Source organism: Microcoleus asticus IPMA8, from assembly GCF_013179805.1.
In the GTDB taxonomy this organism is placed as follows: domain Bacteria; phylum Cyanobacteriota; class Cyanobacteriia; order Cyanobacteriales; family Microcoleaceae; genus Microcoleus; species Microcoleus asticus.
On record NZ_SRRZ01000003.1, the window covers coordinates 1 to 106,045 of the forward strand.

General features: G+C 45.6%; 85 protein-coding genes. 47 read left to right on the forward strand and 38 right to left on the reverse strand.

Annotated features, from left to right (window positions below):
* The 5 genes from E5S67_RS01230 to groES all read right to left on the reverse strand — a co-directional run.
* Positions 1-341: hypothetical protein (locus E5S67_RS01230; RefSeq protein WP_172184671.1), on the reverse strand; the 341-nt coding region annotated here is incomplete at its 3' end.
* A gap of 760 nt (positions 342-1,101) precedes the next feature.
* Entirely contained in the window at positions 1,102-1,362 is a 261-nt protein-coding gene (locus E5S67_RS01235) for a hypothetical protein (RefSeq protein ID WP_172184673.1), read from the reverse strand.
* Positions 1,363-1,513: 151 nt separating this feature from the next.
* A complete protein-coding gene (locus tag E5S67_RS01240) occupies positions 1,514-1,852 on the reverse strand; it encodes a flavoredoxin (protein ID WP_216670123.1) in 339 nt (112 codons plus the stop codon).
* A 206-nt stretch (positions 1,853-2,058) separates the two neighbouring features.
* On the reverse strand, positions 2,059-3,702 hold the full coding sequence (groL, locus tag E5S67_RS01245; protein ID WP_172184675.1) for a chaperonin GroEL: 1,644 nt from the start codon (positions 3,700-3,702) through the stop codon (positions 2,059-2,061).
* A gap of 138 nt (positions 3,703-3,840) precedes the next feature.
* Complete coding sequence (groES, locus tag E5S67_RS01250) at positions 3,841-4,152, reverse strand: co-chaperone GroES (protein ID WP_006633072.1); 312 nt, start codon at positions 4,150-4,152, stop codon at positions 3,841-3,843.
* 263 nt (positions 4,153-4,415) lie between these two features.
* Here groES and E5S67_RS01255 point away from each other — a divergent pair, with 263 nt between their 5' ends.
* From E5S67_RS01255 to E5S67_RS01285, 7 genes are all read left to right on the forward strand, one after another.
* Positions 4,416-4,841: a (2Fe-2S) ferredoxin domain-containing protein gene (locus tag E5S67_RS01255; protein ID WP_172184677.1), complete on the forward strand. Its 426-nt coding sequence runs from the start codon at positions 4,416-4,418 to the stop codon at positions 4,839-4,841.
* 721 nt (positions 4,842-5,562) lie between these two features.
* The gene (locus E5S67_RS01260; RefSeq protein WP_172184679.1) at positions 5,563-6,213 is read left to right on the forward strand and encodes a response regulator transcription factor; all 651 of its coding nucleotides are present in this window, start codon (positions 5,563-5,565) and stop codon (positions 6,211-6,213) included.
* Between the two features lie 333 nt (positions 6,214-6,546).
* Positions 6,547-7,068, forward strand: a complete 522-nt coding sequence (locus tag E5S67_RS01265) for a LabA-like NYN domain-containing protein (RefSeq protein WP_006633075.1) — start codon at positions 6,547-6,549, stop codon at positions 7,066-7,068.
* 202 nt (positions 7,069-7,270) lie between these two features.
* Positions 7,271-8,911 carry a 2-isopropylmalate synthase gene (locus E5S67_RS01270; protein WP_172184681.1) on the forward strand — a complete coding sequence of 547 codons (1,641 nt, stop codon included), beginning with the start codon at positions 7,271-7,273 and terminating at the stop codon, positions 8,909-8,911.
* Positions 8,912-9,054: 143 nt separating this feature from the next.
* The gene (locus E5S67_RS01275; RefSeq protein WP_172184683.1) at positions 9,055-9,855 is read left to right on the forward strand and encodes a class I SAM-dependent methyltransferase; all 801 of its coding nucleotides are present in this window, start codon (positions 9,055-9,057) and stop codon (positions 9,853-9,855) included.
* A gap of 46 nt (positions 9,856-9,901) precedes the next feature.
* The gene (locus tag E5S67_RS01280; protein ID WP_172184685.1) at positions 9,902-10,219 is read left to right on the forward strand and encodes an antitoxin family protein; all 318 of its coding nucleotides are present in this window, start codon (positions 9,902-9,904) and stop codon (positions 10,217-10,219) included.
* Entirely contained in the window at positions 10,213-10,680 is a 468-nt protein-coding gene (locus tag E5S67_RS01285; protein ID WP_172184687.1) for a PIN domain-containing protein, read from the forward strand. Before E5S67_RS01280 ends, E5S67_RS01285 begins: the two co-directional genes overlap by 7 nt.
* Positions 10,681-10,769: 89 nt before the next feature.
* On the opposite strand, the gene hisC is transcribed toward E5S67_RS01285, so the two are convergent.
* The 4 genes from hisC to E5S67_RS01305 all read right to left on the reverse strand — a co-directional run bounded on the left by hisC (position 10,770) and on the right by E5S67_RS01305 (position 14,905).
* Positions 10,770-11,816, reverse strand: a complete 1,047-nt coding sequence (gene hisC / locus E5S67_RS01290) for a histidinol-phosphate transaminase (RefSeq protein ID WP_172184689.1) — start codon at positions 11,814-11,816, stop codon at positions 10,770-10,772.
* A 43-nt stretch (positions 11,817-11,859) separates the two neighbouring features.
* On the reverse strand, positions 11,860-12,582 hold the full coding sequence (locus E5S67_RS01295) for a glycerophosphodiester phosphodiesterase family protein (RefSeq protein ID WP_172184691.1): 723 nt from the start codon (positions 12,580-12,582) through the stop codon (positions 11,860-11,862).
* The gene (locus E5S67_RS01300) at positions 12,579-13,433 is read right to left on the reverse strand and encodes an alpha/beta fold hydrolase (RefSeq protein ID WP_172184693.1); all 855 of its coding nucleotides are present in this window, start codon (positions 13,431-13,433) and stop codon (positions 12,579-12,581) included. Before E5S67_RS01300 ends, E5S67_RS01295 begins: the two co-directional genes overlap by 4 nt.
* A gap of 188 nt (positions 13,434-13,621) precedes the next feature.
* Complete coding sequence (locus E5S67_RS01305) at positions 13,622-14,905, reverse strand: esterase-like activity of phytase family protein (protein WP_172184695.1); 1,284 nt, start codon at positions 14,903-14,905, stop codon at positions 13,622-13,624.
* A gap of 21 nt (positions 14,906-14,926) precedes the next feature.
* Here E5S67_RS01305 and E5S67_RS01310 point away from each other — a divergent pair, with 21 nt between their 5' ends.
* The gene (locus E5S67_RS01310) at positions 14,927-16,261 is read left to right on the forward strand and encodes a tetratricopeptide repeat protein (protein WP_172184697.1); all 1,335 of its coding nucleotides are present in this window, start codon (positions 14,927-14,929) and stop codon (positions 16,259-16,261) included.
* 70 nt (positions 16,262-16,331) lie between these two features.
* Here the strand turns inward: E5S67_RS01310 and E5S67_RS01315 are convergent, their stop codons facing one another.
* Positions 16,332-16,853 carry a GNAT family N-acetyltransferase gene (locus E5S67_RS01315; RefSeq protein WP_172184699.1) on the reverse strand — a complete coding sequence of 174 codons (522 nt, stop codon included), beginning with the start codon at positions 16,851-16,853 and terminating at the stop codon, positions 16,332-16,334.
* A 447-nt stretch (positions 16,854-17,300) separates the two neighbouring features.
* On the opposite strand from E5S67_RS01315, the gene E5S67_RS01320 reads away from it, so the two are divergent.
* On the forward strand, positions 17,301-19,349 hold the full coding sequence (locus tag E5S67_RS01320; RefSeq protein ID WP_172184701.1) for an ABC transporter ATP-binding protein: 2,049 nt from the start codon (positions 17,301-17,303) through the stop codon (positions 19,347-19,349).
* 115 nt (positions 19,350-19,464) lie between these two features.
* Here the strand turns inward: E5S67_RS01320 and E5S67_RS01325 are convergent, their stop codons facing one another.
* The 5 genes from E5S67_RS01325 to E5S67_RS01345 all read right to left on the reverse strand — a co-directional run bounded on the left by E5S67_RS01325 (position 19,465) and on the right by E5S67_RS01345 (position 24,089).
* A complete protein-coding gene (locus E5S67_RS01325) occupies positions 19,465-19,683 on the reverse strand; it encodes a hypothetical protein (protein ID WP_172184703.1) in 219 nt (72 codons plus the stop codon).
* A 144-nt stretch (positions 19,684-19,827) separates the two neighbouring features.
* Positions 19,828-21,045: a DNA double-strand break repair nuclease NurA gene (locus E5S67_RS01330; protein WP_172184705.1), complete on the reverse strand. Its 1,218-nt coding sequence runs from the start codon at positions 21,043-21,045 to the stop codon at positions 19,828-19,830.
* A gap of 408 nt (positions 21,046-21,453) precedes the next feature.
* The gene (locus tag E5S67_RS01335) at positions 21,454-22,248 is read right to left on the reverse strand and encodes an HAD family hydrolase (protein ID WP_172184707.1); all 795 of its coding nucleotides are present in this window, start codon (positions 22,246-22,248) and stop codon (positions 21,454-21,456) included.
* 230 nt (positions 22,249-22,478) lie between these two features.
* A complete protein-coding gene (locus E5S67_RS01340) occupies positions 22,479-23,213 on the reverse strand; it encodes a DUF928 domain-containing protein (RefSeq protein WP_172184709.1) in 735 nt (244 codons plus the stop codon).
* A 138-nt stretch (positions 23,214-23,351) separates the two neighbouring features.
* Positions 23,352-24,089 (reverse strand): DUF928 domain-containing protein, encoded by a 738-nt coding sequence (locus tag E5S67_RS01345; RefSeq protein ID WP_172184711.1) that lies wholly within the window; start codon positions 24,087-24,089, stop codon positions 23,352-23,354.
* A 338-nt stretch (positions 24,090-24,427) separates the two neighbouring features.
* Here E5S67_RS01345 and E5S67_RS01350 point away from each other — a divergent pair, with 338 nt between their 5' ends.
* From E5S67_RS01350 to malQ, 4 genes are all read left to right on the forward strand, one after another.
* Positions 24,428-26,218, forward strand: a complete 1,791-nt coding sequence (locus tag E5S67_RS01350; RefSeq protein WP_172184713.1) for a CHASE2 domain-containing protein — start codon at positions 24,428-24,430, stop codon at positions 26,216-26,218.
* 71 nt (positions 26,219-26,289) lie between these two features.
* Entirely contained in the window at positions 26,290-27,048 is a 759-nt protein-coding gene (locus E5S67_RS01355) for a MinD/ParA family ATP-binding protein (protein WP_172184715.1), read from the forward strand.
* Positions 27,049-27,250: 202 nt separating this feature from the next.
* Entirely contained in the window at positions 27,251-27,376 is a 126-nt protein-coding gene (locus E5S67_RS01360; protein WP_172184717.1) for a photosystem II protein Y, read from the forward strand.
* A 467-nt stretch (positions 27,377-27,843) separates the two neighbouring features.
* On the forward strand, positions 27,844-29,352 hold the full coding sequence (malQ, locus tag E5S67_RS01365) for a 4-alpha-glucanotransferase (RefSeq protein WP_172184719.1): 1,509 nt from the start codon (positions 27,844-27,846) through the stop codon (positions 29,350-29,352).
* Positions 29,353-29,738: 386 nt separating this feature from the next.
* On the opposite strand, the gene E5S67_RS01370 is transcribed toward malQ, so the two are convergent.
* On the reverse strand, positions 29,739-30,620 hold the full coding sequence (locus E5S67_RS01370; protein ID WP_172184721.1) for a helix-turn-helix domain-containing protein: 882 nt from the start codon (positions 30,618-30,620) through the stop codon (positions 29,739-29,741).
* The gene (locus E5S67_RS01375) at positions 30,617-31,411 is read right to left on the reverse strand and encodes a pseudouridine synthase (protein WP_172184723.1); all 795 of its coding nucleotides are present in this window, start codon (positions 31,409-31,411) and stop codon (positions 30,617-30,619) included. The genes E5S67_RS01370 and E5S67_RS01375 overlap by 4 nt, the downstream gene beginning before the upstream one ends.
* A 599-nt stretch (positions 31,412-32,010) precedes the next feature.
* Here E5S67_RS01375 and E5S67_RS01380 point away from each other — a divergent pair.
* Positions 32,011-32,802 carry an LmeA family phospholipid-binding protein gene (locus E5S67_RS01380; protein ID WP_172184725.1) on the forward strand — a complete coding sequence of 264 codons (792 nt, stop codon included), beginning with the start codon at positions 32,011-32,013 and terminating at the stop codon, positions 32,800-32,802.
* A gap of 145 nt (positions 32,803-32,947) precedes the next feature.
* Here E5S67_RS01380 and E5S67_RS01385 read toward each other — a convergent pair whose 3' ends face one another.
* From E5S67_RS01385 to E5S67_RS01395, 3 genes are all read right to left on the reverse strand, one after another.
* Positions 32,948-33,865, reverse strand: coding sequence for a phosphatidate cytidylyltransferase (locus tag E5S67_RS01385; RefSeq protein ID WP_172184727.1), 918 nt, complete (start codon positions 33,863-33,865; stop codon positions 32,948-32,950).
* Positions 33,866-34,127: 262 nt separating this feature from the next.
* Positions 34,128-34,721, reverse strand: a complete 594-nt coding sequence (gene cbiT / locus E5S67_RS01390) for a precorrin-6Y C5,15-methyltransferase subunit CbiT (protein WP_172184729.1) — start codon at positions 34,719-34,721, stop codon at positions 34,128-34,130.
* Positions 34,722-34,820: 99 nt separating this feature from the next.
* The gene (locus E5S67_RS01395) at positions 34,821-36,392 is read right to left on the reverse strand and encodes an aminotransferase class I/II-fold pyridoxal phosphate-dependent enzyme (protein WP_172184731.1); all 1,572 of its coding nucleotides are present in this window, start codon (positions 36,390-36,392) and stop codon (positions 34,821-34,823) included.
* A gap of 361 nt (positions 36,393-36,753) precedes the next feature.
* On the opposite strand from E5S67_RS01395, the gene E5S67_RS01400 reads away from it, so the two are divergent.
* A complete protein-coding gene (locus E5S67_RS01400) occupies positions 36,754-37,002 on the forward strand; it encodes a gamma-aminobutyric acid A receptor, epsilon-like protein (protein ID WP_172184733.1) in 249 nt (82 codons plus the stop codon).
* Positions 37,003-37,135: 133 nt separating this feature from the next.
* Here the strand turns inward: E5S67_RS01400 and E5S67_RS01405 are convergent, their stop codons facing one another.
* Positions 37,136-37,480 carry a hypothetical protein gene (locus E5S67_RS01405; RefSeq protein WP_216670125.1) on the reverse strand — a complete coding sequence of 115 codons (345 nt, stop codon included), beginning with the start codon at positions 37,478-37,480 and terminating at the stop codon, positions 37,136-37,138.
* Between the two features lie 133 nt (positions 37,481-37,613).
* Here E5S67_RS01405 and ychF point away from each other — a divergent pair, with 133 nt between their 5' ends.
* Positions 37,614-38,705, forward strand: a complete 1,092-nt coding sequence (ychF, locus tag E5S67_RS01410; protein WP_172184735.1) for a redox-regulated ATPase YchF — start codon at positions 37,614-37,616, stop codon at positions 38,703-38,705.
* Positions 38,706-38,726: 21 nt separating this feature from the next.
* On the forward strand, positions 38,727-39,092 hold the full coding sequence (locus E5S67_RS01415) for a phage holin family protein (protein ID WP_172184737.1): 366 nt from the start codon (positions 38,727-38,729) through the stop codon (positions 39,090-39,092).
* Positions 39,093-39,273: 181 nt separating this feature from the next.
* On the opposite strand, the gene E5S67_RS01420 is transcribed toward E5S67_RS01415, so the two are convergent.
* The 3 genes from E5S67_RS01420 to E5S67_RS01430 all read right to left on the reverse strand — a co-directional run bounded on the left by E5S67_RS01420 (position 39,274) and on the right by E5S67_RS01430 (position 41,371).
* Positions 39,274-39,702, reverse strand: coding sequence for an NUDIX hydrolase (locus E5S67_RS01420; protein WP_172184739.1), 429 nt, complete (start codon positions 39,700-39,702; stop codon positions 39,274-39,276).
* Between the two features lie 184 nt (positions 39,703-39,886).
* Positions 39,887-40,339: a DUF3531 family protein gene (locus tag E5S67_RS01425; protein WP_015174552.1), complete on the reverse strand. Its 453-nt coding sequence runs from the start codon at positions 40,337-40,339 to the stop codon at positions 39,887-39,889.
* Between the two features lie 15 nt (positions 40,340-40,354).
* Positions 40,355-41,371: a Sll0314/Alr1548 family TPR repeat-containing protein gene (locus tag E5S67_RS01430; RefSeq protein ID WP_172184741.1), complete on the reverse strand. Its 1,017-nt coding sequence runs from the start codon at positions 41,369-41,371 to the stop codon at positions 40,355-40,357.
* 382 nt (positions 41,372-41,753) lie between these two features.
* On the opposite strand from E5S67_RS01430, the gene E5S67_RS01435 reads away from it, so the two are divergent.
* The 3 genes from E5S67_RS01435 (at position 41,754) to E5S67_RS01445 (ending at position 44,084) form a co-directional block, all read left to right on the forward strand.
* Positions 41,754-42,425, forward strand: a complete 672-nt coding sequence (locus E5S67_RS01435) for an ABC transporter ATP-binding protein (RefSeq protein ID WP_172184743.1) — start codon at positions 41,754-41,756, stop codon at positions 42,423-42,425.
* Between the two features lie 104 nt (positions 42,426-42,529).
* On the forward strand, positions 42,530-43,273 hold the full coding sequence (rsmG, locus tag E5S67_RS01440) for a 16S rRNA (guanine(527)-N(7))-methyltransferase RsmG (protein WP_172184745.1): 744 nt from the start codon (positions 42,530-42,532) through the stop codon (positions 43,271-43,273).
* A gap of 25 nt (positions 43,274-43,298) precedes the next feature.
* The gene (locus E5S67_RS01445) at positions 43,299-44,084 is read left to right on the forward strand and encodes an SDR family NAD(P)-dependent oxidoreductase (RefSeq protein ID WP_172184747.1); all 786 of its coding nucleotides are present in this window, start codon (positions 43,299-43,301) and stop codon (positions 44,082-44,084) included.
* 179 nt (positions 44,085-44,263) lie between these two features.
* Here the strand turns inward: E5S67_RS01445 and E5S67_RS01450 are convergent, their stop codons facing one another.
* Both E5S67_RS01450 and E5S67_RS01455 read right to left on the reverse strand, forming a co-directional pair.
* Positions 44,264-45,019, reverse strand: coding sequence for a Fe-Mn family superoxide dismutase (locus E5S67_RS01450; RefSeq protein ID WP_246276574.1), 756 nt, complete (start codon positions 45,017-45,019; stop codon positions 44,264-44,266).
* Between the two features lie 214 nt (positions 45,020-45,233).
* Positions 45,234-46,418 (reverse strand): aldo/keto reductase, encoded by a 1,185-nt coding sequence (locus E5S67_RS01455; RefSeq protein ID WP_216670129.1) that lies wholly within the window; start codon positions 46,416-46,418, stop codon positions 45,234-45,236.
* Here E5S67_RS01455 and E5S67_RS01460 point away from each other — a divergent pair.
* Positions 46,378-46,575, forward strand: coding sequence for a hypothetical protein (locus E5S67_RS01460; protein ID WP_172184669.1), 198 nt, complete (start codon positions 46,378-46,380; stop codon positions 46,573-46,575). The genes E5S67_RS01455 and E5S67_RS01460 overlap by 41 nt on opposite strands.
* A 115-nt stretch (positions 46,576-46,690) precedes the next feature.
* On the opposite strand, the gene rpiA is transcribed toward E5S67_RS01460, so the two are convergent.
* Positions 46,691-47,407 (reverse strand): ribose-5-phosphate isomerase RpiA, encoded by a 717-nt coding sequence (gene rpiA / locus E5S67_RS01465; RefSeq protein ID WP_172184749.1) that lies wholly within the window; start codon positions 47,405-47,407, stop codon positions 46,691-46,693.
* 39 nt (positions 47,408-47,446) lie between these two features.
* On the opposite strand from rpiA, the gene E5S67_RS01470 reads away from it, so the two are divergent.
* Positions 47,447-51,895, forward strand: coding sequence for a tetratricopeptide repeat protein (locus E5S67_RS01470; protein ID WP_172184751.1), 4,449 nt, complete (start codon positions 47,447-47,449; stop codon positions 51,893-51,895).
* Between the two features lie 302 nt (positions 51,896-52,197).
* Here the strand turns inward: E5S67_RS01470 and E5S67_RS01475 are convergent, their stop codons facing one another.
* On the reverse strand, positions 52,198-56,169 hold the full coding sequence (locus E5S67_RS01475) for a PAS domain S-box protein (protein ID WP_172184775.1): 3,972 nt from the start codon (positions 56,167-56,169) through the stop codon (positions 52,198-52,200).
* 296 nt (positions 56,170-56,465) lie between these two features.
* Between E5S67_RS01475 and E5S67_RS01480 the strand changes: the two genes are divergently transcribed.
* On the forward strand, positions 56,466-57,653 hold the full coding sequence (locus tag E5S67_RS01480; protein WP_172184778.1) for an anion transporter: 1,188 nt from the start codon (positions 56,466-56,468) through the stop codon (positions 57,651-57,653).
* Positions 57,654-57,833: 180 nt separating this feature from the next.
* On the opposite strand, the gene E5S67_RS01485 is transcribed toward E5S67_RS01480, so the two are convergent.
* The gene (locus E5S67_RS01485) at positions 57,834-61,409 is read right to left on the reverse strand and encodes an alpha-mannosidase (RefSeq protein WP_172184780.1); all 3,576 of its coding nucleotides are present in this window, start codon (positions 61,407-61,409) and stop codon (positions 57,834-57,836) included.
* A 183-nt stretch (positions 61,410-61,592) separates the two neighbouring features.
* On the opposite strand from E5S67_RS01485, the gene E5S67_RS01490 reads away from it, so the two are divergent.
* The 5 genes from E5S67_RS01490 (at position 61,593) to E5S67_RS01510 (ending at position 67,474) form a co-directional block, all read left to right on the forward strand.
* Positions 61,593-63,569 carry a hypothetical protein gene (locus tag E5S67_RS01490; protein ID WP_172184782.1) on the forward strand — a complete coding sequence of 659 codons (1,977 nt, stop codon included), beginning with the start codon at positions 61,593-61,595 and terminating at the stop codon, positions 63,567-63,569.
* A gap of 78 nt (positions 63,570-63,647) precedes the next feature.
* A complete protein-coding gene (locus E5S67_RS01495; RefSeq protein ID WP_039887172.1) occupies positions 63,648-63,764 on the forward strand; it encodes a photosystem II reaction center protein I in 117 nt (38 codons plus the stop codon).
* A 293-nt stretch (positions 63,765-64,057) separates the two neighbouring features.
* On the forward strand, positions 64,058-66,574 hold the full coding sequence (locus tag E5S67_RS01500) for a DUF3769 domain-containing protein (protein ID WP_172184784.1): 2,517 nt from the start codon (positions 64,058-64,060) through the stop codon (positions 66,572-66,574).
* 61 nt (positions 66,575-66,635) lie between these two features.
* Positions 66,636-66,806, forward strand: coding sequence for a hypothetical protein (locus E5S67_RS01505; protein WP_172184786.1), 171 nt, complete (start codon positions 66,636-66,638; stop codon positions 66,804-66,806).
* On the forward strand, positions 66,803-67,474 hold the full coding sequence (locus E5S67_RS01510; protein WP_172184788.1) for a hypothetical protein: 672 nt from the start codon (positions 66,803-66,805) through the stop codon (positions 67,472-67,474). The genes E5S67_RS01505 and E5S67_RS01510 overlap by 4 nt, the downstream gene beginning before the upstream one ends.
* 25 nt (positions 67,475-67,499) lie before the next feature.
* Here the strand turns inward: E5S67_RS01510 and E5S67_RS01515 are convergent, their stop codons facing one another.
* On the reverse strand, positions 67,500-68,015 hold the full coding sequence (locus tag E5S67_RS01515) for a phycobiliprotein lyase (RefSeq protein ID WP_172184790.1): 516 nt from the start codon (positions 68,013-68,015) through the stop codon (positions 67,500-67,502).
* 703 nt (positions 68,016-68,718) lie between these two features.
* Between E5S67_RS01515 and E5S67_RS01520 the strand changes: the two genes are divergently transcribed.
* Positions 68,719-70,953: a WD40 repeat domain-containing protein gene (locus E5S67_RS01520; RefSeq protein ID WP_172184792.1), complete on the forward strand. Its 2,235-nt coding sequence runs from the start codon at positions 68,719-68,721 to the stop codon at positions 70,951-70,953.
* Between the two features lie 135 nt (positions 70,954-71,088).
* Here the strand turns inward: E5S67_RS01520 and E5S67_RS01525 are convergent, their stop codons facing one another.
* Complete coding sequence (locus tag E5S67_RS01525) at positions 71,089-71,763, reverse strand: Uma2 family endonuclease (protein ID WP_172184794.1); 675 nt, start codon at positions 71,761-71,763, stop codon at positions 71,089-71,091.
* A 218-nt stretch (positions 71,764-71,981) separates the two neighbouring features.
* Positions 71,982-73,391 (reverse strand): (Fe-S)-binding protein, encoded by a 1,410-nt coding sequence (locus E5S67_RS01530; RefSeq protein ID WP_172184796.1) that lies wholly within the window; start codon positions 73,389-73,391, stop codon positions 71,982-71,984.
* On the opposite strand from E5S67_RS01530, the gene E5S67_RS01535 reads away from it, so the two are divergent.
* Positions 73,386-73,592 (forward strand): hypothetical protein, encoded by a 207-nt coding sequence (locus E5S67_RS01535; RefSeq protein WP_172184798.1) that lies wholly within the window; start codon positions 73,386-73,388, stop codon positions 73,590-73,592. The two genes, E5S67_RS01530 and E5S67_RS01535, sit on opposite strands and share 6 nt — an antisense overlap.
* A gap of 147 nt (positions 73,593-73,739) precedes the next feature.
* Here the strand turns inward: E5S67_RS01535 and E5S67_RS01540 are convergent, their stop codons facing one another.
* Positions 73,740-75,056, reverse strand: a complete 1,317-nt coding sequence (locus E5S67_RS01540) for an FAD-binding oxidoreductase (protein ID WP_216670126.1) — start codon at positions 75,054-75,056, stop codon at positions 73,740-73,742.
* 97 nt (positions 75,057-75,153) lie between these two features.
* Here E5S67_RS01540 and E5S67_RS01545 point away from each other — a divergent pair, with 97 nt between their 5' ends.
* The 4 genes from E5S67_RS01545 to E5S67_RS01560 all read left to right on the forward strand — a co-directional run bounded on the left by E5S67_RS01545 (position 75,154) and on the right by E5S67_RS01560 (position 78,816).
* Complete coding sequence (locus tag E5S67_RS01545) at positions 75,154-76,617, forward strand: ATPase domain-containing protein (protein WP_246276575.1); 1,464 nt, start codon at positions 75,154-75,156, stop codon at positions 76,615-76,617.
* 402 nt (positions 76,618-77,019) lie between these two features.
* Positions 77,020-77,391, forward strand: a complete 372-nt coding sequence (locus E5S67_RS01550) for a response regulator (protein ID WP_172184804.1) — start codon at positions 77,020-77,022, stop codon at positions 77,389-77,391.
* The gene (locus tag E5S67_RS01555) at positions 77,388-78,548 is read left to right on the forward strand and encodes an ATP-binding protein (RefSeq protein ID WP_172184806.1); all 1,161 of its coding nucleotides are present in this window, start codon (positions 77,388-77,390) and stop codon (positions 78,546-78,548) included. The genes E5S67_RS01550 and E5S67_RS01555 overlap by 4 nt, the downstream gene beginning before the upstream one ends.
* Positions 78,514-78,816: a DUF4079 domain-containing protein gene (locus E5S67_RS01560; protein WP_172184808.1), complete on the forward strand. Its 303-nt coding sequence runs from the start codon at positions 78,514-78,516 to the stop codon at positions 78,814-78,816. The genes E5S67_RS01555 and E5S67_RS01560 overlap by 35 nt, the downstream gene beginning before the upstream one ends.
* A 106-nt stretch (positions 78,817-78,922) precedes the next feature.
* Here E5S67_RS01560 and E5S67_RS01565 read toward each other — a convergent pair whose 3' ends face one another.
* On the reverse strand, positions 78,923-79,903 hold the full coding sequence (locus E5S67_RS01565) for a DALR anticodon-binding domain-containing protein (RefSeq protein WP_172184810.1): 981 nt from the start codon (positions 79,901-79,903) through the stop codon (positions 78,923-78,925).
* Positions 79,904-80,259: 356 nt separating this feature from the next.
* On the opposite strand from E5S67_RS01565, the gene E5S67_RS01570 reads away from it, so the two are divergent.
* The 7 genes from E5S67_RS01570 to E5S67_RS01600 all read left to right on the forward strand — a co-directional run bounded on the left by E5S67_RS01570 (position 80,260) and on the right by E5S67_RS01600 (position 93,852).
* Entirely contained in the window at positions 80,260-81,099 is an 840-nt protein-coding gene (locus E5S67_RS01570; RefSeq protein ID WP_172184812.1) for a Crp/Fnr family transcriptional regulator, read from the forward strand.
* Between the two features lie 266 nt (positions 81,100-81,365).
* Positions 81,366-82,034 carry an HAD-IB family phosphatase gene (locus E5S67_RS01575; protein WP_172184814.1) on the forward strand — a complete coding sequence of 223 codons (669 nt, stop codon included), beginning with the start codon at positions 81,366-81,368 and terminating at the stop codon, positions 82,032-82,034.
* Positions 82,035-82,224: 190 nt separating this feature from the next.
* A complete protein-coding gene (mtnB, locus tag E5S67_RS01580) occupies positions 82,225-82,860 on the forward strand; it encodes a methylthioribulose 1-phosphate dehydratase (protein ID WP_172184816.1) in 636 nt (211 codons plus the stop codon).
* 75 nt (positions 82,861-82,935) lie between these two features.
* Positions 82,936-83,973 (forward strand): patatin-like phospholipase family protein, encoded by a 1,038-nt coding sequence (locus E5S67_RS01585; protein ID WP_246276576.1) that lies wholly within the window; start codon positions 82,936-82,938, stop codon positions 83,971-83,973.
* Between the two features lie 240 nt (positions 83,974-84,213).
* Positions 84,214-85,032, forward strand: coding sequence for an MlaE family lipid ABC transporter permease subunit (locus E5S67_RS01590; protein ID WP_172184818.1), 819 nt, complete (start codon positions 84,214-84,216; stop codon positions 85,030-85,032).
* A gap of 1,348 nt (positions 85,033-86,380) precedes the next feature.
* On the forward strand, positions 86,381-92,308 hold the full coding sequence (locus tag E5S67_RS01595) for a hybrid sensor histidine kinase/response regulator (protein ID WP_172184820.1): 5,928 nt from the start codon (positions 86,381-86,383) through the stop codon (positions 92,306-92,308).
* Positions 92,308-93,852 carry a hybrid sensor histidine kinase/response regulator gene (locus E5S67_RS01600; RefSeq protein ID WP_172184822.1) on the forward strand — a complete coding sequence of 515 codons (1,545 nt, stop codon included), beginning with the start codon at positions 92,308-92,310 and terminating at the stop codon, positions 93,850-93,852. Before E5S67_RS01595 ends, E5S67_RS01600 begins: the two co-directional genes overlap by 1 nt.
* Before the next feature lie 454 nt (positions 93,853-94,306).
* On the opposite strand, the gene E5S67_RS01605 is transcribed toward E5S67_RS01600, so the two are convergent.
* Positions 94,307-95,767, reverse strand: coding sequence for an SGNH/GDSL hydrolase family protein (locus E5S67_RS01605; protein ID WP_172184824.1), 1,461 nt, complete (start codon positions 95,765-95,767; stop codon positions 94,307-94,309).
* A gap of 349 nt (positions 95,768-96,116) precedes the next feature.
* Here E5S67_RS01605 and E5S67_RS01610 point away from each other — a divergent pair, with 349 nt between their 5' ends.
* Positions 96,117-96,461, forward strand: coding sequence for a Dethiobiotin synthetase (locus tag E5S67_RS01610; protein WP_172184826.1), 345 nt, complete (start codon positions 96,117-96,119; stop codon positions 96,459-96,461).
* Between the two features lie 162 nt (positions 96,462-96,623).
* Complete coding sequence (locus E5S67_RS01615; protein WP_172184828.1) at positions 96,624-96,872, forward strand: hypothetical protein; 249 nt, start codon at positions 96,624-96,626, stop codon at positions 96,870-96,872.
* A 245-nt stretch (positions 96,873-97,117) separates the two neighbouring features.
* Here E5S67_RS01615 and E5S67_RS01620 read toward each other — a convergent pair whose 3' ends face one another.
* Positions 97,118-97,315 (reverse strand): hypothetical protein, encoded by a 198-nt coding sequence (locus tag E5S67_RS01620; protein ID WP_172184830.1) that lies wholly within the window; start codon positions 97,313-97,315, stop codon positions 97,118-97,120.
* A gap of 272 nt (positions 97,316-97,587) precedes the next feature.
* Here E5S67_RS01620 and E5S67_RS01625 point away from each other — a divergent pair, with 272 nt between their 5' ends.
* Positions 97,588-97,980, forward strand: coding sequence for a hypothetical protein (locus E5S67_RS01625; protein ID WP_172184832.1), 393 nt, complete (start codon positions 97,588-97,590; stop codon positions 97,978-97,980).
* 129 nt (positions 97,981-98,109) lie between these two features.
* On the opposite strand, the gene E5S67_RS34340 is transcribed toward E5S67_RS01625, so the two are convergent.
* Positions 98,110-99,417 (reverse strand): glycoside hydrolase family 24 protein, encoded by a 1,308-nt coding sequence (locus E5S67_RS34340; RefSeq protein ID WP_343045283.1) that lies wholly within the window; start codon positions 99,415-99,417, stop codon positions 98,110-98,112.
* 137 nt (positions 99,418-99,554) lie between these two features.
* On the reverse strand, positions 99,555-100,214 hold the full coding sequence (locus E5S67_RS01635; RefSeq protein WP_172184836.1) for an NAD(P)H-binding protein: 660 nt from the start codon (positions 100,212-100,214) through the stop codon (positions 99,555-99,557).
* A 121-nt stretch (positions 100,215-100,335) separates the two neighbouring features.
* Here E5S67_RS01635 and E5S67_RS01640 point away from each other — a divergent pair, with 121 nt between their 5' ends.
* From E5S67_RS01640 to E5S67_RS01650, 3 genes are all read left to right on the forward strand, one after another.
* A complete protein-coding gene (locus E5S67_RS01640; RefSeq protein ID WP_172184838.1) occupies positions 100,336-101,049 on the forward strand; it encodes a DUF1997 domain-containing protein in 714 nt (237 codons plus the stop codon).
* A 779-nt stretch (positions 101,050-101,828) separates the two neighbouring features.
* Positions 101,829-104,042: a hybrid sensor histidine kinase/response regulator gene (locus E5S67_RS01645; protein ID WP_172184840.1), complete on the forward strand. Its 2,214-nt coding sequence runs from the start codon at positions 101,829-101,831 to the stop codon at positions 104,040-104,042.
* 220 nt (positions 104,043-104,262) lie between these two features.
* Complete coding sequence (locus tag E5S67_RS01650) at positions 104,263-105,729, forward strand: response regulator (protein ID WP_172184842.1); 1,467 nt, start codon at positions 104,263-104,265, stop codon at positions 105,727-105,729.
* Positions 105,730-106,045 lie beyond the last annotated feature (316 nt).

Genomic DNA, 106,045 nt, shown 5'->3' on the forward strand with positions numbered 1-106,045 from the left:
GCTATAGACGTGCCACTATGTTCATAAGTCCTCTCTTGTAGCGTTACTGCATCCGGGCGTGACCAGTTTGTGTGATCTCCTGCTAACAAGGGTCGTCCCTCTGCTGGTATCTGTTTGATATATAGCTGCATCAATTTCTGCCGCTGCGGTCTACTATCTTGTAGCGCTTCATAAATACTTGACCACTTGCGTCTAAATACTGGTGATAAGGATAAATCTGCTAAGGAATAAACATTGCGAGTCAGCAATATGGCATCTGTTAATTCAAACGTCGCATCTTTAGCTCTACCTAAATATTTGTAAGCTACTTGACGAAACTCTTCAAGTCTGGCATTTTTCATGTTGGCAGGTGAGTAATTGTAGTTCTTTTCTCACTTTCTGCCACAAGGGGGCTGTATTCAATCAGACACCCCTTTTTTTCTTGATCGTTCCCCATCTGATAATGATAATCGAATATGGGGGTGGGAGAGAAACGAGCGACACTCGTTTCTCTCCCACCCTTTTCATGATTATCATTATTGTATTATACTAGAAGCAGATATACTACAAAATTGTTAAAGGTCGCGGATGCTTTGAGGCTGAAAAGATAATATTTTTAATCTCTAATTCCATTTGATTTGCGTTCTCTCATATCGCTTTTAGTCTAAACTCCAGTTCTGAAGCTCCTGTAATTGGCTGATTATTTGCTTATTGTGACTTCCTGATGCACAGATGCGGTAATCGCCTATACTAGGAATAATCGTTCGCTAAGTGACAACTTAAGCGTTACTTTCAGTAATTATTCAAAAGATAAGTCTTTGGAAGCTTCTGAAGACTTATCTTTTTGACCAGGCGAAGAACTATCATCCGAACTTAAAGGTTTGACTGAAGTATTCTGCTTTAAAGTTATCGTCATGTCTGCGTGGAGAAGCTCTAAAAATTTAATATCATTCCCTAGATCCGCAGCCTCATCCTCATCCTATTCTATATCTTTAATTACTTGCAAATGTTCTTGATAAGCATTAATTTGATGTTCAAGGGCTTCTATAATAAACCTTAAATCTTTAAATGATAAATTTATGATAGTTGCCTTCCCAAGAACGAATATTTAGCAATACTTAACTACACGGTTGCTTGAAGAAGGATATCCTCTACTTGTCTAATTTGCTCCCAATCAATTGCTGCAACCCAAAGACTTTCCTCCTCAGAATATTGCACTACGCCATCCACTTCTAATTCTTCGCTATAGAGGGTGAGCAGTTGACCATTTTGCAATTTAATATTTTGGTGGCTCAAATCTTCAATTGTACCAACACAATTCAGACGAAGGCGACTCTGTTTATCAGCATTATGAAAGTCTGCAAAGATTCTAGGAGAACTCATATTTATTACTACACTTAAGATGAATTATTTGATGGGGAGATTTACGCAACTGACTCACTTAGATGAGCTTGTAGGGTGCGTCAGACGAAGTGATGGATTAATCTAACCAGGGTTTGAGGGTCTGACGCACCCTAATCTATGTGCCAGTTGCCTAAATCCCAGATGGGTTAGGAATCGTTGGTATCAGCAGAAGACTTGCTTTTTCTGGTGTTAAGCCAGTGAGAGTTGCATGATTTAAACTTCTGCCAGAAGTACGGATGACATCTCCACCTTCCGAGCGAACTTTAGCCACTGTGGTAACACCCACTTGTCTGTGAGGGATTGCTAATGCTAATTCTGTTACAGACAATTCTACTGCACATTCTACAGAAATTCCCGTGATGCCGCTCGGGTGGGTTCCTATGGCACGTTGAATATCTTCTGGATGATTACGACCACCACGAACTACTAAGGCTTCGTTGGGAATTATCTCCACATTTGTTTTAGCCATTTTAAAATTCCTAGTTTTTATATAAACGCAGGGTTTGGCCATTAGGTTGTGACCTTGCGTTTTGAGTAAAAACATAATTAATTTAATTTATCTAAAAATAATTTCAATTAATTGTTTTTCAGAGTTAAATTTATACATAACACTAAAAACCGTTATCAATATAACAGGGCGGGCCCTAAAGCCCGCCCCATCAAACGATCGATAAATTAGTAATCGAAGTCGCCGCCGCCCATGCCGCCGCCAGCGCCAGCAGCAGCAGCGCCGTCCTTCGGTTCGGGCTTGTCAACGACGATGCACTCGGTTGTCAGCACCATACCAGCAATAGATGCGGCATTTTGCAGAGCAGAACGAGTCACCTTCGCGGGGTCAACGATACCAGCTTCAAACATATCGACAAACTCATTTGTCGCTGCGTTGAAACCGACGTTAAACGGCTTTTCTTTGACGCGCTCAGCAATCACAGCGCCGTTCAAACCTGCATTTTCAGCAATCCGCTTCAGAGGAGCAGCCAGAGCCCGTGCCACAATCAAAGCACCGGTCAATTCTTCGCCCTTCAGGCTGCTGTTAGCCCACTCTTCCAATTGAGGAGTCAGGTGAGCCAAAGTTGTACCGCCGCCAGGAACAATTCCTTCTTCTACAGCAGCTTTGGTAGCGTTGATCGCATCTTCAAGACGCAGTTTGCGATCCTTCATTTCTGTTTCGGTAGCCGCGCCGACTTTGATCACTGCGACGCCACCAGCCAATTTGGCCAAACGTTCTTGCAGCTTTTCTTTGTCGTAGGAAGACTCGGTTTCGTCCATTTGACGGCGAATTTGTTCGCAGCGGGACTTGACGGCGACTTCGTTACCTTCAGCAACAATTGTGGTGCTGTCTTTAGTGATGGTGATGCGGCGGGCTTTGCCGATCATGTCGAGCTTGGTATTTTCCAGTTTCAAACCGGCGTCTTCGGTGATTAGTTGACCGCCGGTCAATACGGCGATATCTTCTAACATGGCTTTGCGTCGATCGCCAAAACCGGGTGCTTTAACAGCAGTCACGTTCAACACACCGCGCAGTTTGTTGACAACGAGGGTAGCTAAAGCTTCTTTCTCAATGTCTTCTGCAATGATCAACAGCGGGCGGCCGGAACGGGCTACTTGTTCGAGCACAGGTACTAAATCTTGTACCAGAGCGATTTTCTTGTCTGTCAGCAAGATGAAGGGTTCTTCTAGAATCGCTTCCATCCGTTCGGTGTCGGTGACGAAGTAGGGAGAAATGTAGCCTTTGTCAAAGCGCATCCCTTCGGTGATTTCCAATTCGGTGGTCATAGACTTCCCTTCTTCCAGGGAAATCACGCCTTCTTTGCCCACCTTGTCCATTGCGTTAGCAATCATTTGACCGACTTCATCGTCGTTACCAGCAGAGATGGAGCCGACTTGAGCGATGGCTTTGGAATCTTCTACTTGTTTGGCGTGTTCGGCAATTTTTTCTACCAAAAACGTGGTTGCTTTGTCAACACCGCGCTTGAGGGCGATCGCATTTGCGCCGGCTGCTACGTTACGCAGGCCTTCTTTGACCATTGCGTGGGCGAGCACGGTAGCAGTGGTGGTACCGTCGCCTGCTGCGTCGTTGGTTTTGGAAGCAGCTTGACGAATTAGAGCAACGCCTGTATTTTCTACGTGGTCTTCTAGTTCGATTTCTTTGGCGATGGTAACGCCGTCATTGACGATCTGAGGAGCTCCGAATTTCTTTTCGAGAACCACGTTACGGCCTTTGGGGCCGAGGGTTACGGCCACTGCTTCGGCCAAAATGTCCATACCGCGTTCGAGGGCGCGACGTGCATTTTCGTTGTAGATGATACGCTTAGCCATAGTTTTTGGGGATGAGAAGGTTTGAGATTTTGGATTGGGGATGATGGATTTTAGTCATTTGTCCCGTGTCATTAGTTGTTTGGCGGCGTTCGCTTTAAACTAATGACTGATGACTAAGGACTGATGACTAATGATTAATTAGTTAACGATCGCCAGAATGTCTTTTTCGGCTAGTAAGACGTATTCGTCGGTGCCGAGTTTGATGTCGGTGCCGGCGTATTTCGAGTAGAGAACTTTGTCGCCGACTTTTACTTCCATTTCAGTGCGGCTGCCGTCGTCGTTGCGCTTGCCGGGGCCCACGGCCGCGACTTCGCCTACTTGGGGCTTTTCTTTCGCTGTGTCGGGCAGAAGAATGCCGCCGGCGGTTTTTTCTTCGCTAGCGCTTACTTTCACGAACACGCGCTCGCCTAACGGTTTAACGGTAGAAACACTCAGTGATACTGCTGCCATAAATAAATCTCCAGATTACAGATCCTAGTCAGTCAGCCGTCAGGGTCGCTATAAAAGCAACAGCCGACTGCTTACAACTGACATATTAGCACTCTCGACTCCTGAGTGCTAATTTAGCTCTAGAAAGGGGCGATCGCAACTTAGTTGTCAGTACGGGTTCCCGAACCGAGAATGAGTGGGAGCCTAGGAGAGGGGTAGGGGGGAGTGGGGGCTGTGGTGATGACTTTTGCTCGCTAACCAATTACTGTTGACAAATGAATAAAATGCTTGAACCTAACGAGGAATATTGCAGCCAAGGCTTGAGCGCTTGCGTCCAAAGCCTTGGCCTCGCTAAAATCGAGCGGCATATTTTTATCTGTGCCGACCAAACCGTGCCCAAGTGCTGCGATCGGCAAACCAGTCTGGAGGCGTGGAATTACTTAAAAAAACGCTTGCAAGAATTGGGGTTGGACAAGCCAAGTGCCGATCGACCAACTTGCGTCTTTCGCACGAAAGCCAATTGCCTGCGAGTGTGCGCGTCTGGCCCGATCGTGGTAGTCTATCCAGACGGAGTGTGGTACCGCGACGTTACTCCCCCCGTCATTGAGAGAATTATTCAGGAACATCTTCTAAACTCAAAGGTCGTTCAAGAATACGCTTTCTTGACTCATCCTTTGCCTGTGCCTCCTGAGGCAGAGCCAAACATTTAAGTATAGCGATGTTAAAGTACAAAGTTATACTGAAATGTTAAGTTTTAGGTTAAAGGTGAGAATTTTAGACCGTTGAGCTCCCAGGCGATCGCACCTGCTACAGAGCAAAAAAACTGTAGTTTAGGTTGTCTTGGTAGTCGGGCTTGGCTTGTCGCTGGTGTTGCTCAAAAGGTACGCCCAAAAAAATCGATCGGAGAAAGTGTGAAATTTTGTGCAAAAGTTTCTCAGTGGCCGACACTAAGCAATTTGCCAAACTACACTAGAAACAGTTAAATACGTAAGTAGGGAGTCTGCTTAAATTTCTCTATATCAGAAGTATCATTTAAAACTGGGGCATCAACCAATTAAACCGATCGAGATTAAATATTTAACTTGGGCTCTCCCAGAGAGTCTCCAATCAATCAAGACCGATAGTGACAACGGGCGATATTCGTCCATTAGACATCTCCAATAACTCTGGTGGGGCAGGCAAAATGCCTGCCATTGACAGGCTTTTGTGAAGATGTACCTTATAGGTTTTGGCTCCGTTCCTAGTCGCAAGACATTCACAAACGGGCGTCGATCGCTGGTTGGGAAGCGGTAACACCCGCCCTGCTTTCCCCTGAGGGCGATCGTTTCACCCGACGGCAGTCCTCCACCCCCAGCCGGGGTGTTGGCGGAGTGACGGAAAAAACACGAGTGAAAACAAGGAAGCGAGCGGGATACTTTAGCGGGAATAAACATGACAAAAGACAATAATTCAGGAGATCAAAAACGGCTGATGCTGGTTGACGACGACCCGAACTTAATCTTGCTAGTCAAGGATTACTTGGAGTTTCGTGGTTACAACGTCATTACAGCAGAAAACGGCAGAGACGCTCTAGAAAAGCTCGAACAAGAAGTCCCCGATTTGATCATATGCGATGTGATGATGCCGGAAATGGACGGGTACACTTTAGTCAAATACATCAGAGAAGACCCGCGCACGAGCTGGATTCCGGTTCTTTTCTTGTCCGCCAAAGGTCAAAGTTCAGACCGAGTAAAAGGCTTGAGCACTGGGGCTGACGTTTATATAGTCAAGCCTTTTGAACCAGAAGAACTGGTAGCCCAAGTAGAATCTTCTCTGAAAGCAGCCTCCCGCTTGATTCGTCACTCAAATCCAGGTATTGAGAGCGGCCCAAAAATTAAGGCGCGCCGCAATGTCGAATTGACTCCCACTGAGTTAAAGGTGGTACAGTTGCTAGCGCAGGGTATGGCAAACCGACAGATCGCAGACGTGATGAATGTCAGCCAGCGGACTATAGAGAGCCACGTCAGCAATATGCTGGGCAAAACAGGTCTGCACAACCGGACAGAGTTAGCTCGCTGGGCCCTTGAAAGCAAAAAGGCTTGAGCTGAGGTACTCTGCTATCAAATCAGGGGAGCAAAAGCCAGTGCTATGCGCTTCGGTATGCCTGCTGGGCGGTACGGCGGTACGGCGGTAGTTTGAAGCCCCATTAACCTGGACAGGGCAGCCGGTATTGAGTTACTGGGCGTCTGGTTTGTGAGGGCCGCTCGATCGAATCCAAGCAGGGTTAAAAGAGCCCTCTGGCGGTAGAGCCTAAAATATGAAATACTGGGGGGATGGAGTTTTCTGAAGTCTAATCTATTGCCTCAGTTAGCTCCATGTTGCTAAAATGTGATATTTAGATTAACTTCTTTCTACAATTATTAGGTCTAAGTTTCTATGACAAACTTAATGAACCGCCTTTCTATTTTTGTGGACGGGAACAATATGTTCTACGCTCAACAAAAGAACGGTTGGTTTTTTGATCCTCGCAGGGTGCTCGAATATTTCAAAACTTCGCAGCCGAATGTCATCTTGATCAATGCTTTCTGGTATACGGGTCTGAAAGACCCGCAAGATCAAAGGGGATTTCGAGATGCCTTGATCAGTCTGGGTTACACGGTTCGCACTAAGATTCTTAAGGAATATTACGATGATGCTTCGGGCAGATATTCTCAAAAGGCTAATTTAGACATTGAGATTGTTGTTGATATGTTTAATACGGTGGATCAGTACGACCAAGTTGTGCTGTTTAGCGGGGATGGGGATTTTGAGCGGGCGATCGAGCTGTTGCGATCTAAAAATACTCATATTACTGTGGTATCAACCGAAGGAATGATTGCTAGAGAGTTACGAAATGCTACAGATAGGTATATAGACCTAAATGAAATTAGGGAACATATCGAGAAAATGGATTATTAGTCATTAGTCATTAGTCATTAGTCATTAGTCATTAGTCAGCAGTCATTAGTCATTAGTCATTAGTCATTAGTCAGCAGTCATTAGTTATGGGTTATGGGTTATTAATTATTAGTTATTGGCGCGAGACACAAAACTGGTGACTGGGGGCTAAAAACCCAGAAAAACGGACAAGTAAAAATCAGGAAAACACTTTTTTAAAGCTATGAAAACTCAACCAAGTCAAGACCGGATTATTATTTTCGATACGACTTTGCGGGACGGAGAACAATCTCCGGGTGCATCTCTGAATGTGGATGAAAAGCTGACGATCGCTCGCCAGTTAGCGAGATTGGGCGTGGATGTGATTGAAGCGGGTTTCCCTTTCACCAGCACGGGAGATTTTGAGGCAGTCCAAAAAATAGCCCGATCGGTTGGCACGGAACATGGGCCGACAATTTGCGGTTTAGCACGGGCGAGAAAGCCGGATATTAAAAGAGCAGCAGAGGCTCTGAAACCAGCCGCCAATGCGCGAATTCATACGTTTCTGGCTACGTCTGATATTCACTTGGAACATAAGTTGAAAAAGACGCGGGCTGAGATTCTGGAAATTGTGCCGGAAATGGTGGCTTACGCTAAGTCTTTTGTGAATGATGTGGAGTTTTCTCCGGAAGATGCTTGCCGATCGGAACCGGAGTTTTTGTATCAGGTTCTGGAACGGGCGATCGCAGCCGGTGCGACTACTGTTAATATTCCCGATACTGTAGGCTACACGACTCCCAGCGAATTTGGGGCTTTGATTCGCGGAATTAAGGAAAATGTGCCGAATATCGATCGCGCAATTATTTCGGTTCACGGTCACAATGATTTAGGATTGGCTGTTGCTAACTTTTTGGAAGCCGTGAAAAATGGCGCCAGACAGTTAGAATGCACGATTAACGGAATTGGCGAACGGGCGGGAAATGCAGCTCTGGAAGAGTTGGTAATGGCCCTTTACGTGCGGCGCCAATATTATAATCCGTTCTTGGGCCGGGCTGCGGATTCTGAGGAACCGCTGACAAATATTGACTCGCGCCAAATTTACAAAACTTCGCGCTTGGTTTCCAATTTGACGGGGATGTTGGTGCAGCCAAATAAGGCGATTGTCGGGGCAAATGCTTTCGCTCACGAGTCGGGAATTCACCAAGACGGGGTGCTGAAAAATAAGCGGACATACGAGATTATGGACGCTGAGTCGATCGGCTTGACGGAAAATCAAATCGTCTTGGGCAAATTATCCGGCCGCCACGCTTTTCACACTCGCTTGAAAGAGTTGGGTTTTGAAATGGCAGACGATGAGCTAAATAAGGCTTTTGTCAAGTTTAAAGATTTGGCAGACAAGAAAAAAGAGATTACTGATTGGGATTTAGAGGCGATCGCCAATAACGAAGTGCACCAAGCACCGGAACTGTTCCGGTTAGAATTGGTGCAGGTTTCCTGCGGCGACAAATCTCGCCCGACAGCAACCGTAACCGTGCGGACTCCGGCGGGCGAAGAATTGACCGATGCTGCGATCGGCACCGGGCCTGTGGATGCGATTTACAGGGCAATTAACCGCGTGGTAAACGTACCCAACGAGTTGATCGAGTTTTCTGTACAATCGGTAACAGCGGGAATTGATGCGATCGGGGAAGTAACAATTCGCTTGCGCCACGAAGGCAAAGTATTTTCCGGTCACTCAGCAAATACCGACATTATCGTAGCGTCCGCAGAAGCATACATCAGCGCTTTAAATCGCCTGTATCAGGCATTGCAGTCTAATCCTGAAAAATCCTCAGAACAGCCAACTCAGATCGGAAATCAAGTTGTTGCAAAAGCACAGCGCTGATAAATTTCTTGTCAGCCATTTTTTTTGAAACAAACCGCAGACGAACGCACATAACAGCAGATATATCTCAATAAATCTGCGTTAATCCGCGTTCATCTGCGGTTTAAAATTAATTTATTTTACCAATAACAAACTCTTGAAAAATGCAAGACGAAACTTTAAAAAAAGAGCGGCAATTCCACGATGCTTGGGCATCCACAATCGATATAGACGGCATTCGAGTCAATGATTACTTTGAAGCTTGTACCGCCCCAGAAAATAGATTTATCGTCCAGCAAATGGGCGATATTACAGGCAAACGCCTCTTAGATTTAGGCTGCGGCGCTGGAGAAAATAGCGTTTATTTTGCTAAAAAAGGTGCAAACTGTGTGGCGGCCGACTATTCTCAGGGCATGGTAGAAGTTGCTCTGAAATTGGCCCATAAAAACGGCGTCAAAATAGAGGGCTGCACTGTAAATGCAATGGCGATGGATTTCCCGGACAATAGTTTTGATATTGTTTATGCTTCTAATTTGTTGCACCATTTACCGGAACCAGAAAAGGCAATTCGCGAAATGCACCGCGTCCTAAAGCCTGGGGGAAAAGCTTGTTTTTGGGACCCGATGAAGCACAATCCCGTGATTAATGTTTACCGCAGGATGGCTACTGAGGTGCGGACGGAGGATGAAACTCCTTTGGATATTAATATTGTAAATTTTGTCCAGTCTTTGTTTTCGGAGACGGCTTATGATACGTTTTGGCTGACATCGCTTTGGGTTTTTTTGCGCTTTTATTTGATAGAAAAAGTGCATCCAAATGAGGAGCGTTATTGGAAAAAGATTATCATTGAACAAGATAGATTGAAACCGGAATACTCTCGGTTAGAAGAGTTGGATGGATTTTTGAAAAAGTTGCCTTTGATGAAGCGCTTGGCTTGGAATTTGGCTGTGGTGGCAACGAAGTAATTAAAAGAAGTACAATAAGTCAAAACATTTAATTAAGAGGGTAATTATGCCAGAAACTATTACGGCTATCTACGAAAACGGGGTTTTTCGTCCCTTGATCCCTTTGTTATTGAATGATGGGGAAACTGTGCAAATCACAATTGTAGCGGAAGTTTCGCCGGAAGAACTTAAGGGCGATCGCGAAAAGGCGATTAAGTTGATGGATGTACGAGGATTGGTGCGTTTGCCAAAGAAACAGGGTAAGCTCGATCCTGTTGAATTAGCACGACGTGAAGAGAAATGGCGCGAATTGTTTGAAGAACTGAAGGGAAGACCGGGGACACCTGTCTCTGAAATAGTTATAGAGGATCGCGGCCCGTGGTAAATACTTATTTTCTAGATACCAGTGCTTTGGTCAAAGGTTACGTGCCTGAAACAGGGAGTAATTGGATTCAATCGATTACTGATGTGGCTGCAAATAACGATTTAACTATTAGCCAGATTACATGGGTGGAGTTACACAGCGCCTTGTCGCGTCGTCAGCGGGAGGGGAGTATGTCTGCTGGTGAACTTGACATAATTTTGCAAAAGTTTCGCAATGAATTCGATACCAAGTATCGAATCATTGAAGTTGACCAAGCGTTGATTGAAAGTGCCGGTCAATTGGTTGTGCAATACCCTTGGCGCGCTTATGATGCTGTGCAGTTGGCGTCTGGTTTGTACGTTAAATCTCTGCTCATGTCAATGCCAGAAACTCAACTAATTTTTGTTTCGGCGGACAACAGATTGCTGGATATTGCTCAGTCGGAAGGGTTGACGACAGATAATCCTAATAATTATCCGTAATCAAGCTGTTGATAGTGAGGAATGCAAGTCCTCATAAAAATTAGAGGACTAAAGTCATCACTAGAAACTACTTTTAGTGCGATCGTTATTTATAAGATTTCTTTCAAAGTTTTAACCAATATTTGATTTTGTTCCTCCGTACCTACACTAATCCGCAATTTGTCTTCTAATCGCGGCTGATTGAAGTATCGAATCAATATTCCCCGTACTTTCAGTGTTTGATAAATTCTTTCTGCATCGCCGTTTGGTGGCCTAACTAACAAAAAGTTGGTTTGCGAGGGCCAAACGTCAAAGCCTAATTCCTTGAAGCTAACGGCTAGTTTTGCTCGCGAAGCCTTAATCTTTTCGGCGTTGGCTGTTTTGTGGTCTCGATCGGCGATCGCAGCCGCCCCCACTGCATAGGCTAAAGCATCCACATTATAGCTGTCTTTGATTTTATTTAATTCTGCCAGCAGCGCCGGATTTGCTATGCCAAAACCCAGCCTCAATCCTGCCAGGGAATAACCTTTTGAAAGCGTCCTCAAAATAATAACATTACTGTACTTTTTTGTCAAGTTCAAAGCATTGTCTTCGGCGAAATCTACATAAGCTTCGTCGATCACAAGAATGCCCGATAACTCTTTAGCCAGTTTCTCCAAATCTGCAACAGATATGGCTGTTCCCGATGGACTGTTTGGCGAAGCTACAAATGTCACAGCACCTCGGGCTGCTATTAGCAAATCGACTGGTAACTTGTAGTCGTCGGGATAAGGAACTTCAACAAATTCTGCATCTTGAATTTCTGCCAAAGTGCGGTACAATACATAGGTTGGCGCGGGACAAACAATCTGTTTCCCTGATTCGCCCACAGCGCGAACTATCAAGTTTAATAAATCGTCGCTGCCGTTACCTACAACAATCCAATCGTCAGCAACTCCAAAAACTTTACTAGCAGCAATGCGGAAACTTTTGCCAGTTGGATCTGGATAGCGCCGCAGCATTTCTCCGTCTATTTCCTGAAGCACTTTTAAGGCTTTGGGAGAAGGCGGATAGGGATTTTCATTAGAATTTAGTTTAATAATTTTTGTGCCTAGCGGTGGCTGTTCTCCCGGCACATAGCCAGACATTTCGTGGATGCTTTTGCGAAAGTAATTCATCTATTATCTGCGTTTATCTGCGTTTATCTGCCTTCATCGGCGGTTAAAAAGATCGTATCAAACAATTAGTGACTATCCGCGTGATACCCAAATCAATTAACTTTTGCATATCCGCTCGATCGTCCACCGTCCAGGCCACAATGTCAACTCCCTGACTCCGGCTTTCTTGAATTAGTGCGGGGTTTTCCAGCAACACGCGGTACTGGCTGCTAATCAAATTATCCCGATGCGCCACAGCTTGAGCAAATTGAGTTTTGTACGCTTCTAGATTAGCAACAATGTGTCCGATCGCCAAATCGCCAGATAGCCGCCGCACTTGTTCCAGAAATCCATCGTTAAAGGAAGTAATAACGCATTTGTGTTGGATTTTTTCCCCCTTCAAAGTATTGACAAAATCCGCGACATCTGCATCAGACCACTCGCAGTGAGGTTTGACATCAAAGTAAAGAAATTTGTCAACATTTTTGAGGATAGCTAATGATTCTTTTAAGGTAGGAATTTTTTGTTGTGAAAATTCATCGCTAAACCATTTTCCCGCATTAAGTGTTTGCAATTCAGACAGAGTTTTTTCCCTAACTTTGCCAGAAACTCCAGTGATTCTATCTAATGTGGCGTCGTGAAAAATCACTGATACGTTGTCGGCGGATAGCTGGATGTCAAATTCGATCGAATGAGCTCCACGGGCGATCGCCAGTTCAAAAGCTGCTAAAGTATTCTCGGGGGCGATCGCCGAAAATCCCCGATGTGCGATAATTTCTAAATTCACTGTCTTGTGCCCTCTAAAAAATCTGCCACAGTTTGATTAAAAGTTTCCGGTTGAGTCAAAAAAGACCAGTGATTCCCCGGTACTTTTGCAACGGTAAGATTTTTCAAGTATCTTTTGTATGGCTGCATTTGCCAATCCATGCGATTTACGCCTTTTTCCGGCTGTACAAACAAAGTCTGGATATCAATATTTTCTGTTAAACCGGCAACTTTCATCACTTCTGCAAATATCTGATTTCGGGCTGCAATCGCAAATTTACTGCCCCAAGTTCCGTCGGATTTTTGTTCGATTTGGTGTTGGAATACCATTTGCTGCACGTCACTCCAATCTGCGTATTCTCGCGATTGTTTTGCTGCTGCTTCTGCTTGGGATAAAGTCGCAAATGGGCCCACACATTTGAGACAGTCTAATTTTCGGTAAACAATTGGCAGAGTGAGTTTAATGGCGGCGGGCAGTTTTGTGATGAAGATTGGGTCTACTAAAATCATACTGCAAAAGCGATCGGGATTTTGCCTCGCCCAAATCGCTGCTAGTTTTCCCGTCCAAGAATGTCCTAAAATGTGGGCGTCTGGCCAGTTGAGATGTGCCATCAAAGCTTCTAAATCTGCGATCGCACTTTCAAAAGTATAGCCTGTTTTCGGTTTGCTACTTTCTCCGTGACCGCGCATATCTGGCACTACAATATGATAGCGGTTGGACAAGTAATGGCCCAAGCTACTCCAGACACACGCACTATCTGCTAAACCGTGCAGCAGCAGCAAACGGGGAGATTTTTCTTTCCCAGTTTCTGGCTGCCATTCTAGGTATGAAAGTTCGATTTCTGGTAAGTGCAAAGTCTTACGAGTTGGCATGATTAGGGTATTTTATAGTTGAATAAACTTAATTTAACCTCATTTATACTATTTTTATTAACAGGCAAGATGCCTGTTCCACAAAGAGTGGAGTTTATTGGACTGTTTTCTTAAACAGGCTTTCCGGCTTATTTCACAAAGAATAAGTCTTCTGTTTATGGGGTGGGCTTCTAGCCCGCCCTTCTGACTTAACCTTTGCCCTTCAAACTCAACAATATAAACTGAGTTTTCTGCGCTTCATCAAAATTGTCATCGCTGACCAAAACTAGACTTTGGCTGCCATCTGGCAAGCGCGGGCCGAGGGTCATCCCTTCTAAATTGTACAGGGGAATTCCGAGTTCGCTTAAATCTAGCAGCAACTTTTTCTTAACAGGTTCGACCATTGCCACTCGCCCTTTAAAACTCTGGATTCTCGAAGTATCTGTAGCCGCCCCAACCGCTAATTGATAAATCCTAGCGCTGTATCCCGACAGCCCAAAAGAACGTTCTAAACTCAGAATCTGACCGCCACCGACAGTTACTAATTCTGTTAAACCGTTCAAAATAGTCATGGGAACTTGGTCGAGCTTGTAAAGATTTTCTGAGACTAATTGCGGCGTTTTATCGACGATGATATAATGTAAAAGACGGATTTTGCTTGCCTGTTCCGGGTCTAAATCTTGCATTAACGGCGCTTCCGTAGCTGCAAACAAACGAAACGGATCGAGACCGCCCGGACTAAAAGTTTCTGGGTCGATGGTTAAAGATTCAAAACCTAAATTGTCCACCACTCCTTGCTGCTGTTTTTCATCGCTGGCATCGGGAATATAGCGCTTTGGTATCGGCAATTGTCCCCGCATTTGCCCTGTTTTGAGGTCAAATTCACCGAGAAAAGGAGGGATACCAACATGAGTAACGCCTTCGCTGGCGACAAATACTGAGTTGCGGGGAGAAAGGGCGATGCCTTCGGGATTGATGGAACCCCAAGAGAAGGTTTCACCGTCTGCTTTTTTGAGGGAGGTAACACCTTCAACGGTAACTTTTTTTAGGCCAATATTTGCTGGGTCACTTGATGTGAGGTCGAGTCGGAGGCTGTAAAATCTCGCTTCTCCGTTTTCGCTGGGGTCGTCGGAAAGAGCGTAAAAGCGATAAGCTTTGGAAGTGACCGCGCTAATACCTTTCGGGTCGTAGGTAATTCCTGACAAACCGCCGACCGGTACTCCTTCAAAATTGATTTTTGGCAATTGGTACTCGCCCAAAAATTCTAGAGACATTTCTGGAAAAGAGCGGTCTTTTGCAACTGCGGGAGGGGGGGCGCAAGCTGTGCAAACAGTTAAGAGAATTAGGGCTAGACTGAATAAGCGTAAAATACGTTGGCGAAGCCCTCGAAGAGGATCGCCCAGCGCCTTTAAATCCCAATAATTGCTCAGTGCGGTAATTTTTTTGTTGTTGCTCTTGTTGAACTGTTTGCTTTTGTGCCATCTTTGTGACATAATTTATACCGTTTTGTAGATATGCAAAACTTGATGTTTCCAGAAGTAATGCCGAATCGCGGCAACCAAATTTTGAGAATGAGAAGTTCTGTGCCAATTGGGTGCTTGCTTTTCTTGTGGCTGTGTGCTGGTTCGATTGCTAGCGCCCAAACTAATCCACCAGGCCTCGATCAATTTTCTCCTAATCCTCTAGAAATTACCACACCCGATCCCCTAACTCCCGCTAATGAATCTTTGAGCAGCACTCAGCGGGAGGAACTGACAGGGGCTTTGGAAGAGTTAAACTTAGAAGCAGCGGCTAAACTGCAAGCTGGAGACGGCGCGGGTGCTTTTGAAATTTGGTTCCGAGAATTGCGGCTGCGGAGGTATCTGGGCCCGGCGGCGGAAATTGCTGCTTTGAGTAGGGTGGGAAGTGTTGCTTGGAGTAACGGTAAAAACCTCGAACTACAGCTTATTACCAAACGGTTGCAAGCAATTCAAAAACAAGTCAAATCCCAAGTACCACTTAATACTGAGTTGCTCCCCACCTTGGTTGCGGCTTTTCAGCAGGTGCGCGCTAAAGGCCCGACTGTAGAAGTTTACCAAGAAATTCTCGAAAATGCGCGCCAAAACGAAGATATCTTGGCTCAAGGTCAGATTTTGAAGGCGATCGGGCTAATTCACATCAATTGGTTGAGTTACGATAAAGCTGCTCCCGTGTATGAGGAATTGGCAACTTTAATTCAGGAAAACCGCGCTTTATTTGCTGCTAATTCTGCTGTGCCAAATTCTGCTGTAGTTGCGGGAAACGGCGCGCCGCCGCAGCCTGTAACTCCTCCAACTGAGGTAGATACTCTGAGACAATTGGCCTACGTTTACCAGCAGTCGAAACAACCCCTAAAAGCGATCGCAGCCAGGGAAAAACTAGCATCAGTGTATCTTAACTTACAAAATCCCAGCGCTATACCACCGCTCAAAATTGCGATCGCCAGCGATTACCAAACCATAGGTCAAATCAATTTAGCAGCTCAATACTATCAGGAAGCATACAATTTAGCCGTCCCCATTCAACAGTATGCTCAGGCTAGCGAAGCTTTGGATAAATTAGCATTGCTTTACCGAGCGCAAAAGCAGTGGGAGCCGACTTTGCGGATTTATCAAATGCAGTTGCTGTTAGAAGAGCGGGCTTACAATTTTTACGGATTGATGAATGCTTACGACAATATCGGTCAAGTTTATCAAGAGATGACGGCTTACGATAAAGCTTTGGAAGCCTATCAAAAAGGGTTAGAAGTGGCTAAAAGATTGGGACACCGACAAGAGTATTTTGATAAGAAGATTCTCAAGGTGAACAAGCAATTGCAAAGAACTTCGTAGTTGTCTGCAGGCAATAATGACAAATTGCAATGTGAGTAATTTAAATGCAGTAAGGTGTGCATTGCACACCCTACAAAATTACTTTTGACTCGTAGGTTTCTCGGGAGATAGAGTAATAAAGTACATCAGTTTCGTAATAACGAGCATTTTTTTCATATTTCATGCCAACTTTCTGTATCACCCGCTGCGAGGCGATATTTTCTGGGCGTGCGATCGCAACTATTCTATCCAAGTTTAATATTTGAAATCCATAATTTAGACTAGCAAAAGATGCTTCAGTCGCCAATCCTTGATTCCAGTAAACTTTGTCGATCGCATAGCCAAGCTCAACTTCCGGTGTTTTGTCCAGAAAAGCAAGTCCGCAGCGACCGATCAATTTACGGTCTATTTTATGTACTAAAGCCCACATTCCGAAGTTGTTTTGTTCCCAACGTTGGAGCATGGTATGAATGGCGATTGCTGTTTCTTCTTTAGTTTTAACTCCTGTGAGGTATTTCATTATTTCTGCATCACTGTAAATACGGTACAGCTCATCTAAATCTTCAGGCGTAAATTGTCTCAGATACAATCGGGCTGTCTCTATTTCGTGCATAATTTATCAGTACAAAATCTAATACACTTTCATTAAGACGACGGTGAAATGTAGAATCAATCTCTTCAATGCAGTGAACGGCATTTTGAAAATCCAGCATTTGAGCCAGCAAATAAAACCAGTGGCCAACTCTATGTCTAAAGGTATAAAGTGGCAAGTAGCGGGTATCCGCAATTGTAATAAATATGGGTGACTGAGCGCTGTATGGTTGGATAATTTGCTGGATCTGTAGAAGATTTCCTAATTTGACTGACTCTATTTGCTACAATTATTAGTTGGACTATATTGTACAGCTTTTTTGCTAAAAGCTGAGCGAACCGATCTCGCCCGCCCGCCCTACAAGCCGCGCAGCGAAAAAAAAGCTCGATCTTCTCAGCAAAAGCCCCGGAGTTTAGCAGAATACTAGCTTCTGCAATCTAAAATCTAACATCTAAAATCTAACATCGGATGACAATTTCCTCACCAGTAACAGACACCAAAAACAAATCCGGCCAGGAAACAGACTGGCGGTTATTTCTGAGGTTGGCATCTTACGCAACCCGCAGCAAACGCTTGCTGATTATTTCGATCGCACTATTAGTACCGCTAGCAGTCTCAGGAGCAGTTCAACCGATTCTCATCGGACAGGCAATTTCGGTAATTCGCTCGGAACCTACCTACGAATTATTGCGGGGATTGCCTTTATCTGCTGCATTGAATCTTCTGGCAGTTTTGCTCATGCTAACTATAACAGTTAGATTGGCACTGCAATCACTTCAAGGCTATTTAGTCACGAAAGTAGGGCAAATAATTACTACAGATATTAGAAATGATTTGTTCACGCACGTCACATCGCTAGCAGTGAGATTTTTCGATCGCACTCCTGTAGGCAAACTGATGACTCGCCTCACCAGCGATGTAGAAGCTTTGGGAGAGGTTTTCTCTTCAGGAGCGATCGGCATTGTCAGCGATTTATTTTCTATTTTAGTAATTGCCATTTTCATGTTTACCATGCAGTGGCAACTAGCTTTAATGTTGGTGCTGATGATGATACCAATTACCGCAGTCATAGTTTATTTCCAGTATCAATATCGCCTCGCCAATTACACTACCAGAGAAGAACTTTCCGATCTCAACGCACAACTGCAAGAAAATTTGACTGGTATTGGCGTAGTGCAGCTATTCCGCCGCGAAAGATTCAACTCTGAATTGTTTCGGGTCACCAATAAACGGTACATTAAAGCCGTTGACACAACTATCTTTTATGACTCAGCCGTATCTGCGACTTTAGAATGGATTGCTTTAGTGGCCATCGCAGGGGTTTTGTGGATGGGCGGTCAAAGGGTTTTAGCCGGTAATCTTAACTTCGGTACTCTGTCTGCATTCATTTTATTTGCTCAGCGTCTCTTCGATCCGCTGCGGCAATTTGCTGAGAAATTCACGGCAATTCAAGCAGGATTTACCGCCGTCGAACGGATTAGCGATATTCTCAACGAACCGATCGAAATTAAAGATCCAACTAGCGGGAAGAAGGAAGAAGGAAGAGGGAAGAAGGAAGAAGGAAGAGGGAAGAGGGAAGAAGGAAGAAGGGCAGGTTATTCACCGTTGTTGATAACTGGACATCCAGAGGCAACTGCTTACAACTTGTCTCCGTTCGATGGAGAATTGGCAGATAATCATCAAAATCCAGCAAGTTCAGAATATCGTTTATTGTCTAACAATCCCAAATTACCCCCCAACCCGCCCAACCTTCGGAGGGGAGAAAATGCCAAATCGCAGAATTCTGAATCGGGAGAAATCCAATTTGACAACGTTTGGTTTGCTTACAAAGAAGACGAATATGTCCTGCAAAACCTCAATTTCACCATCAAATCCGGCGAAAAAGTAGCATTAGTCGGCCCTACCGGTGCGGGCAAAAGTTCGATTATCCGTCTTCTCTGTCGCCTTTACGAACCTAGTAAAGGGCGGATTCTGGTTAATCATGTGGATATTCGGGATTTGCCTCAAGCAGAGTTGCGCAGGCACATAGGAGTGATTATCCAAGATGGCTTTCTATTCGCTGGCGATGTGAAGAGCAATATTAGCCTGGGAGAAAATTACTCGATTGAGGAAATTCAAGCAGCAGCAGAAAAGACAAATGTTGCCCGTTTAATCGAACAGTTGCCTCAAGGTTATGACACGCAATTGCGGGAACGGGGAACCAATCTTTCGGGGGGACAAAAGCAATTATTAGCGTTTGCTCGCGCCGCTATTCGCAATCCCAGTATTTTAGTTCTAGACGAGGCAACGGCTAGTTTGGATGTGGGAACCGAAGCTTTAATCCAAGAAGCTCTAGAGCGTTTGATGGCAGACAGAACGGCGATTATTATTGCCCACAGGCTCTCGACTATCCGAAATGTCGATCGTATTTTAGTGCTCAAACGCGGGCAGTTAGTAGAGTCTGGCAGCCACGAAGAGTTGTTGCAGCAAGAAGGATTGTATGCCAGTTTGTACAAGTTGCAAATGCTGGGAAGTTAATATCTGAACGAAGAAGGAAGAGGGAAGAAGGAAGAAGGAAAATTCTCCGAATCCCCAGATACCCGGCTTCTGGAAGAAGTCGGGTATTTAAAAGAATCAAAAATAAAAAATCGGATTACTTGCCCGAAATCATTTTTCCTAGGGTTTCCGGCAGGTGAATTATATGTTGAAAAAGCTGGTTGGGCCCGATGCCAAACAATAACTGCATCGCCAGCACAATTGCTGCTAAAGCAATCGCTGTACCGATGCTGGCTTTCAATACTTTAAAAGCCCAATTAAATACTAGCCAAGATACAAGTAACGAAGCAATTAAGATAATTAGTTCTATTGGCATATAACATTTTTAACTTTATTTTAACTCTACATAACTTACGCAGCAATACCAAAGCAACCGGGTTTTTTATCTGTGTTAAAGGCTTAAATGCAGTATTTCCGTAATAACCCGGTTTCTGCGTCCAAGATTACTCTACTTATTACTTTAAGCAATACTGCCGCGCTTCCGTGTTTCCTTATAAGAAATTCCCACATTTTTTAAGCCTGCTTTAATCATTTGCTGCTCTAACAAAGCGAAAAAGCGACTTCGATCGCCCCCCGTGACTACCGCTTGATTGTGAGCTTCTGCTAGCGTCACCGGATACCCGCCGCCTTTGTGTACTTGAGCCAGCATCATTCCTAATGCTAAATCTAGCTGTGCTATATCTTGTGCTACCCATTCCGGCACTTCTATTCTAGCAATTTCTGTGCCAACGTGAACGTAACAGAAATAGACGGAATTAAGACCGTACAAATCTAAAATTCGAGCTTGCGATTTCCACAAAGGGCTTCTTTGTCCCGGTGACAGGATTGTTGCCCACAAGATGGCATCCCGCAAGGGTTCAAATTCTTGACAAGGTGCTTTGTCGGCGAAAGAAATTGTGGCGGCAAATCCGACGTTCGGGCAATTTGTCATGCAGTCTGGTACTTCGTGGGTGCAAGCTTCAAACCGTAAAAAAGATAAGCTTTCACTGCTGCGAGAAGCGCTTAAGTATCCTAACAGCGGAATTCCTGCTAAACGCAACTTGTCCCAAGCTTCTAAGATTGGCAGCAAAATTTGATCGCGCGCTTCGGTGGGTAACTGTTCCAAAAACCAATAAATCAGGGAACCGTCTACCATTGCTAAAGCTGGCGCGGGCAATTTATTGTCGTTAACTTTTGCCCAATTGCAGCCCATTTCTGCTAAAGCAATTGCTTCGGAAACTGCTCGCCGGTATCCCATCCATTCTTCGGTTCTAATTCCCCACTGTCGCGAACCGTACAAGTCTTCGGGTTTGTAGAAAACCTCGGGTACGCTGTCTAAAACTGGGTGGCGGCTTTGCCCGTAGTGCAGCATAACTGTGCCGACGTTTAGCAAGTAGCAGTAGGCTATTTCGTGATGGTTGGGGGAAATTTGCGAGCCGTCTGTGGCAAAGACTGTGTGAGCGGAGGGGGGTGCGGTGATGTAGGTGCGATCGGACAATGGCTCGATCGGCGTGGCAGCATTGAATAAAGTGCGATCGCGCCAATTCTCTTGCAATTCCACCAATTTTCCCTGTTCCGCTGCAGCCTTTACCAGCAAATTCTGAGCCACTTCCAAACGCTGGCGAGCCGCGTGAGCTTCCACATTCAAATGTTGGCTCATTCCCTGCATTGCCTTGGCTGCTTTAGTTAAATCGAGCATTGGTTTTAAGTTTCAATATTAGAAAGCTTTCAAGCTGAGAAATTATCAAAACACTTTTCAATTTTTGGGTTCCGAAGCTTGGTTATTTGTCATACACGCGGTCTGATAAACTAAAATACTTCGTACCAGCCCGCAGAAATAGCAAAAAAAAACAGTTTTTGAGGTCATTAGTACCTCCAATAGTCGCTCAAAAAAACATTATTTTGTCGATATCCTTGCTTTTTTGGGTGATTTTTGTTATATTTATTTTATAATGGGATGGTGGGAAAAATAATATTTTTTTTTCACCATCCCATTATATTAAAATACCATGTTTTCGCCGCAAAAGTCAACAAAAAAGATGTAAAATTTGTGAGTTTTTTTGACTCTGAAAAACAAAAACAATCCCACCTGCCAATAAATTGAAGATCAACATTCGCTCGGCAGCCAATCGGCAAAATCTCCGGCCAACTGCGACAGAGAAAGCAATTGAACTGGTGGATTTTGCGCTACAGATTCCCGTTCTGGCAAAGTATTGTAACCCCAATCAGCCAAAAATAACCTCACCTGAGATAAATCCGGCTGCTGCTTCACCGACAGCAAAGTTTTTAACCGATCTTCCACAAACCAAATAGTCGAATCTTTGGCAGACGCAGCCAAAAATTCCCGCAAAATTTGGTGTTTTGGCTTGTTGTATTCCTTGCCAAAAATTAACTCTGACGGCATTTGTACGCCTGCTAGCTGCAAAAGTTCCCACACAAAACGACCTTCCTTTGTAGTGACTATCGCCACTTTCACCGAACTCTCCTGCAAGGAGTGCAAGCGATCGGCTACCCCTGGATAAAAGCGGTGCAAAGACAGCCACCCAGCTAAATCCTCAGCAATCCAATTATCGCGCAATCCGTCTAACATAGCGCCGACAGACTGCGCTTTCAAATTATTTTCGGTCAATAAATGCGGTACTATATTCGGCCACTCCAGCAAAATTTGCTCTTCCGTAATTCCTGTCAGCAGTGCGCGGATCAGCAGCGGCATTTCCCAACCAGTTTCGATGGCGGGCCGCACTCGGTAAAAACTCAAAGCTAAATCTGGATCTGGCACTGTTTCGACTGGTTTCCAGATTTGACAGTAGGTACGCCAAGCTGTTTGGAAATATTCGATTAGTCCGTCACAAATTACACCGTCAAAATCAAGAGCCAGAATTGTCGGAAAGTTATTAGCCATCAATCGATTTTAGATTTTAGATTTTAGATTTTGGATTGAAGAATTGAAGAATTTGAGAATTGAACAAAGCGATATCACTGATGAATCCTGGGACTTGTTATCGGATACTATTTTTTTGTTGTGCCAGGATAAAGACGGGAGCTTGTACCCTGGCTGCTTTCGGTCATTGGATTGAATAATTGAAGAATTGAGTATGCACACACTCACCAATGATTGGTGAAGAGTGGTTATTAAAAAGACTGAACTAGCGGTTGAGCGGCAATCGATTCTAGTCCTTGGGACTGCAACAATTGCGTCCACTCGGTCGTCAGCCGCGAATCATCGGGTGCGATGCGCCGCATTTGGGCTAAAGTAGCAAGAGTCTCGTACCAAATCCCATTTTGAGCATAAGCAATCAGCCTCGCCCTCGGGTCTGGATTTGCCAAATCGCTCTTGAGAGTTGCCTGGGGTTCAATTCGCTGAATCCATCCTTTAACAATATAATCTCCGGAACGCTCTAGAGGATCGCAAGCTAGTGCAAACGACCACACATATCGCTTACCAACCTCAATATTTTTTGTCTTGTCTTTCTCAGAAATGCTAACTCCAACAATTCCGGCTTTGTCATTTTTGATAGTAGTTTCGTAGACTACTTCGGATTCATCTTCGTTTAGCAAAACAAACTCTACTTGAGCCGCCGGTTGAGAAACATATACAAAAAATGTTGGCGACTCTGTTAGCGTTAAACCAATATTGCTTTCAGGTATTAAGGGAGTAATTGATAAACCTTCGCGCAACTGACAGCCTCGATGCGTCCCCCCTTGTCGGTTGTCGGGGGCTGTGACATCTGGGGGTTGGAAATTAACATTCTGACTCAGCAGAATTGGTGCAGGCACAGCCTGCATCGGTGAAACCAAACTGGGGAGAGTAACGGCGATCGCCAATACAGCCATCGCCAGTGCAGTAAAATGTAGAAAACGTTTCATTTTTTCACCAACTTGTAGAGATATTAGAGATCGCATCTCTACTGTTAAGCCGGAGTTTAAACCTCGCGCGATCGGGTAAATTTGTCAATTTTTACATCGCAATCGGAAGACCGACAAAACTTCAAGAAATAGCGAGATTTAAAGAGGGCCAACCAGCGGTTGAGTTGCAACTGATTCCAGTCCTTGGGACTGCAATAATTGCGTCCATTTAGCTGTCAGCCTCGCATCCCCCGGTGTCTGGCGTCGCATTTGGGCTAAAGTAGCGAGAGTTTCGTACCAAATCCCATTTTTAGCGTAAACGTTGAGCCTAGTCATCGGGTCGGGATTTGCCAAATCACTCTTGAGAGTTGCCTGCGGTTCAATTCGCTGCACGAACCCTTTAACAACTAAATCAGCAGATCGGTCTTGGGGGTCGCAAACCATCGAAAACGACCACACGTATCGCTTACCAACTTCAAGGGATTTGTTGTTGCCCGTGGCAGGAATGCTCACTCCCACAATCCCGGATTTGTCAAGTTTAAAAGTTTTTTCATAGATCACTTTGTCCTCGTTGTCGTTCAACAAAGTAAACTCTATTTCTGCTGACGTTTGAGGAACATAGACAAAAATGGTGGGAGACTCTGTTACGGTTAAACCGATATTAGTTGGAGGTACTAAAGGAGTAATAGATAAACCCGCCGGACAAAGCTTGCTGCCGCGATGTGTCCCTCCTTGTCGGCTGCCGGGGGCTGTTACGTCGGGAGGCTGGAAATTAACATTTTGACTCAGCAGAAGCGGCTGGGATTGTGCCCGCATCGGTGCAAGTGAACTGGGGACGGTAGCTGCGATCGCAGATACGGCGACCGCAAGTGTAGCCCGATGTAGAAAACGTTTCATTTTGTTGTACCTTTCACTATAATATTGCAAACACAGGCATTCGCTGATGGCGACAAATATTTTTGAGCGGCTAGTCGAGGGCGCAGATACACAATTGGAACCTTGACATATCATCAATAACATTAATTAATTCGATCGGCAAGTGGATTCTCCGTCCGAAAAATCATGCCACCTAGGTCGCCAGTATAATTGCATACAGTATATCGCGGTCAACTGTAAAATTTTGTTAAAAAGCGGTCGGAGTTTCCCGGTGTTCTAAGATGGAGGAAGTCTCCGGCAGGGGGCAAAGGCGAAACAACTGCTGTTCCAGAAACGAGTCAAACTTTTATGCTGGGATAATGAGTAAAATATCTAACAAAATTCGATCGGCAGCGGCTCAATTGAGTCAAATGTATAAACCATCACTAACATTGGTTAGGTCTGTATTAATTGCCAGCGCGGCAGTAACATTATCCTTGATGGGGGCCAGACAGCTAGGAATACTCGCTCCAGTAGAATTAAGCGCTTACGATCAAATGCTGAGATGGCGTCCCGACGAAAAGCCAGACCCGCGCTTGTTAGTTGTGGGGATTACCGAAGCAGACATTCAGAAATTGAAACAGTGGCCGATATCCGATCGCAAAATAGCTGAAGTATTACAAAAACTCGAAAAAATGCAGCCTGCTGTCATCGGTTTAGATGTACTGCGAGACGTACCTTTAGGAGACGGGCGCGAGGAATTAACCAAAATTTTACAAAAAAGCGATCGAATTATTGGAGTATGTTTAGTCACCGACGGAAGCCCGGATAATCCCGGTTCTCCGCCTGCGCCGGGGCTGCCACAAAACCGGGTAGGATTTGCAGATTTCGGAGTCGATCCGGGCGGCATACTCCGCAGAGCTTTATTATTTATGAAACCGCCGACAATAGAGGGCAAATCCTCGGTGGAAAAACATCTTTGTAATGACAATTCTCAAGTTTTATTTTCATTCAACCTCCAGCTAGCACTCCGCTACCTGCAAGGACAAAAAATCTCTCCCAAACTGGCACCAGATCAATCTTTATGGCTGGGAAAAACCCAATTAAAAAAATTAGAAAGCAATGACGGAGGATACAGAAATACCGATGCCAGAGGATATCAAATATTAATTAACTATCGTTCGAGGCAGCAGGTGGCAAACCAAGTCAGAATTACGGATGTTTTAGAAGGGAAAGTTGACCCGAATTTAGTTAAAGGTAAAATAGTGCTCATCGGTTATACCACAGAAACCGTTAAAGATTTCTTTTATACTCCTTACAGTGGGCGACAGCAAAGTAAGCAATTCATGCCGGGTATTGTGGCACACGCACAAGTAGTCAGCCAAATTTTGAGTACAGTTTTAGACAACAGACCGATGTTTTGGTTTTGGCCGGAATGGGGAGAAATCTTGTGGATTGCGGCATGGTCAATTGTGGGAGGAACCTTGGCATCGCGGATGGCTCACCCAGTGCGGTTGGCGGTGACATTCGGAGCAATACTGTCTGGGTGTTGCGCGATTAGCTTTGGGATTTTTCTGTTGGGAGGGTGGGTGCCTGTGGCAGCCCCAGCCTTAGCATTAATCGTAACTGGCGGTAGCATAGTATCAGCAGACAGATTTAATAAAGCCGGATACGGAAAAGCAATTAGCGATCGAGTAAAACAAGCCTTCAAAATCGAAATAGACCAAGCCAAAAAAGAACAGCAAGTCGCAGAAATCACAGAATCTGATTTCTTTAAAGAATTGCAGCAAAAGAAAGATAAACTGAGGATTAGCAAACAAGAAACCTCTGAAAAAGCACCTTCCGATCCCCAAGAAATAACTGCTAGTAACGCAGAGCTTGCCAAAGGGCAAAGTCAGGCAGATGAATACTTAGCTCAGTTGCAGGAAAAAGCCACACAGCAGAAGCAGCGCGCCGCCGTGACTGAATCGGAAAGCGGCTCAAAAACGGTTACCCCGATCGATGCGGGCGGCGGTGCTAGTTTAGCCGAAACCAAACCAGATGACGAGTTCAGCGATTTGCAAGCCAAAGCCAAACAGATGCGGGAGCGCAGGGGCGCAGAAAAGAGGATAAAAGATGAAAAAATGGATAGTTTAACAGACAAGGAGGATTTGGGGGACAAGGAAGAATGACAGAGAACTCGACTGCATCGAGAATTGCATCATAATGGGTTCTCGCCGTTTCTTACCCTCATACGCAGATCATGTCCAAAATCATCTCTGTCCACTCTTACCGGGGCGGAACTGGCAAATCGAACACGACAGCAAACCTGGCATCTATTATCGCTCGCGGTGGCAAGCGGGTCGCCATTGTAGACACAGACATTCAATCGCCCGGGATTCACGTGCTGTTCGGTTTCAGCGAGAGCAACATGGATCGCTGCCTGAACGATTACCTGTGGGGCCGGTGTCCGATGGCGGATACGGCCTACAATGTGAGTTCGCTGCTGCCAAAATTAGCCAGTAACGGCAGCCTCTACCTGATTCCTTCAAGCATTAAAGCAGGCGAGATAGCGCGAGTTTTGCGCGAAGGCTACGATGTGGGGCTGCTTACCGACGGCTTTCAAGAACTGATCGAGGTTCTGGACTTAGACTACCTATTTATCGACACGCACCCGGGGCTCAACGAAGAAACCCTCCTCAGCATCACCATTTCCGACATCCTGCTGTTGATTCTGCGTCCGGATCAGCAAGATTTTCAGGGCACGGCTGTCACGGTAGATGTGGCCCGCAAATTAGAAGTTCCCAAGATTTTGATGACGATCAACAAAGCCCCAGAATCCCTAGATTTTGAGGATTTGAAGCAGCAAGTAGAGAGTATTTACAACATCCCAGTTGCAGGGGTGCTGCCCCACAGCGACAAGATGATGCTTCTCGCCAGCAAGGGGGTGTTTGCCCTGCACTTCCCTAAAGATCCTCTAACTAAGGTGGTGGAAGGGATTGCGAAACAGATTGTGGGATAATTGGTGCAGCGAATGTCGATCGCCCGCCCAAGAGTGAGTTTCGATCTCAATTCCTCCCGAGCGATGTCCTCCTGCGTATCCGGCTGCCGGCGGAGGAACTTTCAAAGGCGAAAATATTTGGTTAAAGACTCAGGAGAATGGCGACAAAATGAGATACAAATAGATTATGAGAATTTGTTAAAAAACTTTAGGAGGAGAACTCATGGATTTTGACTTCCGCATACTAATAGTATTGCTGCCCGTATTGTTGGCGGGCGGCTGGGCTGCGTACAACGTCGGCACTATAGCTCTCAAACAAGTGCAGAAATTGTTGAACAAGCAAGCTTAAACTCAGCCTCTTTTCAGGTAATCCCGCAGCCGACTGTTTATTGAGATACAAAAACAGCCGGCTGATTTGTGCATTGGCTCTGCTGAACTAATGGCTGATTTTTGGCAAGCGGGCAATTTACGGCCCCAGAGAGATGGGGCAAAAGCAAAAGAAAAGTTATATTAAAAAGCTTGCCATAAACTGGGTGCAATTGACAAAAAGACGTCTTTGCAGCAGGCGATCCCCGGTACAAGAACCCGGTTTATTCGCGAGGCGATCGCGTAACTTCAGATTTTGATGTTTTGGGCTCTCCTCTACACTTGTGAGTAGAACCCAAAACAAATATTTGGCAAGCACGTTCCCGCAGAAAATATGAGACAATCACAAAAGTATTTGCCCTGACAATCGCCCTAAAAACTGCGAAGTTTAACTTGTAGGGAATATCGGTCAAATTGTCAATGTTTAATTCCTATATCTTTAGATAGATTATGCTTTTTCCCCGATCGAGCGGCATTCTACTCCACCCCACATCCTTTCCCAGTCGATTTGGCATTGGGGACATGGGAATAGAAGCATATCGCTTTATTGACTTTTTAGTAGAGAGCGACCAGCAATACTGGCAGGTATTGCCGCTGGGGCCGACAGGATACGGCAATTCTCCTTATTCGTGCTATTCAGCAATGGCGGGAAATCCGCTGCTGATCAACCCAGAACTGCTGCGGGACGACCAATTGCTCGCCGATGAAGACTTCGCTAATTTACCAGAATTTCCGCTCGATTATGTAGACTTCGAGCGGGCGATCGCCCTGAAAGTGCCTTTGCTCAAAAAAGCTTGCGAAAACTTCCAAGCCAAAGCATCGCCGATCCAGCAAAAAGAATTCTCAGCTTTTTGCCAAAGCAAAGAGAGTTGGCTGGAAGATTACGCCTTATTTATGGCACTAAAAGACAACTTTGGCGGTGTTAGCTGGAACAATTGGGAACCAGAAATTGCCCGTCGAGAACCCGAGTCGCTAGAGAAGTGGCGCCAGCAGCTAAGTGCTGAGATTTATTACTACAAATACGTCCAGTTTGAGTTTTTTCGCCAGTGGACGGAGTTGAAACGCTATGCCAACCTGCGGGATATTAAAATTATTGGAGACATTCCGATTTATGTAGCTCACGACAGCGCGGATGTGTGGTCTCATTCAGAAATATTCTGCTTGGATGAAGCCACAGGAGAAGCAGCTTTAATGGCCGGAGTTCCCCCTGATTACTTCAGCAGTACAGGTCAATTGTGGGGCAACCCCGTCTACAATTGGGAGAAGTTGCAAGCAAATAATTTTGAGTGGTGGGTGCAGCGTTTTGAAGCGATTTTCGCTTATGTAGACGTGACTCGGATCGACCACTTTCGAGGATTTGAGGCTTACTGGGCGGTGAAACGCGGGCAAGAAACTGCGATGTACGGAGAGTGGATTAAAGCGCCGGGAATAGCTTTGTTGGATGTAATTAACGAGAAGTTTGGCAACTTGCCGATTATCGCTGAGGATTTAGGGGTAATTACTCCAGAAGTAGAAGCTTTGCGCGATCGATTCGAGTTTCCGGGAATGAAGATTTTGCAGTTTGCTTTCGGCGCGGGCCCTGGCGATCCTTTTTTGCCTTTCAACTACGATCGCAACTGCGTAGTTTACACCGGCACCCACGACAACGACACGACTGTCGGCTGGTTCAATCAACTGCAAAACTACGAAAGAGATGAGGTTTTGCGTTATTTGGGCTGCATCGATCCCCAAGGAATCCACTGGTCTTTAATCCGCATGGGTTGGATTTCTATTGCTAATATGGCAATTGTGCCGTATCAAGATTTGTTGGGTTTGGGTACGGACGCGCGGATGAATTTTCCGGGGAAAGCAGAGGGAAATTGGGGATGGCGGTATCGGCCCGAAGCTTTGAATGGGGAAGTGGGCGATCGGCTCAAAACCATGACTTACATCTCCGGTCGCGCTCCAAATAAAAATTGATCGTCTGGAATGGGTAGTTGGTAATTGTTAATGGGTAATATCAAATCTGTTAGCATCAAAATTATTCATATCTCTCTTCTCGACCTCTGCGTGAATCTGCGTCAATCGATTGTCATCTGCGGCCCGAGAAATTAACTTTTTTTAACCGCAGATGAGGGCAGATTAACACAGATTAACGCAGATGAATTAGATCGATTCCGTTTGCACCATTCATCCGTGATTGTTGACTGTTGACTGGATTTGACTATTCCGATGCAACCGGAATCGATCTAATTTGTAATTGTTAATGGGTAATTGGTAATTGGTAATGAGTCAATAAAGACGGACATTCTAATTAAAAGCCGTGGACTGCCAGCCATTACCTATTCCCGATTACCCATTAACACTTACCCTTCATTTTTTGGCGGTGTTGCAGGCTTGAGGTCGTCTGCTTTAAAAACTACTTCTTTGACGACTCCAGGAACTCCGAGTTGTTCGGCTTGTCCGTTATTGACGGCAACCATTACCCCGCCGGCGTTACCAGCTACAACTACCAATTGCTTTTGAGCCTGCCAGGTGCGTACAGTTCCTGAAGGCAAAATTCCCTCAAACTCTGTTTTGCCATCGACTTCAACCTGCATCCACGATTCGGCTTTAAAAGTGACGCTAACCATAACTGGTTTATTGCCAGATTTATCTAAATTTTGACCTGTTCTTGCTGCTTCCACAGCGGCGTAACTATCCGGTTTCTGATTTTGTGAGGCGCTCGATCCCTCAGCAGCTAAACGTGCTTGTTCTTGCTGCCCAAGCGCTAGTTCTTTGGCTCCCGCACCGTTTTTAGCGGTCACAGAACCGCCCATCAACTGAGATAAGACATTGACCGAACAGATAATTAGAAATGTGTAAAAGAGGTAGAGGTGCATCGGGCGCAACTGAGGCCCATCTTGCCAGGAGAGCTTGGTTCTCGATCGGGCTGGCGGTTCGATCGGGAAAAAGTCGGCAAACTGAGTTCCGTCCAAACCCATTGCTTCAGCGTAGCGCTTGATCAAACCCTGAGTGTACACGGGTTCGGGAAGTTGGTCGAGTTGACCGTCTTCGATGGCTTGCAGCAGATTCCGCCGAATCATTGTTACCACAGCTACTTTGTCCAAACAAATCGACTGCTGTTCGCGGTACTGGCGGAGTTGAGCCCCTATTTCCGCTAGCTTCTTCTGAGCTGGTTCTGGCTCTTGGGAGTGCAGTTTCTTCTTAGTTGTTTTGAAGAATAAAAACAATAAATTCTTTGTCATATGCTGTGCTCCTGGGATTTTACTGGCACGCTTATTGATGTTAGGTTGACTAGATTCCATAAATAAATAATTTCCGAATCTTCTAGGGGTCGGTAGCAGCCCGGTGGCAATATTGGCAATTCGGGCCGCTGCAATTGAATCGGGCCGATCGCTGTGCGGTGCAGCCCCACCACGGGATATCCCAACTGCTCGGCTGTTCGCCGAATCTGTCGGTTCCTGCCTTCTGATAGAATGACTTCTAACAGAGTTTTGTCTCGCGCGCGATCGAGAACTCTCACTTTCGCGGGCAAAGTCTTTCTGCCTGACAAGATAATGCCGTGACGCCACGCTTCCAGTATGGGTTCCGGGGGATCGCCGAGCACCCAAACATGATAAGTTTTGGCGATCGAGTGACGCGGATGGGTCAAACAAAATGTCAGCTTACCATCATTGGTGAGCAAGAGGGCACCGGTGGAATCTGCATCTAAGCGTCCTACGGGGTGGATGCCTTGACCCGAGCGCAGTTGGGGCGGCAGCAAGTCGAGAACTTTCGATCGGGCTCTGGGGTCGCTGCAAGTAGAAACGACGCCTGCCGGTTTATTGAGCAACAGATAAACCTGTGACGGTCGATCCGTTGGTTTTACCGGGACTCCATCGACTTCGATCAGATCCCGATCGGGATCTGCTTTTTCTCCTAAGCGAACAATATTGCCATTAACTCGGACTCGTCCAGCTACAATCATCTGTTCTGCAAGACGGCGAGAGGCAATGCCCCACTGGGCGAGGATTTTTTGCAGCCTTTCATCTGACATGACGGGAGTGTGGAAACCCCCAACGAGCGAGCGGTGGGGGAGGAAACACGACAAGGTTAATTGATTAACCGATGCTGGCAATGCTCAATTCCTGCTTGGGAATAAATTATAATCCTCGACCAATCCTTAGGGGGCGTTACGCCCTGTAAGAATTGTCCTGATGGCATGACCCTGAATGTTGCGCAAAAACTACGAGGAAAAGACTCGCCGCAGGAACAGGCTTGCACCGTGGGTTTGCGACTGGTTTTAGAGGTGTGGGTCTGACCAGACCCTAAACCAACACTACCATAAATCCCGTACTGCTGGTTAAATTTATACGCTCGATCGCAAATTTTTCCTGGGGATCGCACAACTCGCGAACTAAGGAAAGATCCCAAGGGGGGAAAGGGTGATAATTTTGCTGCTTCTGGCGTTGCTGAGGCGAGATTTCTGCTTGGTTTTGGAGTTAATAGGAGTTGAGCTCATCAACCCGGTTTCTTATAAAAATATGAGGTTTACGGCGATATATCTGTGAATCAAAGGGGTTTTTGAGGCCTGACGCGCAAGTTCTAGTTAAATTTCTGTGCTTGAATATTAAGGTTTATATTCTGAAATTATTTATGACTGTCGATCGAAACTCTCATCAATTTGACAATAGAGATGGCGCTGCTGGCTCTGGTGGGACTGTTAATCTCGGCGAGGAGCCGGGGAGACCTTCGCCGAGTCAAGGCAGCCGGATCGCGAGCGCGGTACTGTCTCCGGCGGTGCAGTTGTGGCTGCGATCGCAAGTTCAGCAGGTGGACGACTTGAAGGTGAAAATTGAGGGGAGCGATCGACAAATCTTCAGCGGTGCGATCCCCAAAGTCACGGCTGCCGCTCGCGGTGCTGTGTATAAAGGACTACACCTAACAGAAGTTGCGATAGAGGGCTGCGGCATTCGCATCAACCTCGGTCAAGCTCTCAAAGGCCAACCCCTGCGCCTCCTGGAATCCGTTCCCGTGACAGGCGTTTTGAGGCTCAGTCAAGCGGATTTGAATGCGTCGCTGAAAGCGCCTTTGCTTGCTGATGCTTTGAGCGAATTTTTGCTGCCAATGCTGCCGCTGACAGATAGGGAACAGTCGCTGAAGTTGCAAAATTCGCAGATTGCTATTGAGGCGGGTTTGTTAACGCTTTCGGCGACAATTTTGCGCGCTGGCGGTAGGCAAATTCCTTTGGTATTGCGGACTGGTTTGCGGATGGCCAGCGGTCGCGAATTGATGTTTGAAGCACCAGAAATCGAAATGGATGGAGAATTAAAGGGCAGTGATTTCAATGGTTTTAAAATTGATTTTGGACCGGAAGTTGAGATTGAAGAGTTGATTTTGAGTCCGGGGGAGATTGTGTGTCGGGGAAGAATTAGAGTTTTGCCTTAGTTAGTTAACTGTTGACTGTTGAGTGTTGACTGTTGACTGTTGACTTTAACCTTCCACGCAGAGCTTGGGAATACATACCCAATTCCCAATTCCCAATGCCAAATTCCCCCTTCCCAATTCTCAATTCCCAATTTGCAATTCCCAATTAGCGGGCGATCAAGTAAGAGTCGATCGCGGGCAACAGTAAAGTGACAAAATAGTAGACTAAGGGCGCGGTAAAAACATAACTGTCGGTGCGATCGAGAATGCCGCCGTGACCGGGGATCAACTGTCCCGAATCCTTAACGCCGGCGTCTCGCTTCATCATCGACTCAGTTAAATCTCCCAACAAGCTAGCAACGCCAATCAACAGACCAAAAGCAGCCCCAGTATACGGCCACCCCGGCCAGTGCAAATACCAAGACCCAGCGGCGGCCACGGCGATGCTGCCGCAAACTCCAAATACGGCACCTTCAACGGTTTTTTTGGGGCTGATGTGGGATAGGCTAGTGCGCCCGAAGAATTTGCCGACAAAATAAGCTCCAATGTCAGCGGCCCAGATGCAGAAGAAAGCCAGCAGCAGCGAAGTCAATCCTAAAGATATATGGCTAGAAGTTGTCCAAGACGGGGATGGGTAAATGTTAACCGGCAAATTGCTTGCTACTGCTTGCGAAAGTTGAGTTGTAGCAAGATTGGCTGGGTCGAGGCCGACTCGCAGCCGTACCCAATAGCTGGGCAAATAACCGCCGTAGAACAATCCTAAAACTGAGGAGGCAATATCGGCGATCGTAGATAATTTAGGTTGGAATAACAGGTAGAAACAAATTAAGGTTCCCGCTAAGGGGAACATGGCATCTACGAGTTCCGGTGCTAGGGCGGCAGTAATTAATAGCCCTTGACTGACGGCTAAGGTAGTTTTGGCAGCGGGTGCAATGCCTTTAGCCCTGGCTAATTGAAAATATTCCAATTGACCTAGGTAGACGATGACTCCAAAGCCGAGGGTGAAGAACCATCCCCCCATAATAATCATTCCCAAAGCAAGGGCGATCGCAACTATTCCACTGAGGATACGAGACCAAGGCATAAATGAATTTCTCTTGCAGACGGCGGCGGGTCATTCGATTTTAGATTTTGGATTTTGGATTTTTCAAGAGCACGAGTTTCTCACTTGCACAGCTAACCCCCATCCCCAATCGGCGATCCAAAATCTCAAGTCAGGCGGTCAATCCAGCTATGGTCGCCCCTATTCTTAAGTATGAAGGTTAAGTGAACTTAAAAAAGATTAAGAATTACATAATTAATTCGTGTATCCCTGTCAAAATTCTTGTCATGCCTTCTTTTTCCTTCTAATCCAGCTTTTCGCCGCTGAGAATAAATATGGGATTGACGGCGGCAAAGGTTTGACTCAAACCGCGAGTCTCCAAGCGGTTGACCGCGGACTGAACTACTTCGATGTTGCGGACTTGCAACTCGGCGAACCCTTCGGAAAGGGCGTAAAGATTCTCTAAATTCGAGGCTGTGGCGACAACTCTACCGTGGGGTTGCAAGTACCGCCAGACTTCTTGGAGAATGGCTTTAATGGGGCGACCTCCTTCGATGCAGACTCGGTGGGGGGGTTGGGGCAGGTTTTCCAGGCATTCCGGGGCACTGCCTTCTATGACTTCTACGTTGTTGAGCTCGAATCGATCGCAATTTCTGCGAATCAAGCTTGCTACTTCTTCGTCCCTTTCGACGGCGATAATCCGACCTTTGGGACACAGCAAACCTGTTTCTACGGCGATCGTACCAGTACCTGCACCGATGTCCCACACGACTGAATCTGCTTGCAGCCGCAGGTGGGAAATTAACAGCAGTCGGACTTCTCGCTTACTCATGGGAATTCCCGGTAAACGTTCAAATAAGTCATCCGGGATGCCTGGAGTGACGTAGGGCCAAAGCATAGTTATATTTTTGAATTTTGATTTTTGATTGAAGCAAGACGGCAGTTGGAACTCGCAGAAGAAATATAAATTCTCCCTATTTCCCCCAAGCCTTAATATTTACTGTCGCACAACCTTGAGAGTTTGGAGGTTTCTATCGCTACAACCTGTGATTTTGCCGCCGGCAGCAAGGATTTGTTGCAGGTAGTCAACGGCTTCTGGGGTAATGATTTCACCGGGCATCAGGACTGGTATTCCTGGGGGATAGGGACAGATGAGTTCGGCGCTGAGTCGATCGACTGCTTTGTCTGCGGGTACTGTTTCCGCTGGGAAAAAGAAAGCCTCGCGGGGGGAGACGAGAGGGGGAGAGTGGGAGAGTGGGAGAGTGGGAGAGTGGGCAAATCTTCCATCGGACATCGGACTTCTTCTCTCGGACTTCTTCTTTCTGACTTCTTCCTTCTTCCTGACATCCGTTACATCCGTTACATCCGTTACAGAATCCGTTGCCGAACTTCCTTCTTCCTTCTTCCTTCTTCCTTCTAAAAGAGTACAAGCTTTAACTAAATTGTCAATATCTGATTCTGTATTTCCCAAGCTGATAATAAATGTTAAATGTCGGGGCATGGGAAGTTCTGCGGTAACGCCGAGTTGAGAGTGCAGAATTTCATCGGCGGCAAATCCTGTAATTCCTAAATCGGATACTTTTACTGTTAGCCTGGTGCGGTCTAATGCTGCAAAACCCGGTGTATTTAACGGTTCTAAAACTGATAAGCCGGGAATTTGACTGATGCGCGATCGCGCTTTTTCTGCTAGCTGTAAAGTTTGCCCCATTAACTCTTTGCCGTGGAGTGCGATTTGTTGGCGGGCTGCGTCTAGGGATGCTAATAGTATGTAACTCGGACTGGTAGATTGTACAAGCTGCAATGCTTTATTTAATTTTTGGATATCTATGCGATCGCCCTTGACGTGCAGCATCGATGCTTGTGTCATTGCACCCAGGGTTTTGTGGATGGATTGTACTGTTAAATCGGCACCGGCTGATAGTGCTGGTTCTGGCAAGTTTGGATGAAAGTTAAAGTGCGCGCCGTGGGCTTCGTCTACTAATAACGGTATGTTGTATTGATGGGTAATTTGGGCGATCGCCCGCAAATTCCCGCAGACGCCGTGATAGGTTGGGTAAACTATCATTACTGCTTTGGCGTCGGGATGTTGTTCTAATGCGGAGGCTGTGGCTTCTGGGGTGATGCTGTTGGCAATATCCCAATCCGGGTTGTACTCGGGATTGACAAAAATTGGAATTGCACCGGATAAAATTAAACCTGAAATCGCCGATGAGTGGATATTTCGAGGCAAGATAATTTTATCTCCTGGGCCGCAAGTTGCTAAGATGGCGGCGATTATTCCGCAAGTCGAACCGTTGGCCAAAAACCGAGTTGATTTTGCTCCAAATGCTGCGGCTGCTAAGTCTTGAGCTTCGGCAATTGCACCTTCTGGGTTAAAGAGATTATCTAATTCCGGCAATTCCGGCAAATCCGATCGAAATACTGCCGCACCGAATAAGTCAATTAGCGCCCCTGAGATTCCTTGTCCGCCTTTGTGTCCGGGGGCATAAAATGGGGCGTGCGGGTGATTTGTGCGATCGCGCAAGGCATTTAATAGAGGCGTTTGTTGTTGAGGGTTTGCTAGTGACACGCTTAATCCTGATTGCTGTATTTGATCTCTAAGTAGAGCGGTATGAAAAAACCATAATATCTTGTTGTAGGGGCGGGTTGAGCCAATGTCTTTACTCTCACGCAGTTTATTTCTGTACTCACGCGCCCTCGCCATCTAATGTTTATTTGTAACCACATACTTAGTTTAATACCAAAGGCATAACTTTCTCTGGAAGTAACAGTTAATTATAGTTATTTAGATAGATGTCTTCGCCGTAATCTTTAGTTTATAATTATGAGATAGAACACTACCACAACTCAGTTATCTTTGTTATAAAATATAGCGAGGAGTGGCGAGCAAATGTTTTTGAAACATCTCTATTCGCGAGCAAAACACTAACATGATTTATCCCACTCCAGATCCATTTCCAGGCCCGCAGATTCCCAGCACCGAACCGGGGCTGCCGACTATACCCGCATCGCCACCCGTGCCGGGCCCTGTTCCCGAACCCATTCCCGGACCAGTACCGGAGCCGGTACCTGCACCAATTCCCCAGCCAATTCCTGAACCGGTGCCGGAAACTGTACCTTCGCCAATTCCTCAGACAGTGCCGGGGCCAATTCCTCAGACAATCCCTGAACCTATTTAAATTATGTTTTAGTCGATCGCGAAATTTAAGATTGTTTGTGAGGTCGATCGCAAAAACCGGGTTTCTCCAAAGTCGCCAATCTTTTTGTTGAATATCAGACTTGAAAAAACTCGGTTTTTGCCTAAATTATCAATTAATTGAAGTTGAGCGCAGTCTCTTTACAAAGGTCAACAGCCTCCAAATCAGTGGATTTGCCGTCAGAGTATTCGGCCCTGACATCAAAAACACAGCCCGCATCCGAGCCGCCGTAGTCAGCTTGATTCCACTCAAAATCTGCCTTTTCCCGATCGGCAATCGAGCCGTCTAGCTCGTTTTCTCCCCAAGTATCCTTATCGGGAGCAGAAATATAAACGGCTGTCATCGTCTTGCCGCTGTTGTTAATCACCGAAACTTTGACCATCTCAGCGAAAACGCTAGCTGCTGTCAGCGCTAACAGGGGCAGCGAGAGTCCCGGAGCGATCGTTACTTTGCTTAACAACTTGTTAATCCTTTAGCTATCTACCTCAAGTTAGATATTTATTCAAGCTTAGCTGTAGAAGTTAGAAGGGACAAGTCAGATATATTGCTATTTCTTATGATATTTTGATACAGTGATATGTTTCTAAATACCTATGCTCACCGCCGGAATTGTCGGATTGCCTAATGTTGGCAAATCTACCTTGTTTAATGCTTTGGTTGCTAATGCCAAGGCGACTGCTGCTAATTTTCCTTTCTGTACGATCGAGCCAAATACGGGTATCGTGGCAGTGCCAGACGAACGGTTGAAGGTGCTGAGCAATATTTCCAATTCCGCGCAAACTGTGCCGACGCGGATGGAGTTTGTGGATATTGCGGGTTTGGTGAAGGGGGCGAGTCAGGGGGAAGGACTGGGAAATCAGTTTTTGTCTCACATTCGGGCTGTAGATGCGATCGTCCACGTTGTCCGCTGTTTTGACAATGATGATATTATTCACGTTGCCGGTTCTGTCGATCCCCAGCGAGATATTGACATTATCAATCTCGAATTAATTTTAGCAGATTTAGCTCAAATTGAACGCAGGCTCGATCGCACTCGCAAGCTGGCCCGCAACAACAAGGAAGCTCAGGCCGAAGTGGATGTACTCGAAAAATTAGTCGCGGTTTTGAATGCGGGGAAACCGGCGCGGCAGTACAGTTTCACAGATGAAGAAGCTGAATTAGTTAAAGGTTTGGAATTACTGACCAACAAACCAATTATCTATGCTGCTAACGTGTCTGAGGACGATTTAGCAACGGGAAATAGCTATGTCGAACAAGTGCGGAAAGTAGCAGCTAAAGAAAATGCTAAGGTTGTCATAGTTTCGGCGCAAGTTGAGTCAGAATTGGTGGAGTTATCCGAGGAAGAACGAACGGATTTCCTAGAATCTCTGGGAGTAAAAGAAGGTGGCTTGAAATCTCTGATTCGAGCTACTTACGAATTATTGGGTTTGCGGACTTATTTTACTAGCGGGCCGAAAGAAACTCGCGCTTGGACGATTATCGCGGGAATGTTAGCACCGCAAGCTGCGGGGGTGATTCACTCGGATTTTGAACGGGGTTTCATCCGGGCCGAAACTGTAGCATATGAAGATTTGGTTGCTACGGGCGCGATGAATGCAGCTAAGGAAAAAGGCTTAGTTCGCAGTGAAGGAAAAGAGTATATTGTACAAGAGGGGGATGTGCTGTTGTTCCGATTTAATGTTTAGCTTTTTTAAGGAGATGAACACATGGATATTGTTTCGCTGGCAATTGCTTGGCTGGTAACTTCGGTGAGCTTTTTTATTATTTCCAAGTTGCCCATCGGGGTGGACATTGACACTTTTGGAAAAGCGATGATTTCGGCTGCCGTTTTTGGATTGCTGAATGCTTTGGTGCGGCCGCTTTTTGTGGTTTTGGGTTTTCCATTTGTGTTGGTAACTTTTGGTTTGTTTATGATTGTGATTAATGCTGCTATCTTTGGATTGGCGGCTTGGCTTGTCGAAGGATTTCGCTTGCGGTGGGGAATTTGGAGTGCTTTGCTGGGGGCGATCGCCCTCGGTTTTATCAACTCTTTGCTCTATCAGGTGTTGAGTACGCTGCCTAGTTTTCGCTAGTTAAATGTAACGCGCTGGGCGGAAAGAAGGGGCGGGTTTATTTATCCTGTTGGTCATAGCAAATATTTCGGTTGAAAAAGGTTTGTAGTTGCGCTTAAGCGCCGACCGGCGCTGAAGCGCAACTACAAACCTAAAAATTGCTTGAAGACTGTGCCAGTTTGCCTTAGTCCTGTAGTTATTATTAGCCTTCGCAGTAGTCGATAAATTTGTCTGGAACTAGACGCAATTCGCCCGATCGAAAGCGCTCGATCGGCATCCAAAGTGCGGTAAATACCCACTCTCCGTCTGCAAAGGCTAGACTCTCCAATCCATAAAATTTGGGATCGACAAATTCGCACTGATAGAGTTGTATTAGTTCGTGTCCTGCCTGACCATTAAAAATAAAAAGATTTTCCAAACAAGCCAAATATTTGATATTTGTTAACTCGGCTTTAATTTCTTCTTGAAACTCTCTTTGCAAAGCGTCGATGCTGTGTTCTCCGAATTCTATGCCACCGCCCAGAGCTCGGTAAAATGTGTCTTGTTTGACCGGATCTTCGCATTCTGACACGAAGATGCGATCGCCCGATCGAATTAATCCTAAAACAATTACGCGAACTTTACCTTGCATAATTAGTCATCAGTCATTAGTCATTAATCATTAACTGGTTCCTAGGCTCTGCCTAGGAATCAATGTCCAGAGGCTCTGCCTCGCTTTCGGAGCAGGAAAATAGGAGGCAGAGCCTCCAGATATGTGTTACCAGGCAGAGCCTAGTAACGAGTAGAATCCGCCGCTAATGAGTAATGACTAATCACTAATTATCAGCAGCAAAAGCCTCTCGACGGCGACTGTTGTCAACGGGCCAGTCTGTATTTTCCCCGCCAATAATGAGTTTTTCAATCGTTACGAATTCTTTGCTGAGTTGCTGGAAAACATTAATCAAAACATCGAGGCCGATCGCATCGCTCGTGCCCAAATCAAACCAGCAGCGAGCCCAAGAACCTTGATACTCCATTTCTCCCATATTGTGCATTAAAGCCATCATGCTTTGGTCGGCTAGATTAACATCGTAATTCATCTGACTGATATCTAAGCCTTCATCTTGAACTTGCAAATTTTCCGCATTAAATCCTCCGAGTTTTCCCAAGAAAAACCAAGAGTCAAACACTTCTTCAACATACTGTTTTTCACCGTTTGAAGGCACGTTGCTGAACTTCAGCCAAATCCAGAGGTCAAAGGGGTTAAACTCGCGAAACTCTACTTGCATAGTTTTTTGGTGTTTTTATAGTGGTGGTAAGGCTGTCGGTCCCCAGACTCCATCTGCATCTCTAATTTTATCGCGCATCGGGTCGCAGGCGCGAGATTGGCTGTCGAGACGGTTACGGGTTCTGCACTGCTGAAAGAAGATTTCGGCTACTAAACTGCGCGGCAGTTGGTCGGGTTTTGCTAAGGCTGCGTCGAAGTTTTTTCGGGCTTCCTCAAGTAAGGTTTTGTTGCCCTCTTTCCCCTGGGATTGGGAAAACAAAATTTGTGCTTTTAGATAGAGAACTTCGGGATTATTTGGGGTTTCTGCTAGCGATTTGTTCGCAAATTCTAAAGCGCGATCGTACTTTTTTAAGTCTCGATAGCCTACTGCCATGCCGCGATAAGCTAAGTAGCGGGGAGAGGCTTTTTGTTCCAGTCTTTGAATGGCTTCGTTGGGGTTGGAAAAGGGCAGGTTTGTGGCTAGAATTAAGTCCATGTAGCCTTTGATCAGGTTAAGTTCGGGGTCGTTGGGCGCTATTTTATCGGCGGCCTCTAGGTATTGAAATACTACTCGCAATTTACTCAAAGCTTGGGGCGCGCCTTTGGCTGTTCCTTCTTTGGCTATAATGTGCGACCCTTCTAGAAAGTGACCGGCTGCTGTGTAGATGTTGCCGCGCAATGGATTAGTTTTAGTCAATTTTTCGCCGACTTCGCGGGTTTTTTGTGCGTAGGAATTCATCGAGTTTAAGTCCTGCTCGATGTATGATAGGGAGGCTGCCATTGCATAGGCTAGCGGCTCGTTTGGTTCGGCTGATAGTGCTTGTTGAATTTGAGTTTTTGCTTGTTTGTAGTTTCCTTGCTGAAACATTGTTTTGAAAGCGGTTTCGGTGTTGGGGCCGATCGCCTGCGGGTTGCTGTTGCGAAAGGGATCGCCCGCTACTGCCGAGTTAATGCAGATGCTGAGGGCGATCGCGGCTGCACTGGCGATCGCCCGCACTGTCTGTTTAGAACTTAACATTTGCTTGCCCAGCGATGCTAAAGGGGTTTTCGTCATCGTCAATTCTCTCAATGGAATATACTGTAAACTAGAAACAAGAGAGTTAAATTTTCAGACTCTCGGGTCGCAACCAAAAAAAGAGTGAAATTTGCTTGATTTTTTCTAGCTGTTGCGGTATATTTTAATAATGGAACTGTGAATTTTAATAGATAAACAAACTGATTTCCATTATTAAAATATACCATGAAAAAACTAAAAAATCAAACGCCAATTCTGAAAAAAAAGAAAATTTTTGTTAAGATTTCTGTAAAATAATTGTGTGCGAGCGGCAACAACCAGAAACAGCCTTAACTATTAATAGCACAAATCCGTTAAATCCGTTAAATCCCGTACACTGTTAGTTAGCGAACTTCCTTCTCCCCAATTACCAATTGCGTTAATGCTTTATCTAAAAAACTTAGTATATCATCCTACAGCCTGTCCAAATGCTATTCTGAAAAATATTAACTTAGAACTTCCCTCGCAGCAAATGGGGCTGATTGTCGGTCGCAGCGGTTCTGGCAAAAGTACGCTATTAGAAATATTAGCAGGTTTAGCAGAAAAAACTAGCGGCGACATCCGTTGGCGGGAACAAGAATTAACACCGGAACACTTGCAACAGTTAGGAGGGTTAGTGTTCCAGTTTCCAGAAAGGCATTTTTGCGGCGGCACAATTTTAGAAGAATTGCGGTTGGGGCATCCTGAATTGGGACAAGAACAAATTAACTCAGCAATGGCAGAAGTGGGGCTCGGACATTTGCCGCTGCGCGCTTCCCCCCACGCTTTGAGCGGCGGACAACAGCGGAGGGTAGCCCTAGCAGTGCAGTTAATTCGGCAGCCGCATTTGCTACTCTTGGACGAACCGACGGCGGGTTTGGATTGGTCGATGCGGCGGCAGTTGGTAAGCTTGTTGAGCAAGTTGAAAAGTCACTGGACTTTGTTGATTGTTACTCACGATGCTAGCGATTTGCTGAGCGTTGCTGACCGATTTTGGACTTTAGACCACGGGGATTTGCAGGAGGTCGATCGGGCTAAGCTAGAAGCTAAGGAAACGAGTTTTGTTAGTCATTAGTCATGAGTCATTAGTCATTAGTTAGTGCGGGCGGGTCGATCGCATTGTGAAGCATTTTTGGGCGAAGAGAATTTGCATAGTTTAGGAAAAAGTGGCAATACAAGATGAATCAGATTACAATGCCTGTGCTACCGGAGATGAACGAGTTGTGGCAAAAAACGCTGAATTGGCAGCCGGATGAGTCGCAGGAACAACAATTTCAGCGACTTTATGAGTTAATAGTCGAGGGAAATCGCTCCTTGAATTTAACTCGAATTACTGAGCCGATGGAGTTTTGGGAAAAACATTTGTGGGATTCTCTGCGGGGAATTGCGAGACTGCTGCCAGCTAATCACAATTCGGCGGAAAATCCCGAATTGTCCGCCGAGCCGGTGCAGAAAGCGATCGACATTGGGACTGGTGGGGGTTTTCCGGGGTTGCCGATCGCGATCACCCTGCCGCATTTATCAGTTACTTTGCTCGATTCTACTCGCAAGAAAATTGATTTCTTGGAAACAGTTTTGCCGTCTTTAGGCATAGAAAATGCTGCGACTTTGTTGGGCAGAGCCGATGAAATTGCCCGACAGCCGCAGCACAAACAAGCTTATGATTTAGCAGTTCTCCGAGCTGTTGGAGCCGCTCCTCTCTGCGCTAAATGCGCGCTGCCTCTGCTGAAAAATGGTGGTTTGGCGGTACTTTACCGTGGGAATTGGACGGTGGAGGAAGAAACGGAGTTGCAAAGGGCGATCGAGCATTTGGGCGGTAAAGTTGAGTCAGTAGAAGCATTCACAACGCCGACGAGTCAGGGGGCGCGGCACTGCGTTTACTTGCGGAAAGTTGTACAGCAGTTCGAGCGTCCCGTGCGCTAGCTATAGCCGTTTTTCAATACTAACTATGCTTGCCAATAAGATTGCACTTGTTACAGGTAGCTCGAAAGGAATCGGTGCTGGCATCGCCCTGGAATTAGCAAAATCGGGTGCGGATGTTTGTGTCAACTATTGCGATTCTCAAACGTCTGCGCGAGAAATAGTCAACCAGATTCACTCTGTAGGCCGTCGCGCTATCGCGATTCAAGCAGATGTCTCACAGCGCGACCAAGTGGAAAGGATGGTCGATAGGTGCGAGCAAGAACTGGGTCCAATCGATATTCTAGTGACAAATGCGATCGCCAGCGTCCGAAACACTTTGCTAGAAACTAAATTTGAGGATTTACAGCGGACACTAGAAATAGGGGTGTACGGTGTGTTTCACGTATGTCAAATAGTCGCCCGCCGTATGGTGGAAAGGAAGGCACTCGGCTCGATTATCCATATCTCATCCCCGCACGCTCATTTTCCATATCAGGGCGCTATTGACTACAACACCACCAAAGCAGCCTGTCATCACCTCGTTCTTTCTATGGCCAATGAACTGATGTGGCACAAAATTCGGGTCAACATCCTAGAGCCTGGGTGGACTGACACTCCGGGTGAGCGGCGCTGGTACACCGACGAATTGCTTGAGTCGTTCAGCCACCGAATGCCTCTTGGCCGGATGGGATTTCCGCAAGACTTAGGCAAAGCAGCAGTTTTCCTGGCATCTGATGCGGCTGGCTACATCGCGGGCAGCGTGTTAAAGGTAGATGGTGGACTGTACATTGAAGGCAGCCCGAGTTTGACCTCAGAATCTCAAGATAAGTAGGTAGGTGGAATTAAACTGAACCATCTAACAGTATGGAAACATTGCTCAGTCAGCCACGCTTAAGGCTCAGGATATTTTACAATCATTTAACTTAATTGCGTTTTACAGCTCCTACCTACTTAAAACAAAGTTTGTTGTTGGGCTGTCTGCGCTCGATCGCAACAACAAACTTCGTTGAACTAGGCGCTCGCCTGTTCGTAGCGCTTGTTAATTTCCGCCCAATTAACAACATTCCACCAAGCTTTTAAGTAGTCGGCGCGCAGGTTTTGGTATTTGAGATAATAAGCGTGTTCCCAAACATCGTTACCCATAATTGGATAGTTGCCATCTATCAAAGGCGTGTCTTGATTGGCCGTAGTTGTAATCTCAAGTTTGCCTGCTTTATTGCGGACTAGCCAAACCCAACCGCTGCCAAAACGCTTGGCGCCGGCATCGTTAAATTTTGCTTTAAAATCGTCAACACTGCCGAAAGTTTGCTTAATTGCTGTGGCAATTGCCCCTGTCGGTTCGCCGCCGCCGTTGGGAGTCATGATTGCCCAAAACATACTGTGATTTAGGTGTCCGCCGCCATTGTTGCGCACGGTTGTGCGAATATCTTCCGGCACTTTGCTCAAATCTCGCAGCATATTTTCCGCAGTGATATTTTTGAGTTGCGGGTATTTGCTGACAGCATCGTTGAGGTTTTTAACGTAAGCGGCGTGGTGTTTGTCGTGGTGAAATTGCATTGTCCGCGCATCGATGTGCGGTTCTAAAGCATTGTATTCGTAAGGCAAAGGCGGCAGTGTAAAAGGCCCGGGAGTTTGGGCTATCTTTGGGCTTTCTGCAACTGGACTTGCTTGCGATACATTATTTCCTGACGCTTGGCAAGCACCTGCGGTAATAGCTCCGACGGTGGCTGTCACTAAATACAAGAAATCTCGGCGTTTGAGAGTCATAAAAAGTACCTAAGTGAATTATTAACTGTTTTATCTCAGATTAAAGCAAAATGGGAGCGAGTTTAGAAAAAAAGTTCGATCGCCCGAATGGATGAGACGGATGGGCGATGGTTGTGAGAGTTTCTCAAGTATAGGCTAATTGTGTGCGCGTAACTAACTCACGTGCTCCGGTTCCCCAACCCGGTTTCTGTCTCGAAACCGGGTTGTTTTTTGATTATTCTTGGGACAAGCGCTGGATGGCTTCGCCTCCAAAAAGCCGATCGGCTGCTTGAAGAATACCGGGAATTTTAGCAGCGTGGGGACTGTGGGCGAGAGGGCGGCGCAAGTCTAATTCATCAAGGCGATCGGCTTTTTGGCCGGGGAACCAGTGGCCCGCATTACCTAAAAGGTTGTAGCGCATCTTGCAATAGTCGATCGTATCGTAAGCCTGCGCCAAATTCCACAGCCACAGAATCACATAAATATTAATACCTCCGGGAGTATTTTCTATAGTTGGTAAACCGACGTGCCAAGTCTTAAACCAATCTTCTCCTAATTTATTAATTGCTGCATCTTCCAACCTGGCTAATATCGGTGGCAAAATTTCATCAGCTATATCTAACAATTCTACAGCTTTCAGATGCTCGTTAAAATCTTCAGGTTTGGCTGCGCCTAAACTTAAAGTGTGTACTTGCGGATGCGACAAGCAAAACAAATCGTTAAACACCATCGGACTCAGCGGATAGCACAAGTCTACCAATTTTTGCGGCGGGCTGTAAAGTTGACCGCCTTTGTCGGAAGGACTGATAATAAAAACGCCCATATCGTGACGTTTAGCAGCTTCAATAGCCGACCAATTACTTTGATTTATGTAGTACCAGTGCAAGTTAAGATAATCAAATTGATTGGTTTCAATTGTTTTGACAATCACATCCGTCGGGCCGTGAGTTGAGAAACCAATAAACCTAACCTTGCCTTCTGCTTGCAACTTTCTCGCCACATCCATGCAGCCGCCCGGACGCATAGACTCCTCTAGCAATTCCAACGTATTAATGCCGTGTAGCGACAGTAAATCGACGTATTCCAGTTGCAAATAAGCTAAGGATTTATCAAATTCTTCGCGAAACTCTTGGGAGTTTGGTTTGGGACTAATTTTCGTTTGCACTATCAACTTTTCGCGGGGAAACTTGGGAAAAATCGATCCCAGTTGCATCTCAGAAGTGCCGTAACCGCGAGCGGTTTCTATGTGATTTATGCCGCATTCAACCGAGTAGCGAATCGTCGATTCTAGATTTTGTTGATTGTCTGGCGGAATTTCATTGGCTGGCACGTCTTGCCATTTGTACTGATATCTCATGCCACCGCAGGAAAAGACGGGCATGGATAATTCTGTGCGACCGAATCTGCGATATTGCATCATTATAATCAAAGTCAAAACTATAGCAGAAGGAAGTTCGGCAACGGATGTAACGGATGTAACGGATGTAACGGATGTCAGGAAGAAGGAAGATGTAACAATCGCAAGGGTTTCGCTGATTAAGAACTTCTTAATAGTCTTGGCGGTTGCTATAGGGTAAGAAACCTTGTTTTTGGTATTTTTGCGGGTGGTAACTCCCATATTACAGCATTCTATTGAACAGGCAAGATGCCTGTTCCACAAATAGTTTTTGACCACCAGCGGGCCAGTTTTGACTATTTAGAAATCTCCCGTACTACGGGTTTTCCGTCTTTGATTTCGCCGACTAAAACCAAATCTGTACAGTCTACAAACAAACCATTTTCTAACACACCGGGAATGTTATTCAAGCTTTTTTCCATTTCTCCGGGGTTGGCAATGTCATCAAATTTGACATCAATTACCATATTACCTTGATCGGTAATTACCGGGCCTGCTTTTTTCACACCCATGCGGAGTTCGGGTTTGCCACCCAATTTTTCAATGGCGCGCATCACTGGTGTTAATGCCATCGGTATAACTTCGATGGGAACGCGAAAAGTCGAACCCAATTTATCAACCATTTTGGAACCGTCAACTACTACAATAAACTGAGTTGCGAGGTAATCGACTACTTTTTCGCGGGTGTGGGCTGCGCCACCGCCTTTAATTAAGTTGAGGTGGGGATCTACTTCATCAGCGCCGTCAATAGCAACATCAATTTTGTCAATTTCATCTAGTGTTGTCAGCGGTACTCCGTACTGTTTGGCTAACACTTCTGATTGAAAAGATGTCGGCACTCCTTTGATATCTTTGAGTTCACCTGATTTTATGCGATCGCCCAATGCTTGAATAGTATAAGCTGTAGTTGACCCCGTGCCGAGTCCGACAATCATACCAGATTTTACGCGATCGGCTGCTGCAAAGCCGACTTGCTGTTTCATCACTTTTACGGGATCTTGTTCTGTGGTCATGTTCGGTACTCCTCAATAGTTTTAAGATTATACCATTTAATGAAAATCGGATTTCTCGATACCTACACTTGGGATTACAATATTGAAACTCCTTACTGCAAACCTTTGGGCGGCACTCAGTCGGCTATTTGTTACTTAGCTGAGGCTTTGGCTGCACAGGGAAACGAGGTATTTTTGCTTAACAATACTTCCGAGTCTGGGATGTCGCGCGGCGTTGATTGCAGGCGCAGGGTGGGGGACAAATCTAATTTAGAATTGCTGCGAACGCTCGATTTTTTAGTTATAGTCAATGTAGTCGGCAAAGCGCTGGAAGTTAAGCCGCTTTTGGGGCATCGCACTAAGTTAATTTTGTGGATTCATAACGAACCGGGTTTTGTATTCCTCGAAAATTTAAAGAATGAGCAAGAAATCAATGCTTGCGATGCCTTTGTATTTGTCAGCGACTGGCAGCGCGAGCAATTTCACCGGCGCTTTGGGATTGACTCGAATCGCAGTTGTGTTTTAAAAAATGCGATCGCACCTTGTTTTGCTAACATTTTCGCCGATAATATTTCTATCCTCTCTTATAAATCTCGACCGCCAATTTTAGCTTACACCAGCACTCCATTTCGCGGACTAGATATTTTGTTAAAAGTATTTCCCGAAATTCGTCAAGCTGTCCCCGGAACCAGATTAAAAGTATTTTCAAGCATGAAAGTACACCAAATAGACGACAATGATAACCAGCTTTTTTTCGGTCAACTTTACCGCCAGTGTCAGGAAACAGAAGGCGTTGAGTACGTCGGTTCCGTACCGCAACCCGAACTCGTCCGGCAACTGCGTTCAGTCGCGGTTTTAGCTTACCCGAATACCTATTTGGAAACCTCATCTATTGCCGTGATGGAGGCAATGGCCAGCGGTTGCCGGATTGTGACGAGTGAATTGGCAGCTTTGCCGGAAACAACTGCTGGATTTGCCCGTCTAGTTTCAATGTCAGGGGTGGAAAATTTTGCATCGATAACTAATTGGAAGCGGGCTGGTAAACCAGATTGGGAGGGATATACAAGGCGGTTTTTAGAGGCGATAGTCGGAGTTTTAAATGAGGGAACGGGTGCGGGCGGCGCAACTGCTGAAAATCATCTGAGACAGCAGGTAGAATATATAAATCGAGGGTGTACTTGGTCTGTGCGATCCCGACAGTGGGTAGAATGGCTGAATAGTATTACTGTACAACCTGTAAGAATGGCAGAGCAAATGATAACGGATTCGTTGGTGGATTTAGAAGCAGCTCAAGCTTATTTTGTCAAGGGAAATCGGCTGAAAGATGCAGGCAGGCTTGATGAGGCGATCGCAGATTACAAGAAAGCTTTAGAGTTTAACGGGGAAGATGTCGAATCTCACAAAAAGTTGGCGGAAGTTTATGTTTTGCAAGGAGAATTTGAAAGTGCGATCGCCTGTTGCAATCACGCTCTTAAATTCAAACCAAATTTTGCTCCGGCTTATTTGACAATGGGCAATGCCCTGCACGCTCAAGACAAGCTGGAAATGGCAATTAAAGCTTATTTGCAAGCTTTAGAAATTCAGCCGAGATTTGCCGAAGCTAGCGCGAATCTCGGCAGTATGTATTACAAGTTAGGGCAATTGGAACAGGCAGCAAATTATTACCAAAAAGCTCTCGCCATTAATCCTAAATTGTGTTCGATTAATTTGATGCTGGGCAGCGTTTTGCAGCAGCAAGGAAAGTTAGATACAGCAATTGCTTGCTATGAAAAAGTGCTGCAACTGCAACCGGGAGATGCCACCGCTGCTGAGAAACTATCGAGTTTGATCTCACAAAAAGAGCGGGAAACTACCGACAGCAAATTTATCGAATTAGAAACAGAATTAGAGGAACAGCAACCAGTATCTGTCAACAAAGATGAAGGTTACGGCTTGCAGCCTTCGAGCATCAATTTGCCGCCAGCGCCCACCACTGAGACTTTAAATACTCCGTTTACAAACCCCGCCGAAGTTTCCGAACAAGTTACCTCGCTCAATGTTCCAGATAGCGGGCAAGTTGCCAATTTTCAAGAAGTAGAACCGTACAAAAAACTGGCAGAACAGTTTTTAGTTGAAGGTAAAATTAAAGAGGCGATCGCCGCGTGCCAGCAAGCGATCAAAATCCGACCAGATTTCATTCACGCTTACGTCACTTTAGGCAATGCTTTGCAAGCAGTAGGCAAAGTTGAAGCTGCCATTCGTTCATATTCTCAAGCCCTAGAATTGCAGCCAAATTTTGCGGAAGTGCGGGCCAATATCGGCAGTATGTATTTCAAAATGGGGCGTTTGGAAGAAGCGATCGCCCATTACCAGCAAGCCATTGCCCTCAGTCCAGATTTAGCGGGCGCTCACTGGAATTTAGGGAAAGTATATCAGAAACACGGCAACATCGCAGCAGCGATCGCCTGTTTTAAAAGAACATCCGAACTCAACCCGCAGCTAGTCGGCGCAGACTTCCACTTTAACTTAGGTAATCGACTTTTCAGCGAAGGAAAGCGCGACGAAGCCATCGAAAGCTACGAAAAAGCGATCGCCATTAAACCGGATTGGGCCGAAGCTTACGGTAACATCGGCAGCGCGCGATCGCAACAAGGCAATCTCGACGCCGCCATCGCTTACTATCAAAAAGCTGTAGCTTTAAAGCCGCAATTAGAAGTTTTGCACTTCAATATAGCCAACTCTTTTTTACAGCAAAACAAGTACGACGAAGCAATTACTAATTACCGCAATACTCTGAAAATCAAGCCCGATTGGCCGGAAGTTCACGCTAACCTCGGCAGTTGTTTTTCCATGCAGGGACGGCTGGAAGAAGCTTTAGCCAGCTATCAGCAAGCTTTGGCATTAAAACCGGATTGGGCAGAGGTTTACTGCCGCATGGGACACATTCAGAAACAAGATAAGCCGTTGGAGGCGATCGCCAATTTTGAAAAGGCGATCCAATGCAACCCCAAATTCAGCGAAGCCCACCAACAACTGTGCGACTTGCTAAGCCATTCCACCAACCTTGCCGGAGCCCGCAACGTAGCCGACAAATACTGCGAAAACTGCGGCGATGTCGCCCCAGTCATGTCAGCTACAGCCTACGTCTTTTCCTACCTGCAATCCGGTGTCAGCAAACAGGCTATTCAAAAACTCGAAGAAATCGAAAAACTCTGCTACGAAAAGGTGGAAAGCTTTAGCGTAATCGAACTAAAACTGCTCTACGAAATATTCCTGTTTGCAGTTTCTCACCTGCGAGACAACCGCGAAAAAAATGCCAGTTTCTACAGACTAATTGCCAAAGAATACTACAAAAAAGCCGTCCCGCTGCGGCAACAAATTAACAGAATCAAGCCAGCCACTTACCAAATCAAACAACAGCCTTTAAAAATCGGCTTTCTTTCCAAACACTTCCGCCGCCACTCGGTAGGCTGGTGCAGCGAAGCTTTAATCCGCGAATTAAGCCGCATTACCCCCCACGTTCACCTTTACGTCACCGGGAAACTCAATCGAGATGAAGTTACGCAGCGGTTTGAAGAAATGGCGGGCAAGTTTTACTGGCCTAAAAAATATCCAAACGGCTTTGCTGATGGCGGCGAAATCTTTGCCGAAGTAGCGCAAGACAACTTGGATGTTTTGATAGACTTAGACTCTATGACAGTGCCAACAAATGTCGAAGTCTTATACCAATATCCTGCGGGAATTTGCGTTTCTTGGCTAGGATTCGACGCACCATACATTTCAGATAATCACTACTTTCTGTGCGACGAACACACTCACCCCCCTGGTGTTGAAAAAAATTACTTAGAACAATTAGTGAGATTGCCTGTTTGTTCGGTAGCAATTGGCGAACTGCAAAGCATTCCTGTGAACCGAGAGGCGATTAGAAATGCTCTCGGAATTGGCTTGGATCAAATGACTTATCTGTGTGTAGCGCCAGGGAGAAAAACCAATCCCGAAATGGTACGAGCTCAAGTTAAAATCCTTAAGGAAGTACCAGAGAGTTTGTTAATCCGCAAAGGTCAAGGCGACCCCGATGTTATTCACAGCACTTACCGCGAAGAATGCGAAATTCAGGGAGTAGATTTTGCTCGGATTAAGTTTATAGGGCAAACCAGAAGTGAGGAAGAACACCGGGCTATTTATTATGTAGCCGACGTGCTTTTAGATTCCTATCCTTACAACGGGGGAACTCACAATTTAGAGGCTTTGTGGGCGAATTTGCCAGTGGTAACTCGATCTGGCGACCAATATCTTTCGCGGATGGGTTACGCTTTTATGAAAAGTGCAAATCTTGATGTTGGTGCGGCTTGGAGTTGGGAGGAATACACGCAGTGGGGAGTTAAGTTTGGCCGCGATGCGGGTTTGAGAAATGCGGTGAAAGAGCATTTAGTAAAATCTAAACAGCCAGAATATCTCGCCCCTTTATGGAATCCTAAAAAGTTGGCTGAGGATATGTATGAGGTGTTTCAAAAACTGTTAGCTAAATAGATTAGTCATTAGTCATTAGTCATTAGAAGGAAAAATTTCCGCATCTGCCACTCTACTCCTCTTTCTGTGAAGTCTTGTAAAAATCTTCGTGGAAATGCGTAAAAATTCCGCGCCGAATCAGATTAATAGATAGCTAATTCATAGTACCGCGATCGCACTAACTTTATGCCAGTTAGGGCGATCGTTTTTTTAGTAATACCAGTTTCAAAAAAAGAATGCAACTGTAGACAAGCTCCAAACCAACAGCTTCATCAGTAATTCCCAAATCTAAAATCTAAAATCTAAAATCTAAAATAACCTGACTACTCACTAATCGCGATCGCCACTCGATCTCGCCCGCCAGACTTAGCTCGATAAAGTGCCTTATCCGCCGCTTCAATCAGCATTTTCGGGGAATGTTGACTTTCCGAAACGCCCGCAACTCCCAAGCTGAGAGTCACGCAATCGCTGACAACAGACTTGATGTGGGGAATTGCCAAGGCTTTGACGCGGCTGCGGATTCCCTCAGCAACAGCCTGTGCAGCCACGATATCCGTATTTGGCAAAATTATCCCAAATTCCTCGCCGCCGTACCTAGCAGCCAAATAGAGGCGTTCTGCAGGTGCGTTCGTGCAAGCATCCCCGATCGCCCGCGCCACTTGCTGCAAACAAGCATCCCCGGCTTGGTGGCCGTAATTGTCGTTGTAAAGTTTAAAACAGTCAATGTCGCACATAATCAAAGATAGCGGTTCCGAAGAGCTAGACTGCTCCCATTCCCCGTTTATCACCTCATCAAACCGGCGGCGGTTAGCTAATTGAGTCAGACTGTCCAAATTCGCCAACCCGTCCAACCGCTGGTTAGCAGCAGCTAACTGTTGGTAAAGTAAAGATTGTTCGATCGCGATCGCCACTTGAGTACCCAACTGACTCAGCAAATCCATATCAAATTGCTGCCACTGGCGGGGTCCCGAACAGTGGTGAGCAATCAGCAAACCCCACAACTTCGGCACTTGACAAGAACCGTTACCTTCCCGAGGTTCCATTCCCTGCTGGACAATCGGCACTACCAAATTTGCCTTCACCTGACACGCCGCCAAAAAATTAAGGTGACACTCGCTCAAATTAGAAGCATGAACATCCTCTATGGCGCGAATGCGGCCCTTTAAATACTGTCCGATGTAAGTATTAGCAAAACAGCAATCGTCAATTGGCACCCCCTTCAGTGGAATCCATCCTTCTCCAACCGACTCCACCACCACATCTCCATTCCAGTCGGGTCGGAAGCGGAAAACCAGGACGCGATCGGTTGCCAAAAACTCCCGGACTTCCGCTACTGTAGTGTTGAGAATATCTTGGAGATCCAGAGAAGAACGGATGCGCGATTGAATCTGTGCGATCAGGCGTTCCCGTTCTATTTGTTGCCGCAGCGCTACTTGGGCTTGCTTACTTTTAGTAATGTCCCGACCTTCCGGCAGCAGCAATACTATTTTGCCAGTTTCATCCGCGACCGGTTTGAGAGAAAAATCAACAATTGCCGTCCGATTTGCACCTTGAAGTTCCACTTCGTAGCGAACAAATTCACCTTTTGCCGATCGAGAAATCGCATCTTGCAACTGTTCCCGCACTTCCTCAGAATCTCCCCACCACGGCAATAGCCAAAACGGTCTATTTGCCACATCCCGCAGCTTAATTCCCGCGAAATCCAGAGAAGTTCGGTTAGCTTCCAGCAGAGTGCCGTCCGGTTTCAACAAGCTCACAAATTGGAAAGAAGAATCAAAAATTGCCCGAAAGCGCCTTTGAGAATCTCCCAACATTGCCGTCACCTTTGCGCGAGAGGTAATATCGCGGAAGCGCCACACCCTGCCAATAATATTTTGTCCGACTCGAATCGGCTGCGTGTAGCGCTCAAAAGTTCGGCCGTCTTTAAATTCAATAATATCGCAGCCTTCGGACTCCGCATCGCTATAAATTTCTTTAACTCTCTGCAAAAAAGCGCTCGGATCTTTAACTTGCTTAGTGAGAAATGTCAGCCTCACCGTTCTATCCATTGAGTTTCTAACTTCTTCATAAATTCCCCACATTTGGACTAACTTTTCGTTAAAACTAATCAGTTCTCCGGCGGTAGTAACGGCGAGGATGCCGTCTGCAGTTGCTTCCAAGGTAGCGTGCAGCAGAGAGCGCGATCGCTCTAATTCTGCTGCGATTAATTTGCGTTCCGTGAGGTTTCGCACTGCTTTCACCTGCACTAAACGACCTTCCCACAATACGAATTTGCTGCGCACATCAGCGGGAAAAGCAGTTCCGTCTCGCCTGAGAAAAATAGTTTCACAGACTGTATTGGTGGCCGCTGAAATCATTTGCGCTGCTTGTTTGTATGATTTCGGCGACAGCAGTTCCAGCAAGCTCATTCCCGCCATTTCCGCAGGTTCGTAACCGAACAGCTCGGCAAAATTGCTGCTGACGCTCAAAATTGTGTCGCGGTCAGCCACGGCAACTGCTTCAAAATAAGCTTCGGATTCAAGCAAGCTCGGTACTACTGTATTCCTGCCATTTTCGCGGCGGGAGTAGCTGTTGCTAATTAGCTGTTTCAATTGCATATTTGCCGAGTACAAAGCGGCCATAGCTTGCCGGTACAAGGCAGTACGTTTATCGACTTTTTCTGCGAGGCGATCGCGATATTCTCGCAGTTCTTTTTCCACTCGAATTAAATCAGTAATCTCTACTGCAAACACGATCACGCCAGCAACTTTACCTGTTTCGTCGCGGTAAGGTATTTTATCTGTCCGCACCCAGCATTTTTGACCCGAGACAGTTGGCAGCAGTTCGACTTTACCCTGTTTGGGAAGACCGGAATTGATTACTTCCAAATCTTCTAAATAATATTGCTCTGCTTCATCTGGATATATTTCATAAAAAGATTTACCTTCTAATTGAGCTGCGGGCAAACCTCTCGATGCAGCGGCAGCTTGATTAATTCGCAGCAGGCGGCTTTCGGTATCTTTGTACCAAATCATCGCCGGCACGGAATCAAAAATAATTTGCTGTTCTTGTTGCTGCCGGCGCATTTCTGCTTCTGCTTGTTTTCTTTTAATTATTTCTTGTTGCAGTTTTTGGTTGGCTTTTTTTAGTTCAGCAGTGCGTCTTTCTACTCTTTCTTCTAGTTGGTCGTAGTATTTGGTCAGCAAGTTTTGCTGCTGTTCGCGTCGCATTGCTTCTAATTTAAAGCTTTCGCTAACTGACAAACTTGACGATACAAAATCTGCTAATATTTGGGTAAATTCCTGTTCTTCTTCCGTCCAATCGCCGTCAGAACCGTGGCGTTCGGCGCTGACTATTCCCGCCATTTGACCTGCCAGCACAATCGGTACGTTTAACAGGGAAGTCGTGGTGCCCCAATCGGCAAAATAAGAACCGACAAGTTCTCGCGTTCTCGGGTCATTTTCTGCTGCCACAGTTGCGATCGCACTTGCGGAGCTTAAAGCTTGAAAATATGCCGGACAGTCGGCGGCTGTGATGATTATTTGTACGGAATGGAGTTTAGTATTTTGTTCGTAAAGGTCGATGCAGTGAAGATGCGTTTTGTCTTCGCCGTACAGCCAAATACTGGCTCGATCGCAGTTGACAATACTGACAGCAGTTTCTGTTACTTCGCGGATGAATCCTTCTAGATTGTGGCGTTGTTTAAGTTGACTTTTGGCTAATTCTGCGATCGCCCAAGTTGGACTGCGCCAATTTTCTCTCTGTTTGGGTGGCACCGATAGCCTCGATGACTGCGAAGCGGTTTTAATTTCTTCGCAAACTAACAGTACAGCCGGCAGTTGGAAATTGGCAATTGAGCGACCATTGGTATTTTCCTCTATTTTCCAGTCAACCGCAAGCATTGCGCGCGCGGTTGCTTTTACCGCGATAATCCTGCCGTCTTTGCAAGTCAAATTACCTTCCCAACAGGCAACTTTTGGAATTGCCGTACCGTTTTCCGGCTGGGCCAATCCGGCAAATTCTGCCTGCATTTGCCCTTGCTCTTGGCAGTAAAATATGTTAAAAATTGAATGACAAATTAATTCCTGCGATTTGTATACGAGGCGCGACTCGCCGAATTGATTGAGCGAAAAAATTCTTCCCAAAGCGTCTAGGACGAAGTAAATGCCAGGAAAATTGTCGTAGAGAGTTAGATACCAATCCTGTTCGACTTGTTGACCGTACGAAAGTTTGGCTGCCGCGAGCTCGCCCTCCGTGTCGGTTAAGTGAGAATTGTTGGTTTCTGGGTTGCTTGAATTACTTTTTTTAGCAAACACTTTTAGCTTAACTCGACTGTAATTAATTTTACTTTCTGGAATTTAACTTTCTTGTGAAACTAAATTAAACCTGTTGTTTGAAAAAAGTTACAAGTTGTAATAAATTTACAACTTGTCCAGCACCCTGCTTTTCGCTTCCCAATGCAACCACTTTGTTTGTTTGTAGTTGGTAGACCGTCTGCCGGCGATATTTCCCGCTAGTTGCAATGCCAGCAGGTTTAGCTGCAATTACCCGGTCTGTACTTTTAGCATCCCAGACAATCGAAAAAAACGGCAATCAATAGTTTTAAGTATATATGATAACACTCAAATACCTAGTATTGGGACTGACTTACTTGGGATTCGGTTTGGGATATTTGCCGGGACTGCGGATGAACCGGGCGGCGGTGGCAATTGTCGGGTCAGCTTTGGCGGTGGCTTTAGGGATACTGGATCTCAAAACTGCTTGGGAGGCAATCGACCCAGGTACGATCGTTTTTTTGCTGGGAATGATGATCGTTAATTCGGCTTTGGGAGCATCGGGTTTTTTTCAACTCGCTTTGGAGTTTTTAACTCGCTTTACTCGTTCTCCTTTCGGCATTATGGTAGCCATTACTTTTGGCAGCGGCATTCTATCGGCATTTTTTCTCAACGACACTACTGCTATTTTGCTCGCCCCTTTAACACTGAGTCTTACTCGCTCTTTGTCTCTCAATCCTATCCCTTATCTTTTGGCTTTAGCCGGAGGTACTAATTTAGGTTCGGTGGCGACTGTGAGTGGGAATCCGCAAAATATTCTCGTCGGTTCTTTTTCGGGAATTAGTTATTTAGAATTTGCCCGGTCTCTCGCACCGGTAGCTTTAATTTGTTTGCTGGTTCAAGTAGCTTGGCTGTGGTTGCTTTATCCAGAAGTGCGTTCTTGCAAATCTTTGCCGGAGGTTCCCCAAGTCCGCTATCGATTGTTCAAACCTTTACTAGCAAAAAGTTTGTGGGTGACAGCAGGACTTTTAGTAGCTTTTTTGGCGGGAGTACCTTTAGCAGAATCTGCTTGGATTGCTGCGAGTATATTGTTAATCACTAGGCGTGTCAAGTCCGATCGCATTTTGCAAGGCGTTGACTGGAATTTGCTAGTGATGTTTGCGGGATTGTTTGTGGTTACTAAAGCAACTCAACAACTGGGTTTGTTGGACAATTTAACTAATTTGACTGGTACGCCGCTGAGTTTGTTGGGAGTAACAGTAATTCTTTCTAACTTAATTTCTAATGTACCGGCAGTGTTAGTTCTGCAATCGGTGATTGTCAAAACAGATACACAAGCTTGGCTGTTGTTAGCGGCGGGTTCTACTCTAGCGGGTAATTTAACTTTGTTGGGTTCTGTGGCTAATTTAATTGTAGCTGAAGTTGCAGGAAAATCAGGCGATTATTTGACTTTTAAAGAACATTTGCGGTTCGGGCTGCCGCTGACTTTCGTTACTTTGGGAATAGCTTATTTTTGGCTCTATTAAAAGGCGATAATTCCGGCACGATCGTGCTCATACAATTAAATTTTAGCCTCGCGCTTTTACCTGTGCCAACTGGATTTGTTTTCCATGAACCGCAGAGGGCGCAGAGGGGAGATGAGAAGAGAATAGATGAGAGGGAAAGAGGTAGGTTGAGAAATCCTTGCAGATTTCGGTATAAAGTCTTTAGGTTTCTGTTTGGCGCACAACTGCAAAACTCGCGATTTTCCAAGGCTCTATCTTAAATCCTCGTCCTTCGGGCAACTTTTCAGACAAATTGGCAGGCCGTTCTAACAAATCTACTGCCTCTACAATTTCTAATCCCAAATCACTCTTGAATTCTAACACAGTCTCTTTTCCCTCGGATTCGCAACACCGCAAAATCCACACATTAGAATCGTCTTGCGATTGTTTGAAAGCCATCAACACTAAATTTCCGGCGGACAAATCTAAGAACTTGCCAACTGCCGGCAGAGTCTTGCGGTCATTTTTCTCTAACTTGGGTAACACCTTTACTAGCAGCGGCAAATTCAACTCGTAGCCGCGCCGAACTGTGCCCGCCTCTTGCCAATTTCCAGCATGGGGATAGACTGCACAAGTAAATTCCGAAACTCCTACATCTGCTTGTTCATCGGGCCAAGTCGAACCCCGAAGCAAAGTCAGCCGAATTCGATTCGGTTGAAGGTCGCAACCGTATTTGCAATCATTGAGCAAACTCACTCCAAAACCGTCATTGCTGATATCAGTCCAGCGCAAAATCGGCACTTCCCATTTTGCTTTTTCGGCGGGTGTTTGCGGCTTGGTTGTACGTGCGATCGCACCGCCGGGAATTTCGCAAGTTGCAAAATCTGCTTCTACATTTAACCCAAAGGCTGCTTTTACTAAAACGTGAGTTTCTTGCCAATCTGCAACTGTCTTGATTTTCAGCAGAGGCGAACCTATTTCTACTATATAATCTTGGCAAAACTCCGATTTGCCAATTTGTCGGGCTACGCGCAAACTCTGCCGTATTTCTCCCTGCTCTACCCAAGAAATATCTTTGAGTATCGGCGCAGGTAATTGATGTGTTTCATAATTTGGATCGATATTCCAAGCATCCCAATATTGACCGCTGTCTTGAAATGCTTGCAGTTGATTCCCGCCTGCTGCATTCAAGACTTCTCTGTTATTTACTTTATCCCAAATGCTGGATAAATCCCCGGTTTTTCCGTCTACTGTTGCCCGAATAAATTCATTTTCTACAACCATTTCTGCGGCTGCAAAATGCGTTTCTTGACCAGGTGTGTTTTTTTGCGCTATACCGTATGTAAGTTCTGATAACTCTGTCTTTTTTTCAGTTTCTGGACTCGCGGACGCATTATCTACAGTTTCAGCATCTTCGCGACACAGCCAAAACAACTGGTAGCCAACGGCGGGGAGATTATTTGCCCAGAATAACAGTGTAGATTGCGATGGGAGTCGATCGCCCCTGACAATCTGCGAAGCCAGTGGCTGTCCTGAAAAATCGTAAATTTTCCAAGCTGAATCAGCCACATCGGGAAGCGGTACGGCGACAACCTCAGAGCGCGACCAATTGAGGGTATTGAAAATCAAAATCGGTTGAGCGTCGGGCTGCGGAGGATTCGGCAGAGAAATTTGAGCCGAGATTGCATCCAAAGATTTTAGCAGGATTTCGCGACAAGTGCGATCGACCTCGGCAAAAGCTCGATTAGCATCCGCGTAAACTTGGGCGATCGCAGAACCGGGCAAAATATCGTGAAACTGGTTAAACAAAATTTGTTTCCAAGCTGATTCTAATTCTGATTTCGGATAAACCGCTCCAGTACAAATCGTTGCCAGCGAAGACAGCAACTCCGCTTGGTAGAGCAATTCTTCGCAGCGGCGGTTTTGGCATTTTTGGTCCGCGCGAGTCGTGTAGCAACCCCGGTGGAATTCTAAGTACAGTTCGTCTTTCCAAACGGGGAGAGTGCGGGGAATAGTTTTGAGTTGTGAGATGGGAGGATTTGCATCCTTCATTGCCGACAATTTTGACAATTCTCGCGCCCGCAAATTCTCCTGATTGTCCGATTCTAGAACATCGCTTTCTGTCCTAGTTGTCGCAACTTCTGGCAAAAACTGACTCTCAATCAAAGACAAATAATCAACCGCTTTCGCAAACTCCAACTTCGGGAAAAAAGGCGACATTTTCCAGCGTTTCGCCACCTCCAACATATCACGAGTCGGGCCGCCGCCGTGGTCGCCAACCCCAGGCAACCAAAGAGCATCTTGCAAACCAGTCTTAACTTGCCAGTCAAAAGCATAACTTGCCATTTTCACAGATTCTATACTTTCGCCAATTGGAGGAGACATCATACTAAATATTTTAGTACCGTCTAACCCTTCCCACCAAAATGCACCGTGGGGAAATTCCGTTGTATCGTTCCACCGCAACTTTTGTGTCACAAAATAATCAACTCCACCTTGCAGCAAAATCTGAGGTAATTGCCACCCAAAACCGAAAGTATCCGGTAGCCAAGCCACCCGCATCAATTCCCCAAATTTTTCTTTTGCATAACGCTGTCCGTAAAAAACTTGCCGCACCATTGATTCAGCGGAAATCAAGTTTAAATCCGGTTCTACCCACATCCCGCCGACAACTTCCCAGCAACCCGCCGCCACCTGTTTTTTAATCGCTGCAAATAAGTCCGGCCGATGTTCTTCCATCCAAGCATAAAGCGCGGGAGTTGAATGGCAGAAAATCAAATCGGGAAATTCCGATTGCAATTTCAATACCGACTCAAAAGTTCGCTTTGCCGCTTCCCAAGTTTCCGGGACAGGCCACAGCCAAGCTAAGTCTAAATGAGCGTGACCGACCAAATAAATTTTACCTGTATATATAGATGTCCGATCGCCACTTTCTCCTATATATATAGATGTAGCTTTGCTATTTTCTCCAAGCTCTAAAACCGCATCTTTTCTTCCTCTCTCTGTAGTTTCTGCGGCCTCTGCGTTTCCCTCATCTAAATCCCCAGAAAAAGTCCGCAGATATTCCAGTAAATTGTGCCGCAAAACCGACAGCGATCGATCGAACTTTTGGCGATCGCTCACCGCCGACCAATCAATCAAACCAAGCGCCAAATCAATCTCAGATTTCAGCGTTTTCCCCTTGACAAACATGGGGCTATTTGCTATTGTTTCAGTGGAGAGGTATTGGGAATTTACATTTTCTAAATTTCGACTTAGCGAATTTTGCAAAATTTCTAATTCGGCAGCCACAAAACCCGGATCGAAACAACAAGAGTCAGCAGCTTCGTACAAACAAATCGATCGCACTAAAGCACCGCTATCGTGACCCGGACTTACCAACCGCAAAATTACTAAAAATTCATCTCCGGGATTCGCCGACGAACTCAACAAAACTCGATCGGCAAAATCAAATAAATCTCCCTGTCCGACTAACTCGCCGTTGACAAAAATTTGAGCATCTTCTGCCCACCAAGTCAAGCCCAGCAGCAACCGCAAACCAACCACAGGATAGCCGTCCAAACTGTCAGGAATTACAAATTGCTGGCCCAAATACAAAACTTGTTTCCCCGACGGCCACGCAATATGTCCTTTGCTGTTAAGTTCGGCAACAGGGCTGTTACAAATATTTACCGAAGAGACAGCCGAGTCAGAATCGCAGTACCTCCAGCCAGACTGAACCTCCACTTGGCTGAGGCGGCGCAACTTTTCGACAGTGGCAGAAATATTATTGCTAGCAGGTGACACAGAAGCGCTCATATTTCGCTAAAATAAAACTTGTGTAAGGAATCAAAGATCGGATTGAACCGCGAAGACGCAAAGGACGCGAAGAAATAAAGGTTTCAGAGGGTTTGAAGCTGCGATTAAGATCTTGCTTTGATTTTACAGGAATATTCAGCAATTCCGGCGCGAATCAAAAATCTGAATTGAATAATAAAACTTATGTCCAACGGTTACTACGGCCCATACCAAAGCCGACTATTAAATTTTATATCTAAACAATCCCGCCAAGTTGCCGACAATTGCGATCGAACTTGGCGTCAAATTAAAGAAGCAACTCTCACCGCCACGCAAATTCTGCTTTATCCAGCTTATTTGCTGGTGCAAAGTTCCCGAATGCTGGGCAGACAGTTGCGGGAATCAAGCCAAAAAGTAGATTTACCGGAACTGCAAGAATTTAGCGGCGACGAAAACCCCGATTTGCAACAAAATTGGTATCAGGGGGAAATTGCCGAGGAAAGTTCGATCGCCGAAATTTTGCACCTCGCCGAAAATTTACTAAACTCGTCGCAAACAGCGAAAACTTTAGCCAGCTTCCCGCTGTTAATTAATCAGGGAAATACTGCTAACGATTTACATCCGGCTATCAATTTGAGCGGACAAATCGCCAAGCATCAAACCACTTCCGTCTTAGAACACCCGCTTGCTAAAACTGAATTAAAACCGCAACCGAAAGTTGAGGGAATTGCCAGTTTTATCCCGGCCCGCACTTTAGTATTGGTCGGAAAAGAAAATCAGATATTAGATATTTTGACACCCGAACAGCAGGAAATGCTCGAAGGTCGCATAACTTGGGAAATTGCCAACACCGGACCCGAACGGCGGGAAATTACCCAAAAAGAATTAAAATTTAATCTCGGTTTGGAGTCGGCGGCCAAAAAAGCGCAGTTGCCACCGGTGCGTCGTTTTTGGGAATTGATGGCATGGCTTCAGACGAGCCCGGTTGCTTTGAAAAGAAATCAGTTTGGAGAATCAATCCTCGCAGTTAAAAAATCGATCGACCGCAATTCAATTCTAGTCCAAAAAGCCCGCGCGCAGATTGAAGCAAAAACCGCACAGCAGTCAATTGCGGCATCGAATTCGATCGACTACAATACCCCAAAACTAGAAACTGATTTTAACAGCAAGTTCGATCGACCCCCTACTCCTCTCTCCTTTGTTACATTACTCGATCGCGCCGCCGTCAACATCGAAGAATTAACCCTACCGCCAGCGGCAAAAACAATCGCCGCACCCACAGAAGCCCCCGGAGTAAAAATTAATACATCCGGTACAGACGCCAATTTAGATTTGTCCGCCCGCGAAATCCTCGAAAAATACGCTCGAAACATCGAAGGAATTATTTGGTCGTCAGTAGACCACCTCCTCGGCAAAGAAACAGCAGCAAGTGATAATACGGAAAAAGCGGTTGCTATTCAGTATTCTTTGAAACAGCGACAAGAACAAGAAAACACGCAAAAAAGCCCAGAGGTCGATAGACCCTGGCTGAACTGGCAAGACTTATTCGGGGAAGCAGCACCGCAGCATTTAATCGAGGGCAGTTCCGAACCCGAGGCAGCAGCTCAAAGCCGGGTAGCACAAGCTATCCCAAAAGTCAAGCAGGAAATTGCAGAAGAAGGAGAATTGCCAGAAGGTCGATCGACCGCAGTCTCAATCTCCCCTTACCCCGAAGCACTTCACCGCCTGCTAGGGCAGCTAAAACAGAGCTTGCTGACAAAAAGCCCAAAAAGTCAACCCCAAACAGCATCTGATTTAGCAGTTACTCAAAAAAATAGCTCTGCACTCGCAGCAGAATCAACCCCAGGGCGCGCGCCGGAAACCCAAGTGCCAAAAAACACAAACCCGAACACCCGACAAAACAGCCAATCCCCAGCAGCAATCACCGCGCAAACCAGCAGATACACCGCCGCAACCCCCGCTGCTGCCGAACCAAAAAATCAGAGCGCAGGCGTCCCACCCGAGGGCGACTACTTAGAAACAAAAGCAGAATCGATGGGATACATTAAGCACCCGCTAGAACAAGTGCTCGAATGGCTCGATCGAGTCATGCTGCGACTAGAAAACATCGCGGAGCAACTCTGGAATTGGGCAAAGATCAACTTGCCAAAAATCCTCAAAAGCAAAGAGAAAATTGACTAATCTTTAGCTTATGATAAAAAAGTTGCCGCAACAGCAGCAAATCAGCTCAGTATTATGCCATCTTTGGAGACTCCCACAGTGCTAACCCTCAAAATCGTAGTTAATGTAGTTGTTTTATTTTTTGTTTCCCTGTTCATCTTTGGATTTTTGTCCAATGACCCAGCCCGGAACCCCAACCGCAGAGACATGGAATAAACAAGTTATCTCTGCCGCTTGCTGGGGGACACGCCACCGCAGCCCCCCAGCAAGCCCGCAAACCCGCAAAAATTAGTCGAAAAAAACTTGACCTCGCACCAGCAGCGAGGTTATCTTGTGGCGGAAGCAAGTTCTGAAAGCAGCCCTATTCCGGCGCGCCAAAGCCACGGGGAATTTTAGATATCAGATTAATGTCTAAACAGTTGCCTTTTAGATGCAAAATTTTCAATAAATTGCATCCTATAAAATCTAAAATCTAAAATCTAAAATCGGATGACTTACCTGTTGTAACTATGCCCTATCCGGTACCGCCGCCAGAACCCTCTGCCATCATCTACATCGCAAAGCCAAAAAAAGTCGCCCTCACTGTGGCGGTCGGCGATGGAGACACCCGCAGCAACCCCGCAGAAATACCGGAACCAAGCCCAGATATCGTTCAGCCAGAACCCACACCAGCCCCTGCAGAACCCGCAGCCACACTCCTCGGCACTACCCCAGCCACCGACCAGCCTCCAGAAATCGCCGACCCCCTAGCGGAAGTGGAACGCGGCGAGGCAGTGGTGGGATTTCAGCGTCGGCCTCCTGTGGGAGAACCCAAAACTGCGGAAACTCCGAAAGATTCCTCGTTTACAGCTTACCAGTTGGGTTCGGTAGAAAATGCCATTGCCATTCGCAATCGGAAACGAACCGCAGAGACACAGAAACAACAGGAGAGGAATCTTGCCGGAAAGCAGGAAAGTTGGTATCAGGCCCAAGGCAGGCAGTTAGAAGATAACTCTCCCGAACCTGCTGAAATTCCCGTTCCAGAACCCGCGCCAGAACCAGCACCCAGCGGGCAACAGCAGTTCGACATTCCAACTCCGGGTACTACTCCCGCACGGCCGCAGCCGCAGCCTAAACCAGCGGCGCCGCCGGGAGTCCGCACTGCGCCTTCTCAGCGGACGGTGCCGTTTCCGGTGAGTCCGGCCGATACTATCGAAGTTAAGGCCGACCGCCAAGAATTCGACGACAAGCAGCAAATTGTCACGGCGGTTGGTAATGTCGTTGTGCGGTTCCGGCAAACGGTGATTGATGCCGATCGGGCGATCGTCAACTTAGTCACCCGCCAAGTGGTAGCATCCGGCAATGTCGCCTATACCCGCGGCCAACAAGTAGTACGCGGCCAGCAGATGGAGTTCAATCTCGGCCTCAACAGCGGCGCAGTCGAACAAGCCAGCGGCGAAATATTCCTGCCCGCAGCAGGTAGCGAATTGACCCCCACACTGCCGACAGATATTAGTGCTGGGACGATTCTGGAACAGCCGCTGAGCGATCGAATTACCAGCCAGCAGCCCGTGCGCGGAGTCAAATCCCCCGGCGCTGCTACAGTGACTATCGGCGGCGGCGGACAGTTAGCAGCCCCCCAAGTGGTCGGCGCCGTCAACCGCGTCCGCTTTGAAGCAGAACGCATCGAACTGCTGCCAGACGGCGCGAGGGTAGCAACGAACATTCGGATTACTAACGACCCGTTTTCCCCGCCGGAATTTGAATACAGGGCCCGGAGGGCGACGATTAGAAGGATTTCGCCCACGGCTGAGGAATTGGTCACAACTCAACCCCGCTTGGTGTTCGACAACCGCGTGAAAATACCCGTGTATCCCCGCAGGCAAGTGTTTGACAGCCGGCAGCAAAACGGCCCGTGTTTGACTTTTGGTTACGACGGTGGGGACAGAGGCGGTTTGTATGCCGAGTGCGGTTTGGAGGTGTTGCAAAACGGGCCGGTGCGGCTGACCCTGACGCCCCAAATTTACCTGCAGCGACTCGTGGCAGAGAACGGCGGTAATCCGTTTTCTCCCGACAGCTACGGGCTGAAAGCGAGGTTGCGCGCTAGTCTCGGCCCGCGCACCAGGCTCGACGGCTCGGCAATATTTTTGAGTTTTGAAAATTTCCCGAATTTGCCGGAAGACAGCTTTCGGGGCAATTTGCGCCTGCGGCAGTTGATCGGCACTCACTCTCTGGCAGCAGAATACAGTTATCGCGATCGGCTGTTTAACGGTTCTCTGGGCTATCAAACCGTGCAGAGCAGCCTCGGGGCAGTCCTCACTTCCCCAGTCATCCAACTCGGAGGCACTGGCATCAATCTCAGCTACCAAGCCGGGTATCAATTTATCAATGCTGACACCGATCGAGCAGACTTGCTCGAACCAGTGCGGGAAAACAACCGCGTCGATTTGGGCCGTTCCCAACTCAGCTTCGCCTTGAGCCGCGGCTTCAACCTGTGGGAGGGCGAACCGCTGCCCCGCACTCCCACCCAGGGTTTGAGGTATACGCGGACGCCGGTGGTTCCTTTCTTGCAACTGGCCTTGGGAGTCCGGGGAGTTGGCACTTATTACAGCAGCGGCGATCGACAAAATTCGATCGCCGGCAGCGTCGGCCTTCAAGGGCAGTTCGGTCATTTCTCCCGCCCTTTCCTCGATTACACTGGGTTTAACGTGACTTATACCCAGGTGGGGCGGGACGGTATATCTCCGTTTTTATTCGATCGCTTAGTAGATTTGAGAGTCCTGTCTTTTGGACTTGTCCAGCAAGTTTACGGAGGGTTTCGAGTCGGATTTCAAAGTGCTATTAATTTAGAAAGCGGGGAAGCAATCAGTACGAATTACACTGTAGAATACAGCCGTCGCAGCTACGCAATTATTTTGCGTTTTAATCCTGAGCGTCAAGTCGGCAGCCTGACTTTTAGAATTAGCGACTTCAACTGGAATGGGACTCCCCAACCTTTTTCCGGGGACGCGCGAACTGTAGAAGGAGGCGTGCGTTTATCCGATTAATTCAATTGGGTAATCGGTAATGGGTTATTGGTAATGGATAATGGATAATGGGTAATTGGTAATGGATAATTGGGAATTCTTCCTTACTATTCGTTACATTCGTTACATCCGTTACATCCGTTGCCGAACTTCTTCCCTCAACATCCATCCGTTAAATCAGTTAACTCCCGATTCACTGCGCGTTGCCGAACTTCCTTCTTCCTTCAAAATCCCAATTCCCAAGTTCCCATGACAGAAGTGACCGCAATATCTGCACAAGCAGCGGCTCTGCTGGTTCACTACGGTTTTGACCTAGGTGGCAAAAAAGCCGAGAAATTGGCGGGTGAATGGCTGACCAAGTATCCCGGCTATTGGCTGCGTTTAGCAGTGGTTGAAGCGCTTTATCAAGGGCGCTACAAGGCTGTTTCTGTGGGACAGCTATTGAGTATGTGGCATCGGATAGGTCAACCTCTCTATCATTTCAATCGCGAGTTTGAACGCTTGGTCTGCAATAATTTTCCTCAAAGTTTAACCGGGGAAAGTGCTGCTCAAATGCCACAGGAAGATATACTTTTATCGAACCCGGAATCGGAATTTAGTGCCGCAGAGTTAGATTTTCGCGGGCCGTCAGAGGCGCAACTTGATGTGGCGCTTCATGCAGAAGTCCCGAACACAGATGCCGAGGAAACAGGAAAATTGCCTGCTGCCGACGATCGCACAAAAGAAAATACAGAATTTGTAGTATATGAAGATGTGGCTGTTACCGCCCTCGCCGATCGAGCCGAAGCTGAACACAAATTAGCGGACAAACCTGTGGCAAAATCATTCCCAGTTGTCAAACACACTGATTTTCATACCAAGTTAAAAGCGATTGCCAGAGAAGGCCGAAGAAAGAAGGGAGAAAGCAGAAATAGAGTGTAAACTTTGGGAACTAGATAGTTATTTGTCACTTTTCATTTTGGGCACTTCCTCCCATCCGAATTTCCGAACAAAAAGAGGCTTGTTCGGTACCGTTAGCTTGCTTAACAACGCTAGTCCGCAGCCGCAAATTGGGCATTAGATACCACAGCCTTTCTTCGGCATGGAGAGTGTCTGATTCTGTAATCAATGTCAGCACGTCGTCGCCCATCACGTAGCGGCTGTTACCCTTGTCTTGCAACACTTTGCCTTCGCTGGGATTGTCGGGATTTGGTACGATCGCTAGTATTGTAGAACCGATTTGTTTAGCTTTGTCGCGATCGGGAATACCGTCCCAAGTAATCCGAACGCTGGTTAGCCCAGTTGAGGCCGGGTTAATGGAGTGTGCTTGGCAAAGTTTGACGACTGCTGCATCGCTAGCTGTCAGTATTTCTATTTTGAGGTCGGATTTACCTGCCTGCAATTTCCCAGAATTGAGATTGTGTACGGTGCGCTGGGAAAACCATTTGCCTGCACTTAACTCGAAAAACTCGATAACATCCATGAAATTTGTCTCTAAAGTCAATACTGCCTTATTTGCGATCGTAACTTGCGCGCTATGGAGTCAGAAACCCGGTTTCTTCCTACCTACCTAGCGGTCAAACCAATGATTTTGTTGAGAAACCCGGTTTAACAGTGCAAGTTCTATTCTATATTTTAGAGGAAGGGGGCGCGCCTGCAAAGCTTTCTGAGAGCTTTAGGTGAAACAGATTGCAGATATGGTTGAGGTACGAAACCCAACCAGGGCGACATCTGCCTCGCTGATGCGGCCCCATTGACAGAAAATTAGAGCATCCAGAATCGTGTTTCTTTAAAAAAGCCTTGTTCCCACATCAAATAGGATTGCGATACCTGAAAATTTTTAGCTTGAGTTTGTTTATCGCTCGACAATCATCGCCTAAAGACTGGCTATGTTAAGAAAGACAACGATATATGTCAGCTTTTGTAGATCGATCGGTTAATTGGGCGTTGCTGAGTTGAATTATCTTGGCAGCGATTGATTATAATCGCACTCCTTGAAAATTCTCAAAGCAGACTCAGACTCAAAAACCAGCAATTCATCGAACCATAACCAAACCAAGGACAGCAGACCCTAGCACATAGCATTCAAATATGTCATGCTAAGTCAAGAGAAAAGATTCTCGATCGGGTTTCCAGCAGGGTGCAGCTAGCGATCGCATACATTAAAAAAAGACATCCACAAATTCATGAGCGAGTTTACACAAGGGCTGGATAAAATGCAGCCTGCAGAACAGAGACACTATTTAGGAATCTTGCCAAGTCAGCTAGCAGCGACTTCAGACTCCGAGAAATTATACAGCTTACTAACAGATTACAATTTTATTGAAGCCAAGCTGTCAGCATCCGGAGTACAGGCGCTAATAGAAGATTACGATTTAGCAACAAGTCCCGATATAATTACCTCAGACCAAAAAGGCGACCAACTCCAATTAATCCAAGAAGCAATTCGTCTGTCTGCCCACATTCTAGCCAAAGACAAAACACAACTAGCCACCCAACTAATTGCCCGCTTGATGCGCTTTGAAAGTCCAGAAATTCAAGCACTGCTAGCAGAAGCAAAACACCAAAAAAGCCCCTGGCTGCGACCGCTAACGCCCAGCTTTACTCCTCCCGGCGGGAGATTGCTGCGCACCCTCACCGGACATACAGATTGGGTACAAGCTGTAGCAATCACCCCCGACGGCAAGCGGGCAATTTCTGCGTCCTCCGACCACGCCCTCAAAGTTTGGCACTTAGAAACAGGCGAAGAACTTTCAACCCTCGAAGGTCATCTTACCTACGTCAATGCTGTAGCTGTCACGCCCGACGGCACTAAAGTAATTTCCGGTTCTTGGGACAATACTATTAAAATTTGGGATTTAGAAACTGGACAAGAAATATTTACCTTTGCAGGCGATACTTTTGCGGTAGAAGCAGTAGCAGTAACTCCCGACGGCAAGCGAGTAATTTCTGGTTCTTGGGACGGCAGCATAAAAGTTTGGAATTTGACAACCAGGGACGTAATTTTTAACTTCAAAGGTCACAGCAGTTTTGTCCAGTCCGTAGCAGTAACTCCTGATAGCAAACGGTTGATTTCTGGGTCGGGAGACAACAGCATAAAAGTCTGGAACCTAGAAACTGGAAAAGAACTTTTTACTCTCACCGGTCATGCAGATTGGGTAAAAAGTGTAGCAGTTACTCCCGACGGCGAACAAATAATTTCCGGCAGTTACGACGGAACTGTTCAAGTCTGGAGTTTGTCAGAAAGAAAACAACTTTTCACTTTAGGAAAACACGCCAGTTTCGTTCAAGCTGTGGCAGTCACTCCCGACGGCAAACGAGTAATTTCAGCTTCCGGCGACAAAACGCTCAAAGTTTGGAATCTGGAAACAAAACAAGAACTTTTCACTTTTACCAATCACATCGCGCCAGTGAATGCTGTGGCTGTTACCCCCGACGGCCAGCGGATAGTTTCTGGTTCCTCTGACAAAACTCTCAAAGTTTGGCACTTAGAAATAGGCAAAGAAAATTTATCATTTGCAGGTCACAATGACTGGGTAAATGCTGTAGCAGTGACGGCGGACGGTACTAAAGCGATTTCCGGTTCAGGAGACAACAGCATTAAAGTCTGGGACCTCAAAGACGGACAGGAAATTTTTACTATTCCCGGTCATAAAGATTGGGTAAAAGCGATCGCCATAACGGCGGATAGCAAGCGAGTAGTTTCGGGTTCCGGGGACAAAACTGTGAAAGTTTGGAATCTAGAAACCGGACACGAAATCTTTACTTTCACGGGGCATACGGACTGGGTAAATTCTGTGGCCGTGACGGCAGACGGAACGATGGCGATTTCCGGTTCTGGAGACACAACTATTAAAGTTTGGAGTTTAGACACAGGAGAGGAACTTTTTACTTTATCAGGTCATGAGGACGGGATAAAAGCTGTGGCAGTTACTCCCGACAGCAAGCGGATTATTTCGGCTTCCGGCGACAAAACTCTGAAAGTTTGGAGTTTGGGGAAAGAAAAGAATATTTTGGCAAATGTCTGGAATTTAGCCGTCAAACATCTACTTTTTACCCTCAAAGGTCATGAGAGTTTCGTGAATGCTGTGGCAGTTACCACCGATGGCAAATGGGCGATTTCGGGCGGGCGAGAAAACAATCTTAAAGTTTGGGATTTGTCAAGTAGAAAAGAAGTTTTTACTTTGGTAGGTCATGACGATTCGATAACATCTGTAGCGAGTGTGGGAAATAGGGCGATTTCTGTTTCGGATGACAATACTCTCAAAGTTTGGGATTTGTTAAGTCGAAAAGTAGTTGCTAGTTTCAGGGGAGATAGTGCTTTGAAAGCTTGTGCTATTGCACCGGATGGAGTGACAATTGTGGCGGCGGAAGCTTCAGGACAGGTGCATTTTTTGAGGTTAGAAGAGGGGCAAAAATAACCTACGTGTAGGGACACGGCATTGCCGCGTCCTTACAAATATAATGTGAAATTAACGGGGTTTGATATTAATTATGAGAATGCGCAGTCCGCACCTTACTTAATGGAGCCCGATCGCTCTTTCCCCCTGTCTAGTTTACAATTGTTCCGGGTCAATGCCCATCGATCGCAGTCTTTCTGCCAGGACAGCAGCCCGCTGTTCGGCTTGTTCTGCCCGCTGTTCGGCTTGTTCTAAGCTGCGAGAAACCTCCTCATAACTTGTAAACGGTTCGCCGTCAGGGCGATAAATTTGCAACTCTTCACCCGACAAATCAAAGCGAATTCCGAGTCGGGGACTGACCCAATTTTCGATCGCATCAATTACGTCAAAACGCCCCTGTGAACGAATCCAACCGCTGAAATCGTTGCGTTCCGGGTCGTACAGGTAATATTCCTCTACCCCGTGGCGATCGTAAAATACCTGTTTTTTATTCATTTCTGTTAGCCTGTTATCGGCAGAAAGAATTTCAAACATTACTTGCGGCGCGATATTTTCTTCTTCCCACTGCTTGTAAGAACCCCTATCTCCTTGCGGTCTGCCGAAGACTACCATCACATCCGGGCCGACGCGAATCTTGTTATCTCCTTCGACGGGATACCACAGCAAATCGCCCGCGACAAATACATTCGGGTCATCCGCAAATAGCCACGCTAAATTTTGTTGGATGATGAGTATCCAGCGAAATTGTTTGGTATTGTCAGACATTGGTTGGCCGTCGCTGTCGGGGTAAATAACATCAGGTTTTTGAGGAGACTTGAGTTGAGTTACCATAACTGTTGCCCGGCGTGAATAACTGTTGAATTTAATTTTAGCTTGTGGGAAGGGTGAGAAGTGCGATGCCCTGCGGGATAGCTACGCCGCGCTTACTTTCTCAATACAATAACCTATTCATCTTTCTCTCTCATCTCTTCCTCTGCGCCCTCTGCGGTTAATTAAAAAACATCTCACTCAGCATCGAAAATAGGGCGGACACCGCCCGCCCTACAAAACTACTTCCTCAGCAACTTAACCCCGCGAATCGAATAATCCAAAAGCTCAATTGGGTGCATCAAAGTAACTTCCTTTCCCTGCAACTCCAAATGCTTCTTAATTTGCAAAGAACAACCCGGATTAGAAGAAGCAATCAACTCCGCACCAGTATTCAGCAAATTCTCCACCTTTTGCACTCCCAATTCATCAGCAACCTCCGGCTGAAGCATATTGTAAACCCCCGCACTCCCACAGCACAAAGCCGCATCCACAGGCTCTTTTAACTTCACCCCGGGAATTTGTTGCAGCAACTGACGCGGCTGCAAACTAATCTTTTGCCCGTGCAACAAATGACAAGCATCCTGATACACAATTGTCAAATCTCCCTCAATCAAAGGATTGAGTTTTGCCGTAATTCCCGCACTTGCCAAAAACTCTTGCACGTCCTTAACATTAGCAGCAAATTTCTCAGCTTTCTCCCGATAATCCGGGTCATCTGCTAAAATGTGACCGTATTCTTTCAAAGTGTGGCCGCACCCAGCAGCGTTGATAATCACCACATCAACGCCAGTATTTTCAAAGCTATCAATCATTTGTCTCGCCAAAGATTTCGCCTGTTCCGCTTGCCCTTGGTGTTCCGGCAAAGCAGCACAGCATCCCTGACTTTTCGGAATTACAACCTCGCAACCGTTAGCCGTCAAAACTCGCACCGTAGCTTCATTAACTGGCGAAAATAACAGCCGCTGCACGCAGCCTAAAATCACGCCGACTCGATAGCGTTTTTCGCCTTGTGCCGGAATTACCTCTGGCAAATTATCCCGGAAAGAATCAACAGTTACCTTCGGCAAAATTGATTCCATCGCGGCCAAGCGGGGAAATACTTTTTTCAGCAAACCTGTTTTGCGGACAAGTTTTGGCAGTCCTAATTTTTGATAAATAAACAGCGGTACAAGCAAAGGCCGCAATCTGTGAGGATAAGGGAAGAGATTAAAAATCAGAGTGCGAATTACATTATCTGAAAAAGTGCGTTCCTGATTTCTAGTAACTTGGTGGCGAGTTGCAGAAATTAATTTGTCGTATTGAACTCCAGACGGACAAGCTGTAACGCAGGCTAAACAGCCCAAACAAGTATCGAAATGCTGCGAGGTTGCTTCATTTAATGGTGCGTCGCCTTCGTTGATTGCATCCATTAAATAAATGCGGCCTCTGGGGGAATCCATTTCTTTGCCGAGTACCCGATAACTCGGACAAGTTGATAAGCAAAATCCGCAGTGCACGCAAGTATCGATTAATTTCGGGTCGGGCGGATTCTTGGGGTCGAAACCCGGGATTTCGAGGGTTTGTAAGTGGGGATTTTGTGTTAGAAAATTGCTTTCTTTGGCTGGTTTTAACTCGTCGCTGGGAACGGGAGATTTTTCTGAAGTTTGCATATAAGGAAGAAGGAAGAAGGAAGAGGGAAGAAGGAAGAAGGAAGAAGGAAGGAGGAAGAGGGAAGAAGGAAGGAGGAAGAGGGAAGAAGGAAGGAGGAAGAGGGAAGAAGGAAGAAGGAAGAAGAAAAAAAATTTAGTTATCTAGGAGAGAAGTCAGAAGCAATCGACCGCATGGATAAAGTGCAATTAAGAATGTCCTAAACGTCCCAACCAAAACTTCTCTTTTTTTCTCTTCCTTTGCGGGCTAGCGCTAACGCGCCTTCGCGGTTCGTTAAAAAACAAATTTGGTTCACCAATAATTCAGACGAGGAATAAAAAAAAACTGAAGTCCTGACTACAAACTTTAAACTAAATACCACTTATAAAACGATGGGGACTCAAAATATTTTCCGGGTCAAACTGCTGTTTAATCCGGCGCATTAAATCGATCGCACTTCCAGTATAGCCCCAAACATCTAACTGTTGCTTGATGTCGGCCGGCGCTGCTAAAACAGTCAGAAAACCGCCTTTCGCTTCGCACCCTCTGCGTACCTGCAACAGCGTTTCAGCCGTCGCATTCTCAAACCGCAAAACCCCCAAACCGCTGCCTGCATGAATCCAAGCGTCCTGTACCGGCAATTCGTTAATTGCCGTTACAGCTTCCGACGGTCTGATTCCTATTTTGCAAATAATTGCCGACTTTGTGCCAGAATTCCACATTGTTTCTGGCAATCTTTGCCATAACTGATGCTCATCATTTTCGCAGCAGCTACTGCCTTGCAAACCCAACTTTTCGCCAACTTCCAGCAAGCGGGCTGATTGTTGTTTAACGCTTTCTGCGATACTTTGAAATCTGACGATTAATCCCGTGCCCTTTCCTAAGCCTAATTTTGCGACTAATTCAGGTGACAGCAAATCAACGGCTGTTGGTGTCAAAGCAGAGGATAATAAGATTTGAGCCGTTTGAGACAAGGCATTAATTTGCCCTGTCAGCACTACGGTTCCCGAGGACTCAGGCAGCGGATAAACTCGGAAAGTTACTTGACTGATGACGCCCAAGGTGCCGTAAGCACCAGTAAACAGTTTCATCAAGTCGTAACCGGCGACATTTTTAACAACTCGACCTCCGGCTACGGCAATTTTACCGTCCGATCGCACAAAGGTTATTCCCAACAGCAAATCGCGAACCCCCCGATAGCGATGCCGCAAGGAACCCGCATCAGCAGTAGCGACAATGCCGCCCAAAGTTGCCTGTTGCGGATACGCCGGATCGATCGGCAAAAATTGACCTGCTGCGGCTAAAATTTGCTGCAAATCGGCAAACTTCATCCCCGCTTCCGCAGTCACGGTTAAATCGCCCACAGCGTGTTCTACAAGCCGATTGAGGCGCGAAGTGCTGACGGCAATATTAACTCCCTTAACTAAACCGCCCCAATCAAGTTTGCTGCCACTGCCACAAGGCAAGACTGCACAGCGATTTTGCCCAGCCCAAGCAATGACAGCCGCCAGTTCTTCCTGAGTATTCGGGTAAACGGTACAATCTATTTTCGTGCCCGGGGCAACTGCTTTTTCTACCCGTTCTTGCCAAAATACCTCTGTGTACTGCGGCAGACTGATTCCAGCAGTGCCGACAATACTTTCTAATTCTTGTGTGCTAACGTAATTTTCGGTAGAAAAAGATTTCATGAAGGTTATCAGACGCCCGGTAAAAAAAATCATCAAAACACTGCGTAAAACCATTAAATATTAATACGGGCCCGATATTCAAAACATGAAAAAACAAATGTCTCAAAACCGACTTTCTCTGGGAATTACCGGTCTCAACGAAGTGATTGGCGGCGGCCTGATTCCTCAACGCTCTTATCTGGTGCGCGGCGGGCCGGGTACTGGCAAGACTACACTTGGCTTTCACTTTTTGGCAGCAGGTGTGGCTCTGGGAGAAACGCCCCTGTTTATTACTTTAGGAGAACCGGAAGCGCAATTGCGCGCCAATGCCGCAACTCTCGGTTTTGATATGGAAGCGATGGCGTTCCTCGATTTGAGCCCATCCTCAGAATTTTTTACAGAAGTTCAGACTTATGACATTTTCTCCCCCTCCGAGGTTGAGCGAGAACCGACTACACAAAAGATTATCGAGCGAGTCGAAGCTGTCAAGCCGCAACGGGTGTTTTTGGACGCGATCACTCAATTTCGCTACTTAGCTGCGGATGAGTTTCAGTTTCGCAAGCAAGTTCTGTCTTTTCTGCGGTTTTTGGTGGAAGGGGGGGCGACGGTGGTGTTCACCTCCGAAGGCACATCAACAGCTCCCGATGACGATTTGCAATTCATCAGCGACGGAGTAATTTATTTGGAACTGCGCCCTGAAGGACGCACCCTGACTGTCACCAAGCTGCGAGGCTCCAACTTCCGCAGCGGCCGCCATTCGCTGCGCCTAACTGAGGCTGGTATGGAGGTATTTCCGCGACTGCTTCCGGACAACTTTCAACAGGATTTTGTTGCTGAAGCGATTTCTGCTGGGGTTCCAGAAATCGACGAACTACTGCACGGGGGAGTGGAACGGGGGACTGTGACGGTGATTAGCGGGCCTAGCGGCGTGGGTAAAACGACGGTGGGGATTCAGTTTATGAAGGAAGCCGCAGGAAGGGGGGAGCGATCGGTAGTTTACATTTTTGAGGAGTCAACTTCTACTCTGCTGCAGCGCTGCGAATCAATTAACATCCCGGTTGGGGCGATGATTGGGCAAGGAAGTCTTTCCGTGATACCTGTGGAACCTTTGCTGTACTCGCCGGATCAGTTTGCCTGTATGGTACGCCAGGAGGTGGAGCAGGAAAAGACGCGGATTGTGATGATTGACAGTATTTCTGGCTATCAGCTTTCGATGCAGGGGCAAGATTTGGTGAACAATTTGCACGCTTTGTGCAAGTATCTCAAGAATATGGGAGTCACCGTTATCTTGATTAATGAGGTAGAAGTCCTGAGCGGAGATTTTCGGCTGACCGAGATCGGGATTAGCTATTTGGCGGATAATCTTCTGTTTATACGTTATCTGGAACGCCAACTGCATAATAGGACAGAAATCCGCAAGGCGATCGGAGTAATTAAAAAACGAGTCAGCAATTTCGAGAGAACTTTGCGAGAAATCGAGATTACTCGCTACGGCATCAAAGTCAGCAAACCGATACGGGGGCTGCGCGGCATTTTGAGTTCGGCGCCGGTGTGGATTGAGGATGAACCGGATGAAGATTGAATCGGGGCTTGTCGTGCTGTTTTTGGGCAATTGGAGCTAATTTTGCAGTCGTGAATCAAATTAGTAGGGTGCGCACCGCGCACCTCACCACTAGCCTCTGTCCTGCAAAACTTAAATATATTGGTAAATTTGTGTATTTTTCGACTTTTATCGTAGTGTAGTTTTCAATTCTATGAAATACAGTAGGGGCAAAGGGCACGCGGCCGTGTTTTTTACCCCTACTGTATTTCACTCAACTGAGAACCGATGTAATCCCTCGCCGAAAAGTAAGCTAATACCAGATAAAAAAAACTCCAACTTTATGCACGATCCCAACCCATATATAATCCGTCATTTCCTATTCTTCAATTCTTTAATCTAAAATCTAAAATAGTAGAAGCCGTATTGAAAGGAAGCTGATAGATGACTGAAAACTCAATAATTTTAGCGGTTGACCGCAATCACCGAAACTTGGAACTATTAGCAAAATTTCTCAATAAAGAAGGATACCAGATGATTGCAGCTTATAGTTTTGAAGAGGTTGTACAAGCTATCAGTCAGCCTGCTAGGATCGGAATGGCTTTAGTAGATATTTCTGGTTTCGACCGCCGGATTTGGGACTGCTGCGAACACCTGCGAAATCACCAAATCCCTTTTCTGATACTCTCGCCCAAACAAAGCGCTGCCATTCAGCACGAAAGCCTCTGCCACGGTGCTCGGAATATGTTAGTAAAACCTTTGATCGTTAGAGATTTGCTGGGAATTGTTCACGGCTTGCTAGGAGAACTTGCGTGAGTCAAATTTTATTGCTTGTCGAACAGAAAGAAAATCGCCGCCTGTTATTAGAATGGCTAGCTGTTTACTATGAGGTATTGCTGCCAAAATCAACAGAAAATAGTGAAGATTTTTTACCATTTAATCAATCTTTTGACCTGGCGATAATTGACGGTCTTGCCCTGAAACACCACTGGCAATGGGTGGCCGCCCAAAAACAGGCAGAACACCCGGTATGCTTGCCTTTTCTTTTGATTACATCCCGCTCGGATGTAGGGATGGCAACGCAATTTATTTGGCAAAGTATTGACGATTTGATTATCGCTCCGATCGAGAAAATAGAATTGCAAGCGCGGGTGGAGATTTTGCTGCGATCGCGCCAGTTGTCGTTAACTCTCAAATTGTCTCACGACCAGCTCGATCGCACTCTGCAAACAGCCCAAGAGCTCAACGAGATGAAAACATCTTTGCTGTACATGATTGCCCATGACGTTCGCAATCCTTTGAATTTCATCATCGGCACTACACAACTTCTTAGCAAGTACAAGTTGACATTAACAGAGGAGAAAACACAAGAACTGTTAGACAAAACTCAAGCAGCCGCCAAAGGTATCGATCAATTATTAGACGATGTTCTGCTGCTCGGCCGTGTTGAGTCAGGACAAGCCGGGTTTTGCTTGGTACCGCTAGACTTAGCAAAGTTTTGTAATGAGTTGGTAGTGGAATTTCAGAGCAGCCTGAAGTTGAAACCTCAAACCGATCCGGTGACGCTGATTTTTGTGAATCACAGTCAATCGGCGATCGCGTGTTTGGAGGTAAGCTTGCTCCGGCGCATTCTGGGCAATTTGCTGTCAAATGCTATTAAGTATTCTCCCCCAAATACCGAAGTAATTTTTGAATTCAAACTTACTGAAACTGAGGCTATTTTTTCGATCCAGGATGCAGGAATTGGCATACCTGTTGCAGACCAAGAACGGCTGTTTGATTCATTTTATCGGGCTAAAAATGTCGGTCGCATTCCCGGTACTGGACTGGGGCTGAGCATTGTTAAAAAATGCGTTGACTTGCACGGTGGCGAAATTACTTTGAGCAGTGAAGAAGGCGTCGGCAGTAAATTTACAGTAACGCTGCCGATCGCAAAAATTGAACAAGATCAACTCTCGCCTGCAACGCCTTAAACTAGATGCAGGCATTTTATTGGGATTGCAAGACGGGATTTTTCGCAGGGATGATGAATGGCTGGTTGCTCATTTTTATTACAACATCGATGGAACGCTTTTGATGGTTTTTTCGCGGGCAATTGCAGCGGAAATTTATCATGCTCGATCGCACCGCTGGCGAAAAATTCACACTGTTTTAAACTGCATCGCGCTGCTGCTATTTCTCTGTCAAAGAGTAACGGCTTCTCGCTATTTGTTGGAAATTCGTTTAAGCTGGAAAAAATAACTCATTTATCACTGCGATTTCAAAATTTAAACTTGTCGGAAACAGCCCCAAAATACAGTAAAATACTTTCTTTTATGTTCGTTATTACTTTTTTATACTGACTAATTCAAAGTTCTAAAGGAGCAATAGCGTTAAAGAAATTTTCTAGGATAAATCGCAGCAAAGATTGAGTTGCTAATATTAAACCCAATCGAGCTTGGGCGAGTTTGGGCTGTTCTATTTTAACTTCTCCCCAAATTCGGCACTGGCTGTAAAAAATCTGAAATGCTTCGCTCAAACTATTGGCTAATTTGAAATAATTGACAGGTTGTTCGCGGTTTTTCACCTCAAAAGTAGGATATAAATTGTCTAGCACTGTTAAGAGTTGGGATATTAAACGGCGTTCTGCTGGATGCACTAACCGCAGTCGATCGCCCTCGTCAATCCAAGGGATAGGATTTGGACTCGCCAGGAACCAAATTGGCGGCGCTGTAGCCACATCTGGCTGCGCGATCGAAATTATCCGATCGCGGTGGGCCATTCGCAGCAGGGAACAGCAGCGCGCGTGGCTGTACTGAATCGGAAACAGCCGATCGGCTGACACAACAGGAGATAATATTCGAGATTCTGGAACTGGGAGGTTCGTTTGAGCTAAACGCTGCAACCAGACGGCTAAACCTGCATCAGTCAACTCCAGCTCAATAATTCCCGCCGGCGCTACTTTAACGGCGAAATCTGGGTAGCACAGCGGTTGGAGAGTTTCTGCCAACTGTGTCGCGATTGTCTGCGGTGTCTGCTGCCAAGTTTTAGCCAATTTCAGGGCGATCGCAGACACGTACAGCACCCGCGCGCTATCTTTACTCCGATTTAACGGAAATATTGCACCATTCTCAATTATTTGTTTAGGAACAGGCAAGATGCCTGTGAAGCGAGAGAATTCATCTCTTGTGGAACGGGCATCTTGCCCGTTCTTGAGAATGGTGCCACCTATGAAATTTAACGGAATTTCCCCTAGTGTCCCCTGCTGGCCGATCGCGCTTTGGAACCTTGAAAGCAAGAAACACTTCACTGTAACTTCCGGGCACTGCGAGATATTTGCTGTATCCATATCGGCTCATCCTGCGGTAAGAGCAACGATCGACTGTTACCACTTGCACTGTTCTTGTACGTTAAACTGCTGATGTCAGAGATGGGCGATCGGCTGCCCCGGGCGGGGCTGCATCGAATTCATCTGCTTTCTAGCGATTTTTGGGCTAAATATACAATAGTTTACGACAAATTTTTTGCTGAATTCTACCATTTTGATGTATTTTTTGCTACATTGAATTTTTCGGTAAAACTAAGAAAAGTCAGCACAGTTAAGAAGCGTGCAAGCTCGATCGGGGATGGGTGGTCTCACTTTGTATCGCACTGCTGGCAGAAGCTGTTTTTCTCACTGATTAAATATATCCCAGAGCCTCACCTATGCAATCAACTTCCACACCTCTAGAGACTATCGATCGACCTTTTATCACTTGGCAGCGAATTATCGACTGGGCCCAGGAACACTACCGCTGCCGGACTTTTAGCAAAGATGAGCGGATTCCCGCGAGACCCGGACTGCTGTATTTAGTCCAGAAAGGTTCTGTGCGACTCGTAGGTAGCGCTCAAGTTAGCGCTGCGACGGGGAAGTCGAAATCGGTTGACAAAACTACAGAAGAAGCTTTTTTGGGCTTCGTCGGCGCCGGTCAGCCCTTTGAACTCGTTGCTCAGTCTCCGTTTACTCTCCAAGCTTACGCCCACGCCGATCAAACTCACGTAGTGTGGATGTACTGGCACGACTTAGATAATTGGCCTCACTTCCGCAGGGAAATTTTGGATGCGTTTCGCTACCAACACCAGCGGAAACTTCTCTGGCTGAGCACTTTGGGACAGCGCCGGACGATCGACCGACTGCTGGGATTTCTCACTTTGTTGATCGAAGAGTTCGGCGAACCTTACGTAGGTGACGGCGAACCGGATGTGGTTCGGGGCTACCGGCTGCCTTGGGCCTTGACTCACGCTCAAATTGGCAGCGCGATCGGCTCGACGCGGGTGACGGTGACGCGGCTGATGGGTAAGTTGCGATCGAAAGGTTTGATTAATACTGAGGATGATAATTTAATCTGTTTGCCGGCTAAGTCTAACCCCCAAAAGACAAAAAACCAAAAGCAGGAGTTGGAAGATTCCCTGGATGATTCCCTGGATGATTCTCTGGATGATTCCCTGGATGATTCCTTGGATGATTCCCTGGATGATGAAGATTCTCTCGAAGAATCTGCATAAAATCCTCCGGACGATTGCCAAAACACTGCGCGCAGCTATTAGTTTTTGGCTGTCGGGGTGTCTGTCGCTCGACAGTGTACGAGAAATTGTGTAAACTTTTCCAGTTCTCTCTCTTGTGCGACTGACAATGACCAAAAATTTCTTGATGGTACCCGCCACGTAATTTATCCGTGGAATCAATCCAAAATCTCAAATCTAAAATCATCAAGCCCCCGAATTTATCCGTGGGGTCAATCCAAAATCCAAAATCTAAAATCTAAAATCGAATGACCGATGACAAGCAAAAATCTTCAATCCCGAACAATCAGCAACGGGTGGTATTCTGCGACTTTGACGGCACGATAACTGTTGAAGAAACTTTTGTGGCAATGCTCAAGCATTTCGCACCGGAACTGTCGTCTCAACTGATGCCTGAAATATACGCTAGAAGACTGAGTTTGCGATCGGGAGTGCGACAGTTACTAGAGTCTATTCCCTCGGAATGTTACGGGGAAATTGTGGAATTTTCTAGGGGAAGGCTGATGCGGCCGGGATTGTTGGAATTGCTGGATTTTTTGGACGAGCGAAAAGTGGATTTTGCGATCGTGTCCGGCGGTCTTCGCGTCATGGTAGAGACGGTAATGGGCGATTTGGTACACCGGGCGAGCGTTATTTACGCTGTGGATGTGGACGCTAGCGGCCCTCGCTTGCAAGTCAATTCTGAGTTTGAAGGAGATACGGAATTGGTGTCTAAGGTGCGGGTGATGGGCCAGCACCCGGCCCAGGAACAAGTGGTGATCGGAGATTCGCTGACGGATTTTAATATGGCTTTGCAGGCTTCGTCGGTGTTTGCGCGCGATCGGCTTGCCGAGTATCTAGACGAACAGCAAAAGCCTTATACTAAATGGGATAATTTTTTTGACGTGTTGGAAAGTTTGTCCCAGAAATGGAATTGAAACTAAACTAGGAATTGCGCCAAAAAAATCGCACTATGCGGTATGTGTATTTAGTAAATTGCTTATGGCACACCCTACGTTTAGAGCTATATGTATTGGTAAGCTTTGCACGCATCACCCTACGTTTAGATAGGGCAGGGCAATTCCTATTAACGTAAAAAGTAGATTAAAAGCTGAGGATTTGTAAAGAATGAGTGGCGATTTGAGATCGGATTTAATTGCAGCAGCCAAACATTTTTACGATCGCGGTTGGATGGTTGGGACTGCTGGCAATCTTTCAGCCCGCTTACCAGATGGCACTTTCTGGATTACTGCTAGTGGCCGCGCGAAAGGGCAGTTAACTGAAGAAGATTTTATCCGAATGAACTCAGACGGCGCAATTGTCGAGCAACCTGTTCCCCACAGCCGCCCTTCGGCCGAAACCAGCATTCATTTAGCCGTTTACAATTGTTTTCCAGACGCGAAAGCTTGCTATCACGTTCACTCGATAGAGGCAAATTTAGTATCTCGGCTAGCAGCAGGAGATGCAGTGCCTTTACCCGCGATCGAAATGCTGAAAGGTTTGGGGGTATGGGAGGAAAACCCGCAGGTGGCGATACCCCTATTTGCAAATTATTTGGAAGTCCCTAAAATAGCCAAGGCAATTTGCGAATTCTTTGCCATTTGTGCGCCGTCTGTACCAGCTTTGTTAATTCGCGATCACGGCATCACAGTCTGGGCAGACTCGCCAGCCGCCGCCTACAATTACGTAGAAATTGTAGAATACATTTTTCGCTATACGATCGCAGCCCACAAATTAAATTTAGATTTGAGATGGGATAGCTGAGATTGAGCGGTGCATGAATTTGGAGGCTTTGGAATTTGAGATTAGGAAACCAGCAAACATCGAAAATAGGCAACAATGATGGCTAAATATACCAGAATTTTATCCATAGATGGAGGGGGAATTAGAGGGATTATACCCGCGCAAGTTTTAGTTAGCATTGAGTCAAAGCTGCAACAAAAAAGCGGCAACCCAGATGCGAGAATAGCTGACTATTTTGATTTAATCGCCGGCACGAGTGCGGGAGGAATTTTAACTTGCATCTATTTGTGTCCCGATGCCAAAAATCCCACCAGGCCTCGGTGGTCGGCTGAAGACGCTCTTAATTTTTCAATTGAGAGCGGCCGCGACGTTTTTAAGAGTTCATTTTGGCAAAAACTCAAATCTATAGACGGTTTGATAGATGAGAAATATCCCAGCGATCGTTTAGAAAAATTCTTTTTGGAAAACTTTAGAGATTGCAAACTCAGCGAACTGCTGAAACCTTGTTTAATTTGCAGTTACGACATCGAAAGGAGAAAAGCTCACTTTTTCGATAAAATAGATGCTCAACAATATCCAGCAGAAGACTATTTTATTAGAGATATCGCCAGAGCCACATCGGCCGCTCCCTCTTACTTTGAAGTTACCAAAATCTACTCTTTGACAAACGAGTCCTACGCTTTAATTGACGGGGGAGTTTTCGCAAACAATCCCGCGCTTTGTGCCTATGCTGAAGTTAGAAATAAATTCAGAATTCCTGACGATCGCCCCGACAAAGGGCCGACAGCAAAAGATATGGTAATTTTATCCTTGGGGACGGGAGAAGCTCAGAAAAAATTCCCCTACGAAGATGTAAAAAATTGGGGTCAAGTAGAGTGGGTTGAGCCTTTAATTAATATCATGATGACCGGAGTTGCGGAAACTGTAAATTATCAAATAATCCAAATTTATGATGCGGTTGAAAGACCGAATCAATATTTGAGAATTAGTCCAGATTTGAGCCACGAACAACCGCTGCCGATTGATGATGCCTCGGAAGGGAAGATATCGGAACTGTTGAGAATTGGCAAAGATCAAGCCGAAAAATATAATGAACAGTTGGATAAGTTTATCGACTTGTTGCTTGCCGAGTAGTCATAGGATTTTAGATTTTAGATTTTTTAATTGAATAATTGGAAATGACTGATGATTACCACATAATCAACCAGTCCCAATGTCAAATCTAAAATCTAAAATGGTAAAACCCACCAACCGCAGGGCAGGTCGACTGAAAAAATATGTTGACAAGTCGTGCAATAATTGCTGTAGGATTGCCGAAAATCTCTATGTGGCAGTGCTTCGCCCTGTTTGCAATTAATCGCGAGCCATCAGTCATTGGTTAAAAAATGCCAAGAAAAGCGCGATCGACATTTAGATGAAACCTTCAATAGCAGGTGGTTTCAGCGGTTTTTAGTGACGCTGTTCCTGGGTGGCCAAGTGCTGCTGCGGATATTCCAAGGCAAAATTGACCGCCGCCAAATTATGGAACATTTAGTAACAGTAGGCCTGGATTCCTTCCGCTCCGTGCTGCTAATAGCCTTTTTTGGCGGCATGATTTTTACCTTTCAATCGGCCAGAGAATTGGTTCGCTTTGGCGCGGTTGGGGCGGTGGGAGGTGCTTTTGCTCTGGCATTTTGCGGCGAATTAGCACCACTTTTAACGGCGGGCGTGGTGGCGGGACAAGTAGGTTCGGCCTTTGCCGCGGAGATAGGAGAGATGCAGGTGACGGAACAAATAGACGCCCTGTATATGTTGAGAACCAATCCGGTTGATTATTTAGTAGTGCCGAGGGTGATAGCTTGCTGCATCATGCTGCCAGTGTTAACAATTTTTTCGGTAGCGGTGGGAATTTTGGGCGGGCTGTTTGTGGCCGTTAATTTTTACGAGTTGGAACCGTCGGTATTTTTGGAATCGGTGCGGACTTTTTTGGGGCCTTGGGATTTAGTTAATGTGGCGATTAAGAGTTTTATTTTTGGGTTAATAATTGCCCTTGTCGGTTGCGGTTGGGGGTTGACGACGACGGGCGGAGGGAAAGGGGTAGGCCAAGCTGCAACGGCGGCGGTGGTGACTTCGTGGGTGTTTATTTTTGTGGCTGATTTGTTTTTATCGCTGTTGATGTTTCACGAGTTGGGGATTATGAGAAACGGGGGTTAATCGAGAGTTGCACGGGCTATAGAACAACCGTTATATCATGCCTTTGTTAATAACTCTTTAATAATACTCGGCGGTTAAAACTGCTCATACACAAACTTTCGCTCCTTTCTAAAAAACTAAGAAATACAGCGAGAATTGCTGTTATCAGGTACAGTGCCAGCAATTAGCTTTCCCACTTTCTTAAATGTTTAGAATTCATGTTTGTTAACGGCAACTGCAATTATTATATCAGTCATGGACGTGGTAGTTGGATCGAATCTCCGCAAAAAATATTTGAGTTGTGACAACCATTCATTGTTCAAGGGGATTAAAATAGGCGAGAGTATGGGGATAAACAAATAACACTCGCACCTACAGTTTCAATCATTGCGCGCAAAATAGATGCTAGTTTATGGGCGGGTAAATTATCCATTACTGCTACAAATACTGTCATAATTGATGACATAAAAACTGCTCAATAAATACGACAATGCCGCTCGCTCAGTTGAATCTTTCACTGTCATTAACCCCAGCAATTTATTAATACTAATTGCGCCAGGGGCTGTAAATTAGTGCCCCTCGATAAAATGGCTTTAGGTTGGATACTCTTGTCCCTAGCTGTGAACGGGCATGAGTTCTGGTCGCACTCAGTAGAATCCCGGTTTCCTCGAAAAATACGCTTGTTTTGTGCCTCCATATCTTTGCTCTTGTTCCAATACTCCACTCTTAATTTTTGGAGTCTTTCTGTCGCGGCTTGCCTACTGTACCAGGTTTTTTTTTACGATGTAGTCCTAATTTCTGCGGCGCAGCGACACATTGCCGTCCGACTCACCCAATTTCCGGTCTTAATAGCAAATAATTCAGATAAATCCACCAAAGTGGTATCAAGATGAGCTGTTAGCAGTGCTTTGACCAATGCTTCCGCATTAGTCAGATGACTGAATTTCGGTTTTCCTCTCTGTTTCGGCTGTAAATTTCCCTCCCTTTGTTGTTCCTCGTGGCTGTTGTTAGACGAGACTTTTAGGCTCCCTAAAATCTGGTGGCTACTTTTCTAATTGACATTTTTTCTGCCAAATGTGCTGTCACTATTTTTTCTCGGAGAGCGAGGGAATATGCTTTGATTAGCTTTGACTAACCAAGCATATTTTATTTTTATTTATTGTACCGCATAACAGGGGTTTCCCCTGTATTAGTTTTTTTTATATTTAGATTTGTTAAACTTCAAAAAACATTTAAAAACCTTAGATTATACTTGTTTGTAGTGCATTTGAAGATTTTTTTAATTAGTCATAAATATCAGTATACCTACTGAGATATACCTACTGAGATACCCTCGGCTCTTCAATTTATCATCAGTGAAATTACACATATGAACCCTAGCTTTTTCGGTTACAACCTAAGCGAAGCTATTTACGAAAGTGTCAATACTATTATTTATCGCGCCACAAGACACGTTGATAGAACCTCCGCGATTATCAAAACCTTCAAGACCGAGCATCCGACAATCGAAGAAATTTCCCGCTTAAGACACGAACATAAAATCCTCAAACATTTAGACAGTGAAGGAATAGTTAAACCCATAGCCTTAGAAAACTATCATAACAGCTTAGCGCTGATTGTAGAAAATTTTAGCGGTCAATCTTTGAAAGATTTTCTCAACAATCAACCCTTGCCTATAAACGCATTTCTCAAAATCGGCATTCAGTTAGCCAACACTATGGGAGAGATCCATCATAGTAATGTGATCCATAAAGATATTAAGCCCCAAAATATCCTAATTAACCCAGAGACAAAGGAAGTAAAAATCATTGATTTTAGCATTGCTTCTCTCTTAGATCGAGAAAATCAAACCGTAACAAATCCCAACTTGTTAGAAGGAACTCTCGCCTATATGTCGCCGGAACAAACCGGCAGAATGAACCGCTCAGTGGACTACCGCACCGACTTTTACTCCCTTGGTGTTACATTCTATGAAATGCTGACGGGTAAGCTACCTTTTTCCGCAAAAGACCCTCTAGAATTCGTTCACTGCCATATAGCTAAAGCACCAATACCACCGAAAGAACTGAATTCAGAAATCCCGGATGCAGTTTCTGAAATTGTAATGAAATTATTATCTAAAACCGCTGAAGATAGATATCAAAGTGCTTTGGGACTAAAAGTTGACTTGGAAACCTGCCAGCAGATACTTTCTTCAGGAGAAATTTCCCACTTTATTATAGGTCAACTAGATTCCTACAGCCAATTTCTGATTCCGCAAAAACTCTATGGACGGGAAAGAGAAGTTGCTAGTTTGCTAGAAGCCTTCGCTCGCGTCAGTGCTGGGACAACGGAAATGATGCTAGTTTCCGGTTATTCAGGTATCGGCAAATCTTCTTTGGTTAATGAAGTTGATAAACCTATAGTCGGGGCACGAGGGTATTTTATTTCTGGTAAATTTGACCAATTTAAGCGGAATATTCCTTATGCTTCTTTAATTCAAGCATTTCAAGGATTGCTGCGGCAACTGCTTACGGAAAATTCAGATAAAATAGTAATTTGGAAAGCTAAAATTCTCGAAGCACTTGGTGCCAATGGCCAGGTTATTATTGATGTTATTCCCGAAGTAGAAAAGATTATTGACCCACAGCCTGCGGTGCCAACCTTGGGGTCAGCGGAATCCCAAAACCGATTTAATCGAGTATTTCAAAAATTTATACAGGTGTTTAGTAAACCCGAACACCCCCTAGTTGTATTTTTAGATGATTTGCAGTGGGCAGATTCCGCTTCCCTGAAACTCATTCAGCTAATTATGACCGATCCAGATAGTAAATATCTGTTATTAATTGGGGCTTATCGGGATAATGAAGTCAGTTCCACTCATCCCTTAATTTATACCTTAGAGCAAATTCAAAATAGCAAAGCGATAGTAAATAATATTATCCTCCAAGCTTTGGATATTTCCCATGTCAACCAATTAGTGAGCGAAACCCTTCGCAGTCAAATTTCTGAAGTTTTGCCCCTGGCTGAGTTAGTTTTTAAGAAAACCCAGGGCAATCCTTTCTTTTTAACTCAACTTCTCAAATCCCTTTATCAAGACAAACTCCTATCCTTTGATTTCGATCGAGTTTGCTGGAAGTGGGATATTCAACAGCTTCAAGGAATTGAGATCAGCAATAATGTAGTCGAATTGATGGTTAGCCAGATTCAAAAGCTGTCGTCCCCGACGCAGAAAGTCTTAAAATTAGCTGCCTGTATCGGAGATAAATTCAGTTTAGAAGTTTTGGCAATTGCTAATAAAAAATCCCAGCCTGACACGGCAAGGGATTTATGGGAAGCGCTACAAGCTGGTTTCGTTCTGCCGCTAAATAATTCCTACAAAATTCCCCTGCTATTTGACTCGGAAACATCCACAGAAAAGTCAACCGAACAGTTTAATGTCACCTACAAGTTTTTGCATGACCGAGTGCAACAGGCATCTTATTCTCTAATTCCCGACGAGCAGAAAAAAGAAGCTCACCTAAAAATCGGTCAACTACTACTGCATTGCACAACGCCTGAAGAACAAAAAGAAAATATCTTTATACTGGTTAACCAACTAAATTACGGAACCGATTTACTCATTTTAGAGTGGGAAAAATATGAATTGGCAGAACTCAATCTGATCGCCGGACAGAAAGCTAAAGCAGCAACAGCTTATGAATCCGCTGTCAAATATTTGAATGTGGGTTTGGGTCTCCTCGCTGCTGATAGCTGGGAGAGTCAATACGAGCTGACTTTGAACCTCTATTTAGAAGCAGCAGAAGCAGAATTTATAACCACCAACTTTGAACGATCGCAACAGTTGTCTGTTGTCATAATCAAACAAGCAAAAACAATCCTAGAAAAAATCAAGGTATATGAACTAAAAATTCAGTTTGAAATCGCTGAAAACCGGGCGCAATCTGCCATAGATACCGGAATTAGCGTTCTGGAAATGTTTGGTATTTCCCTGGAACAAAAACCCCCTGAAGAACTGATTATTGAAGATTTAGTTGATTTGCCGCCAATGACAGATATTGATAAACTTGCGGCTATGCGGATATTAACGAGCATCGTCATCGCGGCTTATCTTGCGAATGGAGCAATGCTGCCGTTGATTGTATTTACGATGATCAATTTATCTGTCAAGTATGGAAACTCACCCGAATCCGCTTACGCCTACGTTTTTTATGGGTCTCTTCTATGTGGGCCAATGGGGGATATAGATTCTGGATATCAATTTAGCAAATTGGCCGTTGTTTTGTTGGAAAAATTTGAGGCTAACTCACTCAAGTGTAAAGTAGCTTTAATGTTTAACGCTACTGTGAGATTCTGGAAAGAGCCTAATAGAAATAGCTTAGACTCTTTAATGGCTGGCATGCACAGTGGCTTTGAAGTCGGAGATTTAGAATGTGCTTGTCATTGTGCTGTAAATTATTGCTTTCTACTCTTTTTTAGCGGAGAAGAGCTGGAAAAAGTTGAACGCGAACAGGCAAAATATGTCTTTATTGCCATCAAATTTAAGCAAGAGTACGATACTTTTGGGATAAAAATTTACCAGCAACTGGTTCATAATTTTATTGGCAAAGCCCCAGATAAATATCGGTTGATTGGCGAGAATTTTAATGAAGAGGAAATGGTGCCTATCTTCCGAGAGTCCAATAATGGGACTTTGCTGTTTTTTTACTATGTAGCCCAAACAATTCTCTTTTATTCATTTAAAGATTATGGTCGAACAGTAGCCAGCGCCAATTTAGTATCAGAATATGCCAGCTCCGGCGTGGGATTGAGCCAGAATGCCATCTACAACTTCTATCATTCTCTTGCCCTCCTAGCACTGTATCCAAAAGCACAGCCAAGCCAGAAAGAACAATATTTAAGTGAAGTAGCAGCAAACCAAGAAAAAATGAAGACTTGGGCGTTCCATGCGTCGTGCAATTTCCAGCATAAGTATGACTTAGTAGAAGCAGAAAAAGCGCGGATTTTGGGACAACCTTTAGAAGCGGGTGATTATTACGATCGCGCCATAGCCGGAGCCAAAGAACAGGGATATATCCAAGAAGAAGCATTAGCCAACGAACTAGCAGCAGAGTTTTATTTTTCCCGCGCTAAAGATAAAATTGCTCGGATTTATTTAACCGATGCTTACTACGGATATAGTCGCTGGGGAGCGAAAGCTATAGTCAAAGATTTAGAAGCCAGATATCCTCAAATACTTTCCCGGATAGCCAAGCCAGAAAGTCAACGTAGCCAGGTCACGATGACAACTACCTCGACGAGTGGAGGGAGTGCAGGCTCTCTAGATTTAGCTACTGCGATCAAAGCATCTCAAGCTCTTTCTGGTGAAATTGTACTGAGTAAGCTGTTGGCGAAATTGATGAAAATTGCGATCGAGAATGCGGGGGCTCAAAGTGGTATTTTCATTTTAGAAAAAGCTGGCAATCTACTAATTGAAGCTTACGGAACCGTAGAGAGCGAGGTAGAAGTGCTGCAAACAATACCCGTCGAAAAAAGTCAGAAAATACCCATATCTTTGATTAACTATGTTGCCAGAACTCAGGAAAATGTTGTATTAAACGATGCGAGTTGTGAGGGAACGTTCACAGCGGATACTTATATCGTCAACCAAAAACCCAAGTCAGTATTATGTACTCCAATCGTTCATCAAGGAAAACTTACGGGCATTTTTTACTTAGAAAATAATCTCACAACTGGTGCTTTTACTCCCGATCGTTTAGAAGTTTTACAACTTTTATCTTCTCAAGCAGCTATTTCTATTGAAAATGCCCGTCTTTATAACGATTTGGAAGCAGCCAACGCTACTTTAGAAGCGAAGGTGGCAGAAAGAACGCAAGAGTTACAAGAAAAAAATATCGATTTACAAAAAGCAGAAGAATTAGCGAAAGCCGCCAACTCTGCTAAGAGTGAGTTTCTTGCTAATATGAGCCACGAGCTCCGAACGCCACTTAATGGCATTTTGGGTTACACCCAAATCCTGAAACGACAAAAAAACTTGGCTGACCAGGAAAAAGATGGTCTGAACGTCATTAGTCAGTGTGGCGAACACCTCTTAACCCTGATTAACGATATTTTAGACCTGTCCAAAATCGAAGCCCGAAAAATGGAAATCCACCTGAGTAATTTCCATTTCTCAGAATTTTTGGAAGGCATTGCTGAAATTTGCAATATTCGGGCAGAACAAAAAGGAATCTCCCTGATTTACGAGCCAATTACCCAACTACCTATTGCCGTCCAGGGTGATGAAAAACGGTTGCGCCAAGTTTTAATCAATTTGCTCGGCAATGCGATTAAGTTTACCGAAAAAGGTGGGGTGGCATTCAAAGTAGGATATCAGGATGGCAAAATCCGGTTTCAAGTGGAAGATACCGGAGTTGGTATGGCACCAGAGCAATTGCAAGACATATTTTTGCCTTTTCACCAAGTAGGAGATGCCAATCGCAAGGTTGAAGGAACCGGGTTGGGACTGGCAATTAGCCGCCAATTAGTCCAGATGATGGGCGGTGAAATAAAGGTGAAGAGTACATTAGGACAAGGGAGCATTTTCTGCTTCGATTTAGATTTGCCAGAGGTATCGGAATGGGCGACTAATGCAGCAAAAGCCAATGCCCACACAATCGTTGGTTTCAAAGGCGGCAAGCGAAAAATTCTGATAGCTGACGACAAGTGGCAGAATCGCTCGATCGTGGCGGGAATGCTTCAGCCGTTAGGATTTGAAATTCTGGAAGCAACGGAGGGTCAGGACTGTTTAAACAAGGCGGGGGATTTTAAACCAGACTGTATTTTAATGGACTTGATGATGCCAGTAATGAGCGGTTTAGAAGCGACCCGCCGGATTCGCAAATCACCAGGTCAGACTAAGTTAGTGGTGATTGCTACTTCGGCCAGCGTTTTTGATTTCGATCGACAACAAAGTGTGGAAGTAGGTTGCAATGATTTTATTCCCAAACCGATACGAATAGAGGAGCTTTTAGAAAAATTACGTACTCATTTAGAGTTAGAATGGATTTATGAAGAAAATTTGGAAGAAATTAAGAAAGCAGAAGGAGAAAAAAAATCTCTAAGTTCTGAACTTGTAGCTCCCCCCGATGAGGAAATCGCCGTTTTATTCAATCTAGCTATGATGGGCGATCTCCGAGGCATTGCGGAGCAAGCTACAAAGTTAGAACAACTCAATGAGCAATGGGTGCCGTTTGCTACCCATCTGCGCCAGTTAGCAAAAGGATTTGAAGAACAACAAATCTTGGAGTTTATTAAGAAATATAGGACTGCAAAATAATGAATAACGAACTTCCCGAACAAAGCACTATTTTAATCGTAGATGACACCCCGACTAATTTAGGTGTTCTGTTCGATTTTTTGGCTGATTTTGGCTTCAAAGTATTGGTAGCTAGGGATGGGCAAAGTGCTCTCCAGAAGGTCGAATATGCCGCGCCCGATCTGATCCTGTTGGATGTGCTCATGCCCGGAATAGATGGGTTTGAAACTTGTCGCCGTTTGAAAGCCAATGATTTAACGAGAGACATTCCTGTAATTTTTATGACGGCTCTTGCTGATACGGTGGATAAGGTTAAAGGTTTGAGTCTTGGTGCGGTTGATTATATCACTAAGCCTCTTCAGCACGAAGAGGTTTTAGCTCGCGTTAATGTCCACATGAAGCTGCGCAACCTGTCGAAGAAACTCCTAGAGAAAAATGTGTGCTTGCAAGCAGAAATTGAACAGCGTGTCAAAGCGGAATCCTCCCTCTTGAAGCTGGCATCGGAGTTGGAAAGGCGAGTTGAGGAGAGGACGGCTGAACTTTTCCAATCCAATCAATTACTGAAACAGGAGATTCAAGAGCGTCTGCAAGCAGAGGCGGGATTGCAACAATCGGAAGCTCAATTGCGAACCCAAGCTCAATGCTTAGAAAAAGCTTTTCGCGAATTGCAATTGACCCAGACTAAACTTGTGCAGAGCGAAAAAATGTCTTCTCTAGGTCAGCTTGTTGCAGGTGTAGCTCATGAAATCAATAATCCCGTTAATTTTATTTTTGGAAATCTTTCTTACGCCCATGACTATACCAAAAGTCTGATTGAACTCGTGAATCTTTATCAGCAGGAATTCCCCCTTTCTGGAGCAAAAATTGAAAATAAAATAGACGAGATGGAACTGGAGTTTTTGGTTGAAGACTTGCCTAAACTGCTGACTTCAATGAAGGTAGGTGTAGACCGGATTCGCGAAATTATTCAGTCGCTGCGAATCTTCTCGCGCTTAGATGAATCTGAGATGAAACCAGTGGATATTCACCAGGGTATTGATAGCACTCTGTTAATTTTGCATAACCGCGTTAAAGGAAGAGGCGATCGACCTCCGATAGAGGTGGTCAGAGAATTCGGCAATCTGCCTCTGGTAGAGTGTTATGCTGGTCAGCTTAACCAGGTGTTTATGAATCTTGTCGCTAATGCTATTGATGCCCTAGATGATTACAATTCGACGCGATCGTTAAGTGAAATGAAAGCCAATCCCTCTAAGATTTTCATTCGCACTGAAGTTACGGACAGCAATCGGGTAGTAATCCAGATTAAGGATAACGGGTCTGGGATGACAGAAGATATCAGCAGACACCTATTTGAGCCATTTTTTACTACTAAACCTCTAGGGAAGGGCATCGGTATTGGGTTGTCAATTTCGCATCAGATTGTAGTGGAGAAACACGGTGGTCAGCTCAATTGTATTTCAGCTCCCAATCAGGGGGCACACTTTATTATTGATATTCCAATTCACCAGCGATTATTTGCTAACAATTTGATTCCGATGTCTGAAACAGCTTTGGGGATTTCTTAGGTGACTTTAACTTAACGGGACTTAAACAAATTTTAAGCCCCAATAAATCCAAAACTGGCTTTATACGCAGTAAATAACTTCATATTTTATGGCAGCCAGTACACAAATCTATAAAATTAGAGCTATTCTCAAAGCTGACAAAGCAGAGCGTAAATGGGCCTAAATGTAGGAAACCGCAATCAGAATCACTCAACACCGCAACCAGAAATTTTTTGAAACCACATTAAATGCAACTGAAGCCAAACTTTAAAGCACATTAAATGCAACTGAGACAAAATTAAATGCAACCCTAACCCTGACCTTAACAAACATGAATCCTTAACATTTAAGAAATTGGGAAAACTAATTGTTGCTACTGTACCTGAGAACAGCGGGAACCGCTGTTCTCAGGTAAGGTGCGGTGTGTATGGAACCCTACATAAATTCAGTTCGCAGTAAAGAATGAAGTCCTAATTCATGGTTCAGGAATATAAGGAGGGCGATACACTCGAATTGCCTGAATTGGAACTTTCCCATCTGTTTCGGGGACGATTTCGAGGATGTGTTTGGAGTTGCTTAAGTTCTGAGCCAGTGTTGTAGGGTATTCGCGGCTTGAATCTGCAATTTGTGACGGAACGTATGAATCAACAAACATCGGCCGCACCTGCCAGGAAATCTCAAAGCCTTTAGGCGTCTGTTTTTTAGAGTATTCATAGGCATTTTTCAGCCACCAGTTTCTCGCTTCAATCACGACGCGGCCCGAGTTTGAGACAAACATTTCGTCGTTGGTACCGCTGCCGTCGTAACCTGTTTTAGAACCTACAACGTCAAATTTAAACTTGCTGGCGTCGCTGTTAATCTCTGTAATTACGGCTTTCCAATCTTCGACGATTAGCGGTTTTTGACTGGATACTTGGAGAATAGCCGGCCAAGCGACGCCAAGACTAAGGCTAGGTCTGGTGATGCTGTAAAGTTCAGGAAATTCTGAGGGTTTTTTGCCGTCGATCGCAATTCTAGCAGAAATTGCGTTGCCGTTGAAGGTTTTATCGGCGATCGCATCTATTCTATTTCCTTCAAATTCTAAAACCAATTTGCCATCTTTCCACTTAACATCGTTGCCAACTTTATAGTTTTTCACTAAATCCTGAGCCGGTTGAGGAGAATTTGGCTTGTATCGCAGGTGCGGTTTTATCAGAGCAGCTAGGAGAAAATTTCCCCAATCGTTGAGGTGAATTTCATCCCTTAATAGCTGTTGTGGCTGCAAGCGATTATCTTTCAAATACCGCATCCAAGGTTCACGAATTTCGGCGATTTCGCAGCCGTATTTATCGGCTAACTCAGGCAGCCATTTAGTAGAATGAGTGTTGTGCCATTCGTATCTGTTGACTGAATTTGGATCGTCGCTGTTGCCTGTCGGCATCCAGTCGATGTGGTCTGAATGCAAGAGTATTTCGCTAGCAGTGCGGCTGCGGACATTGGCAATTATGGCTTCGTAATCTTCACCGCCTCCGTAGACGTGAAAAATGAGCAAGTCTGGATAAAAAGGATACAAATCGTGTTCGCTGGGACGGATTAAAATCGGGGCAGAAAATCCTCCTATCGCCCGATTTTCCACAATCAAATCTGCATTGGGAAATCGCTGTCTCAAATCCTTCGCTACATCTTTCCACCAATCTTGCTCAGTGATGGATTGACCGTAGAATAGAATACGCACTTGGCGGCGGTCTGTTGGAGTGCTTGCAGCAAGTAGCCCCATCGTCCTTTGAATCCTAGCTCCAAAAGTAGCATTATTTTCAATAGGAGCAGGCGGGGGAAATGGCGTATCAGCCGCTATTTTTTTGATGAGCGGAACTAACAGAAAGCTCAGACACAAAAAAAGCAGCCACAAGTAGCGATAAATCTTTGATTTTCTGCTATTTCCTTGCTGTTTTGCCATTGTTTTATTTTTCCATTCTTTAAATCCCACCCATAACTAAGCTGTTGGGTATCTAAATTATATTTTTGAGCGGGCGTCCCGCCCACCCACAACAACTTCATCAAACTTGACTGTAAAATTTAGATAAGCCTGGGCTTACCAAGAGTAGCTTTACGGTGCGCAATGCGCACCTCACTAGAGCTTTCGGGTACTGAACAATGCGACCTCACGAGTAGCTTCCGGGTACTGGGCTGGCGCACCTCACGAGTAGCTGTAGTTTAGCCTGTATCGAAATATATTACCAAATTGAGCGAGACATAAAGTGATATAATGCCAGCTAATTAATTGCCAGAGATCGATCGCACGTCAAATGGATTACAAAACAGCCCGCAGTTTTCTGATCGACCAAGGAACCGCCCTGGAAACCAAGAAAAATCCCGACGCCTTCCTGATGCGTCTCAAACAAGGTCAGCCTCCCGTACCCGGACAGGTGACATCGATTTTATTAGCTTTAAAAATATTGTTTGAGGGCCTGCAAGAATCTCCAATGCTCGATCGACAATTAATCTCGGCACTGCATTTACTGTCAGTAGAAGGTTTGCAGCAATTTGAAGCAGGACTGCGCAAAGGAGTTTCTTGGCCACCGTTGCTGAAAGAAGACTTAAATCGAATTGCGATCGCAGTCAAGAATATCTTTTCCGGCGTCTGGCAATAATTTAGCTCGGCAACCACCCCTCCCGATACCCACCGCCAGCAGACTCAACTTTTTATTATACAAATTTTTGTAAAAAAATCTGTAAATCTTGCTACATTTACCCTCGAATTGTGGCATCTTAATATAAGAATCGATTCTAACAAGCAATTGGAGAAACTACTCATGAACGCAGAAGAAAAAGCTAGACAACTAATTGCACAAGAAAGGCAGCATAGCGAACACTTACAAGACTCTATGCTCAACCGTTCCTCCCACGAGCTAGAAACACCTAGCGAGGGAATTACTGAAGAAAAAGCCAGAGAATTAATGGCTCAAGAACGGCAGCACAGTGAACACCTGCACGACTCTATGTTAAGCCGTTCCTCCCAAAAGGTAGAGGCATCGCTCGCACCCGATGACACTCACAAATAAATTTTGTTAACACAGGACTTACGGACAAAAACTCAAGAAACCGGGTTTTTATACCAGGACAAAGCGCTGTAAAAATGTTTTTGTGTAAACAACCAGGTTTCTGCGTTCCGTGCGACCGCAGTACAGCAAAACTATACTCAAATCGAGGAGGATTGTAGGTGCAATCAACACAGCCCCTGCTTGGTTTGCAGTCACTATCACAAACCTCAACGCGCCATATATAGCAAGAGAAAAGCCAAACTTTACTACTCGCGAAAGCTTTCGAGGGATGCCAAAAGAGCTGGCAGTTCCGCCAGCGCAGCCGACACCAAAGCCTCATCTTTGTAAACTCGCGATCGGACAGTGCGGATACTTTTAGACGCCGAGGTGATAGAGCCTCGCAGTTCCGAGTTTTCGGTTTCAACTAGCCCTAAATTTTTTGTTCTTCCCGTCCGGCCAAACATAGCAGTATCCTCTGTTTATCCCTAGATATGCGCCCGTAAAATTTCTCAGGGCTTGCTCAATATTTCTATTGTTCCTCAGATGGGTAATAGAGATGAAATCATGAAATAATTATTCACGATCAGTAGGGATCAACTTAAACTACATAACAACTCTTATTAATTTGTTACACGAGGCGTTTGTTTAAGCCGATCGCCCGCAACGACACAGACACCAGCAAGCAAAAAGGCGATCGCCCCTACAATCGCCGTTGTCACAGCAGGAACTGCTATCTATGATTTTAACTTTTAGTCCAGTAACAGTTATAAGTCAAATCAGGCCGACTGTCCAAAGCTTACCCGACGGAGACTACCGCTACCGAGACTCCTTTGTGCTCGATCGACCTTTTCGAGAAATCCAATTTCGCAAACAAGATATATACATCACCGGCAGCGATTCCGACAAACGCACGGGAAAAAGTTACTGCTTCCGGGGAATCCCCCAGCAGAACAACATTATTAACATCACGGTAGCGATCGAAATTTCCCCGAAAACAGCACAGCAAACCGAGTGGAAATTATCACGGGGAAACCCAATTAATTTCGACAAGCTTTATCCGCTGCAAGCTGCGCCGGGATTAGAATTGTACAAATGCCTAACAGCCTTTTTACCAAAATTGATGGATTAGTTACTCGTTACTTGTTAGTGGTTATTTTTTAATCGCTTTGGCTTGTTAATAACCAAAAACATTCGTTAAGAGTTAACAATTAACAGTCAACAGTCAACAGTCAACAGTCAACCGCAAAGATTTAACTCTCTAAGAACCAGCATTTTCCAATTCTTCCCGCAGCATTTCCCGGTAGACTTTCGGCAAACTAGAACTCATAGAATTGTTTTCAATTCCATATCCCAAACTCGTCCAAGTTCCCGAAAGCATCCGCAATACCTCAGTTAATCTTTCCTGCCGCAGCATTTCTGAAATATCAGCTTTCCAAAACTTGCGATCGCTCAACCAAGCATAAACCACAGCATCCTGATCTTCGGGTTCAAAACTGTAATCTTCCCAAAATAAAAAATTAGCAGGACGGGCCTGATAGCGCTTAGCTTTCTCCTTCCAAGTGGTAGTCAGAAATTGATACCTGCCCGCGGCCGTAGTACACTTGCCCCGATTCGGGCCATTAACAATTTTCACGCACCAGTCAGGATGGCGGCTCAAATCTAATATATATTTGCCCCCGTAAACAACGTGATAAGGCCGAGAAACATTCGACTCGCTAGCAGAAATAGTACGCATTAAGGCTCGAATGTAAGGATCGCCGGTTTTCATAGCCAGCGGCGGCAATTTTCTCCCCTCACTCGCCGACTGTGACAACTGCTGATTTCCCCGCAAATTGGCAACAAAAAAAACACCGCCGCCAATCACAGCCCCGATTAAAAGTAGAAATCCGAGTATTTGAATTTCCGATTGCCTCAGCAAACCCCTTTTTCGACGGCTCAATTTCTCAGCTTCTAGCCAAGTCATTTCTATTTCCGCAATTTCGGCTAATCTTCGAGCCGCCCGCATCCGGCGCACCCGAAAATCGTATTGATATAGCGGCGCGGCTAACAGGGTTAAACTCGATAAAACCCCAGCCAATTTGATGAGCCAGAAATCGAATTCACCGGCGATCGCAACATTTGTTAGAGTAGATATTCCTGTTAGTAATTGAGCCGGATCGATCGATCGCGCTGGCCAATAAAAAATCGCAAGTTGCACCAACAGCGACAGATTGAATGCAAAAAAAATCACTACAACAGCATTCAAGCCTTCTCGCAAGTGCGATCGCATACCAGTGCGTCGGCGCTTGAACTTGCGCGCAACGCGAAAGCGGCTCGGCAGCGTAATTAGTAAGGGATTTAAGATTTTGACGACTAAAAAGTGACAAATAGAAAACAAAGGTAACTGAATCAGCCAAGCCGCCAGCAGTAGAGTCAGAAAGCCGATATCGTCGCTGACAAAAGGAATGCCCCTGCGAAGGACAAAACTAAAACTCTGAGCGAGAGCAAATGCCCTTAACCACGAAATCGGATAGGGGAACCAAGCTGGCCACTTGAGAGTTTTCATGCTGAGAGAGGGAAATTTCAACGGCGAATAGTAAAACTATTAAGATTTTGCCAGATTTGGCGATCGGAAAATTGGTGTCGGGTGCGTCAGCCCCAATCTTTGACCCACATCAAAGTGTTTTTTGTCTGACGCACCGAACCCAAGCGAGCCTAATTCAATCAAATCACAGCAGCAAACAACTCCTCAAAACTCTTTTGCGGAGCCTCCGACTTCGCCACAATTTCCACAACCTTGTTGCGAGAAGTCGGTTGAAACAGCGCCTCCACGCACACTTGGGCTACCTTAGTGCGGGGAATGCTACCGTCTGATAGTTTGTCCGCAGCAGCCATGACGATCGCATCTGAATTATCCTCATTTTTGAGACCGCCCGGACGGACGATCGTATAAGTCAATCCGCTTTTTTGCAAATACTCCTCGGCTTGCTTTTTCCAAACCAGAATCAGCCAGAACAAATTCAGCGGGTGAAAAAAGTTAGAGACGCACAGAGAAGTCACGAGCACAAAATGCTCAATTCCCTTAGCCTTAGCTGCATCCACCAAATTTTTAGTACCTTCAAAATCCACCTTGTAAGGCGCTGTTGGGTCAAAACCAGGGGCTGCCCCTGTCGCGCACAGCAACACCGTACTATCGCCGATGGCATCGCCCAGGGAAGTCGCATTTAATACATCTCCAGTCACTAACTCAGCCTCCGGTGGTAAAATTTGCCTAGCTGTTTCTAGATTTCGAACTAAAGCGCGCACGGGAATGCCTCGCTTGACCAATTCTGCGACGATTCGGCGGCCAGTCTGACCTGTGGCTCCTGCTACAAATGCTTTCATAAGTCGAGTTATGCTGAACTAGGGTAAGTTTTGTTACTATCAATTTCTCAATTGTAGGGAGGAAACTTCCTTAACACATCCCCAACCAGATTGATTGGCGTGTATAACAGGAGAGCATACAATGAAGCAGGATTCCGCTGAATATCAAACTTTTGAAGCTTCTGACGAAAATTACTACGCAGATGCGAGTTTCCGACAGCCGGAAAGTGGCAGCGCGGAGGCAGGAGAGGAAGTTGAGCCGATTTGGTTTCACACACATTTTGAAGACAGCATGGAGATGTACGCGGATGCGGAGACGGTGGCGAAGCATTTGAACAACCACAAGACTTGGTTTTGCCAGTGCGCTTCGCCGATGAAGGCCCAGCCGCTCGGCGAAAACGGCTATGATTTATTAATCGGGCGTTTTGGGGCTTTTGGCTACTGCGTTGAAGCGAGAATTGGTTTAGAGTTGCTGCCTCCTGACGCTGAAGGCTGCTATTTGATTAAGACTATTCCGGTTCCGAATTATACCTCGCCGGGGTATGAGGTGGATTTTCGATCGGCGATGAAGCTAGTGGAGATACCGTCTCAGGAGTTTGCCGCCGATTGGCCGAGCTCGGAACGTGCTAAGCTGCCGCCTGCTATTACCAGTGCTGCGTGGAAGCTGGATTTGGCTGTGGGGGTTTGCTTTCCCAAGTTTATTCGATCGATGTCTCAACCTTTAATAGAAAAAACCGGCGATGCGCTTTTGGAAAAAATTATTAAACAAGTTAACCGCCGCTTGACTTATAAAACTCAGCTTGTGTTTCACGAAAGTTTGGGGATTCCTTTTCCGAAAAATCCTCATAAACATTAACAAGACTTGCGTTCTAACTCACATTTGTAGGGTGCGCACTGCGCACCTTACTCATAAGTGCGAGCGTAATAAATCATACTTTTTGAGATTTTAGACTTCGGCGCGAGCGCTCAGGCGAACTATTTTAGATTAAAGAAGTGGGAATAACTGATTGTGTATGGCTGGGGAACACGGCCCTACAGTTGCTTTTTTGAAACTGATATCATATCAATTGCAGTTGCACGAGCCAGATGACTGTTGACTGTTGACTAAAATTATGCTTTCGGAACAACTGACTGTTTGCACAGTTGAACAATACCGATGCAACCAAAAACGATATCACTTCCTTCGCGTGCTTAGGGCGCACCTTACCCCTGTTTTATTGAACGCAACATTTGCTTGACCATTTAAGCGAAATAACCAAGTTATTGCTAATACAGTTTAAGGGTAAGGTCATGATTGCATTTTGACATATGCTCTTTTACGATCGGGCCAATTAGTTTTTATTCTGGGTAAACTTAGCACAGGGTGAAACACAATAGTTTCAAGTCAGAGCCAATCAACTTCGACAGCATTGTTATTACAAGATTCTCCTTCTGTCATCATGCTTTCCCTTTTTATTACCTCATGATGAAGTAGTGTAGCCGATGCAGTTCTAAGCTGGCTCGGATCGCCCTCCGAAACCAGCAAGTGTCTCAGATCACAAAAGCGATCGCTCCCGCTCACTACCAAAAAACCTAAAATTATGTCACATTAAGTAAAGGGTTATCAAAGAACTCTTGCCATATCCGTAAAAAGTTATGACAACAAAACTAAGAGCTACAGACACAGAGAAAATGGAGATAGACGGGCAGCAGTTGAAAGCAGACCAAGAACTGATTCTCAATCAAGTAGACAATCCGATCGCTCTGTTCGACTCGTCGGACTGCTTAGTTTTGTTTAACAAAAAATTGGCCGGAACTTGGGGAATGTCCCCAGAATGGCTCGCAACAAAGCCCAAGTGCCATGTGCTGTTTGCGGAAATTGTCGATCGGGGTTACTTGTCAGTCCAGCAGTGGCAACAGTTTAAGCAAGCACTGGAAAAATCTCAGAATGGAAGTTTATCATATTATTTCGAGCAATCCAATGCGGTTTGTTTGGAGGTGTGCGTCACGATTACCAACAGCGGCGGACGGCTGTTTATCTTTCGAGACGTTACGGTATACCAAAACTCCCAAGCTAGCTTGAACGCAGAAGTCCGGCGGCTGACATTTCTGTTAGGTTTAACTGAACGGCTGCAAAACTCTGACAGTTTGCAAGAAATAGGTCATTTTGCCCTCACCTATCTGGTAGAGGCAATGAATGCATCTTTCGGAGATGTCAAGGTGATTAGCGGCAAGGGAAACGATCGGTTTGCGGCGGCGATTTACAACCAAGTTTCTAGTGAATTTCTGGCTACTTACGGGGAACCAGTCGCCGCAGGAATGCAAGAATTGCTCGACAAAGGCATTCCCTACGGCATAGGTTTGCTGTGGGAAGTAGTGAAAACTGGTAAACCTTTGTTCGTCGAGGATTATGCCCAACATCCCAATGCCGTGCCGGAATTTCGGCATCCGGGAATCGGACAACTGGGCATTTTTCCGATCGCAGCTACTAACGGCACGATTATCGGCGTACTGACGCTGGAGTCCCGCAACGTCAAAAAACTGCAAACCGCCCTCAACCAAGAAGTGCTGGAGGCTGCTTGCCGGACTCTGGGGGCGGCGATCGAGCGGACTCAGACACAAGAAAATCTGCGCCAAGTTAACAAACAATTAGAGTATTCTTCTCAGTTGAAATCCGAGTTTTTAGCCTCGATGTCTCACGAATTGCGGACGCCTCTCAACAGCATTCTCGGCTTTTCTGACTTGCTGCTGCGGCAATTTGCCGGACCCTTGAACGATCGACAAATCAACTATGTAGAACTGATCGAAAAAAGCGGCCAGCACTTGTTGCAGCTAATCAACGATATTCTGGATCTTTCTAAAATAGAAGCCGGGAAAGTAGAACTAAACTTACAGCCGGTTCGCGTTCACGAACTCGCGACCGACTGTTTGAAAATGATGCAGCCTCGGGCAGACAAAAAGCGGATAGCTTTATCTTTAGAACTCGACTATCGCATCACTAAAGTTTGGCTCGACGAACGGCGAATGCGACAAATTGCGATCAACTTACTTTCCAATGCCATTAAATTTACCCCCGAGCAGGGAGAAGTTAAACTCATCGGGCGTCTGGCCTATGGCAGCGAAATAAACGACGACTATCGGCCGGATTGTTCTCCTGTAAATGCCAGCACTCCTTATTTGTGTTTTGAGGTGAAAGACTCCGGCATCGGCATTCCTCAAGACCGCTGGCACTTGCTATTTCGACCTTTTCAACAGGTGGATTCTTCGCTGACTAGGCGCCACGAAGGTACAGGTTTGGGTTTGGCTTTGACGAAGCGACTGGCAGAATTGCACGGGGGGACTGTTTCTTTTCAATCAGTTTGCGATCGGGGAAGTGTTTTCCGCGTTTGGCTGCCTTTGACGGAGATGCGTCAAGAGTTGGAAAACTTTGCTTCTTGTGCCTTGGATTCCAAGCCAGTCCCTGCTTCTGCGATTGCTTTACGAATTGGCAGGAAGCGGATTTTGGTTGTCGAAGACCAGCCTTTTAACCAAATGTTAATTTCTGAGGTGATGGAATTGGAGGGGTACGAGGTACAGATACTCGCGGATGGGAAGGCGATGGTCGATCGTATTCTCGCCGCCTCTACTGCCCCGGAGTTGCTGCCGAATTTGATTTTGATGGACATTCAGTTGCCGGATGTTGACGGTTTTGAGTTGATGCGCCGAGTTAAAGCAGATCCTCTCTGGCAGTCGGTACCGATGATTGCGGTGACGGCGATGGCGATGCCCGGTGACCGCGATCGATGTTTGGAAGCTGGGGCTTCTGCTTATTTGAGCAAGCCGCTGGATTTGAATTTGACGATCGCTACTGTTCGTTCTTTTCTCAGCTAACAATAATCATTTGTAATCCCAGCACTGCCATTTATTATAATTGATAACAAGAAAGGTTAAACTCAATAGTAGATAAATATCTATAGGACTTGCGCACACTTGCCTCAGAAACCCGGTTCCTACGAAAAATATCGAGTTTATTAACGATAAATATACGAATTAACCAGTTTTCGAGGTAGCCCACCCGCAAGTCCCGAGCTAAATTCAATATATATATTCCATGTCAAACAAGTCGCCCTGCATCATGTTGGTTGATGACGAGCCAGCTAATCTGATTTTACTGGAAGAGTTATTGCGCCTGGAAGGATACGCCACAGTATCGGCGCAATCTGGGGCTGAAGCGCTCTCCCTGGCCCGCGCATCTCGACCTGATTTAATTTTACTGGATATTATGATGCCGGAGATGGACGGTTTTGATGTGTGCGATAGCCTGCGAAAGGATACGGCATTGCAAACTGTACCGGTAATTTTTTTGACTGCCCTCGATGACGATACATCTCGCCTTAGAGGCTTAGAAATGATGGCCGATGATTATTTGACAAAGCCTTTTAACAGTCGCTTGCTGCTGGCGAAAGTTGAAAATATTTTGCAGTTGAGTCAAATGCGAGCGCAAGCTGTATCTTCCCAATTCAACCAGCAAGTCAGAGAGCAAAGCAAGCAGCAAATCGCCGCAGCTTGGGAGGCAAACGAATATCTTTCAGAAAAATTTCAGCTATTTGTGCCGGAGCAAATTCTCGGACGAATTGCGCCGCAAGGAATAGAATCTATTCAGTTGGGCAATGTCACAGAAGAAGAGCTGACTATTTTATTTTGCGACATTCGCGGGTTTACTGCGATCGCAGAATCTCAAGAAGCTCGCGAGACTTTTGAATGGCTGAACGCTTTTTTTACTAAAATGAACGATTGCATAACATCCCACGGCGGGTTTATTGACAAATACCTAGGCGATGCAATCATGGCAGTATTTGACAAGCCGAATTCTCACGCTATGGATGCGATAGAAGCCGCAGTAGCAATGCAAGAAACTTTACGAGAATTTAATGCGAGCCGCCACCAATACAATTTAGAATTTCCAGTCAATATCGGTACGGGAATTAACACAGGTATAGGCATGATCGGCACTTTGGGTTCCGATCGCCGCATGGACTCTACAGTCATCGGCGATGTAGTCAATACAGCTTCTAGGCTAGAAAATTTAACTAAAATATACGGCTGCCAAATTATTGTTAGCGAAAATGCGATCGTTCATGCGAGAGAATTTCTAAATGGTATAAGTCCCAACTCAAACTCAAAAGAAAGTCTATTATTAAAGTGCGATTTGGAAGCGGAAACACAGGAGACTATTATTTCTACTTCTCGGGCGACTGCTGCCGACAGCGATTTGCCAAGGAACAATTATTACTATCGCTGGATCGATCGAGTAACTCCGCGTGGCAAGCAGCAAGCTATAGAAATCTACGAAATCTGGGCCGCCTCCTCTCCCGACTCTGAAGCAAAGCAGCTTACCCAGGTTTTATTTGACAAAGGAATTCAAGGATGGCAATCCGAAAGATTTGTCGCCGCCTTGGAATATTTTCAGCAACTAATCGAACAAAACCCTGCTGATACAGTCGTCAGTTTTTATATAAACCGCTGCCAGGAAAAACTAGGTTTGATATCTGCAAGTAGCAGCTCAGAAATGATCTAAATAGAATCTGTTCGTAGTGAGTAATTCAGTCCTCTTTATTAGCGCACATCAAAGCAAAAGCGAAGCTAAAATACTCCAGTTCGTAGTGAAAACTTCAGTCCTCTTTATTAGCGCACACAACCACTAAAGTCCTGCCTACAAACCTATACCAATTCAGAAAAGTACCCGAGCATCTGCAGGGACACGCCATTGCCGTGTCCGGCGCGGGGAGTATGACACGGCATTGGGAGCATCCCGGTTTTGCGCTTTTGAGCATCAAACGGATATTGATCCGTTAAGGTAGGCGCACCGAAGCTTAAGCATTTGATTGACATTT

Excerpts from the sequence above, each read along its gene's own strand:
- E5S67_RS01235 (WP_172184673.1), bottom strand. The coding sequence starts at position 1,362 with ATGAGTTCTCCTAGAATCTTTGCAGACTTTCATAATGCTGATAAACAG.
- E5S67_RS01240 (WP_216670123.1), bottom strand. The coding sequence starts at position 1,852 with ATGGCTAAAACAAATGTGGAGATAATTCCCAACGAAGCCTTAGTAGTT.
- groL (WP_172184675.1), bottom strand. The coding sequence starts at position 3,702 with ATGGCTAAGCGTATCATCTACAACGAAAATGCACGTCGCGCCCTCGAA.
- groES (WP_006633072.1), bottom strand. The coding sequence starts at position 4,152 with ATGGCAGCAGTATCACTGAGTGTTTCTACCGTTAAACCGTTAGGCGAG.
- E5S67_RS01255 (WP_172184677.1), top strand. The coding sequence starts at position 4,416 with ATGCTTGAACCTAACGAGGAATATTGCAGCCAAGGCTTGAGCGCTTGC.
- E5S67_RS01260 (WP_172184679.1), top strand. The coding sequence starts at position 5,563 with ATGACAAAAGACAATAATTCAGGAGATCAAAAACGGCTGATGCTGGTT.
- E5S67_RS01265 (WP_006633075.1), top strand. The coding sequence starts at position 6,547 with ATGACAAACTTAATGAACCGCCTTTCTATTTTTGTGGACGGGAACAAT.
- E5S67_RS01270 (WP_172184681.1), top strand. The coding sequence starts at position 7,271 with ATGAAAACTCAACCAAGTCAAGACCGGATTATTATTTTCGATACGACT.
- E5S67_RS01275 (WP_172184683.1), top strand. The coding sequence starts at position 9,055 with ATGCAAGACGAAACTTTAAAAAAAGAGCGGCAATTCCACGATGCTTGG.
- E5S67_RS01280 (WP_172184685.1), top strand. The coding sequence starts at position 9,902 with ATGCCAGAAACTATTACGGCTATCTACGAAAACGGGGTTTTTCGTCCC.
- hisC (WP_172184689.1), bottom strand. The coding sequence starts at position 11,816 with ATGAATTACTTTCGCAAAAGCATCCACGAAATGTCTGGCTATGTGCCG.
- E5S67_RS01300 (WP_172184693.1), bottom strand. The coding sequence starts at position 13,433 with ATGCCAACTCGTAAGACTTTGCACTTACCAGAAATCGAACTTTCATAC.
- E5S67_RS01305 (WP_172184695.1), bottom strand. The coding sequence starts at position 14,905 with ATGTCACAAAGATGGCACAAAAGCAAACAGTTCAACAAGAGCAACAAC.
- E5S67_RS01310 (WP_172184697.1), top strand. The coding sequence starts at position 14,927 with ATGCAAAACTTGATGTTTCCAGAAGTAATGCCGAATCGCGGCAACCAA.
- E5S67_RS01315 (WP_172184699.1), bottom strand. The coding sequence starts at position 16,853 with ATGCACGAAATAGAGACAGCCCGATTGTATCTGAGACAATTTACGCCT.
- E5S67_RS01320 (WP_172184701.1), top strand. The coding sequence starts at position 17,301 with ATGACAATTTCCTCACCAGTAACAGACACCAAAAACAAATCCGGCCAG.
- E5S67_RS01325 (WP_172184703.1), bottom strand. The coding sequence starts at position 19,683 with ATGCCAATAGAACTAATTATCTTAATTGCTTCGTTACTTGTATCTTGG.
- E5S67_RS01330 (WP_172184705.1), bottom strand. The coding sequence starts at position 21,045 with ATGCTCGATTTAACTAAAGCAGCCAAGGCAATGCAGGGAATGAGCCAA.
- E5S67_RS01335 (WP_172184707.1), bottom strand. The coding sequence starts at position 22,248 with ATGGCTAATAACTTTCCGACAATTCTGGCTCTTGATTTTGACGGTGTA.
- E5S67_RS01340 (WP_172184709.1), bottom strand. The coding sequence starts at position 23,213 with ATGAAACGTTTTCTACATTTTACTGCACTGGCGATGGCTGTATTGGCG.
- E5S67_RS01345 (WP_172184711.1), bottom strand. The coding sequence starts at position 24,089 with ATGAAACGTTTTCTACATCGGGCTACACTTGCGGTCGCCGTATCTGCG.
- E5S67_RS01350 (WP_172184713.1), top strand. The coding sequence starts at position 24,428 with ATGAGTAAAATATCTAACAAAATTCGATCGGCAGCGGCTCAATTGAGT.
- E5S67_RS01355 (WP_172184715.1), top strand. The coding sequence starts at position 26,290 with ATGTCCAAAATCATCTCTGTCCACTCTTACCGGGGCGGAACTGGCAAA.
- E5S67_RS01360 (WP_172184717.1), top strand. The coding sequence starts at position 27,251 with ATGGATTTTGACTTCCGCATACTAATAGTATTGCTGCCCGTATTGTTG.
- malQ (WP_172184719.1), top strand. The coding sequence starts at position 27,844 with ATGCTTTTTCCCCGATCGAGCGGCATTCTACTCCACCCCACATCCTTT.
- E5S67_RS01370 (WP_172184721.1), bottom strand. The coding sequence starts at position 30,620 with ATGACAAAGAATTTATTGTTTTTATTCTTCAAAACAACTAAGAAGAAA.
- E5S67_RS01375 (WP_172184723.1), bottom strand. The coding sequence starts at position 31,411 with ATGTCAGATGAAAGGCTGCAAAAAATCCTCGCCCAGTGGGGCATTGCC.
- E5S67_RS01380 (WP_172184725.1), top strand. The coding sequence starts at position 32,011 with ATGACTGTCGATCGAAACTCTCATCAATTTGACAATAGAGATGGCGCT.
- E5S67_RS01385 (WP_172184727.1), bottom strand. The coding sequence starts at position 33,865 with ATGCCTTGGTCTCGTATCCTCAGTGGAATAGTTGCGATCGCCCTTGCT.
- cbiT (WP_172184729.1), bottom strand. The coding sequence starts at position 34,721 with ATGCTTTGGCCCTACGTCACTCCAGGCATCCCGGATGACTTATTTGAA.
- E5S67_RS01400 (WP_172184733.1), top strand. The coding sequence starts at position 36,754 with ATGATTTATCCCACTCCAGATCCATTTCCAGGCCCGCAGATTCCCAGC.
- ychF (WP_172184735.1), top strand. The coding sequence starts at position 37,614 with ATGCTCACCGCCGGAATTGTCGGATTGCCTAATGTTGGCAAATCTACC.
- E5S67_RS01415 (WP_172184737.1), top strand. The coding sequence starts at position 38,727 with ATGGATATTGTTTCGCTGGCAATTGCTTGGCTGGTAACTTCGGTGAGC.
- E5S67_RS01420 (WP_172184739.1), bottom strand. The coding sequence starts at position 39,702 with ATGCAAGGTAAAGTTCGCGTAATTGTTTTAGGATTAATTCGATCGGGC.
- E5S67_RS01425 (WP_015174552.1), bottom strand. The coding sequence starts at position 40,339 with ATGCAAGTAGAGTTTCGCGAGTTTAACCCCTTTGACCTCTGGATTTGG.
- E5S67_RS01430 (WP_172184741.1), bottom strand. The coding sequence starts at position 41,371 with ATGACGAAAACCCCTTTAGCATCGCTGGGCAAGCAAATGTTAAGTTCT.
- E5S67_RS01435 (WP_172184743.1), top strand. The coding sequence starts at position 41,754 with ATGCTTTATCTAAAAAACTTAGTATATCATCCTACAGCCTGTCCAAAT.
- rsmG (WP_172184745.1), top strand. The coding sequence starts at position 42,530 with ATGAATCAGATTACAATGCCTGTGCTACCGGAGATGAACGAGTTGTGG.
- E5S67_RS01445 (WP_172184747.1), top strand. The coding sequence starts at position 43,299 with ATGCTTGCCAATAAGATTGCACTTGTTACAGGTAGCTCGAAAGGAATC.
- E5S67_RS01450 (WP_246276574.1), bottom strand. The coding sequence starts at position 45,019 with ATGACTCTCAAACGCCGAGATTTCTTGTATTTAGTGACAGCCACCGTC.
- E5S67_RS01460 (WP_172184669.1), top strand. The coding sequence starts at position 46,378 with ATGGATAATTCTGTGCGACCGAATCTGCGATATTGCATCATTATAATC.
- E5S67_RS01455 (WP_216670129.1), bottom strand. The coding sequence starts at position 46,418 with ATGATGCAATATCGCAGATTCGGTCGCACAGAATTATCCATGCCCGTC.
- rpiA (WP_172184749.1), bottom strand. The coding sequence starts at position 47,407 with ATGACCACAGAACAAGATCCCGTAAAAGTGATGAAACAGCAAGTCGGC.
- E5S67_RS01470 (WP_172184751.1), top strand. The coding sequence starts at position 47,447 with ATGAAAATCGGATTTCTCGATACCTACACTTGGGATTACAATATTGAA.
- E5S67_RS01480 (WP_172184778.1), top strand. The coding sequence starts at position 56,466 with ATGATAACACTCAAATACCTAGTATTGGGACTGACTTACTTGGGATTC.
- E5S67_RS01485 (WP_172184780.1), bottom strand. The coding sequence starts at position 61,409 with ATGAGCGCTTCTGTGTCACCTGCTAGCAATAATATTTCTGCCACTGTC.
- E5S67_RS01490 (WP_172184782.1), top strand. The coding sequence starts at position 61,593 with ATGTCCAACGGTTACTACGGCCCATACCAAAGCCGACTATTAAATTTT.
- E5S67_RS01500 (WP_172184784.1), top strand. The coding sequence starts at position 64,058 with ATGCCCTATCCGGTACCGCCGCCAGAACCCTCTGCCATCATCTACATC.
- E5S67_RS01505 (WP_172184786.1), top strand. The coding sequence starts at position 66,636 with ATGGATAATTGGGAATTCTTCCTTACTATTCGTTACATTCGTTACATC.
- E5S67_RS01510 (WP_172184788.1), top strand. The coding sequence starts at position 66,803 with ATGACAGAAGTGACCGCAATATCTGCACAAGCAGCGGCTCTGCTGGTT.
- E5S67_RS01515 (WP_172184790.1), bottom strand. The coding sequence starts at position 68,015 with ATGGATGTTATCGAGTTTTTCGAGTTAAGTGCAGGCAAATGGTTTTCC.
- E5S67_RS01520 (WP_172184792.1), top strand. The coding sequence starts at position 68,719 with ATGAGCGAGTTTACACAAGGGCTGGATAAAATGCAGCCTGCAGAACAG.
- E5S67_RS01525 (WP_172184794.1), bottom strand. The coding sequence starts at position 71,763 with ATGGTAACTCAACTCAAGTCTCCTCAAAAACCTGATGTTATTTACCCC.
- E5S67_RS01530 (WP_172184796.1), bottom strand. The coding sequence starts at position 73,391 with ATGCAAACTTCAGAAAAATCTCCCGTTCCCAGCGACGAGTTAAAACCA.
- E5S67_RS01540 (WP_216670126.1), bottom strand. The coding sequence starts at position 75,056 with ATGAAATCTTTTTCTACCGAAAATTACGTTAGCACACAAGAATTAGAA.
- E5S67_RS01545 (WP_246276575.1), top strand. The coding sequence starts at position 75,154 with ATGTCTCAAAACCGACTTTCTCTGGGAATTACCGGTCTCAACGAAGTG.
- E5S67_RS01550 (WP_172184804.1), top strand. The coding sequence starts at position 77,020 with ATGACTGAAAACTCAATAATTTTAGCGGTTGACCGCAATCACCGAAAC.
- E5S67_RS01565 (WP_172184810.1), bottom strand. The coding sequence starts at position 79,903 with ATGGATACAGCAAATATCTCGCAGTGCCCGGAAGTTACAGTGAAGTGT.
- E5S67_RS01570 (WP_172184812.1), top strand. The coding sequence starts at position 80,260 with ATGCAATCAACTTCCACACCTCTAGAGACTATCGATCGACCTTTTATC.
- E5S67_RS01575 (WP_172184814.1), top strand. The coding sequence starts at position 81,366 with ATGACCGATGACAAGCAAAAATCTTCAATCCCGAACAATCAGCAACGG.
- mtnB (WP_172184816.1), top strand. The coding sequence starts at position 82,225 with ATGAGTGGCGATTTGAGATCGGATTTAATTGCAGCAGCCAAACATTTT.
- E5S67_RS01585 (WP_246276576.1), top strand. The coding sequence starts at position 82,936 with ATGATGGCTAAATATACCAGAATTTTATCCATAGATGGAGGGGGAATT.
- E5S67_RS01595 (WP_172184820.1), top strand. The coding sequence starts at position 86,381 with ATGAACCCTAGCTTTTTCGGTTACAACCTAAGCGAAGCTATTTACGAA.
- E5S67_RS01600 (WP_172184822.1), top strand. The coding sequence starts at position 92,308 with ATGAATAACGAACTTCCCGAACAAAGCACTATTTTAATCGTAGATGAC.
- E5S67_RS01605 (WP_172184824.1), bottom strand. The coding sequence starts at position 95,767 with ATGGCAAAACAGCAAGGAAATAGCAGAAAATCAAAGATTTATCGCTAC.
- E5S67_RS01610 (WP_172184826.1), top strand. The coding sequence starts at position 96,117 with ATGGATTACAAAACAGCCCGCAGTTTTCTGATCGACCAAGGAACCGCC.
- E5S67_RS01615 (WP_172184828.1), top strand. The coding sequence starts at position 96,624 with ATGAACGCAGAAGAAAAAGCTAGACAACTAATTGCACAAGAAAGGCAG.
- E5S67_RS01620 (WP_172184830.1), bottom strand. The coding sequence starts at position 97,315 with ATGTTTGGCCGGACGGGAAGAACAAAAAATTTAGGGCTAGTTGAAACC.
- E5S67_RS01625 (WP_172184832.1), top strand. The coding sequence starts at position 97,588 with ATGATTTTAACTTTTAGTCCAGTAACAGTTATAAGTCAAATCAGGCCG.
- E5S67_RS01635 (WP_172184836.1), bottom strand. The coding sequence starts at position 100,214 with ATGAAAGCATTTGTAGCAGGAGCCACAGGTCAGACTGGCCGCCGAATC.
- E5S67_RS01640 (WP_172184838.1), top strand. The coding sequence starts at position 100,336 with ATGAAGCAGGATTCCGCTGAATATCAAACTTTTGAAGCTTCTGACGAA.
- E5S67_RS01645 (WP_172184840.1), top strand. The coding sequence starts at position 101,829 with ATGACAACAAAACTAAGAGCTACAGACACAGAGAAAATGGAGATAGAC.
- E5S67_RS01650 (WP_172184842.1), top strand. The coding sequence starts at position 104,263 with ATGTCAAACAAGTCGCCCTGCATCATGTTGGTTGATGACGAGCCAGCT.